Source organism: Streptomyces sp. NPDC058685 (genome assembly GCF_042714725.1).
In the GTDB taxonomy this organism is placed as follows: domain Bacteria; phylum Actinomycetota; class Actinomycetes; order Streptomycetales; family Streptomycetaceae; genus Streptomyces.
Genome location: NZ_JBHXSL010000016.1, coordinates 1 through 115,343, shown reverse-complemented (window position 1 = coordinate 115,343; position 115,343 = coordinate 1). Strand labels below are relative to the sequence as shown.

The following is a 115,343-nucleotide window of genomic DNA, read 5'->3' as shown; positions in this document are numbered from 1 at the left end:
AGGGCTACGAGGTCACCCTGATGTCCAACCGCACGGCCGACGAGATCCGCTCCGGCCGGGTCATGTCGACGCAGTGCATGTTCCACACCGCGCTCCAGCACGAGCGTGATCTGGGCATCAACTTCTGGGAGTCCCAGGCCCCGCGCATCGAGGGCCTCGGCGTCTCCGTCGCGGGACCCGAGTCCCAGCGGGTGATCGACTGGGTGGGCAAGCTGGACGGCATCGCCCAGTCCGTCGACCAGCGGGTGAAGATGGCCGGCTGGATGGAGACGTTCGCCCAGCGCGGCGGACAGCTCGTCATCCACGGTGCGGCCGTCTCCGACCTGGACTTCTTCTCGCGCACCTACGACCTGGTGCTGGTCTCGGCGGGCAAGGGCGAACTGGTCTCGATGTTCGGCCGGGACGCCTCCCGCTCCCCGTACGAAGCCCCGCAGCGCGCGCTCGCCGTCGCCTATGTGCACGGCCTCGGCCCGCGCCCCGAGCACCCCGACTTCGACGCGGTGCGCTGCAACCTGATCCCCGGCGTCGGCGAGCTCTTCGTGATGCCGACCTTCACCACCAGCGGACGGGCGGACATCCTCTTCTGGGAGGGCATCCCCGGCGGCCCGCTCGACGCCTTCCAGGGCGTCAAGGACCCGGCCGAGCACCTCTCCCTGACGCTCGAACTCATGGAGAAGTTCACGCCGTGGGAGTACGCGCGGGCCACGAAGGTCGAACTGACCGACGCTGGCGGCACGCTCTCCGGCCGCTACGCCCCGACCGTGCGCAATCCGATCGGCCGGCTGCCCGGGGGCGGCCTGGTCCTCGGTGTCGCGGACGTGGTCGTCGCCAACGACCCGATCACCGGCCAGGGCTCGAACTCGGCGTCCAAGTGCGCGGCCGCGTACCTCTCCTCGATCGTCGAGCACGGTGACAAGCCGTTCGACGAGGCCTGGATGCAGTCCACGTTCGACCGCTACTGGGACACGGCCCAGCACGTCACCAAGTGGACGAACGCCATGCTCGGCGTCCCGCCGGAGCACGTGCTCAACCTGATCGGCGCCGCGGGGCAGATGCAGCCCGTGGCCGACCGGTTCGCCAATGGCTTCAACAACCCGGCGGACTTCGAGAACTTCTTCTTCGACCCCGCGCTCACCGAGGCCTATCTGGCCGAGGTCGCCGGGGCCTCCGGGGCTCCCGCCTCCGAGTAGCCGGTGTCCGGCCCCGCCGTGGCGCCCTCCGGGAGCCGCGGCGGGGTGTACTCCTCCAGAGGGCTCCCCTTCGGGTCGGGCCGCACCGCGCCGAGCAACGGGTTGGCAGCGATGGGGGAGACCTTCACCGTCGCCCCCGGGCGGGGCGCCTGGATCACCATGCCGTCACCCAGATAGAGGGCCACATGGGTGGCTCCGGGGAAGTAGATCACCAGATCACCCGGGCGCAGCGAGCGCAGCGGGACCTTGGGAAGCTCCTCCCACTGGTCCTGACTGGTGCGCGGAATGGTGCGTCCCGCCGCCGCCCATGCCTCGGAGGTCAGCCCCGAGCAGTCGTACGAAGCGGGACCCTCCGCGCCCCACAGATACGGCTTGCCGATCTGCTCCACCGCGTACCGCAGCGCCTTCCCGCCCTCCTCGGTCGGCATCCGCTCCCCGTCGAGGACACCCGAGGCGAGGATCTTCTCCTGCGCCTCGGCGGTGTCCGACTCCTCCAGCGCGGTCAGGGCGGCGATCTCCTCGGGGGAGAGGGACGCGAGCATCTCCTCGACGGCCTTCAGCCGGACGGTCGCCGTGTCACGGGACCGCTTCTGCCGGGCGGCGAGGGTCTGCTCCTTGTCGAGCGCCGCGCGGGAGGCCGCCGCGAGCGCGGACGCGCGCCGGGCGCCCCTCTCCAGCCGGTCGGTGGTCGCCAGCCGGTCGGCCGCCGCACGCTCCATCAGATGGTCCTCGTCCAGGGCGTGCTGGGGGTCACGGGCGAGAAGGAGCCGGACGTAGGCGGAGAGTTCGGAGCGGCCCTGGTACTGCTCGCGGGCGAGGCGTCCGGCGTCGCCGCGGCTGTCGGCGAGCGCGTTGCGGGCCTTGGCCAGCTCACGGCCGACGGCGGCGGTCCGGGCCTGCTGGGCCCTGAGCTGCTCCTCGGTGGCGTTGTACGCCTCGCCGGCCTCCTCGGCCTGTTGGTACAGCGTCCGGAGCCGGGTGAGCATCTGGGGGACGGTGGTGGGCCGGGCAGCCGCGCTCCCGGAGGTGTCGGCCGTGTCGTCGCTGCCGGACTCCGGTCCGCCGGTCTCCTCCACCGGCTCCTCGCCGGTCTCGTCCCCCTGTCCGGTGACCGCCCCGGCCGTGTGCCCGCCCGACGGATCCGGTACGGGCTCCGCCGCGGCCGGTACCGCCGCGATCACCGTCGCCGCCGCCAGCGCCGCCGTACAGACCGTGCGCAGCAATCTGCCTGACACCTCATCACCTCCGGCTGTGGGCCGGGCACTCCGCCCCACAGCCGATCGTGCGAGCGCACAAGCCGGAGCGCGCTGCGAGTGGTCGATTCAGCGCAATGCCGTCATCCGTCGAGGGGGAGTGCGCGCGCCCTACGGCGTGTCGGGGCGGCGGCCGGCCTTCGACCAGGGCCACTTCAGTTCACGGCGTTCCTTGCCGCCCGGTGCGTACTCGTACTTCCAGCCCCGCTGGAGACCGAGCCGCTTGGTGTAGCCGGAGGGGACACGCCGGTATGTGTGCACCGTCGGCGGCGCGCCGTCGTCGTCCGGCACCGGGACCTCGTACCACTTCGGCGGATGTCCGGTCGGTCCCACCAGGACCGGCAGTACCCGTCCGTCCAGCGGCCCGCCCACGAAGGGGGTGTTCTCACTTCTCACCCGGTCAGTGTCTCCCGTACCTCCGGCCCCTCCGTCACCGGGCGCGCCACGGCGCGGCCCGCACCCGCCGGAGCGCGGCCGGGCCCCGTCCGGCGGACACCGAGCACTGTTTCGAACGGATCCCCGTACCTGACTCATTGACAGGCCAAATCCCCCGCGACTACTTTCGGCCCAGGCCGAAACAGCCGGGCTCCCGTCGCTCACTTCTCAGCAGGCCTTCCGGAGGCCCCCATGAAGACAGGCTTCACGCGCGCCACCGCTCCTCTCGCTCTGTTCATGCTCGCCGCCTCGCTCTCCGCGTGCGGGGGCGGCGGCTCGGGCTCCGACTCGGACGACGTCACCGTCTGGATGTACCCGGTGATCGCCGACCCCAAGGCCAACGCGGCCTACTGGGACGGAATCGAGAAGGCCTTCGAGAAATCGGCACCGGGCACCGAACTCACCGTCGAGCAGCAGCCGTGGGACAACCGTGACCAGAAGATCGCCACCGCGTTCGGCGGCGGCAAGGGCCCGGACGTCGTGCTGCTCACCCCGGACCAGATCCCGCAGTTCTCCGCCGGCGGCGCCATCACCCCCGTGGACGCGGCGCTGAAGAACAGCACCGACAAGTTCCTGCCCGCGACCCTGGACGCGATGAAGCAGGACGGGAAGATCTACGGCGCGCCGATCTACCAGACCGTCACCACCACGGTCTACAACAAGAAACTGCTCGCCTCCGCGGGGATCGCCACCCCGCCCGGCACCTGGGACGAGATCAAGGCGGCCGCTCCCAAGCTCAAGCAGAAGGGCGTCGCCATACTGGACTACTCGGCGAGCCCCGAGGCCTCGCTGAACCTGAACTTCTACCCGCTGCTGTGGCAGGCCGGCGGCACCGTGTTCGACGAGTCCGGCAAGAAGGCGGCGTTCAACAGCGCGGCCGGCGTCGAGGCGCTCACCTTCCTCACCGACCTGTGGAAGGCCGGCTCGGTCCCCAAGTCCGCGATGACGAACACCAACCTCCTCGCCGACCACGCGCTCGGCAAGCAGGAGGCGGCCATGGGCTTCTCGGTCGTGCTCGCCGACGCCGAACTGGCCGCGAAGACCTGGGGAGCGGACAACGTCGTCGTGGGCGCCCCGCTCAAGGGCCCGGCCAAGGAGATCGCCTTCGGCATCCCCGGCGCTCTCAGCGTCAACGCCAAGTCGAAGAACGTGGCGGGTGCGCAGAAGTTCCTGGAGTTCATGACCCAGCCGGAGCAGATCCAGTCGCTCGGCAAGGCCAGTGGCTACTTCTCGCCCCGTACGGACGTCAGCGTGCCGAACACCTCGCCGTACGCGAAGCAGTACCAGGCGGCGCTCGCGGCGGTCTCGCCCGGTGAGCCCAACCCCGCGGCCCGCCAGCTGATGGGCCTGCTCGCACCGGAGATCCAGGCGGCGCTGACCGGCAAGAAGAGCCCCAAGGAAGCTCTGGACGACGCGGCGAAGGCGGCCGACGACCTGCTGGCACGGCAGCGTTGAGCGAGGCGGCCACGGGCAAGGCCCTCCCGCGCACCACCGAAGCGCACGAGAGCGTCGCGCGCCGACCCGGACGGCGTCAGGGGCGGCGGCGCGAGGCTCTCGTGGGCTTCGCGTTCATCGCCCCGATGCTCGTGCTGTTCATCGTGTTCCGGTTCGGGCCGACGATCGGCGCCGGCTTCCTCTCGCTCACCGACTACCGGCTCAGCGGCGAGTGGGAGTTCATCGGCGCCCGGAACTACACCCGGCTGTTCGGCGACGCCCTGTTCTGGGAGAGCCTCGGCGTCACCGCGATCTACACCGCGGTCTACGTCCCGATGACGGTGCTCCTCGCCCTCGGCACGGCCGTGCTCCTGCACCGCACGGTGTGGATGCGGGGCTTCTTCCGCGGGGTGTTCTTCCTGCCGTACGTCACCAGCATCGTGCTGGCGGCCGTCATCTGGAAGTGGATCTACGAGGTCGACGACGGTCTGCTGAACGCCGCGCTCGGCGCCCTCTCGCTGGGGCCCGTGGACTTCCTGGGCGACGAGAACCTCGTCCTGCCCTCGATCGCCGCCACGGCGGCCTGGAAGGGCTTCGGCTACACCATGCTGATCCTGCTGGCCGGGCTCCAGTCCATCCCCCGCGAGGTCACCGAGGCGGCCACCGTCGACGGCGCGAGCGCCTGGCAGCGCTTCCGCTGGGTGACGCTGCCGATGCTGCGGCCGGTGCTGTTCTTCGTCCTCGTCATCGAGGCGATCCAGGCCTTCCAGGTCTTCGACGCGATGTACGTGATGACCGGCGGCGGACCTGTCCGCGCCAGCTACTCGCTCGTCTACTTCCTGTACGACTCGGGCTTCAAGTACTTCGACTTCGGCTACGCCAGCGCGGTCGGCCTGATGCTCTTCGTCGTGGTCCTGGTCTTCTCGCTCATCCAGCGCCGGCTCATCGGCAGAGAGGTGGACTGATGGGCCGGCTGAGACTGCCCGTGCTGCTGGTCCTGGTCGCTTTCGTCACCATGGCGCCCTTCGCGGTCATGGTGCTCGTCGCCTTCGCCCCGCCGGAGGGCTCGACGCTGCCCGGGGCCCTGGACATCACCCGCGCCACCTGGCAGAACTTCACCGACGTCCTGGAGGGTGCCGACGTCACCCAGTGGGCGGTGAACTCGCTGATCTACTCGCTCGTCTCGGTCGTGCTCATCCTGCTGTTCTCGTCGATGGCCGGGTACGCCTTCGCCAAGAAGCGTTTCCCCGGCCGCGAGGTGCTGTTCTGGGCGTTCCTGGCCACCCTGATGGTGCCGTTCCAGGCGACGCTGATCCCGTACTACATCCTGGTGTCGAAGATGGGCGGGGTGGACACCTACTGGGGACTGATCGTGCCGACGCTGGCGAACTCCCAGGCGGTGTTCCTGATGCGGCAGTTCATGTACCAGTTGCCCGACGAGCTGTTCGAGGCCGCGAAGATCGACGGGGCGTCCGAGTGGCGGATCTACACCACCATCGTGATCCCGCTGATCCGGCCGATCCTCGCCACCCTCGGCGTCTTCGTCTTCCTGTGGCACTGGAACGACTTCCTCTGGCCCCTCGTCATCGGCCAGTCCTCGGACATGCGCACCCTCACGGTGGGCCTCGCCACCCTCGCCGGCCAGGACGTCACCATCAACCAGATCATGGCCGGCGCGACCATCACGGTCATCCCCTGCCTGCTGGTCTTCGGTCTGCTCCAGCGCTATCTGACGGACTCGATCGCCACCTCCGGCCTCAAGTCGTGACCGTCGTCGACATCAACCGGATGCTCGGCCCGCTGCCGTACGACGAGGTGGCGAGCCGGGACCCGGAGGGACTGGCCGCGGAACTCGACCGGCTGCACATCGACAGCGCCTGCGTGGTGCACACGCACGCCGTGTACGGCGACCCCCGGGACGGCAACGCCTCTCTTTCGGCGGCGAAGGGGCCGAGACTGCGGCCGGTGCCCGTGCTGATCCCCGGCCCCCTCGGCACCGGGGACGTCCCCGCCGGGCGGCTGGTGCGACTGTGCCCCGGTGAACACCGCTGGTCCCTCACCGGTGAGCACTCCCTCGTGCTCGCGGCCGAACTGGCGGGCAGGCGCGCAACCGTGCTGCTCGCCTGGGAGACGGTGAGCGCCGCCGAGGTGCGGCGGTTCGCCGACGCCCGCCCGACCCTGCGGATCGTCCTCACCGGCACCGGCTACCGCAGCCTGCGGGAACTCGCCGACCTCATGGACGTCCACGAGGAGCTGTCTGTGGACACCTCCACACTCGCCGGGCACCTTCAGGTCGAATGGTTCGCCGCGCGCTACGGAGCCCGGCGCGTCCTCTTCGGCACGGGCGCCCCGGTCACCGACGACGCCGGACCGCGCTACCAACTGGACACCCTGGACCTGCCGAAGACCGACACGGCCCTCATCGCCGGCGGCAACGCGCTGCGGCTGCTGGGCGAGCACCCGTGGGCGTGATCGACGCGCACGGCCACCTCGGACGTTGGCCCGCGTTCGCCGTCACCGACGGTTCCGCGCGGAGCCTGCTGGCCGTGATGGACCGCTGCGGCGTCACCACCGCCTGTGTCTCGCACCTCCTCGCGGTGGGCCCCGACGCCCGCGCCGGCAACGCCCTGCTGCTCGCGGAGCTCGCCCGCCACCCCGGCCGCCTCCTCGGCTACGCCGTCTTCAACCCGCACGACCCCGAAGCCCCCGAGCGGCTGAGGGACCTCCTCGAAGCCCCCGGCGTCATCGGCGTCAAGCTCCACCCCGAGGTCCACGAACTCCCGCTCGACCACCCCGCGTACACCCCCGCCTTCGAGATCGCCGCCGGGCGCGGGCGCATCGTCCTCGCGCACAGTCAGTACCGCTCCGCCTGGTCCGATCCCGCCCGGTTCGCGGCCGTCGCACCCCGCTACCCCGAACTGCCCCTGCTGATGGGCCACTCGGGCCTGTGGACGGACGGCTTCGCACCCGCCGCCGAAGCGGCCGCCCACTGCCCGAGCATCGTCCTGGAGACCTGCGGCTCCCGGATGACCGCGCGCCATCTCGTCAGGCTCGTCGCGGAGGCGGGCGCCGAACGCATCGCCTTCGGCTCCGACGCCGTCTTCCTCGATCTGCGCGTCGGACTCGGACGGGTCCTGCTCGCCGGCCTCGCCGCCACCGACCGGCAGCAGATCCTGCACGGCACCATGAACCGGCTGCTCCAGGGGCTGCGATGACACCCGTACGCACCGAGGGCTGGCCGCAGTGGCCGCCGCCTGCCACCGACGAGCAGCGCGAACGGCTGATGCGGGTTCTCGACGGCGGCCGCTGGGGGGCGGCAGCCGGCCACGGCGAGGACTCCCTGGTGGCACGGTTCGCCGCCGACTTCGCCTCCGGCGTCGGAGCCGCCCACGGGGTCTGCACGGTGAACGGGACCGTGGCGCTCTTCCTGGCGCTGCGGGCCCTCGGCGTACGGCCCGGGGACGAAGTGATCGTGCCCGCCTACACGTTCGTGGCCACGGCCACAGCCGTCGTCCTCGCCGGGGCGGCGCCCGTCGTCGCCGATGTCACCGACACCCTGCACCTCGACCCGTCGTCCCTGGCACGGCTGGCCGGACCGCGGACCAGGGCCGTCGTTCCGGTGCATCTCGCCGGCGCACCCGCGGACACCGAGGCGCTGAGGACTGCCGCCGAGCACCACGGTCTCGCCGTCGTGGAGGACGCCGCCCAGGCCCACGGCGCCCGCCGGCACGGGCGGCCCGCGGGGACACTCGGCGACGCGGCCTGCTTCAGCTTCCAGTCGAGCAAGGCGATGACCGCGGGGGAGGGCGGCATCGTCGTCACCGACGACCGGCGGACCTTTGAGCGGCTGTGGGCGCTGCACAACGTCGGACGCCGTGCCGACGAGGGCTGGTACGAACACCCGGAGCTGGGCTGGAACCTGCGGATGACGGAGTTCCAGGCGGCCGTCCTCGGCCCCCAGCTTCCGCTGCTGGAGGGCCAGATCGACCATCGCGAGGCACGGGCGGCCACACTCGCCCGGGCGCTGGACGACATCGAGGGACTCTCGCCGGTGCCCGAGCCCGCCGGGACGACCCGCCACACCCGGCACCTGGCCCTGCTCCGCTACGAGGCGGCCGCGTTCGGCGGTCACCCGAAGGCGGTCTTCCTCGCCGCCATGAACGCCGAGGGAGTGCCGCTGGACACCGGGTACCGCTCCCTCACCCGGGAGCCCTCCCTCGCGCCCTACGCCGTGCGGACCCGCCCCTGCCCGGTCGCCGAGGCGGCCGAGGACTCGGTGGTCTGGGTGCGTCAGCCGATGCTGATGGCGGACGACGCGGCCATGGCGGACATCGCGCAGGCCGCGCTGGTGGTCCAACGCGCTTTCAGGAGACGGCCGCTCAGGCGCTGAGCCCGCGGGAGACGACCGCTCAGGCGCTGAGAGCCTGCCGTGCTCGGGCGCTGAGCCCGCGGGAGAGCGCCGGTGCTCAGGCGTTGAGCCGCGGCAGCACCTCGGTGCCGAACGCCTCGATCGCGCCCAGCGCGTCCTTCTGCGGCATCCCCGGCGGCTGGATGCGCAGCACCACACCGTCCGCGCCCATCTCGCCGTACGCCCCCAGCCGCTGCACGCACTGCTCCACCGAACCGATCACCGAACGGGCCTCGATGTCGTCCCACTGCTGGGCGTAGCGCGCCGCGTCCGCCGAGGTGCGCTTCCAGTCGCCGTACGCGTCGTACAGCTCCCGCAGCGGCGCCTCCAGGGCCCCGCGGGCCTGCTGCGAGGTGGCCGCGGCGAAACCCTCGCGGCAGACGATGACCTCGGAGCCGAGGCTCGCCGCGCCGCGCGGGTACGAGCGGTACTCCGCGATCTTCTCGGGCAGTTCGGAGTCCAGTTCGTTGAAGGACGTCGTCCAGCCGTCGCACATCCGGGCCGTGCGCTCCAGAACCGCCGAGACCCGACCGCCGTTCCAGATCCGCGGCCGCGGCGACTGCACCGGCCGCGGCGAGAGGAACGCCTTGTCGAGCGAGGTCCAGCGCCCTTCGTGGCTGACCTCGTCCTCGGTCCACAGCCGGGTCACCAGCTCCAGGCACTCCTCGAACCGGGAAACCCGCTCGCCCGGCCGGGTCCCGTACAGCGCGAACTCCTCCGGCCGGTAGCCGAGGACGAATCCGGCCGTGAGCCGGCCGCCCGAGAGCACGTCGATGTGCGCCAGCGTCTCGGCGAGCCACACGGGCTGGTACACGGGTGCGATGAGCCCCGCGGTGGCGAGCCCGATCCGTTCGGTGTGCGCGGCGAGATACGCCAGTGAGGTGACGGCCTCGTGGTAACCGGGCCGGTGCAGGTGGCGCTCGCCGAGCACCACCCAGTCGAAACCCGCCTGCTCGGCCAGCCGGACCTGCTCCACCGCATCGGCGAGCCGGGGCCGGTCGGCCTGGTCCGCGTAGAGATTGACGTACAGACCGAGACGCATGGGGCGCTGGGACATTCTGGCTCGCCTTTCCTTTACGGTCCGGGCCGTAAAGGCTAGCGTGTCGGGAACGACCGCAACAGACGGGAGAGACCGCCCATGTCTGCGACCCAGACCCTGGTGAGCGGGCTGCGCGGCACCGTGGTGCCCGCAGTGGCCACACCCATGGACCCCCGGGGAGTCGTGGACTTCGGTGCGCTGCGCGGCTACGCGGAGCGGATCGCGGCCGCGCGCATCGGAGGCGTCGCCGTCTGGGCGCACACCGGCCGCGGTCTGTATCTCTCCGAACCGGATCGCGCGGACGTCCTGCGCATCTGGCGGGAGACGGTCGACGGACCGATCGTGGCAGGCGTGGGGGTGCCACGATCGGTCCGCGCCACCACCCTGCGCGAGGCGTGGGACGCCACCGTCGCCATGGCCGTGCAGGCGGCCGGACTGGGCGCGGACGCGGTCATGGTCTATCCGCTGGCACAGTTCGTCGAACGCCCCGAGGGCGAGCGGGAGGCGGTGCGCCTGCATGAGCGGGTGGCCGAGGCCTGCGGGCTGCCCGTGCTCGGCTTCTTCCTCCACGGCGAGGCCGGGGGCTACCCCTATCCGCCGTCCCTGATCCGCCGGCTGCTGGCCCTGCCGTCGGCCATCGGCGTCAAGCTCGCCACCCTGGACCGCGCGATGGCCTGCCAGGACGCGATCCGCGCGGCCGAGGGCAGCGGAAAGCTCGTCGTGACCGGCGAGGACCGGATGTTCGGCCCGTCCCTGATGTGGGGCGCCGACTCGGCCCTGGTCGGCATCGCCGCGGCGCGTGTGGGTCTGACGAACGCGGTCCTGGACGCGTGGACGGCGGGCGACCACACCGCGTTCGTCCGCGCGTCGGGCCGGCTCGACCGTTTCGCGGAGGCCACGTTCACCGCCCCGATCGAGGGCTATGTGCAGCGGATGCTGTGGGCGGCGGTGTGGGAGGGACTGCTCCCGGAGTCGGCGGCCCATGACCCGTACGGGCCGCGGCTGCCGGAGTCCGAGCGGACGACCGTGGTCAGGTGCCTGGAGTCCCTCTCGGAGGAGAAGGACTGAGGGCTGTCCTCACCGCACCGCACCTCGCCCGTCCAGCCGCACCCGCCCGGCTACCGCGCGGCGGCCACGGCCGGGCGCAGCTCCGGGAAGAGCGTCAGCGCGTTGCGCCACAGCACCATCTCGCGCTCCTCCTCCGAGAAGCCCGCATCCCGGATCACGCCCAGCGACCAGCACGGATCGATCAGCGTCGCGTCCGTGCCGAACAGCATCCGCTCCACCGGCACCCCCGCCTCCCGCGCGTAGGCCACCCGTCCCGCGTCCGCCGCCGTACGGCAGTGCTCCAGATACAGCCGGTCGCAGCCCGCCGCCGCGTGCGCGGCCTCACGCCAGGCGTCCCCGCCCGCATGACCCATGATCACCCGCAGTCCCGGGCGCTCCGCCAGGAGTTCGGGCAGAAGCGTCACCTCGCGGCCCCAGGTGTGCAGCAGCAGCGGTACGCCCGCGTCCGCGACCACGTCGAACGCCTCCGCCATCTCACGGGTCCCCGGCAGCCGCCCCGGGTAGTGGGTGTGGATCTTCGCCCCGACGAACAGCCCGGTGCCCAGGCACCGCTTGAGGTCCGCCGCGCTCTCCTCGATCCGGTTCGGGTTCACCACCGCGTACCCCCGCAGCCGCGGCCGGGTCTCCAGGACCTCCCGCAGCGCCGCGTTCCCGGCGACCGCGTCGAGGACCACCGCCTCCGACGCCGACACCAGCTGGACGTCGATGCCGTAGCGGTCCATCTGGCGCAGGTTGTTGTCCGCGTCGCCGCAGGTCAGATGGAACTGCCAGCGGCCCACATGCGCGTGCACATCGATGATCGGCATCAGACGAGCAACTCCTCGATGTTCTTGGTGGAGATCGCGGCACGGTCGTCGTCGGAGATGTCCGCGTAGCGCAGCCGCAGCGTCAGGGGCGAGATGTCCATGAAGGGCGTGCGCGAGCCGAAGACCAGATGGCGGGAGCCCACCCCGTCGACCACCCGCTCGATCGAGTCGCAGCCGGACAGCAGACGCGTGGTGACCCGGAACCCCGGCTCCTCGCGGGCCATCAGCAGGAAGTCCGCCAGCAGATACGCGTGCAGATCCAGGAAGATCACCTCCGCGCCCCGGTCGGCGAGCGCCGGTCCGAAGCGGCGCGGGTCACCGTCGTGCAGCAGCACCATCCCGCGCTCCAAGGCCAGCTTCACCACCCGCCGGTAGCCCGGGAAGCCGGGCTCGGCCGCCTGCTCGACGGTGAACAGCCGCAGGAACCGCACACCGTCGGCGGCCAGTTCGTCCAGCCGCTCCTCGGCGGTGAGCGCGTCCCGGACGTCGACCGTGCCGACGGGCAGCAGCTCCGGGCAGTCCGCGAGATCGCGCACGGTCTCGGCGTTGCCCGCGCCGTCGTGGAAGAGGGGTCCCCGGGTGGAGAGTGCCAGCGCGCCGGCGACGGGGGAGCGGTCCAGGATCGAGCGCACCTGCGCGAGCCCGAGATCACGCTCGTGCCGCGGCCAGGGCCCGTACAGCACATCCACGTCCCAGCCGATGTGCTCCGCCGGCGTCGGATGCAGCCACTCGTACGTCTGTGTCGCGCTCATCGTGCTCCCACCTCGCACAGGGCCCGCGCGATGCGGTCCACGTCGTCTTCGGTGTACGCCTCGTTCCACGGGAGCACGAGCAGCGTACGGTCGATCAGCTCCTCCGCCCGGGGGCACAGTCCCGGCGGATACCCGGGCAGGGCCGGGTTGGCGTACAGCGGCCGTTCCAGATAGCCGGGCACCGACGGGATGCCCAGATCCTGGAGCCGCTTGCCCCAGCGGGCGTTGTCGTCGACCAGGAGCGGCACCACCCACCAGGCGTGGCCCTCCCGGCGCTCCGGCATCCGGCAGTCCCGCAGGCCCTCGATCGCGGCGGCCAGCTGTCCGGCCCGCCGGCGCCGGCGGGACACCACGTCCGCCACCTTGCCCAGCTGGGCCCGCGCGACCGCGGCGACGAGCTCCGGCATCCGGTAGTTGAGGCCCATCGTGCGGTGGATACGGCCCTCGGTGCGGTCCCAGCCCTTGTCCATGAACAGCCGCATCCCGCGGGCGAGCTCCGGGTCGTCGGTGACGGCCAGTCCGCCGTCGCCCGCGGTGATGTGCTTGAACTGCTGGAGGCTGAAGCAGGCGATGTCGCCGAGCGTGCCGAGCAGCCGGCCCTCCTCGTCCTCGCCGAGCCAGGCCTGCGCGCAGTCCTCGATCAGCACGAGCCCGTGCCGGTCGCAGATCGCGCGCAGCGCGACGATGTCCGCGGCGGCGCCGAAGAGATGGACGGCGATGACCGCCTTGGTGCGCGGGGTGATGGCCGCCTCGACCGCCGCCGGGTCGAGATTGCCGTCCTCGGCCCGTACGTCGGCGAACACCACCCGCGCGCCCTGGGCCATGACGGGAGCCACCGTGCCGAAGTCCGAGATCGGTGTGGTGACGACCTCGTCGCCCGGCCCGGCCCCGGCCGCCGCGACCGCCAGGTGCAGGGCCGCCGTACCCGAACTGCAGGCCACGGCCTCCCGCCGGGAGTACAGGTGCGACATCTCCGCTTCCAGGGAGCGTGCTTCACTTCCGAAGGAACTGCACAGCACCGCGGAGTCGAGGACCCGCAGCACCGCGGCCCGTTCCTCCTCGCCGAAGGTGCGGCCGCGCGGATCGAGATCTGTGGGCAGTGGCATTTCCCGTTCGGGCATCGGGGCACTATCCTCTCCGCAAGTGTGCGGTTATGGCCTGGGCCGAAATTAGGGCCGTGGGTTGGTGGGCGTCAACCTCCGGCTGAATGTGTCGTACCCCCTCCAACCACTCCAGCAGAACGGAGACCGGCCGATGGCTCTCACGGTCGGCGTCATCGGTCCCGAGGACCTGGTCCACAAGGTGGTCGCGGTCGGCGGCGCTTCGGGCGCCGAGCGCCTGGTGCCCCTCGCGTACCGGCACGAGGACGAGACCCTCGACATGGTCACCCGGGCCCAGGCGGAGGCCGACGCCCTGCTGTTCACGGGCGTCGTCCCGCACACCCTCGCCGCGGCGGCCGGCCTGCTGGACCGGCCCGCGATGTACGTCCCGTACAACGGCGCGACCCTGCTGCGCGCCCTGGTGGAGCTGCTCCGCCTCGGCCACGACGTCTCCCGCATCTCCATCGACACCCTGCGCCGCAGCGAGGTCATGGAGACGCTGACCGAGGCCAAACTGCCCACCGAGCATGTGCACGTGCTGCCCCACCGGCCGGGGCTGACCTCGCAGGACCTCGCCGACTTCCATCTGAACGCGCGCGACAGGAAGCAGGCGCGGGTCGCCATCACCTGCCTCGGTTCGGCGTACCACCTCCTCGAACACGAGATGCACGCCGTCCGGCTCGCGCCCTCGCGCCATTCCATACGCTCCACGCTCCAGGCGCTGGTCCTCGCCACCGCCGGAGCGCACAGCGGCGACGCCCAGATCGCCCTCGGCATCATCGATCTGCCCGCGGACGACCGGGAACTCGCCGCCGACCTGCGGGTGCTCGGCGGAAGTCTCGCCGGGCTGCCGGACGGCGCACGGCTGGTCGTCACCACCCGCGGGGTCCTGGAAGAGGTGAGCGAGGAGTTCACCCGCCTCCCCTTCCTCGCCGACCTCGCCGCACGTCACGGCACCGCCCACGTCGGATTCGGTCTCGGGCGCACCGCCGCGGAGGCGGAATCGCTGGCCAGACGGGCCGTCAACCGGGCCCGCTCGGTGGGCGCGGTCGCCGGAGTCGTCTCCATGACCGACGATGTCGACATCGTCATCGACGCGGAACGCACCCCGCCCGTGAGCCCCGCGACGGGTCCGGAGAGCACGGCCACACTGGCCCGCCGCGTCGGACTCAACCCGAGGACGCTGGACCGGCTGCGGGAACTGGCCGCCGAGGAAGAGGAGGACGGCATCACCGCGCACCGCGTCGCCGAACACCTCTCCGTCCAGCAACGCACCGCCCGCCGCATCCTCAAGCGACTCGAACGCGCGGGGGTGGCGGTCCCCACCGGCAGCCGGCAACTGGGTCAGACCGGCCGCCCTCCGATCGTCTACCGCGTACGCCTCTGAGCCCGCGCTTACGGCCCGGGCCGTAAACCGAAGGAGCCGTGCTTGAAGATCGCCTCGGTCCACACGCGCGTCGTCAGGGCCCCCTACCGACGCCCCTTCGTCATCAGCAGCGGCACCAGCCCCGAACTCGTCAGCCTCGTCGTCGAGGTGCGCACGGCCGACGGTCTCTCCGGCTTCGGCGAGGCCTCCCCGATGACCGCCTACACCGGCGAGACCCTCGCCGGACTCGAAGCCGCCCTCACCGACCACGCGGCGCCCGCGCTCATCGGCCGTGATCCCCGCGATCTGGCCGGGGCTCACCAGGCCATGGACAGCGCGATCCGCGGCCAGCACCTCGCCAAGGCCGCGCTGGACATCGCCCTGCACGACCTCTCCGCCCGCGCCGCCGATCGGCCGGTCCATCTGCTGCTCGGCGGCTGCGTACGGCCGCGCGTGCCCACCACCTGGGTGGTCGGGCTCGGCACCGTCGACGAGATGGTGAAGGAGGCGGCGGAGTACGCGGCCAGAGGCTTCACCCACATCAAGGTCAAGGGCGGTGAGGACCCGGACCTCGACGTCCAGCTGGTGCGTCTCGTACGCGAGGTGCTGCCGGACACGGCCGAGCTCTGCCTCGACGCGAACGAGGGCTACGACCCCGGCACCGCGGGCCGTACCGTCGCCCGCATGGCCGACGCCGGACTCGATCTGGTCGAACAGCCGCTGCCGCGCTGGGACCTGACGGGCATGGCGGGACTGAGGAGCAGCGGCGGGGTACGGGTGATGGCCGACGAGAGCATGCAGTCGCTGCACGACGCGATGGAGATCGTGCGGCGGGGCGCGGCCGACGTCCTGAACATCAAGATCCTCAAGGTGGGCGGTCTGCACCGGGCCCGGCAGATCGCGGCGCTCGCGGAGGCGGCGGGGCTGTCGGTGAAGCTCGGCACGATGCCGGAGCTGGGTGTGGCGACCCTGGCGGCGGCGCATCTGGCGGCGTCGCTGCCGCACGCGACGGTCCCGGCGGATCTGGTGGGACCGCTCCTGGTCTCGGAGGAGCCGCTGGCTCCGACGGCGTTCGCCCACACCGCGGACCAGGGCTGGCTGGCGATCCCCACGACGCCCGGTCTGGGGCACGACCTGTAGGGACGTCGGGCAGGTGCATACCCAGGGCGGGGTGTTCCGGGCCGCCCGGCCGGCTACAGCAGGCGCGTCGCGTCGTCCATCACCGGGACGACCCGGCGCGCCAGTATCCCCACCGGCCCCTCCGCCCGCTCCAGACCCAGCAGCGCCGTCACCGCTCCCGCGGTCTCCGTGTCCGTCGCCGCCGTTGCCGTCAGCAGCGCGATCAGGTGGTCGATCAGCCAGTCACGCAGCTCCTGGGCCGCGGGCTGCTTCCCCTCGTCCAGCCAGATCAGCGAGGCCGCCTCGACCGCGGCGATCCATGTGCGCACCATCATCCGCAGCCGCGCGCCCGGCCGGTGCACGCCGAGATGGACGAGGATCTGCTCGGCGGCCGCCCGCCGCACCTCGTCCACGATCGCCGTCGTACGCGAGGTCTCGGCCACGCTCCCGCCGCGCAGCAGCGCGCTGAACCCCGCGTCGTGCTCGTCGACGAACGCCAGATAGCGGTCCAGCACCCGCGAGAGCCGCTCCGTCGGCGGCCCGGACGGCGGTTCGGTGAAGCACAGCTCCAGTTCGTCGGCCGCCGAGCGCAGGGCCGCCTCGTACAACTGCGGTTTCCCTCCCGGGAAGTAGCGGTAGACGAGGGGCCGGGACACCCCGGCCGCCTCGGCCACGTCGTCGAGCGAGATCTCGCCCGGCGGCTGGTGCGCGAAGAGGGTGAGGGCCGCCGCCAGGAGCTGCCTGCGGCGTTCCTCGACGCTGAGCCGTCGGTACGCACGGGTCGCCGGAGCGGGACTGGTCATGCTCGCAGCGTAACCGCACGGCTCCGGCAGCAGGCGGCGAGCGGGGAAGCCCGACAGGGGCCCGGCCGCCTCTCCCGCCGGGCGGCCGTCGACTACGCCAGCAGGCCCGAGCTCTTCCACAGCCTCCTCCCGGGGCCCCTCAGCACGCCGATGTCGTCCAGGAAGTCCGTGAGCCGCTTGGCTCCCGACTGCATCACCTCGCGACGGTGGCCGCTCGCCTTCACCTGCGCCACGGCCGCACGGCGGTCCAGTCCGACGTTCGTGTAGACCTGCGGATTGATGAAGCAGACGGAGAACACCTTGGCCGCCTCGCCGCAGCTGAGCCGGGTGAACTCCTGCTCCCAGCGCGGCGCGGTCACCATCTGTCGCCGCAACTCCTCGCGGGCGTACCGGACATGGCGGGCCTCTTCCACCACATGGATACGGGTGACACCGCGCACCAGGGTCTGGACCCGCTCGTCCGGGAACGTCAGCCGCTGCATCCAGTCGAGGATCTCCTCGCCGAGCAGGGTCGCCGCGAACGAACCGGGCGTCGTCGACACGGTCTTCAGGACGCGGGCGAGATTGTGGTAGACCCGCGGCACCGGGTAGGCGGGTGCTCCGCCCTTCTGGATCATCCGGGCGAACATCATCGAGTGCCGGCACTCGTCCGCGATCTCGGTGAGCGCGTACCGCACATGGTTGCTGGTCACGGACTTGTCGTAGATGTGCCGCACCAGCAGCTGCATCAGGATGATCTCGAACCAGATGCCCAGCGAGGCCAGCGAGGCCGCCTCGTGCCTGGCCAGGTCCATCCGCTGTTCCTCGGACATCTTCCGCCACAGCGGGGTGTCGTACAGCGACACCAGCTCCGGTGGCCAGAACCACTTGTCGTCCTCGACGGGGGAGTCCCAGTCGAGCTCCTTGTCGGGGTCGAAAGAGTGCTTGGCGGAGGACTCGAGCAGGCGCTCGGCGACCTGTTCACGGTCCCTCAGAGGGCCGAGTGCATCGCGCAGCAGCCGCAAGTCGCGTTCGGTCACGGTCGTCATGGCAGTTATGAGACTCCTTGTCAGTAAGCTCGTCAATCCCTTGCGCACGACTTGTTGACTCTTCGTCTACCAACGTGTGAGCCTGCCAAGTGGCCTTCGGTATACGGGATATGAGGCGAAGGAGTCGCCGGTGTCGACGTACGACCGCTACACGAACGCCCCTGAAAGCCTCCAATGGCAGGTCCCGGCCTCGGGCGCGGCCCGCTTCAGCTGGGAGTACGACGACGGCCGCGACCGTCTTCTGGCCCTGTACCAGAAGGGCAAGGACAAGCAGTGGGACGGCGCCAAGCGCATCGACTGGGACCTCGAGGTCGATCCGTACGACCCGCTCGGCACCCCCGACGAGGCGCTCACCCTCTACGGTTCGCGCCACTGGGCGAAGCTCACCGAGAAGGACAAGGGCGAGCTGCGGAAGCACTACACCGCGTGGCAGTTCAGCCAGTTCCTGCACGGCGAGCAGGGCGCGATGGTGTGCGCCGCGCGCATCGTCGAGTCGGTGCCCGATCTGGACGCCAAGTTCTACTCGGCCACCCAGACCATGGACGAGGCCCGGCACGCGGAGATCTACGGGCGCTTCCTGCACGAGAAGGTCGGGATGCTCTACCCGATCAACGACAACCTCCAGGGGCTGCTCGGCGACACCCTGCGCGACTCGCGCTGGGACATGCCCTACCTCGGCATGCAGGTCCTCATCGAAGGGCTCGCCCTCGCCGCGTTCGGCCTGCTCCGTGACACCACCGACAAGCCGCTGCCCAAACAGATCCTGGCGTACGTCATGCAGGACGAGGCGCGGCATGTGGCGTTCGGGCGGATGGCGCTGCGCGACTACTACAAGCAGCTCAGCGACGCGGAACTGCGCGAGCGCGAGGAGTTCGTGATCGAGGGCTGCTATCTGATGCGCAACCGCCTCAGCGGTGTCGAGGTCCTGGAGAACTTCGGCATCCCGCGCCAGGAGGCCGCCGAGCTGTCCGAACAGTCGGAGTTCCTCCAGCTGTTCCGCAAGCTGCTGTTCAGCAGGATCGTGCCGTGCGTGAAGGACATCGGGCTGTGGGGCGAGCGGCTGCAGAAGGCGTACCTGGACATGGGCGTCTTCGACATGGGTGACGCCAATCTCGACCTGCTGATGACCCAGGACGAGGAGATCGCGGAACAACTGGACCGCGAACGGTTCGCCGTAGAGGAGCGGGCCAGGGTGGCGGAGGTCGAGGAGGCGATCGCGGAGGGCGGAGCCGCCAGTCCTTGATCGTGCTGTTCCGGGAGGCACCGGGCCGTCGGCCGGTGTTCCGGGCGGGCGTACGCTTCCCGCGCGGATGACCTGCCGGTTGAACCGGGACCGCCGGCCGGCCGTACTCATAGCCGGCGGCCTGACCTCCCGAGCCCGGTCCGCCGTGCCACCACCGCGCTTCGCACGGAAGGACCTTCGGGTGTCGCTCTTCACGCGCTCTCGTCAGCTGCTGCACAAGGACGCGGCGACCACCGAGGAGGACCCGACGCCGACGGCGGGTGACGCGGGCCCGGATGCCCCGGCCGACGCCGAAACGGAGGGCACCGCGGCAGCCGACGCCGAAGGGGAAGGCACCGCGGCAGCCGACGCCGACACCGAAACGGAAGGCGCCGCCGCAGCCGACCCCGAGCCTGCCGCCGACCCGGACGCCGACCCCGAATCGGTCCCGGCCGGCGGGCGGAGGCATCCGGGCGTCCTGCGCGCCCGCTCGTCGACGACGACCGTGCTCGCCGCCCTGCTGGTGTTCGCCGCGCTCGTCGTCCCCAACGAGCTCACGCGCGTGACACCCGCCTCCTTCACCCGCATACCCGTCGAGGCGATCTTCGGTGCCGCCCTGCTGCTGGTCCTGCCGACGCGGGCGCGACGGGTGACGGCGGTCGTCGCCGGGGTGTGCCTCGGTCTCGTGACCATCCTGAACCTGCTGGACATGGGGTTCTACTCGGTGCTCGACCGGCCGTTCGATCTCGTCCTGGACTGGATCCTGTTCGACGACGCGAAGGCGTTCCTCCAGGACTCGGTCGGCACGGCCGGTGCGATCGGGGCCGTCGTCGTGGTCATCGCCCTGGTCATCGCCGTGCTCGTCCTCATCACGCTGGCGGTCGTCCGGCTGACCCGGCTCGTCGCCGAGCACAGCGCGGTGGCCACCCGTTCCGTCCTGGTGGCCGGGACCGTCTGGGTCGCCTGCATGGCGCTCGGGATACAGAACGTCGGCGTCCCCGTCGCCTCCCTGGCCACGGCCGACCTCGCCAAGCACCGTCTGTACACGGTGCGCGCGGGCATCGAGGACGAGCGGGCGTTCGCCAAGGAGGCGGCCGTCGACAGGTTCGCCGACACCCCCGCGGACCAGCTGCTGACCGGACTGCGCGGCAAGGACGTCATCTTCGCGTTCATCGAGAGCTACGGCCGCAGCGCCATCGAGGACCCGGCGATGGCGCCGCAGATGAACGACACCCTCGCCGAGGGCACCGACCGGCTGAAGGCGGCCGGGTTCTCCGCACGGAGCGGCTTCCTCACCTCGCCCACGTTCGGCGGCGGCAGCTGGCTGGCGCACTCCACCTTCATGTCGGGCCTGTGGGTCAAGAACCAGCAGCGGTACCGCAGTGTCACCTCCAGCGACCACCTCTCGCTGACCGGCGCCTTCCAGCGCTCCGACGCCTGGCGGACGGTCGGCATCATGCCGGGCGTCACGCGCTCGTGGCCGGAGGGGAAGTTCTACGGCCTCGACACCGTCTACGACTCCCGCGAGCTCGGCTACGAGGGCCCGAAGTTCAGCTGGGCGCCCGTTCCCGACCAGTACAGCCTGTCGGCCTTCGAGCGCCTGGAGAACAGCAAGCCGGGCCGCAAGCCGCTGATGAGCGAGATCATCCTCGTCTCCAGCCACAACCCCTGGGCACCCATCCCCAAGTCGATCGGGTGGGACGACGTCGGTGACGGCTCGGTCTACAAGTCCATCAGCAAGGAGGGGAAGGACCCGAAGGAGGTCTGGAAGGACCCCGACCAGGTGCGCACCGAGTACCGGAGGGCCATCCAGTACTCGGTGAACAGCCTTGTCTCGTACGTGGCGAGGTACGGAGACAAGGACACCGTGCTGGTGTTCCTCGGCGACCACCAGCCCGCGAAGGTCGTCACCGGTGAGAACGCCGGCCGGGACGTGCCGATCTCGATCGTCGCCCACGACCCCGCGGTTCTCGACAAGATCGCCGGCTGGGGCTGGCACGAGGGTCTCAAGCCGTCACCGGACGCACCGGTCTGGCCGATGGACACGTTCCGCGACCGCTTCCTGACGGCGTACGGCCCGCAGCCCGCCGCTCCGGCGACGCCACCGGCACGCTAACGCGGCGGCTCGGCACGAGCCGGGCTGTACGCCGGGTTCAGTGGCCCGGGTTCGCCGCGCCCGCGCCCGGCGTCCGCGTCGGCCGGCGTACGGCCGCCGGCCGTTCCTCCGCCGCCACCGCCATCTCGACCAGCGCCACGTCCGCCCCGCGCGCCGCGACCAGTTGGAGGCCCACCGGGCAGCCGTCGTCCGTGAAGCCCGCCGGGACGCTGGCCGCCGGATGGCCGCTGAGGTTGAACGCCCAGGTCAGCCCCGTGGAGTAGGTGTCGCCCGGGCCGTCGTGGCCATGGGGGCGGTTCGGGGTCGCCGGGGTCAGCAGCACGTCGGTCCGGGCGAACAGGGCGTCCAGGCGGCGGTCGTTCTCCGCGCGGACCGCCGCACCGGCGGCCGGGCGGCCGCCCCGGATCGCCTGCCAGGCATTCCCTGGGTCGAGCAGTTCGAAGGGGCTCCGGTCCAGGCGTACCACTCCGCTTGTCTCCAGCAGCTCGGCCGCCGCCCGTGCCACCGACTCCACCTCCGCCTCGGTCCGCGCGAATCCCAGGTCCGGTGACCAGCGCGCCCGCAGCGGCAGGACCGGGCGCACCTCCTCGTAGGTGTCGAGCACCGCCCGCAGACAGGTCCGCGCGTCCGCGGCCGTGGGGGTGAGCACACCGGCCGAGGCGAGACCGGTGCGGTCGGGCGACGGCAGCAGGCCGTTCGTCGTCTTCAGCCCGAACACCCCGCACCAGGCTGCCGGGATGCGTACCGACCCCGCGCCGTCGCTGCCCGTGGCGAGAGCGGCCATGCCCGTCGCGACCGCCACCGCCGCGCCCGCCGAGGAGCCACCGGGCGTGCGGTCCGCACGGTACGGGTTGAGCGTCCGGCCGTGCCGGCCGAGGCCCCAGGTCTGCCAGTACGTGCCCGGCCCCGGCACCGCCGTCGACCCGACCGGCACGGCGCCCGCCGAGATCAGCCGCCGGGCCGCGTACGCGCGGATGCCGGCCGGCCCCTTCACCGCGAACGGAACCCCCGCCAGCGGCCCCGCCGGATCGGGCTCCCGGCTCAGCGCCCGCTCCGGCCACACGTCGAGGAAGGCGCAGACCTGCGGGTCCAGCCGTTCGATCCGCTCCAGAGCCCGGGCCACCGTCATCGGTTCAGTCTCGCAGGGCCGCCTCCATGACGGCGCGCGCGATGGGAGCCGCGCTGCCGCCGCCGCTGATGGCCCCGCGTACCCCCGTGGCGTCCTCGACGACCACGGCGACCGCGACCGCCGGCCCGGTGGCGCCGCGCTCCTGCGCCCAGGAGATGAACCAGGCGTACGGCGTACCCGAGTTGCCCAGTCCGTGCTGGGCCGTGCCCGTCTTGCCGCCGACCTTCGCCCCCTTGATCGCGGCCTTCCCACCGGTGCCGTCCTCCACCACCCGCACCATCAGCCGCTGCAACTCGCGTGCCGTGGAGGGGGACATCGCCTGGTGGTACGAACGCTGGTCGGTCTGCGAGAGCGTCCGGCCGCCGGGGGTCGTCACCCGCTCCACCAGATGGGGCTGCTTGAGGTCCCCTCCGTTGGCGACGGCCGCCGAGACCATCGCCATCTGGAGCGGTGTCGCGGTGGTGTTGAACTGCCCGATCGACGACAGCGCCAGCTGGTCCACCGTCATCCGGGTGTCGAAGTTCGAGGGGGCCACCCCGGAGGGGATGCGCAGTTTGCGGTCGTTGAAGCCGAACCTGGAGACCGTGTCCAGCATGCCGGCCAGGCCGATCTTCACGCCGATGTCCGCCATCACCGAGTTGCACGACCACTGGATCGCGTAGGCGAGCGAGGCGTTTGCGCAGTCCTTCGTCGCGTTGGGCAGCGTGGTGCGGGTGCCCGGCAGGATGTACGGGTCGGGCGTACCGGTCGGCGCGTCGACATCGGCGACCACCCCCGCGTCCAGCGCCGCCGCCGCGGTCACGATCTTGAACGCGGAGCCGGGCGGATACGTCTGCCGGATCGCCCGGTTCAGCATCGGCTGTGTGTACTCCGCGTTGAGCCGTGCCCACGCGTACGTCGTCGACATGCCCGTGCCCGAGAGCTCGCCGGGGTCGTACGACGGGCTGCTGACGAGCGCGAGAATCCTGCCGGTCGACGGTTCGAGCGCGGCGACGGCGCCCCGCTTGCCGCCGAGGCCCCGGTACGCGGCCTCCTGCATCGAGGGCTTGATGGTGGTGACGACATTGCCGCCGGACCGCCGGTTGCCGCTCACGTCGTTCCAGAACGGGAACGCGGTGAGCAGCGGATCCGATCCGGAGAGCACCTTGTCCTCCGCGTTCTCCAGGAGAGTGGTGCCGTATGTCTGTGAGGAGAAGCCGGTCACCGGCGCGTACAGCGGACCCTGGGGGTAGGTGCGTTCGAAGCGGAGCTGCTGGCCGGTGTCCTCGTTGCCGGTGACGGGTCTGCCGCCGACCAGGATGTCGCCGCGCGGCCCGTCGTAACGGCCGATCGCCGTCCGGCGGTTCGCCGGGTTGTCGTCCAGCGAGCCGGACGCGACGACCTGCACCCGTGCGGCGTTGATCAGCAGGGCGATCAGCAGCAGGAAACAGAGGCCGGCTGCGCGGCGGATGTAGCGGATCACCTGTCCTCCTTCAGGGCCGGGACGAGGACGTCGTTGTCGGCCGGTTCCGGGCTCGGCCTGCGGGCCGAGTCGCTGACCCGGATCAGCAGCGCCACGATGATCCAGTTGGTGACGACGGACGAACCGCCCTGCGCCAGGAAGGGCATCGCCATACCGGTGAGCGGGATCAGCCCCATCACACCGCCCGCGATGACGAAGACCTGGAGGGCGATGATCGAGGCGAGCCCCACCGCCAGCAGCCGTCCGAACGGGTCGCGCAGACAGAGCCCGGCCAGGAAGCCGCGCGCCACCATCAGCGCGTAGAGCATCAGGATGCCGGTGAGGCCGACCAGTCCGAGTTCCTCGCCCGCGGTGGCGAGGATGAAGTCGGACTTGGTTGCGAACCCGATCAGCGTGGAGTGGCCGAGGCCGAGGCCGGTGCCGAGCATCCCGCCCGCGGCGAAGGCGAACAGCGACTGGGCGACCTGGCTGGGTCCTTGGCCGGCCTCGATGGTCGCGAAGGGGTCGAGCCAGTCCTGCACCCGGCCGTGCACATGGGGTTCGAGCAGACCGACCGCGACCGCCCCGGCCGCCGCGAGCGTCAGCCCCACCGCGATCCAGCCGGTCCGGCCCGTGGCCACGTACAGCATGATCACGAAGAGCCCGAAGAAGAGCAGCGAGGTGCCGAGGTCACGCTCCAGCACGAGCACGGCGACGCTGATCAGCCAGATCGCGACGACGGGACCGAGTACCCGGCCGGTGGGGAGCTGCATCCGCCAGATACGGCGTCCGGTGCTGGCGAGCGTGGTGTGGTTGGCGGCGAGGTAGGCCGCGAAGAAGACGGCGAGCAGGATCTTCGCGAACTCGCCCGGCTGGAAGGACAGTCCGCCGATACGGATCCAGATCCGGGCGCCGTTCACCGAGGGGAAGAAGATCGGCACCAGCATCAGGGCGAGCGCGGCGGCGACCGAGACATAGGCGTAGCGCTGGAGGAGCCGGTGGTCGCGCAGCATGAGGACCACGGTGATGAAGAGGGCGACTCCGAGCGTGGACCAGATCAGCTGGACGGGCGCGGCGATGTCGTGCGGGGTCTCCTGGTCGAGCCGGTAGATGAGCACCAGGCCCAGACCGTTGAGGAGGACCGCGATGGGCAGCAGCAGCGGGTCGGCGCACGGGGCGCGGAACCGCACGGCGAGGTGGGCGAGCAGCGCGAGGACGCCGAGGCCTGCGCCGTAGCGCAGTACGTCGTGCGGTACGGCGTTGTGGCGGGCGAGACCCACCGCCGCGTAGCCGAAGACGCTGATGAGGACGGCGCCCACCAGGAGCGAGAGCTCGACGCCCCGCCGCCGGGGAAGACGCGGGGCGGGCGGGGGAGCCTCCGCCGTCGTTGCGGTCATGCCACGCAACGTAGCAAGACGCAAGTCTTATGTCCCTTTATGTCAATAGTGTGCCGATGAGGAGTCGACGGAACGTCACATCCCGCCTTCGGGTGCGCGGTCGGGGGAGTCGTCGTCGAACCGCACGTACTCGGGCAGCGTCAGCCGGGCCACCGCACCGCCCCCGGGTGCGTTCGTGAAGCGCAACTCGGCGCCGATCGAGGCCGACTGGCCGACCGCGATCGTCAGCCCGAGCCCGTGCCCCTTGCTGCCGCCCTCGGTACGGAACCGCGCCGGGCCGTGTGCCCGCAGATACTCGGGATAGCCCGGCCCGTGGTCGGTGACCGTCACCACCGGGCCGTCCACGGTCAGCACCACCGCCGGCCTCCCGTGCCGGTGGGCGTTGGAGACGAGATTGCCGAGCACGCGTTCGAGCCTGCGGCGGTCGGTCTCCACCGCCGCGTCCCGTAGGACCCGCACCTCGGTGTCCGTTCCCGACAGCCGCACCACGCGCTCGGCCAGCCGCGCCAGTTGGTGCACCTCCAGGTCCACCGTCTCGCTGCCCGCGTCCAGCCGGGAGATCTCCAGCAGGTCCTCGGTCAGCGAGCGCATCGCGCGCACCCGGTCCCGCACCATCTCGGCCGGGCGGCCCTCGGGCAGCAACTCGGCCGCCGCGGTCAGCCCGGTCAGCGGAGTCCGCAGCTCGTGCGCCACGTCTGCGGTGAACCGCTGCTCGCTCTGCAGCTTTCCCTGGAGCGAGGAAGCCATCGTGTCCAGCGCGCCGGAGACCGTCGCCACCTCGTCCTGGCGGCGCGAAGGGTCCTCGGTGCGCGGGTCGTTGACCCGGGCGTCGAGGTCGCCCGCGCTGATCCGCCGCGCCACCTGCGCGGTCAGATGGAGCCGGCGGGTGATCCGGGTGACGGCGAACGCGCCGACCAGCAGCGTGGCCCCGATGGCCAGTCCCGACGAGCCCACGATCGCCCGGTCCAGGCCGTCGATGGTGTTCGCGCTCTGGGTGTAGTCGACGCGTACGGCGATGGCGCGGCCGTCCGCGGGCCCCGCGGCCCACATGGTCGGGCGCCCCTCGAAGCCGCTCACCACCGTGCCGCGTTTCCCGCCGACGGCGACATCGCGCAACGCCACCGGCAGGCCCGGGGGATCCACGCCCGCGTACCGGGGCAGGGGAGCACCGCCCTCGTACGCCTCGGTGGCCTCCGTCAGCCGGTCCAGCGCCTTCCCGCGGGACTCCTCCACCGTCTGCCGGGTGACCGAGGCGTGCACCAGCGCGCCCAGCAGCGCCGCGAGCGCACAGCACATCACGGTGATGAAGACCGCGGCCTTCCAGGTGAGGGTCGCGGTCCAGCGGGGCAGCCGCGGCGCTCTCACGGCCCGGCCGCCGGACGCTTCGGTGTGGCGGAGGGTGACGGCGTGGCGGACGGGGAGGGTGACGGCGTGGCGGACGGGGAGGGTGACGCCGTGGCGGACGGGGACGGTGTGACACGGACGATCTCATCGCTCGTCGCCAGCATCGCGTTCTGCCGGGCGTCCCAGGACCACACCGTGCGGTACTCGTACCCGGGGATGCCGGCGGAGACCGAACGCAGCACGAGGTCGCGGCCGGCCAGCTCCACGTTCACCAACTGGTCGTACGTGGCCATGATCCGCGTCAGCCCGCCCCGGTCGGGCATGTAGCAGCGCACCGCCGTCTGCTGCTGCGGCAGGGTGATGCCGACGATCAGCTCGTCCTGCCCGTCACCGGTCAGATCGCGGTAGTACGGCGGGAGGACCGGGCACGACGCGGGCTTCGCCGTGCACCCGCGGAGCTGGGCGACCGTCTCCTGGTAGCGGTCGTCGGCGCCGGTGAAGGTGCTCGGCTTGGCGGCGGCCTCGGCGAGCAGGACCGTCACCGGGTCGAGTGCGCGCACCCCGCCGGCCGGGACCGTGATGCCGGGGACCCGTTCGGTGTCGGTCTCGCCGTAGTCGTTGGGCGGCGAGGTGACGGGCGCGAGTCCGGGCCACAGCCGGACGGGCCCGACGGCCGTGGGGGTGGCGCCGGCGATCTCCAGCCGGCCCTCGTCGCCGCAACCCGACAGCAGTGCGGCGGTGGCCGCCGTCAGCAGCGCGGCGTACAGCAGGCGGGGCGGGCGCACGGGTCTCCTCGGACAGTCGGTCTTCCCGTAGACCTTATTCGTAGGGAAGTCCTTTTTGTCCACCGGCCGTGCGGTCACGCACCGCCGGCCGGAGCGCGCCGGCAGGGCGGGAGGGAGGGGTGCCTCGCGCCCGGCGGCGGCGTGACCCCGGCGCCGCTACGGGCTGTGGCCTCAGCGCTGGTACGGGTTCTGCTGCCCCGGCTGCGCCTGCTGCTGGATCTGGGGCGCTCCGCCCTGCGGGCCCGCGGCCTGCGCCAGCAGCTGGTCGGCCTGCTCCTTGGCGATCTTCTGCTCCATGCCGCAGAACGTGCATTGCGTGGCGTACTTCGTCGACACCGGGAACAGCGGCACGAAGAACAGCGTGAACTTGGTGACCCGCTTGCGGAGCGTGTGGGCGGACGGGTTGCCGCAGTGCCCGCACACCAGCGTCAGTATCGCCAGCTGGAAGATGTAGCCCTTGGTACCGAAAATGATCATGTTGCCGGTCCCTCCCTCGTCAGCGCCCGCCGGCACAGGGCCAGCAGCTTCTCATCCGTAAAGATGTCATGGCTGCCGTACCCGCCGTCCATCGCCTGGTGCCGCCGGACGGACGCGATCTCCGCACGCAGCGTCCGCTCCACCTCGTCCGCCACCGACTCCACAAGCCCGTCGGTGAGGTCCGCGAGGCACGCGGCGATCGCGGGACGCGTGCCCGGAAGGGTCTCCCAGGCCGCGCGCAGCACGGGCCACGCGCGGTCCGCGTCGCCCGTCACCCGCCACAGGGCGATCGCGGCGTCCGTCCGGGCCCACGGATCGGGCGCCCGCAGCAGTCCCGCCAGGGCGGGGGCGGCCGCTGCCGCCTCGCTCCCCACGGCACCGAGGGCCGCGGCCGCCGTGCGCCGGACGGCGAGTTCGCTCGCCGACAGGGCCGTACGCAGCACGGGAAGGACCTCCCGCGCGCCGGGCTCCACCGCCCACAGCGCCGCCGCGGTCTTCACGGCGAAGGCGCCCGAACCGTCGCTCCCGGCCAGCAGTCCCCGCAGATCCGGCGCGGCCGCACGGGCCGCGGGCCCGAAGGCGGTCAGCGCCCGCAGCGCCTGCTCGACGACCCACTCCTTGCGGTACCGGGGCGCCCCGCGCAGCACCCGCAGCACCTCCGGCAGCGCGTCGGCCGCCCGCAGCGCCGTCAGTCCGTACAGCAGAGGGCCCGCCAGGTCATGCAGCCGCTCGTCCAGATCCAGCGCGCCGAGCCGGCGGCGCAGCGCCGGTACGAGCGGCAGGGCCTTCTCGCCCAGATGGTCCAGCACATGTCCGAGGTTCTGCGGCGCCTCGTCCAGCTCCAGCAGCCGGGCCAGCACCGGCACCGCCCGCCGGTCGCCCGCGCGGGCGAGGGTCATGACGACGCTGCCCAGCATGGGCGGCCCGCCGGGCCACTCCTGCACCCAGCCGGCGGGGTCCGCCGCGACCCGGTCCGCCAGCGCGTCCGCCGCGGGCGCGGCCAGGGTGAACAGCTCCCCGAGGGCGAGCACCGCGGCGTCCGCCAGCCGCGGCTCGGGATCGCTGAGCTGCTCGCCCATGAGCCCCACCAGCTCGCCGTACTCCCCGCGCCAGGTCCGCAGCAGAGCGCCGCTCATCTGGACGGCATCGGTCCGCTGCCCCGAGTCGGGGCTGCACAACTGGTCCGTCAGCAGCGCCGTCCGGTCCTCGACCCGGTCACCCAGACCGGAGTGGAGGGTGCGCAGCAGGTCCGCCGTCCAGGGAGCGTGGCGGCCCGCCGTCTCCGCCTCGCGGCGCTCGCGCAGCTGCCCCAGCATCGTCGGCGTGGACGGCCGCTCGGGCGCCGAAGAGGCGGGCACCGGCTCGGCGCGCAGCTCCCGCAGCAGGCCCGTCACCCCGGTCACCACATCGGGCGGCAGGGCGTCCGGCGCGCAGCGGGCGAGCTGGGCCAGAGCGGCGAGCCGGACCCCCGCGCCGTAGGTCACCCGCGTCAGCCCGGTCAGCCACTCCACGACCTCGGATGCCAGACGGCCGTGCCGCAGCGCTATACGGCCCGCAGCCTCCACACAGGCGAAGCGGACCTCCGCGTCCTCTTCCGCGGCGAGGCGCCGCCGCAACAGCCCGAGCACCAGCTCCGGGTCACCGTGCAGAGTGGCGAGCGCCAGGGGCGCGGCGAGCCGCACCCCGCGGTCCCCGGAGTCGACGAGCGCGAGAAAGACGTCGGCGCCCGCGGTCACGGCCGACGCCGCCATCGCGTAGTTCGCCGCGTACTCGAACTCCTCGTCCTCCGGGTCCAGTTCGTCGTCGCCGTCGAGATCGATGCCGCCGATGCTGGTCAGCAGCTCGACGACGCCACCGCGGTCGTCGATGGACGGATCGCCGACCAGTTCCAGAAGGAAGGGGATGCAGGCGAGCGTCGAGTCGTACACATCGCCCTGGTGGTGCACCGCGCCGTACATCCCGTCGAGCGCCGACTCCCGCTCCGCGGGGTCCGGGGACGCCAGCCCGTACAGCAGGGCCGGCACGTCGTCCGCCGGACCGTAGGCATGCTCCAGTGACGCCCAGTCGACGTCGTTGATTCCCCCGAACACGCCTGCCCCCCTCCCACGAACGTGCGCTTGGGGAGAGTGTGCACCACCGCTCCGGCATCGCGGGGTTATTGCCCCGAAGGCCCCGGGGCTGTTCCCATGGTCCGGGGGTGATGGCATGACCGCGCTGCGCGTCACACCAGCACACAGGGAAGGCCGGGACCGGCTGTACGTGAGCCTTCCCGACGGACGGAACGTCGCCTGGTTCGACCGCGACACCGGGCGGATCAGCCTGGTCGCGAACGAGCACCGGGACGGCGTGCTCGCGGCTCTCGCGCCCTTCGTGACAGGGGACTTCACCATCGGGCCCCCGCCCGTGCCCACCTCCGCCGACCTCGCCAGGCTGTCCCTCCACCCCGACGACGACCTGGCCCCCAACCGCTCCGGCGAGAGCCTCCTCACGGAACTGGACCGCAGGCCCGCCTCGGGCAGTCGCTTCCGTCAGGACCCGCGCCTCGCGCGGCTCGACGCCGACCGGCTGCTCGGCGACGCCCTGGAACGCCTGGAGTCGGTGGGCTGGCGCGTCCTGCACTCGGTGCCGCTGCCCGGCGCCGACCGCATCGACCACCTGCTGCTCGGCCCGGCCGGCGCGCTGGCCGTGCACACCCTGCCCGCCCGGAAGCAGCGGGTGCGGGTCGGCGACCCGATGGTCCGCGCCGGCCGCGGTCAGCCCGTCCCGCTGCTGCGCACCACCCGCCGCCGGGCGGAGCGCGCCTCACTGGCCCTGACCGCGGCGGTACGGCCGGTGCTCGCCGTGGTCGGGGCGGCGCGGCTGGACGTGCTGCCGACTCCGCCCGACGTCAGAATCCTTCGCGAAACGGAAGTGCCCGCGCTGGCCAGGCTCGGCGGGGTGCTGAAGCCGGCGGACATCGAGGCGCTGTACGCGACGGCGCGCGACCGCCGCACGTGGCTGCGGGCCTGAGGGGACGCATGGGCCGGCGTGTGACGGCCGCGTGGGGCGGCGCCGCGGGTGGCTGCCGGCGCGAGCGGTTCGGGTGGTTCGTGTGGTTCGGGTGGTTCGGGTGGGGCACCGCCCGGCCCGCGTGGTTCGGCGATCCTCAACCCGGCGCGCTGGCTCCTTCCCCCTCGACGTCCGGGGGATGGCGCAGCCGCAGCACTGTGGTGGTCGCGTGCCGTGTGGTCCGCAGTTCCACCTCGGCGCTCAGCCCTGCCGCCACCGGCTGGTACGCGACCTCGCCGAGGCCGGCCGCCATCGCCACGTGCGCCCCGCCCGGCACGGAGGAATCGCCGGAGCCGGTGGCGGACGCCGTCGTCGCTGCCGGTCCCGGCAGGGCGGCGGCCGCCTGGACCCGCAGCGCCGGCGCCAGTGGGCTGGAGACCACGGGGGTGTCGTCGTCGGGCAGGACCAGCACCAGGGCATGCGGCCGGGAACGCGCCCCGGTGAATCCGACGACCACCGCGTCGTGCGCCGAAGTGTGCCGCAGCTTCCACCACGCGCGTGTGCCGCTGCGGTACGTCTGGTCCAGCCGTTTGATCACCAGCCCCTCGACGCCGATCCCGGGCAGCGAGTCGTACCAGGTCGCGGCCTCGTCGGCGTCGAGCGTCATCGGCACGGCCTGAAGCGGCGGACCCAGTGACCCGAGCAGAGCGACCAGCCGGCGCCGCCTCTTCTCGTACGCCGAGGTCCGCAGGTCCGCGCCGTCCTCGGCCAGCAGATCGAACGCCGCGTACGAGGCGGGAAGCCGGCGCGCAAGAGCGGGAGCCCGCCCCGGGGTTGCGGCCGCGCGCTTCTGCACGGCGGCGAAGTCGGTCCGGCCCACCGACCAGACGACGACCTCGCCGTCCAGCACCGTCCCCACCGGCAACTGCCGTGCGGCGGCGGCCAGATCGGGAAACGCGTCCGTGATGATCCGGCCGGACCGGGCCTGGAGCAGGACTTTCTCGGCGGTACGGAAGATCACCATCCGGTGGCCGTCGAACTTCGGCTCGTACGCCAGCCGCCCCCCACGCGGCAGCGTGCTCACCGACTCGGCGAGCATCACCTTCAGCGGTGGCCGCGGCATGCTCACGGCAGCGGCCTCGCCTGCCCGGGATCGGTCAGCGGGGCGAGCAGATCGCCGTACCTCTCCAGACGCGGTGCGATGTCACCGATTCGGAAGCTCAGCTCCTGCCGCGCCTCCACCTCTTCCCAGGTGACGGGCGCCGACACGGTCGGCTCGGCCCGGGCCCGCAGGGTGTAGGGAGCGGCGGTCGTCTTCGCGGCGGCGTTCTGACTGTGGTCGACGAAGACCTTCCCGGGCCGCAGATTGCGTGCCATCCGGTACAGGGCCAGCCGGGGCAGCGCGGCCTCCACCTCGACCGCCAGGCTCTTCGCGTACGCCGACACCTCCTCCGACGGGGTCGGGCGTACGGGCACCAGGACGTGCAGGCCCTTGGACCCCGAGGTCTTCACGTACGCCTCGAACCCGTCCTCCGCCAACCGCTCCCGCAGCCACAGCGCCACGGTGCAGCACTCCTCGACCGTGGCGGGTGCGCCGGGGTCGAGATCGAAGACCATCCGGTCGGCGACGGCCGGTGCGTCCTGCGTCCACTGGGGCGTGTGGAACTCGACGACCAGATTCGCCGCCCAGACAAGTGACGGCAGGTCGGCGACGACGACCTGGCGGGCGTTCTTGTCGTCGGAGCGCGGCACCGGGGCGGTCCGTACCCACGATGGCGTACCGGGCGGCGGATTCTTCGTGAAGAACATCTGCCCGTCCGGGCCGTCCGGGTATCGCAGGAAGGAGACCGGCCGGTCGTGGATGTGCGGCAGCATCGCCCCCGCTGTCGAGGCGTAGTAGTGCAGCAGCTCAGCCTTCGTCGTTCCGGTGGCGGGGTGGATGACCTTCTCCAGGTTGCTCAGCGCCAGGCGCCGCCCCTCCACCTCTGTGATCGGCGTCATACGATGAGAATCCCACGATTCCCGGAATTTCGGATGAAAGGGATCAAGCGTGCGATCCATCTGGAACGGGGCCATCTCCTTCGGCTTGGTCAGCATCCCCGTGAAGCTGATGAACGCCACGGAGAACCACGCCATCTCATTCCGCCAGATCCACGCCGCCGACGGCGGCCGGATCCGCTACCGCAAGGTCTGCGAGCTGGAGGAGAAGGAGGTGCCCAACGACGAGATCGGCAAGGGCTACGAGACCGAGGACGGCTCGGTCATCCCGATCGCGGACGAGGACCTGGCCAAGCTTCCGCTCCCGACGGCGAAGACGATCGAGATCGTGGCCTTCGTGCCGGGGACGGCGGTCGACCCGTTGCAGATCGACGCGGCGTACTACCTCTCGGCCAACGGCGGCCCGGCCGTCAAGCCGTACACGGTGCTGCGCGAGGCCCTCAAGCGCAGCGAGAAGGTCGCCCTCGCCAAGTTCGCCCTCCGAGGCCGGGAGCGCCTCGGGATGCTGCGCGTCGTCGAGGACGTGATCGCCATGCATGGCCTGCTGTGGCCGGACGAGATCCGCTCTCCGGACGAGGTGGCGCCGGACGGGGACGTCACGGTCCGCGAGGCCGAACTCGACCTGGCGGACGCCCTGATGGACACCCTCGGCGAGGTCGACATGGACTCGCTGCACGACCACTACCGGGAAGCGGTCGAGGAGATGATCGCGGCCAAGGCACAGGGCGCCGAGCTGCCCGCGCCGGCCGAGGGCGAGAGCGGCGGCGGCCAGGTCATCGACCTGATGGCGGCGCTGGAGAGCAGCGTGCGGGCCGCGAAGAACGCACAGGGCGGGGACGGGGGCACGGACACGGGCGAGCACGCGGAGGTCACGCCGATCAAGGGCCGCAAGAAGACGGGCGCGTCCAAGGCTGCGGCTAAGAAGACCGCCGCCTCGAAGACGGCGGCGGGCAAGAAGGCGGCGTCGGGGACGGCGAAGAAGGCGACCGCGACCAAGACCGCGACGTCGAAGACCGCGACGAAGGCCCCGTCGAAAGCGGCGGCGGGCAAGAAGGCGACAGCGGCGACGAAGAAGACGGCCGCGTCGAAGTCAGCGTCGAAGAAGACGACGAAGGCCTCGCCGAAGAAGCGCGCCTCGGCGTGAGGGGCCGCGTGCCGGCCCCTCCGCAGGCCTCGCCGGGGCGGATGCCGTTTCCGGCTTCGGCGTCCTGAGAGGACCGAGGTCCGGGAATGAGGTCCGGGAATGGGGTCCCGGCACGGGCCCGCGCCCTGCCACCATCACCCCATGACCGACCTCGAAGGCTTCTGGTACGCGTCCCGCGCCCCCCTCTCCTTCAAGCTCCTCATCACCGCCTCCGGCCGCGGCTGGGTCGAGTACGGCCGCGAGGGCGAGTACGCGTCCAACACCGAGTTCACCTGGTCGACCCCCTCGCCCACCCGCCTGGAGCTCGTCTACGGCGACTGCCGTGAGACGGAGGACGGGGACATGCGGATCACCTGGCCCGCGGACGAGCACACGGCGCACGAGTTCGCCGTCAGCCGCGAGGACGACGGGACGCTGGCCCTGACGCTGGAGCCGCCGCTCAAGAGCGTGCCGGTGTTCACACGGTAGCCGCGGTAGCCGCCCGCCCGGCGGAGCGCCGCGCCCGTACGCGCCACAACGCACCCCGCACGCGCTGCTGCCCGGCGAAGCGACCGCGTCCGGTACGCCCGGTACGCCCGCGAAAGCGCCCCGGGTGCCGCCCCGCGAAGCGCCCGGGGGCCTGCCGCCCTACGCCTCACGAGGCACCCCCTACGTGCCGCCGCCCGGCGAAGCGCCCCGCTCCCGTCGCCCGGCGGCCAGGCGAAGTACCCCCGTGCCGCGAAACGCGCCCCACCTGCCGCCGCCCGCCCGCGGAAGCACCCCATGCCCGTTCCCTCGGCCCCCGCGCATGCCTGCCCAGGCTCGCCCCCACCCCTCCGCGCCCACACAGCGCACCCACCCCGTCACTCCGCGCGTTCCACCCCGTCCTAAACCACCCCAAATCGCTCCCCGCTTGTGAGGCGCCCCATAGGACCCACGTCACTTACTAAGCGCGGTAGTGGTGGCGTCCCGCGCGCTCCACCGCAGGCGTCCCCCGCTCGATGTCACACGGGACATATCTGCGTAGTTCGGTAGTACGTCACATCTTTGCGTCCACCGCCGAGCGCCGTTAACCATGGCTGACGTTCCGGGGAGCCGAGTGCCGGACCGGGCGAAACCCGCCCATCCGACCGCACCGGCCCACGCTGCGGAGTCCGACTCCGCTCCAGCCGTACCGACCCCCCGGTCGGCCTCCCCGCACGTCCCCCATGGAGAGGTACATCCGCATGACCACGCACATGAAGTCCAGCACCGGCCGTATCGCCCGCCTTCGCAAGCTCTCGGTCGCGGGCATAGCCACCGCCGGTGCCGCGGCTGCCGCGCTCACGATGATACCCTCGGCCGCCCACGCCGCCGAGCCGGTCTCCGCGAGCGCGTCCACCACCTCCGTCGCCGCCGTCAAGGCCAAGGCGGACGCCAAGGCCGACGCCCACGCGGCCAAGAAGGCCAAGGCGAAGAAGAAGACGTACGCGAACAACCTCGACGGCTGGATCAAGGAGTCGCTGGCCATCATGAAGGCCAAGGACATCCCCGGCAGCTACGAGGGCCTGCACCGCAACATCATGCGCGAGTCCGGCGGCGACCCGAAGGCCGAGAACGGCTGGGACATCAACGCCCAGAACGGCACCCCGTCCAAGGGTCTGCTCCAGGTCATCCAGCCCACGTTCGACGCCTACCACGTCAAGGGCACCCCGCACGAGCTGACCGACCCGGTCGCCAACATCACCGCGGCCGCCAACTACGCCGCCGACAAGTACGGCTCGATCGACAACGTCGACTCCGCGTACTGAGTCAGCCGCGTCACAGGCGCAGGGAACCCGCCGCACGAGCGACCACCGGCACACCACTGCCGGTGAGCGCCTGACGGTGGCAGCAGCACCCGCCGCACGAGCGACCACCGGCACACCACTGCCGGTGAGCGCCTGACGGCGAACGAAAGCCGGTGGCGACTGCCGGAACACCCGGGCAGCGCCACCCGATGAACGACGGCCGGCCGACAAGGCCCGGCCGGCGTAGGACGGACGGACAGGCATGCCGCACGAGAGCGGAGAACCGCACCAGCCCTCCGGGCCCGGCGCCCCCACGCCGGACCCGTACGGACCGGGCAAGGTGTACCGCTCTCGGGGCAGGGCACGACACCGGGCTCGGCGGAGGTCACTGCGGATCGCCGCCTGGACCGCCCTCGGTGTCGTGGCAGTCGGAGGCGGCGGCCTGGCCTACCTCTACTCGCAGCTCAACGGCAACATCCAGGGCACCGACATCAACGCGGCCCTGGGCAAGGACCGTCCCGGCGAGCAGCGCGACGGGTCGATGAACATCCTGCTGCTGGGTTCCGACTCGCGGGCGGGCACGCACGGCCAGTACGGCTCGGGCGTCGCCGGCGCCCGGTCGGACACGGCGATGGTGCTGCATGTCGACAAGTCCCACAAGAAGACGAGTGTCGTCAGCGTCCCGCGCGACACCGTCGTGGAGCGTCCCGCGTGCGCCAAGCCCGGCGGCGGCACGGCCCCGGCCGAACACCGGGCGATGTTCAACGAGTCCTACCAGGCGGGCGGACCGGCCTGCACCGTGAAGACGGTGGAGAAGATGTCCGGCGTCCGCATGGACCACTACCTCGAAGTCGACTTCAAGGGCTTCACCAAGCTCATCGACGAGCTCGGCGGCGTGAACGTCACGACCAGCAAGGCCATCAAGGACGACAGCAGCCATCTGTCCCTGCCCGCCGGCAAGCACACCCTCAAGGGCGAGCAGGCGCTGGAGCTCGTACGGACCCGTCACGGTGTGAGCGACGGCAGCGACCTCGGCCGCATCCAGCTCCAGCAGACGTTCATCAAGGCGCTGTTGCACCGCGTCGACTCCATCGGCCTGGCGAGCGACCCCACGAAGCTCTACGACCTGGCCGACACCGCGACCCGCACGGTCAGCGCGGACTCGGACCTGGCATCCGCCACGAAGCTGCTCGGCCTCGCGAAGGACCTCAAGGGCATCAAGCCGGACCGGATGAACATGGTCACCCTGCCCGTCACGTACGACCCCAAGGACCCGGGCCGCGTCGTGCCGCTGAAGAAGGCATCCCACGACGTGTGGGACGCCCTGCGCGAGGACCGCCCGATTCCCGAGTCCGCGGCGGAGAACTCGGTCGGCGACCGCGGCGACGCCCCGGTGACGGCGGGCACCTGATCTTCCCGCACCGGTACGGGCGTTGTCCGCTTCCCGCACCGGTACGCGCGTTGTCCGTCCGGAGCGCTGACGAAGCGGCAGGAACCGGTACCGAGTGACGCCCGTCACAGGGGCATGAAGGCACACGTCACCGCACTCCGCGCCATCGGAGTGCTCGCCGCACTGCCGGCGCTCGCGCTGGTCACCGCCTGCGGGCAGGAGAAGACCTCGAACCGCACGGCGCCGGGCGCCGCGTCTTCCGGTACCGGACGGCCCCAGGAGTACGCGGTGACCACGACGGTCCTCGCCGACGCCTCGCACGGCCCACAGGCGTGTCACTCGATGCGGACGAAGCTGCCCCCGACGTGCGGCGGCCCCGACATCGTCGGCTGGGACTGGGATGCCGTGCGGTCCCGGTCCGCAGGCGGCACCCGGTGGGGCACGTACCACCTCACCGGCACCTGGGACGGCACACGCATCACGCTGACCGAGCCCGCGAAGAACGCCGACCCCGGCGACCAACCCCACAGCGGCACGGACGACGCGCACGACATGGACTTCAGGACACCGTGCAAGACGCCGCCGGGCGGATGGAAGCCGTCCGACCCGTCCAAGGTCTCCCACGCGGCCGAGCAGCGTCTCCAGGAACTCCTCGAACAGAACCCGGAGTACGGAGGGCACTGGATCTCCTACCCCCAGGGGCTCGGGAGCGGCCGGACGGTCACCGTGGTCACCTTCACCCGCGACCTCCCCGGCAACGAACGAGAGGTCCGTGCGGTGTGGGGCGGCCCGCTCTGCCTGCTGACCGTCGAGCGCTCCCATCAGGAACTCCGCACGGTGCGCGAGGACTTGGTGAAACGGGCGAGCGCGGGCACCCCCGGCTATCTGGGCGTGGGCTCGGACCCCAGGCACAACCGGGTGCGGTTGTACGTCCCGGTCCCGAGCGCCCACATGCAGCAGGAACTCGACCGCAGGTACGGCAAGGGCGCGGTGGGCCTCGAGCCATGGATGAACCCGAAGCGCCTGCCGGGGCCCGGGCCGGCGCCGGGAACCCGTCCCTGACGCCGGGGCGCCCGACGGTCTGTCTACGATCCGGTGCGTACTCGCGCTCGGCGAAGGACGCAACTGTGCGAAGCAATTCCCTCATGAGGTCGCTCCTCGGGGAAACAGACCTCAGGAGCCTGGGCTCCCAGGACATCCCTCCCCTGTTCCGTGAGGTGGCGGAACGGGGATGGTCCACGACGGCCGGTGGTGCGCGCGTGCTGACCGATCTGCGTCCGCAGAGCGCGGCCGCGTCCGTCGACCGGCTCGCGGAGGAAACCACGGTCAACGGCCGGGGAATGACCGACTACGACCTCCCCACCGCGCCCCACGAGCGCACACCCCTGCTGATGCGACGCTGCCTGGCATACATCCGCGCCTGTCTGCGCGCGGCGCAGGAGGAGTTCGGGGACAGCGGGGTGAAGGGATACGTCTCCCTGTCCTTCTCCGACACCGAGGACGCGCTCCTCACCGCCCATGTCACCTTCTGCACGCCGCGGCCCGACGTGCCTGCCTACATCGCGGATCTCGAGCGGGTGGAGAACGAAGCGGTGGCGGAGATCTCGGTGGAGGACTGCCGGCTCCGGTCGTGAGGAGGCCGGGCCGTACCGGCTTCTCAGGCCTGCTCAGGGCCCAGGAGGGCGCGCAGATACCGGCGCCGGTACCAGCGCTGCGCGAGCAGAAGCACCGGGAACACGGTCCGCCACGGCCCCGCGGGAGCACGGCCGGTGAGGGACCGCAGGGTCAGCGTGACCCGCCCGTCGGCGTCGCGGCCCACCACGAAGGCTTCCTCACCCGACACCGGATGACCGGGCAGCGTGCCGTAGGCGAAGCCGCACCGGTCGGCTCCGTCGACGACGGCGACCACCCGCACCGGTTCATGAACGGCCACCGGCCCCCATGCCGCCGTGATCCGGTACTCGGCCCCCTCGACGACCCGCTCACCGGCGCCCGCGAGCGGCGTGACGCGGAAGCCGCTACGGCGCTTGATGCCCCACCGCACCACGGCGTCGGAAGCGGCACGCCAGTCGCTGTCGCCGTGCCCGATGACCACGGTCTGCTCGAAACGGCGGTAGCCCGGGATTCCCGTGGTCCAGGTGCCGTCGCCGGGACAGGTCGCGCCGGCGGGAGCGTAGGTGAGCCGGCGAGGGCTCGCCGGCCCGTCCGATCTGTCCGATGGCATGACGGGCTCCTGTTGCGACGGGTGGGCTGACGGCCGGCCGCTGAGCCTAATGGGGTGCCGCGGTCGAGCGCCGGGTGGGTACCCGTGCATCCCGCGGCCGGTGTCCCACGGCATCAGCGGCCGGCCGCCCCCGGCTCAAACGCTGACGGTCACGGCCTGCACGGGGCAGCTACGGGCAGCCTCCTTCAGCAGCGAGTCCCCCTCCCCGCCCTCACGGCCGGCCAGCACGACTCCGTACCCGTCGTCGTCCTGGGTGAAGACCGCGGGCGCGGTCAGAGCACACATGCCCGAGCCGATGCACTTGTCGCTGTCGATGCTCACTCTGGTGGTCACAAGCTCGTCCCTTCGAGTTCGGTGCGCACGAGGCCTCGTACGGGAGGAGTGGTTCCCTGACGGAGCCACCGGGCAGGCCCTGCGCCGCGCGCGTCACCCGGTCGGGTGCAGCGCCGGTGGGGGCGAACCCCCACCGACGCACCGGAGCCGGACCCGTCTACGCCGGGTCGATGCGGTGGATGGCGCCACCGAGGTCGAGGACGTACAACTCGCCGCAGCCGTCCTGCACGAAGGAGATGACCTCACCGCCACTGACGCCGAGGTCGCTCTCGCCGGTGACCTTCCCGTCCTTCATCTGCAGGGCGCGGACGGTGCCGTCGCAGTAGTCGCTGAAGAGGTACTGCCCCTTCAGGGCCGGGATCGCCTTGCCGCGGTACACGAATCCACCGGTCACCGAGCAGCCCAGCCCGTTACGTCCGTACTCGTGAACGGGCGGCACATGGTTCGCCGGCTCGGTCCCCCCGCGGAAGGGATGGGTGCCCTCCATCTCGGACCAGCCGTAGTTCTCGCCGCCCTTGCTGCGTGCCGAGGCCCAGTCGATCTCCTCCCAGTCGCTCTGGCCGACATCGCCGATGAGCATGTCGCCGGTCCCGGCGTCGAAGGAGAACCGCCACGGGTTGCGCAGCCCGTACGCCCAGATCTCGTCCTTGGCGTTCGGGTCGCCCACGAAGGGATTGTCCGCCGGGATCGCGTACGGCTTCGCGCCCCTCGGGTCGATCCGCACGATCTTGCCGAGCAGGGTGTCGAGGTTCTGCCCGTAGTCGTGCGGGTCCCCGCCCGAGCCCCCGTCGCCGAAGGCGATGTAGAGGTAGCCGTCGGGCCCGATCTTGATGTCACCGCCGTTGTGATTCGCGTACGGCTGCGTCTGGGTGAGGACGGTACGCCGGGTGTTCTTCTGGATCTTTCCGTTCCGCACGGCGAACTCGTCGATGGTGCTGGTGCCTTCGAGGTCCGTGTACGAGATGTAGAAGTACGAGAACCGCTTGTCGAACGCGATACCGAGCAGCCCGCGTTCCCCGTCGACGGTGGTCTCCTTGGATATGTCGAGCACGGGAGCGCCGAGCCCCCTGCTGTCCAGAACCCGTACGGTCCCGGCCCGCTCGGCAATCCACACACTCCCACCGGGCCCGGCGGCACCGGCGGACGGATTCTTCGCGGTGGCCACGTGCTTGAGAGCGACGGCGGCCGCCTTGGGCGGGGCTTTCGGCGGGGCGGCGGACTCGTCGGCGGAAGCGGTGGACAGGGCGAGGGAAGCAACAAGACAGATGGTGCCGATCATCGCGGAGCTCCGGGTGCGAACGTTCACCGTGACCCTCCTGAAGGCGGCGCATGGGGAGTTCACCCGGCTGCTGGGCAGAGTGGTACGTGGGGGTAGGGGGTCGCCCGCGCCAGCACGCAACCTGGGTGGGGGATGGTGTGCCACTGGCCGGGGACGAGACTACTGGGGGAGGGGGGTGTTGGCCTAGACCAATGCGCGGACTATGTCGGGAGTTGGGCGCTGGGTTGGGGGTTCGGCAGGTCGTGGCCTCGGCTGTGCCCACAATCGGCAGTGTGACTCGGGAGGGCGGGGGAGCTGTCACTCCGATTACGAGCCACGGAGTACGGAGGCGTGACCCTCGCGCCATAAACCGCTGTTGGGATTGAAAGGAGTCAAAGGCGGCCGGCGAGTGGCCGACCTCGGCATCGACGCCCTCGGCATCGACGCCCTCGGCATCGACGACCTACTGCGCGAGGACCAGTGATCGCTGCCGAACTCTGGTGCTTCATACTCCGGTCGTGGACATATCCGACGACGGCCAGAAGCTCGATCCCGCGTGGACCGAGGTCGGCAACAACGTATGCGGCAGCCTGCGCGGCTGTCGTGACACCTCCTCAGTGGCCGAGCGCTTCGTGAAGGCGGGCTGGAGGTCGAGGTCGTCATCCTGGTACGCGTACGAGCTCGAGACCAGTTGGTGCCAGGTGGAGATCGAACCCATCGACGCGTCGGACCTCCTGCTGAACGGAGTTGTCGACCCGCGGCGTTTCGACCAACTAGCAGACCTGCTCACCGACTTCGGCCTGTCGCACAGCCTGGAGCTCTCCGCCGCCGACGGCACTCTGCTCCGCGAGGCCCGAGCGTGACCGCTGAAGCCCAACTGCCTGGCCCCTGAACGGATTTGTGGGCCTTGAGCATGTCCGGCTGCCGGCCTTGAACGACGCGCCGATCTAGGCCGCGAATAGGCGGTTGCGCCTGCCGCACGGCGACTCCGAGCGGCATCCGGGCTGAACATGCAAGAAGACCCCGGTCCTCAGCGTTTCCGCTGGTGACAGGATCTTTGGGCACTGCATGCGAGTGCCCGCGGCAGGATTCGAACCTGCGCACCCGGCTCCGGAGGGCCCTTCCTGATACGGAAAATCCGCAGGTCACGGGCGTACGGCCTGAGGGTGGACGGTTCCGTGTCCACGTATGGTCCACAGCCCCGCGTGGGTGCTCGTTGCGCTCATCGGACGACAGGGGTCGCCACCTCGGTCGTCCAGGCTCGGCATACGCAAGCATGAAGTCGTGACCGTGAAGTCGAGGCAAGACGCCTGAGGCAAGGCGGGCTCGGGCTGGGGGCGCGGTGTGGTGGTACAGGGGCGCATGGTAGGCGCACTCCACTCCTGTTGTGCTCCGGTCGACGTAGCACGATTCGGCGGAAGAGCTTCCACTTGTCCAGGAGTTGCTGAAGTCTTGACGAAGCGCGGTCAGGGAGAGCCGTGAAGGCCGGTTCACGAGTGTCGAGTTAGGTGTATCTGGTTACTTGCGAGATGTCCGTTTATGCGTAGTCGATCCCCTCCCCGGGTGGGCGCTTATTGCCTGGTAGGTGCTCCCGTTGGCGGCGTGTCGGCTGGCCGTATCTCACGGCTGATCTCCGGATTGCGAATCGGTAACAGGGGGTTCCTCATGGCAGAGATTCGTTGAACGCTTGAGCTTCTCGGATGTGGGGGACCTGTGAAGATCGCTATGGTGTGTTCAGGTGGATTGCCTGAGTCGGTCGTTGACCCTGCGCTGGCGCAAGAGGAGCCATGCGCATCTGCGTGCGGGGGCGGGGCAGTGGTGATCTGCCTCTGACGTCGAGTACCGCCGAAGTCGGTCGCACGGTGTCCGGGCGTGAGATGGACCGGTGGTGCCAGCACCGGCCTGTGGCCGGAACATCCTGCAGCAAGGGCATCGAATCAACTCCCTGCAGCAAGTCGGACGTTCTGGTGCTCATGCGCCAACCGTCAGTCATGGAACTTGGGGGCGTGCTGTCGGTGGCTGGATTTACCTTCCGGGGCGGGTCAACGGTGCGCGATGCCGCACCCTGTCGGGACCTCGGTGATCGACGTCTAGGAACCGCATAGGTGCGGATCTGTCTTTAGTGAGTTGTGGTATTGGGAGCGGGGGCGGTGCAGCCGTGATGAAAAAGAATGTCGATTGGGTGCCCGACGCGGGGTTGGTTCGCGAGGTTGACGAGCTCTTCGAGCGGGCGATCAACGCGTATCGCGCGAATTCGAACCTGATCACGGAGCACGCCAACCAGGAGGAGTCCATCCGGGTCGGCGGCTACTCGAACCGAACACTCTTGGAACTGGTGCAAAACGCGGCTGACGCGATGTCGGGGGCTGCCGAGCACGAGGAGGGAGCAGGGCGGGTCGAGATCGTCCTCGACCTCGACCGCCAGACACTGTATTGCGCGAACGCCGGTCGTCCGTTCTCCCGAAGCGGCCTCACCACGCTCGCCCATGCGCACCTCAGTGGCAAGCGGGGCGACGAGATCGGTCGGTTCGGGCTCGGTTTCAAGTCGGTGCTCGCGGTCACCGACACCCCGCAGGTGTTCAGCCGATCGGTCGCCTTCGAGTTCAACTCTCCGAAGGCGAAGGCGGCGATAGCGGCGATCGCATCCGTACCCAAGAGGCTTCCGGTCCTGAGGACCCTCACCCGGATCGATGCGGAAGCCGAATTCGCCAAGGACCCCATCCTGGCCGAACTGGCGGAGTGGGCGGTGACGATCGTCAGACTGCCGCACGCGACGAGGCTGGAGAGTCTCAAGAAGGAGATCGAGGAATTTCGCTCCGAGTTCCTCCTCTTCGTCAGCTCGGTTCGTGAGATCCGGCTCCGGGTCGTAGGAGCCGACACGGACTTCGTGACGAGTCATGTGTCGCGCGACCTGGGCGACGGGAGGTTCCGAATCGAGCGTCCCGACGGTGACCACGACGAGTGGTACGTCGACAACCGAATGCACGCACCCAGTCCCGAGGCTCGGATCGAGGTCGGGGAAGCGGTGTCGCGTGACCGGATGAAGGTCACGGTTGGGATGCCGGCGCGCTTCGCTCAACTGAAGACGGGCGAGTTCTGGTCGTACTTCCCGCTCAAGGACAGGACATCCGCGTCCGCCCTCTTCAATGCGCCCTGGAGCGTCAACGACGACCGCACCACCTTGCTCACGAACACGTACAACCGGGAGATCCTCGTGACTCTCTCGGAAATGTTCGTCGACATGCTGCCGAAGGTCTCGTCCGTCGACGATCCGGCAGCACATCTGGACTACATGCCCGCGCGTGGCCGTGAGACCCACTCGTTCGGCGATGAGATCCTCTGCGTCCATGTCCCGCAGCTCGGTAGCGGGAAGGCTCTGATCCCCGACGCGACCGGTGCGTTGCGCACGCCACTGGAGCTGCGTCCTCTCGACTTCGGTGTCGGTGACGCATCCGAGCGTGACCACGAGGAGTGGATCAGGTCGCCCCACACCGACGACGCCGTGCCGCACTGGCGCTGTTATGCCAGCGGACAGCGTGCGACCCGTCTGAGGGCGCTCTACGTGTGCAGCGTCTCCTCCGCTTTCGCCGACTCACGTTTCAGGGACGAGCTGAAAGCGTTGGAGAGGATGCCCAAGCGAGGTGTCCTTTCCTGGCTGCGCGAGTGGGCGGAGGGGCCCAACGTTGCTTCTGCGGCGAAGGCGCTCGATTTCGTGCTGAGGAATCCCAACGGCTTCGGCCCTGCGAAGGTCATACCGACGACCGGCGGCATGTTGTCCATCAAGGACCGTGACCGGGTCTTCCTCCATCGTGCGGAGGACGTCGACATCGACGGATCGTGTTTCGTCGATCCGAACTTCCTGGCCATTCCCGGCGTTGAGAAGAAGCTCGTGGACAGGGGGTTCCGGGACCTTGATCCACTCGCGATGTTCGAGGCCAGGATGGCCAGGCTGTCACCCGAGTCCCAGGACGACGAGCTCCCGAAGTTTTGGGACGCCGCCACTGATGTGCCCATGGCACAGGCACAGAAGGTCGTGGCGGGCAACAAGGCGGGTGCTCTCAGGGTTCCTACACTCGATGGTGGTTGGGCCTTGCCCACGTATGTGCTGGACATCGACGGCCTCGGTGACTGCACTCCCGATCGAGTCCTGGACCGGGCGAGGTGCGTGCCCCAGCTCGCACACGCGGCAGGAGTCGTCACCGAGCCTATGACCTCGTACTCGCTCGAGGACGAAGTCTACTTCGAGGACTACTGCCAGTACGTGCTGGACGAAGTGAACCGGAGGCTCGGTCCCGGAGAGCGCCCCGTCGAGCAGGTCGAGTTCGACAGGGGGGACGGCCCCGGTCCGTTCTCGGTACTTCTGATGTTGCAGGAAGCGGGCGCGCCCGAACCCCTACGCGAGCGGTGGACGGAAGAACTGCTCAGACTCGACCGGGCAGGGCACTGGCTCTGCACGGACATCGACACGGGGCTCAGCCACCGGGTCCTGTCCCCTGTTCGCTGGGCAGCGGGTCGGGCCGGCCTGCTGAAGTCGACTCGCGGCCACCGGGCTCCCGATCGCGTCGTCTCCGCGTCGCTCGTCGCGTATGAGGCCCTGCTGCCTCTCTTCCGAGGACCGCGCCACGTCGAGGACGTCCTGAAACTGCCCAAGGACTTGGGCAAGGTCCCTGTGGAGGTCCTGCGTGAAGCGCTCGAGGCGGAGGTCACCTCGCCGATCAGCAACGTGGCCCTGACGGGTTTCGTCCTCACCGCGAGTCGGTGCGCATTCCCGGAGGGGCATCCGATGTTCATTCCCGCACGGGTGGGACGCGTCATTGAGAGGAGGCGGCCTGACGCGGTGTATCTGGCGACGACTGAGGAGGAACGCGAGTTCCTTACTCTGAGGCAGAAGCCCTACCTCAAGGTGGATGAGGCCGAAGCGGACGAGTTCGTCGAAGTGGTCGGATGCCGACGGTTCGAGGACAGCTTCTCCTTCTCGCTCCTGGTCGACGGCCGGCAGGTCGAGGAGCGCGTCATCGACCTGTACACCGGGCTGCGTTCGACGTTCGTCGAAGACAAGGTCACGAACGCGACCGTGGCGAAGGCCGTCCAGATCACGAAGCGTGTGACGAGAGAGGACGGTGTCGAGGACAAGTCGCTCGAATGGCACCTCCAGGGACTGACCTTGGTGGTCCAGGCAGAACTTGACGAGCGTCGTGTCCTGGAGATCGTCAACGAGGCATTCGACCTGCGTTTGTCGAACGCCGAGCAGAGCGACATCCTCCGGGTACGCGTCGACCAACATCTGGAGATGCAACGGCAGGCCGCCCGGGCCGTGTCCAACGACGAGGCGCGGCTCGCAACCTACATCGGTGACGACACGCTGAAGGAGAACCTGCCGAAGGGACTCTGGCAGGCACTCGAGGGCCAGGGCCTGGTGAACAGCTCCACGTCTGTCGCCGAGCTCTTCCTGACCGTCTATGGCAGCGACTCGATCAAGCTCCTCGCGGAGGAGTTCAGCGCCGAGGGGTACACGGACGTTCCCACGACATGGGCGGGTGGAGCGTCGACCGTCGCCTGGCTCCGGAAGATGGGGTTCGGTGCCAAGCACGCCGGGCGTCGCACCCGACACCAGGACGATGAGTTCGTCGTGCCCGGTGCCGTGAAGCTCAAGCCCCTGCACGACTTCCAGGAGAGGATCAGGGAGGAACTGGAGGAGGTCCTGACGTCCCGGGGACGGGACGGTCGTGCGCTCAAGGGCATGGTGGAGCTTCCGACGGGAGCTGGGAAGACCCGGGTGGCCACCGAAACCGTGCTGCGGCTGTTCGTCGACGGTGGCATGAGCGGTACCGTGCTCTGGATCGCGCAGTCGGAGGAGCTCTGCGAGCAGGCGGTGCAGACGTTCAGCAGTGTCTGGCGTTGGCTCGGGGACGAGCGTCCGTTGACGATCGGTCGGCTCTGGAACACCAACGTCGTCCACGAACCCGACACCGAGTTCAGTGTGGTCGTGGCCACTGACGCCAAGCTCGACCGGGTGGCCGGCACTCCGGAGTACGAGTGGTTGAGCCGGGCCTCCGCGGTGTTCATCGACGAGGCGCACCGGGCCGGCGGGTCGAAGATGTACACGAAGATCCTCAGGTGGCTCGGAGTCGACGGTCGTAGCTGGGAACGGCCTCTGGTGGGCATCTCGGCGACGCCGTTCAAGGGCAGCGGCGACGTCACCGAGCCGACGAAGGAACTGGCGGCCCGCTTCGGGCACCACAAGATGAGCGCGTTCGACGGCAACGCCTACCCGGAGCTGTCGAAGAGAGGTGTCCTCGCCAGGGTCCGACACGAAGTGCTGGACGGCGTGAAGGTCGCGCTGGAGCCGGACGAACTCGCACAGGTGCGGTCCCTGCGCAAACTCGAGCCCCAGGTCCTCGACCGCATCGGCCGGGACCAGGCGCGCATGAAGATCCTCGTGGACGACATCCTGAAGCGGGATCCGGAATGGCCGATCCTCGTGTTCACGCCGAACGTCCTGTCCGCCCAGGTCCTCGCCGCGACACTTCGTTACCGGAAGGTCGCGGCCGAGGCAGTCAGCGGCCAGACCGGACGGCAGACGCGCCGTGACGTCATCGAGAGGTTCAAGAGGAACGAGATCAGGGTCTTGGCCAACTGCGACCTGCTGATCCAGGGATTCGACGCGCCCGGCGTCCGGGCCCTGTACATCGCGAGACCGACGTTCAGCCCCAGCGCGTACATCCAGATGGCCGGCCGCGGCCTGCGCGGTCCCGCGAACGGCGGCAAGCCGGAGTGCCTCATTGTGGACGTCGCCGACAACTTCGGTGCGGTCAATGACTTCCTTGGATACCGCGCCTACGAAGCCCTCTGGCGAAAGCAGGGAGCATGATCCTCGTACCGGACCTCGCCGACATCGAGACGACGGCCACCAGCAACGCCGAACGGCGGGTGGCCCGACTGCTGCGGGCGATCGACGGCCCCCACGACGCGGTCGCCTTCCACTCCGTGAAGCTGCGGAGCCACGCGGTCAAGCAGCAGGGGGAAGCGGACTTCGTCGTGCTCTGGAATGGCGTCGTCGTCATCGTCGAGGTCAAGGGCGGGGGCGTCAGGAAGTACGACGGCGTCTGGTACTCCATCGACCGCCACGGCGACTGGAAGAAATTGCGCGAGTCTCCGATGGACCAAGCGCAGTCGGCGATGTACGCGCTGCGCGACATCCTCCAAGAGGAAGGCGTCGGTTGGTTCGCGACCGAGGCCGTTGCTCTCACCCCCGATATAGACGCGCCTCCGGCTGCCGTGGAATGGAAGGGAAGCCACTGGTGGGCCAAGAAGCAGATGAGCATCGCCGCGCTGACGGAAGCCTTCGAGAAGGTCGCCGGTGAGGCAAGGACGGCACCCTTCGGAGTCAGAGTCGCCCGGTCCGAGACTCTCCGGGCGCGTCTCTTCGGCGAGTTCACGAGGATGCCCGTCATCGATGCACAGCGGGGCGCCGTGCTGGAGGAGCAGAATCGAGCGACCGAGGGCCAGGCCCGGGTCTTGGCCGCGCTCTCCCGGAACCCGAGGATGCTTGTCTTCGGCGGCGCGGGCACGGGGAAGTCCCTGGTGCTGGCGGAGGGCGCGAGGCAGGAGGCGGGCGAAGGGAAATCAGTCCTCATCACCTTTCACTCGCCCGCCCTGGTCGACTTCTTCGGCCCGCGGATCGAGGGCAGAGACATCGATCTCCTTCCGTTCGCGGACCTGTCCCGTGACAAGCAGTACGACGTCGTCTTCGTCGACGAAGCACAGGACCTCATGAACGCCGAGGGCATGGACGCCTTGGACGCTGTGATCCGCGGAGGTCGCGAAGGTGGCCGGTGGAGGATGTTCCTCGATCCCAATAACCAGGCGCGCGTCGATGGCGAGTTCGACCCGGACGTCTGCGAGCTGGTCCAGCAGGAGGCGCTCCAGTACGACCTGGACCGGAACGTCCGCAATACCCGTGCGATCGTCCACGTCGTGCAGGAGTACCTCGGCGCCGATGTCGGGGACCCGGGCATCGTCCACGGCGAGCGAGTGGAATGGCGGTGGTCCGACGGGACAGCAGGCATCTTTGCGGCCGAAACCGTGGCTTGCGACCTCGTCGCGAACGGGGCCCGCCGCCAGGACATCTGGATCATCAGTGTCTCCGATGACGCCGAGCCGCGCAGGAGCGAGGCCGGGTTCCTCGTGACGAACCCCCGCTTCGCCAAGGGGTTGGAAGCAGAGCACGTCATCGTCTGCGACCTGCCCCAGGAATACAAAGATCGCGGTCTCGCCGCGTTCTACGTGGCTGTCACGAGGGCGCGGGTCACGCTCCACGTGGTCGCGTCGAAGGACGACAAGAAGCGGCTCAAGGATCTTCTCCGAAAGCAGGTTGGCAAGTGAACCTCACAGCGGCCCAGGAGGAGGCCCTCCACCACCTCCGAGCCTCCTACGTGGGGCCCGAGGCGGGAGACGAGGAGGTCACGGCGAACCTGCCTCACCGGCAGTACGCCGTCGGCATGCTGTTCCCGGTCGAGGCCGAAGCACGTGGACCTCGCGGTGGCGGGGACACGGACGAAGAGGTCTCCGCCGACGTGCCCGAGGGTGATGTCGAGGAGAAAGGGGCCAGCGTCCCCCTGGCCGAGGACTGGAAGCCCTCGTCCGTCGCGCTCTCCTTCGTCACCGACGGCGACGCCGTCGAAGTCGACTTCTCCTGCGGTACGTACGCCGCTGTCGAGGGGGACGGGCCGCCCAGGTGGCGGCGTACCCCGTTCTCCGTCGACGGCCTCGATCTCCGGCGAGGGAAGGGGCCCGAGCGCCTTTCCGCGGGCGGTGTCTCGGTCGAGATCGGTTCGCGGTGGCGCGACTTCCAGGGCGACTCGCTGGTCACCGTCCACGTACGCGTTCTGACCGAATCCACGGGCGACGACCGGCTCGACATCCCCCGGATGCTGTTCCAGGTCCACCTGGCCGCCGCTCCCTCCGCCGGGGCGGAGATCCTGGAGTACGACACGACGCGCTCGATTGACACCGACCCGGAAGCCGCCGAGCTGCGCCTGCGGTACCGCAACAGAAAGGTCTACGCGGTCGGGCACGGAATGGCCGCGGACTGGGATTTCGCAGGGGGCCGTTGTGCCATGGTCTTCCTCGATCCCGTACCGGCCTTCGTGGTCCCCGCCGTCGAGACCACGGGGTTCGACGAGGGGACGGTCGAGGCGGAAGCTTTGGAGCTGGGGCACCTCCAGCAGATCGACAAAGATCCCGAAGCGGTCCTTCGATCGTTGGACGCCTTCGTCGAGGCGTTCGCCGGCTGGGCCTCCTGCCAGATGGAACAGGCGGAGGCGTTCGGCGACGACAGGACCGTGGCCGTCCGGATCGCCGGCCGTTCGCAGGACGCCGTCGGCAGAATGGAGGAGGGCATAGACCTCCTCCGGGCGCCGGGACGACAGGACCTTCGAACGGCCTTCTCGCTCGGCATGGCCGCCATGCGTCTTCAGATGCGGCAGGCGTCGGTCAATCGCGGGAAGTCGGAGGAGCAGGTGCCGGAGCCGCGGTGGCGCCCCTTCCAGCTCGGCTTCCTGCTCGTGTCGCTGGCCTCCACCGTCGATCAGAGGCACAAGGACCGGGACCTCGTCGACCTCGTCTGGTTCCCGACCGGCGGCGGCAAGACCGAGGCGTACCTGGGCCTCGCTGCGATCGAGGTCTTCCGCCGACGGCTCGCCCACGGCACGGCCGGCGGGGGAACCGCTGTCATCACCCGCTACACCCTGCGGCTCCTGACCTCTCAGCAGTTCCAACGGGCCGCGGCGCTGGTCTGCGCGATGGAGATTCTGCGGGCCACGGACGACCGAGCGAAGGGCATGGCGCCGTTCTCGATCGGTCTGTGGGTGGGCAACGAGGTCACTCCCGGCACGCGTTCAGAAGCGCGTGAAGCACTCAAGCGGCTTCAGAAGGCGGCGCGTCCGGAAGAGGCGAACGAGTTCCAGGTCGAGAGCTGTCCTTGGTGTCTGAGGACGTTGGTGCCGTCGCTCAGGAGCGACAAGCCACAGGACTACGGCATGCGCCTGGTGGGCGCGGACGTCCTGCTCCACTGTGTCGACGAGTCGTGCGGGTTCGCCGACGAGCTTCCGCTCGCGGTCGTCGACGAGGTTCTGTACGAGGAGCCGCCTACGATCCTCCTGGCCACCGTCGACAAGTTCGCGCGTCTGCAGTTCAGGCCGGAAGCGGGCAGGCTGCTCGGTCTCGGGACCGCCTTCGAGCAACCGTCCATGATCATCCAGGACGAGCTGCACCTGCTCTCGGGGCCGCTCGGGACCACCGTCGCCGTCTTCGACGCGGTGATCCAGCTGCTGCTGAGCCGGTCGGGCTCCAGTCCTAAGATCGTGGCCTCGACGGCCACCATCCGCGCGTCCGAGGAGCAGGTGGAGGGACTGTACGGGCGCGAGGTCGCCCTGCATCCGCCATCGGGACTCGACGACGACCGGACCTTCTTCTCCCGCCCGGTGGAGAGTGGGGAAGGACGTCTCTACGTCGGCCTGATGCCGCAGTCCGTCTCGCAACCTTCGGCCGTCATCGCCGCCGTCACCCCCATGGTGGAGATGCCGGAGGCGCTCGCCGCCCGCGCCCCGTCCGCCGCGTCACGGGACGCGTACTGGACGCTGGTCATGTACCACAACAGTCTTCGTGAGCTCGGACGCACCGGGACGCTGGTCATCGACGACGTCAACGGCCGTCTGGAGCCCCGAGCCGAGAGGCTCGGCTTCCCGTTGCGGCCCGTCAGGGCAGTCCTGGAGCTGACGAGCCGTCGCGGTGCCGAGGAGCTGCCGAACGATCTCCGCGCACTCCGGGTCAGGGCCGACGAGTCGCGGGAGGCCGTCGACGTGGTCCTCTCGTCGAACATGCTCTCCGTGGGCATCGACATTCCGCGACTCGCGCTGATGCTCATGGTGGGGCAGCCGAAGACCACGGCCGAGTACATCCAGGCCACGAGCCGTGTCGGGCGTGGAGACACGAAAGGCGTCGTCGTCACGCTGTTTCGGTCGGGCAGGGCCCGTGATCGGTCGCACTACGAGACCTTCCGCGGCTACCACGAGGCTCTCTACCGGAGCGTGGAGCCCACGAGCGTCACGCCGTGGTCGTTGGCCTCGCGCGAGAGATCGCTCGCCGGCGCGCTCGTGGCGCTGCTGCGGCAGTCGTTCACCGCACTCGCCCCGCACGACGCGGCAGGTCGGTTCGACCTCGGGGACGACAGGATCCGCGAAGCGGTCGAGCGACTCGTGGACCGGTTCCTCGGCTATGTAACGCGCGCCGATGATCTCGAAGCCCCGGAAACACTCTCCGCGATATGGAGTCTCCTGAGGGACTGGGACCGACGGGCAGCGCAGGCACGCGAGTCGGACGAGCCTCTGTACTACCAGCGGACGATGAAAGACCAGGCAGCTTTGTTGAAGAAGTTCGGTCAGCCCGGCGAGGGGTGGCTCGTCGGAGACTCGATGAGGGCCGTGGAGCCCAACGTGGCGGTCGAGGTCCAGGAACCGCAGGAGGAGGTGCACCATGGAGAAGATCAGGCATGACCTGCGCCTCTCCGAGACGATCTCACCGTTCGGTGTGGGAGCGATTGTCGACGTCAGGGGCGAGTCGCTCATGGCGCCGGACACGTCATGGTGGGACAAGAAGTTCGCCCACGAGATCAGCTGTGAGCGTCTGATGACCCGCCTCGGTGCCGGCGTCCTGAGACAACCACCGGCGCACGCGGGTCGTGCCGCCAAGGAAACCCCCGCGCTGCCGTACTGGCGCTTTCCCGCTTGGCGGTTCTGCGAGCGCTGCGACAAGCTCTCGAAGCTGACCGGAAAGAAAAAGGGCAAGTGGAGCAACACCTGCGACTGCGGTGGCGCGCTCGTACCGATGCGATATATCGCCGTCTGCGAAAAGGGCAGCCATGTCCAGGACGTCAACTGGTTCCAGTGGGCGCATCGTGGGCGCGCGGCGAGTCTGAACGAAGCGGTCCGCTTCTGCCGTGACTACAAGGCGCTCAGGTTCCACAAGCTGGCGACCCGCGGTGAAGGCCTCGCGGCCTTGGTTGTGAAGTGCTACGGATGCGGGAACGAGCGCAAGCTCGCGGAACTTGTGACGAAGGGGGCCCTGCACCAGAACGGGATCCGTTGCGCGGGACGGCAGCCCTGGGAGCCGGAGAGCTCTGTCAAGAAGCCCTGCCCGTACGAGTTGGTCGCCGTGCAGCGCGGTGCCACGGGTAACTACATCGCCGAGAGGATCTCAGCTCTCGACATACCGGAGGAACGTCCGCAGTCCGCGGAGACGGCCGACAAGATCCGTGGTCACATGCTCTTCGGGAAAGTTGTGACCGACAACGGTGGACCCCAGTCAGAAGTGCTGGCGCAATTGATCGCCGACGATCTCGGAGTGACCGCGGAAACGGTCCTAGGCGTCGCGGCGGGAGAGCAAAGCCCCGCGGGCGAGCTGCTGCTCGACCTGAAGGACGGCGAGTGGTCGGCGTTCTTGAAGAAACTCGACGAAGGGCGCGACCGGACGGGAAGCGATTTCGTCGTCGACGGACGAAGCCTCGAAGGGCTCGTGGGACCGCAGAGCCTCCTCAGCAAGATCAGTGGCATCGGACTGGTACGCCGGGTACGGGAGGTCCGTGCCCTGCGAGGATTTCGACGCCACGACGCGGAAGCGGCGCTGATCAACGCCGATCTGGGGTCGGACCGGTCGTATCGGCCCACCTACCCGGCGATCGAACTGTTCGGGGAAGGGATCTTCCTGCGGTTCGACGAGGAGGAGCTCGCCGCATGGGAGGCGCAGCCGGAGGTGCAGGCACGCGCCGGCATTCTCAAGACGAGAAGGGCCGACTCTCCCTGGGCCGGCCGTCTCGACGTGCCGGAACCCAGGTACATCGCCCTGCACACGCTGGCGCACCTGCTGATCCGGCGGCTGGCGTTCGCGAGCGGCTACGCGTCTGCCGCGCTGCAGGAAAGGATCTACGCAAACTCCGACCGCACGGACAAGACCGCCGGGATCCTGATTTACACCGCGGCGGGGGACGCCCAGGGGACCCTCGGCGGCCTCGTCAGGCTCGGGGATCCCAGGAAGCTGATCCCTCTCCTGGTGGCGGCCCTGGACGACGCGGACTTCTGTTCCAACGACCCGGTCTGCATCGAGAGCGACCGTCAGGGAGCCTCACAACTGAACCTCTCGGCCTGCCACGGGTGCTCCCTGGTGAGCGAGACCTCCTGCGAGACCGGAAACCGGCTACTGGATCGACAGCTGGTCCTGGGCGGAAGCGACGTAAGGGGAATGCTGGACGACGTTCTGACGGACGTTCGACAGCTCAGGTGACAGATCGCCCCAGCCACGTGGCCACGACCAGGTCGCGGGTGAGCCCGTGGACTTCCGCCACCACGATCCGGCCAGATCGTTGACAATGCGTCTGTGACCTTGAGGTGCGGCAATCCCCTCGATCCTATGGCTCGTTGCCGGGTCCTTAGCCCCTTTAGGTGGGCGGCGGCCAGCCGGTGCTCCGCCCCTTGTGGGGCCCTCGGTCCTTCGGATTGATCTCCTTGCGGGACGGCTCGGGCCTGGTGGGGTTGTTCTTGGAGGGGTGTTCTTGATGCGTGCGCCTTGTGGTTCCAAGGATGTTGAGGCCGTTCCCCTGCAAGGTTGGATCGTGGAGGCGGAAGTTCACTGGTTCACCCGCGTCACCACGGACAATGCCCCAGGGCGCGTGGGTGGTTGACGTCCGCCGGCAGATGGGCCGACGCGAGCGGAGCGAGCCTTGAAGCCGTAGAGAAGGTTTCACTCACTCGCTCCGAGCAGTGCTGGGAACGAGTCGGCTCGTGAAGCCCTGGGCGCCAACCGCTCCTAGGCTGCGGTGACTTCCTGCGGAACTTCCTGTCTGATCATGGACTCCTGTTCAGCCGCGGTACCGACCAACTCATCACCGCAGGACTCCGCGGCGGCAAAGGCACCCCCAACGCGTCGCCACCCACACCCGCGTCTTCGCCACCCCAGCTTCGGCCCGGTCCACAACCGCCGAACGACACAGAAGGGCACCGGCCCCGACGGAGGCGACACCCCACCCCCCGGCCTGGGCCACCCCCGACCTCGCCGAACTCGGCCGCAAGTCCATCCCCGAGCACGCCCGCCGGTTCCTCCGCACCGCCTGAACCTTCGGCGCCCGCAAAGACCTGGAAGAGCTCCGGCTACATGCCTGGCCCACATGCTCGGCTTCCGCGGCCACTTCTCCACCACAACCAGCCGATACTCCACCACCCTCGGCGCGCTCCGCCAGGCCCGATCCGAATGGCGCCGCCTCCAAGCCGCCAAGAGCCCAGACGACACCCCGCCGGCCGCATGGGCCCTCAATCCGGTGTCGCCGACGGCTCCGATGTCCTCGCTGTTCTCTGCGAGCGCCATGGCTAGCCGTTTCCCGACGACACGTTCACCGTCCGGACCTGGAGCGGCACCCACCTGTACTTCACCGCGCACGAGGGTGAGCGGCTGCGGAACACCAGCGGTGACAAGGGCAACGGCCTCAGCTGGAAGATCGACACACGCGCGCAGGGTGGCTACGTCGTCGCGCCGGGCAGCACCGTAGACCGTCACCCGTACGAGACCGAGCGCCGCTCCCCCGTCGCGCCTCTCCCCGTATACCTCCCCGAACTCCTGCGCCCCGCCCCCCTGCCTCCACAGGCACCCGTCACGGTAGCTCTACGGACCGGCGAGGAAAATTGACGGCTATGAGGAAGCCGCCAACATGAAGATTGCAAAGTCACTGGAGGAAGACGGCGACGGGGCATAACAGTGAAGTGGGCGGTTCGGGGGTCTACCGGACCGCCCTCATCGCCCTGGGTACTAGAAATCCATGTAAGAACTGAAGCCTGCACCCTTGACAGTGCTTAGTGAAGCCTGTCGAACAACTCGGCTCAGCCGGGGTGCTAGGTGATCAATAGATGCAGAATATCGTGCACAGGTCTGTGACCGAACAGCCCGCAGCCCTACTCTGGACGTAGCCGGATCGTCGAGCGAAGGGTACGGCGTGACAATAACTCCACTGACCCGCGCGCATTTAGAGGATCGCCTCCACGTCCACCTGACGAACCACTACATGCAATTACATGGAACATTGGTGAGTGTCACGCTAGGCGCAGCCGGGTTCGCGGCGGCCAATATTGCGACCTCCGCGGGAGGGAAAGCAGAAAGTGGCCTACTGCCGTGGATACTCTGGGTGGGCGCGCTACTCGCGATGTTAGTAGTGTACGCGGGAACGGTCACCGGGGTGTTTGCGCTGCCAGCGGGCATCCCCAGCGTCTGGGACTTGGCTGTGCCTCTAGCGATCGGCTTGGCGCAGTTTATGCTCTTCGGTGCTCTGACGAGAAGCGTTGCCCAGTTCGCCACTCCTGACGGCATGGTCAGGGCATGGTTCTTCGCCATGGCCGCGGTTGGCGCGTTCGCCACCATCGGCATCTTGCGAGCCAGGCGCCTCGTGAAGGTAGCTGCCTATGACGTGGCCTTGACCGCTGGCATGAAGTACTACCGGAGCAGGCTAGTGACTGATGCTGTCGGAGCCGGTGTGCTGACATTGGTAGGTGCCGTGGGTGGTGCACTTCGAGTGGCTGGGGCTGACGTCTCACCATTTTGGACCTACGTCAATGTGTCCACCGTACTTCTCGTGCTCATCATGGGCCTCATCATGCACCACACGACAGGTAGGGAGCTGCGTAGACGGATCAGCGAGGCTTAAGTGCCCGGTCCGTCGCTAGCGGGATGCCCCAAACCTGCGGTATAGCGAACCCGCGTCAGTCGTCACCAGGCCAAGAAGCGCCACTTGTAAATGCCCCTAGCTTCCGATTGCACTCCTGGCAAGCAGAGAGTAGCCAAGGTAGAAATGGCTTAGCTGCGTTAGGGTGGTAGATAGTGCATCGTATTCCAGGCACGCTGAATTCGTAACTTGAAAGTCTACTCAGCTCTTCGGCGCCATCGCCCCAGTGGATGAGGTCCCCGTATTGGAACAGTTTGATCAGTGACTCGGGCTTCACATCCGCGTACGGGAATTCCGCCTTCCAGGCGTTCGCGTCGGACACCTTACAGTCAGCCAGGAATGTCAACAGGTATGCCCGTAGCTGGCCATGTGCGCCGTTCCAACGCTTCTGCATCTCGGCGCGACGGTCGCTCTCCGCGTCCTTGCAATCATGCACGCGTCGGCCGATCGACTTCCGCACCGTGTTGTAGCTGGCGCGTTCCTCGTTGCTGAACAACTGCCGGAAGAGGACTGTCGTCCCTTTGATGGCTTCGGGGGGGAATCGGCGGTTATCATCTCTTGATGGCTTCCGTCGTCTGCCCGATTCCAGCTCACGTTCACCCTGATGGCGTGGCTGAGAACTGACGATTCTGCCAACTCTTCGCAACAAGTTATGTAGCGACGAATCGCCGTTATTTCTTCGGCAGAGAAACCGGTCAGTGGCGGAAATTTGCGTGGATCAGGCAGGTCAAGACCAGCCTGATGAGCTGCCACCAGTAGGCGTAGCCCAATGGGTTGGCGGAGCGGTCGGCGTACGGCGGTGCGAAGCGCGACGGCTGGGGGAGTGCTGTCGCGTGGAACTCGCTGGCTGTGATCTTCACTCGACGACCTCGCGTAGGGACTGGCCCGGTGCGCCGAGCGTGTCGGGCATGTGTCGCGAACAGTGAGAGATAGCAAGAGAGAGCGGGAGACAGTGAGGCTGACTCCCGCTCTCTCGTATCGGCATCCGCGCAGGTCAGAGCGTGATAATTGCTGGCTGACTGGCGAGTGCCCCCGGCAGGATTCGAACCTGCGCACACGGCTCCGGAGGCCGTTGCTCTATCCCCTGAGCTACGGGGGCGTTCATCCCGCTTGCGCGGTGACGGGTAGAACCCTACCAGCTCACAGAGGGTCCCCGTGAACGGGTATTCAGGGGCTCCGACCTGCCCGCGAGCCGACCCTCGGGCGCCGCCACCCCGAGCCGCACCGCATCCCGTTCAGCCGCCCCCGCCGCACATCGCAGGCCACCTCGCCACCCGCCGGCCACCACCCCCACCCCCCGAACCACCCCCAGCCCCTCACCCCGCCCCCGAGCCACCCCCACCCCACCACCCCCTCCACCCCCACCCCCCGTCCCCCCACAGGGTGGAAGTCCGCAAAAGCCGGACGCGGTGCCGCCCCGCGACCTACTCTCGAGTTGTGTCAGGGGCGTCCGGCCGTGTGCTCGTTGTCGACGACAATCGGGTCATCCGGCAGTTGATCAGGGTCAACCTCGAGCTGGAGGGCTTCGAGGTCGTGACCGCGGCCGATGGTGCCGAGTGTCTGGAAGTCGTGCAGCAGGTGCGGCCCGATGTCGTCACTCTTGATGTGGTCATGCCTCGTCTGGACGGACTGCGCACCGCCGCCCTCCTGCGGGCCGATCCGCGGACCAGCCATCTGCCCGTCGCCATCATCAGCGCCTGTACGCAGTACGAGGTGGAGAGCGGCATTGCCGCCGGTGTGGACGCCTTTCTCGCCAAGCCCTTCGAACCCGCCGAGCTCGTCCGTCTCGTACGGCAGTTGATGCACCGGGAGGGCCCGCCGTCCGTAGACGGCCGGCATGGGGCCGGGCGAGCGGGAAGCACGCGCGGCTGACCGCATCGCGAAACCGGTTCGCGAAGCGCCCCCCTTCCTCCCATACGCTTGTCCCGTGACGCCCGCCGATCTCTCTCGTACCGTGCTGCACGCCGTGCGCCGCGCGGTGGCGGACGGTGCGCTGGACGCGCCGGTGCCGGAGAGTGTCAGCGTCGAACGTCCCAGGCCAGGAGGGTGCGGCGACTACGCCACCAATGTCGCCCTGCGGCTCGCCGGGCCCGCCCATCAGCCGCCCCGCGCCGTCGCCGAGGCCCTGCGGGACCGGATCGCCGGTGAGCCCGGGATCGCCTCCATCGAGATCACCGGACCCGGCTTCCTCAACATCACCCTGCACAGCTCTGCGCAGCAGGAGCTGGTGGACAGGGTGCGGCAGCAGGGCGCGGCGTACGGGCACAGCGGGCAGCTCGCCGGGGTCGCCCTGCGGTTCGAGGCGGGCGAGGAGCTGCGGGCCCGGGTGTGGGCCGACGCGCTCGGCCGGCTGCTCCGCTCCCAGGGCGCCGGGACCGAGGACGGGGAAGTCGAGCGTCTCCATGTCGTACCCGCCCCCGACCAGACCCAGGACCCCGCCGCCGACGCCACCCGGTGGGCCCTTCTCTCCGCCGCCGCGCACGACCGGCCCCGCACCGGTCCCCATCTGCTGGTGCAGCACGAGTCCAACCCGCTCTTCACGGTCCGCTACGCCCACGCCCGCAGCCGTGCCCTCAGCCGTAACGCCGGCCGGCTCGGCATCACCACGGAGCAGCCCACCGCCGAACACCCCATCGGCGCGCACACCGTCGACGCCCCCGCGCTGACCGGCGCCATCGGCGATCACCCCGCCGTCCTCGCCTCCGCCGCCCGCCTTCGCGCGCCCGACCGGCTCGTCCGGCATCTGGAAGCGACCGCCGACGCCCTCCTCTCCTTCCAGCACACCGTGCTGCCCCTCGGTGACGAGAAACCCTCGGCCGCCCACCGTTCCCGCCTCGCGCTCGCCGAAGCCGCCGGGACGGTGCTCGCCGGTGGCCTGTCCCTGCTCGGCATCAGCGCCCCTGACTACCTGTGAGAGAAGAATGAGCCGTTCCGCACACCCCGCCGGGCCCCGTCACGCCGATGTCTACCCCGAGGGCCACTACAGCGCCCCTCCCGCCGACCTCAACGGTCTCGACGAGAAGGTCTGGGCGAAGACCGTCACCCGTAACGACGACGGTGTCGCCACCGTCGGCGGGATCGAAGTGACGCGGCTGGCCGAGGAGTTCGGCACCCCCGCGTACTTTCTCGACGAGGCCGACTTCCGCGCCCGCTGCCGTGCCTGGGCCGACGCGTTCGGCAAGGACGCGGACGTCTTCTACGCCGGGAAGGCGTTCCTCTCGCGGGCCGTGGTGAAGTGGCTCCACGAGGAGGGCCTCAACCTCGACGTCTGCTCCGGCGGCGAGCTCACCACCGCGCTCGACGCCGGGATGCCCGCCGACCGCATCGCCTTCCACGGGAACAACAAGTCCCCGGAGGAGATCGAGCGGGCCGTGCGCGTCGGTGTCGGGCGGATCGTGCTCGACTCGTTCCAGGAGATCGTGCGCGTCGCGCACGTCGCCCAGAGTCTCGGCAAGCGCCAGCGCGTGCAGATCCGGGTCACGGTCGGCGTGGAGGCGCACACGCACGAGTTCATCGCGACGGCCCATGAGGACCAGAAGTTCGGCATCCCGCTCGCCGGCGGTCAGGCGGCCGAGGCCGTGCGCCGGGCGCTCCAGCTCGACGGGCTGGAGGTCATCGGCATCCACTCGCACATCGGCTCGCAGATCTTCGACACCTCGGGCTTCGAGGTGGCGGCCCACCGGGTCGTCGGACTGCTCAAGCAGATCCGTGACGAACACGGCGTCGAGCTGCCCGAGATCGACCTCGGCGGCGGTCTCGGCATCGCGTACACGCCGGACGACGACCCCCGTGAGCCGCACGACATCGCCAAGGCGCTCAACGAGATCGTCACCCGTGAGTGTGAGGCGGCCCGGCTGCGTACGCCGCGTATCTCCGTCGAGCCGGGGCGCGCCATCGTCGGCCCCACCGCCTTCACGCTGTACGAGGTCGGCACCATCAAGCCGCTGGAGGGCCTGCGGACGTACGTCAGTGTCGACGGCGGCATGTCCGACAACATCCGCACCGCGCTCTACGACGCCGAGTACAGCGTCGCGCTGGTCTCCCGCAGGTCCGACGCCGAGCCGATGCTCTCCCGTGTCGTCGGCAAGCACTGCGAGAGCGGTGACATCGTCGTGAAGGACGCGTTCCTGCCCGCCGACCTGGCGCCCGGCGACCTCATCGCCGTGCCCGCGACCGGCGCGTACTGCCGCTCGATGGCCAGCAACTACAACCACGCACTCCGTCCGCCCGTCGTCGCCGTCGCGGACGGCGAGGCACGGGTGATCGTGCGACGGGAGACGGAGGAAGATCTCCTGCGTCTCGACGTCGGATAGCTGAGATAGATGTCTCGTATGCCGGACGGGGGATAGAAACTTCCGTCCGGTGCGTGAGACTGGTCCACACCGTAGAAGTGATGAGAAGCGAGGTCGGATGATGCGTACGCGTCCGCTGAAGGTGGCGCTGCTGGGCTGTGGAGTGGTCGGCTCAGAGGTGGCGCGCATCATGACGACGCACGCCGACGACCTCGCCGCCCGCATCGGCGCCCCGGTGGAACTGGCCGGCGTCGCCGTGCGACGGCCCGGCAAGGTGCGTGAGGGGATCTCCGAGAACCTCGTCACCACGGATGCCACCGCCCTCGTCAAACGCGGCGACATCGACGTCGTCATCGAGGTCATCGGCGGCATCGAGCCGGCCCGCACGCTCATCACCACCGCCTTCGAGCACGGCGCCTCGGTCGTCTCCGCCAACAAGGCGCTGCTCGCCGAGGACGGCGCCACGCTCTACGCGGCGGCCGAGCAGCACGGCCGCGACCTCTACTTCGAGGCCGCCGTCGCCGGTGCGATCCCGCTGATCCGGCCGCTGCGCGAGTCGCTCGCCGGTGACAAGGTCAACCGCGTCCTCGGCATCGTCAACGGCACGACCAACTTCATCCTCGACAAGATGGACGGCTCGGGCGCCGGTTACTCCGAGGCGCTCGACGAGGCCACCGCCCTCGGGTACGCGGAGGCGGACCCCACCGCCGACGTCGAGGGCTTCGACGCCGCCGCCAAGGCCGCCATCCTCGCCGGGATCGCCTTCCACACCCGTGTACGGCTCGACGACGTCTACCGCGAGGGCCTCACCGAGGTCACCGCCGCCGACATCGTCTCTGCCCAGCGCATGGGCTGCACCGTCAAACTCCTCGCCATCTGCGAGCGGGCGGCCGACGGCAACTCCGTGACCGCCCGCGTCCATCCGGCGATGATCCCGCTCAGCCACCCGCTGGCGTCCGTCCGCGAGGCGTACAACGCCGTCTTCGTCGAGGCGGAGGCGGCCGGGCAGCTGATGTTCTACGGCCCCGGCGCGGGCGGCGCTCCCACCGCGTCCGCCGTGCTCGGCGATCTCGTCGCCGTCTGCCGCAACAAGCTCGCCGAGGCCACCGGGCCGGGCGAATCCGCGTACACGCAACTGCCCGTGAGCCCCATGGGCGATGTCGTGACGCGGTACCACATCAGCCTCGACGTGGCCGACAAGCCTGGCGTACTCGCCCAGGTCGCGACGGTCTTCGCCGAGCACGGCGTGTCGATCGACACGGTCCGCCAGCAGGGCCGGCCGGAAGCAGACGGCGAGGCATCGCTCGTCGTCGTCACCCACCGCGCGCCCGACGCAGCCCTCTCCGGGACCGTCGAAGCGCTGCGCAAGCTCGACACCGTGCGCGGTGTCGCCAGCATCATGCGTGTTGAAGGGGAGTAAGGGACCCATGACGACCAACGGCACCCACCAGTGGCGCGGCATCATCGAGGAGTACCGGGACCGTCTTCCGGTGACGGACACGACGCCCGTCGTCACGCTCCGTGAGGGTGGCACGCCGCTCGTCCCGGCGCGCGTTCTGTCCGAGCGCACGGGCTGCGAGGTGCATCTCAAGGTCGAGGGCGCCAACCCCACCGGGTCCTTCAAGGACCGCGGCATGACCATGGCCATCACCCGCGCCAAGGAGGAGGGTGCGCAGGCCGTCATCTGCGCGTCCACCGGCAACACCTCGGCGTCCGCCGCCGCCTACGCCGTACGGGCCGGCATGGTCTGCGCCGTGCTCGTCCCGCAGGGCAAGATCGCGCTCGGCAAGATGGGCCAGGCGCTCGTCTACGGTTCGCAGATCCTCCAGGTCGACGGAAACTTCGACGACTGCCTCAACCTGGCCCGCCGGCTCTCCGAGAACTACCCGGTGGCGCTGGTCAATTCGGTCAATCCGTACCGCATCGAGGGGCAGAAGACGGCCGCGTTCGAGATCGTCGACGCGCTCGGCGACGCCCCCGACATCCATGTGCTGCCCGTGGGCAACGCCGGCAACATCACGGCGTACTGGAAGGGGTACAAGGAGTACTCCCAGCCGTCGCCCGCGAGCACTCTGGCCGGCGGGGCGGACCGCCCCGCGCTGCCCGCCCTCTCCACGCGCAGGCCGCGGATGTGGGGCTTCCAGGCCTCCGGTTCCGCGCCCATCGTCCGGGGCGAGATCGTCAAGGACCCGTCGACGATCGCCACCGCGATCCGGATCGGCAACCCGGCGTCGTGGCAGTTCGCGCTCGACGCACGGGACGAGTCGGGCGGCTTCATCGACGAGGTGACGGACCGTGAAATCCTGCGCGCCTACCGGCTGTTGGCCTCCCAGGAGGGTGTCTTCGTGGAGCCCGCGTCGGCCGCTTCGGTCGCCGGTCTGCTGAAGGCGGCCGAGCAGGGCAAGGTCGACCCGGGCCAGCGGATCGTCTGTACGGTCACCGGCAACGGTCTGAAGGACCCGGACTGGGCCGTCGCCGGCGCGCCGCAGCCCGTCACCGTCCCGGTGGACGCGGTGGCCGCGGCGGAGCGCCTCGGTCTCGCCTGAGGGGCGGCACGGAGCCCCTCGCCCGATGTTCGATGGTCCGAGGCCCGATGTTCGAGGGTCCAAGGGCCCGATGTTCGAGGGTCCGAGGGGCTCCCCGAAAAAGGCCGGCCGTCCTGTTGTGGTCCCGGGAGTGCGTCCTACTGCGTTCCCGCCCGATGGACAAGGCAGGCAAGCCGGGCAACGGCGTACGTAGGGGCACAGGAGGCTTGCGACACGCATCGTGCGCCTCCCGTGCGCCCTATGTCGCCACAGAACCTTCCTTCGATAAGCTGTACCGAACCCGCCCCGCCGCATATGCCGCGGTGTTGCTGCCGTTACGGCCCACGGGTCCTCACCTCTCGAATCCCACAGCTCAGAACCAAGGAGAGTCATCGAGCGATGGCCGGTCCAGCGTTCCGCGCCGCCGCCGTCCGGGTGCGCGTTCCCGCCACCAGCGCCAACCTCGGCCCGGGCTTCGACGCCTTCGGGTTGTCCCTGGCGCTGTACGACGATGTCGTGGTGCGGGTCGCCGATGCCGGTCTGCACATCGACATCGCGGGTGAGGGTGCCTCCACGCTGCCCCGCGACGAGAGCCATCTGCTCGTCCGTGCCCTGCGGACGACCTTCGACCTGCTCGGCGGGCAGCCGCGCGGCCTCGAGGTCGTCTGTGCCAACCGGATCCCGCACGGCCGCGGGCTGGGCTCGTCGTCGGCCGCCATCTGCGCCGGCATCGTCGCCGCCCGCGCGGTGACGATAGGCGGCGACGCCAAGCTCGACGACGCGGCGCTGCTGGAGCTCGCCACGGAGATCGAGGGGCACCCCGACAACGTCGCCGCCTGTCTCCTCGGCGGTTTCACACTCGCCTGGACCGACGGGGGAGCGGCACGCGCCATCAGGATGGAGCCGGCCGATTCCGTCGTTCCGGTGGTCTTCGTCCCCGGCAAGGCGGTGCTCACGGAGACCGCGCGCGGCCTTCTGCCGCGCAGCGTCCCCCATGTGGACGCAAGCGCCAACGCCGGTCGTGCGGCCCTCCTCGTCGAGGCGCTGACCAGGCGTCCCGAGCTGCTGCTGCCGGCCACGGAGGACCGTCTCCACCAGGAGTACCGGGCCCCGGCGATGCCGCAGAGCATCGACCTTGTCAACCGACTGCGTGCCGACGGCGTCCCCGCAGTCATCTCCGGTGCGGGCCCCACGGTGCTCGCGCTGGCCGAGGACAGTGCGGCCGACAAGGTCGCACGACTGGCGGGCGAGGGGTGGGCGGCCAACCGGCTCACCTTCGACGCCGCGGGCGCGAGCGTCCTGCCGCTCAGCTCGTAGTGACACGAGATTGCGGGTGATGGAGAGGGGGAATGTTTGTTGGAGCCGGTAGTGTTAACCTCAAGTCTGCAACCGATGCCTTTGTGGCTCGGAGCTTCGTGTCCCCCTTAGGGACCGCCATTCTTCCGGGAGCCTCCCCAACTGCCTGAGCAGCCTGCCTGAGCAGTTTCGAGCACGCTCCGGAACCGGCACGACACCCCTCGCTTCTCCAGGAGTGGGCCGAGCAGGGGGACCTCGGGCCGGACTTTGCACGTATTTCTCTCCGCCGTCATCACCGGCGGGACCACCGCCCCGGCAACGTTCTGCGACACCCAACGTCACAGGCCGCCGCCGGACAGCACAACCGGTCGCCGAGCCAGAAGGCCGACGTCCGCTCCAGGGAAGGACCCTTCGTGAGCGACACCACCGATCTGATGGGCGTGACTGCCGACAACAACGTCGACACCTCCGCGCCCGCCGGAGGTGCTGCCTCCTCCGGCACCACCTCACGGCGCCGCCGCTCCGGCACCGGCCTCGAGGGCATGGTCCTGGCCGAGCTGCAGCAGGTCGCGTCCGGCCTCGGCATCAGGGGCACCGCGCGTATGCGCAAGAGCCAGCTGATCGAGGTCATCAAGGAGGCGCAGTCCGGCAGTGGGGCCCCGGCCAAGGCGTCCGCGCCGAAGAGCGCCGACGCCGGCGCCGGTGAGGCCGAGACCAAGCCGAAGCGCCGTGCCACCTCCAAGGCGCGTACCGGCGACTCCGCCGCCGCTGCCGAGAGCAAGGCCGAGAAGGCCACCGCCCAGCAGCAGATCGACATCCCCGGACAGCCGGCCGGGGGCACCGCCCAGGCCGCGGGCTCCGGGGGAGACGACCAGCCGGCCGGAGAGCGCCGCCGTCGCCGTGCCACCGCTCAGGCGGGCAGCCCGGAGACCCAGGCCGACGCCCGGGCCGAGAGCAAGGGCGACACGGCCGTCGACGTCAAGACGGACGCACAGCCGGACGCCAAGGCCGAGACCGCCGTCGGCGCGTCCTCGCAGCAGGACGGCGACGGCCGCCGCGACCGCCAGGAGCGCGGTCAGCGCGGTGAGCGTGGCGACCGCGGTGACCGCCGTGACCGTCAGCGCGACCGCCGCGGCAAGGGCGACGACCAGCAGCAGGGCGGCCAGCGCCAGCAGCAGGGCGGCGGCCAGCAGCAGCGCCAGGGCGGCCAGCAGCAGGACGACGGCTACGACGACGAGGCGGGCGGCCGTCGCGGTCGCCGGGGCCGTTACCGCGACCGCCGTGGGCGCCGTGGTGGCCGCGAGGACTTCGGCAACGAGCCGCAGGTCTCCGAGGACGACGTCCTGATCCCCGTCGCGGGCATCCTGGACATCCTCGACAACTACGCGTTCATCCGGACCTCCGGCTACCTGCCGGGCCCGAACGACGTGTACGTCTCCCTCGCCCAGGTCCGCAAGAACGGCCTGCGCAAGGGTGACCACGTCACCGGCGCCGTCCGGCAGCCCAAGGAGGGCGAGCGCCGCGAGAAGTTCAACGCGCTCGTGCGCCTGGACTCGGCGAACGGCATGGCGGCCGAATCCGGCCGCGGGCGCCCGGAGTTCCAGAAGCTGACCCCGCTGTACCCGCAGGACCGGCTGCGCCTCGAGACCGACCCGGGCATCCTGACGACCCGGATCATCGACCTCGTCGCGCCGATCGGCAAGGGCCAGCGAGGCCTGATCGTGGCCCCGCCGAAGACCGGCAAGACCATGATCCTCCAGGCGATCGCCAACGCGATCACGGTCAACAGCCCCGAGTGCCACCTGATGGTCGTCCTCGTCGACGAGCGTCCGGAAGAGGTCACCGACATGCAGCGGTCGGTGAAGGGCGAGGTCATCTCCTCGACCTTCGACCGCCCGGCCGAGGACCACACCACGGTCGCCGAGCTGGCCATCGAGCGCGCGAAGCGTCTCGTCGAGCTGGGTCACGACGTGGTCGTCCTGCTGGACTCCATCACCCGTCTGGGCCGTGCGTACAACCTCGCGGCTCCGGCCTCCGGACGCATCCTGTCCGGTGGTGTCGACTCGACCGCGCTGTACCCGCCGAAGCGCTTCTTCGGTGCGGCGCGCAACATCGAGGACGGCGGTTCGCTGACCATCCTGGCCACCGCGCTGGTCGAGACCGGCTCGCGGATGGACGAGGTGATCTTCGAGGAGTTCAAGGGCACCGGCAACATGGAGCTCAAGCTCGACCGCAAGCTCTCCGACAAGCGCATCTTCCCCGCGGTGGACGTCGACGCGTCCAGCACCCGCAAGGAAGAGATCCTGCTCGGCAGCGACGAGCTCGCCGTCGTCTGGAAGCTGCGCAGGGTGCTGCACGCGCTCGACCAGCAGCAGGCGATCGAGCTGCTGCTGGACAAGATGAAGCAGACGAAGTCGAACGCCGAGTTCCTGCTCCAGATCCAGAAGACGACCCCGTCGGTCGGCAACGGCAACGACTGACGCCGTTCCCGTACGACACAGGACCACCCCGTCGCCCCACAGGTGACGGGGTGGTCTCGTTTTCCCCCAAGTCCCCTCCGGCGCTGGTCAATCACTCGTGCCCGCACATATGATCGGGCTTTCGTGGTGGGGGATTCCAGGGGGGAATCGCGCAGCGCCAGGAGAGGCCGGGGGGCCTCGGACCAGGCTGCCCAGACGTGCTTCACGCCCCACCGATTCGGTTTCCCGGTGGGGTTTCGCGCTTCCCGGGACAAGTCCAAGGGGATACCGCGTGCAGATTCGCACCCGTGGTGGTCGGCACAAGCGCCGCATGAGACTGGCGATACCGGTGGCGGCCGTGGTGGCCGCGCTGATCGGGTCGGGCATCGCTCTGTCCGGGTCGCAGTCCGCGGAGGCGGGGGAGGTGCCGCGTCTGAGTGACACGGCGCAGAAGCCGCCGCAGCCGTCCCAGGCCGAGCTCCGCCAGAGGATCGCCGGGGTGATGAAGGCCGACGAGAAGAGCAAGCGCACCCTGGTCAGCCAGCCCGACGGCGCCAAGTCCGCGCCGAGCGGGCGCATCATCGGCGGCAAGGAGACCACCATCTCCGCCGCGCCGTGGATGGCGCAGCTCCACTTCAGCGACAGCACCGGTGCCGGCTACTTCTGCGGCGGTGTCGTGATCGCCCCGACGAAGGTCGCCACGGCGGCGCACTGCGTCAAGGGCATCAAGTGGTACCAGGACGGCGGTGTCGTCGTCGGCACCGACAAGCTGCCGACGCAGACCGGTGAGACGGACCCGGACGGCAACCCCGTGTGGGACTTCCACGGCGGGCAGATCGTGGGCGCGTACCGCCAGTGGAACCACCCGTCGTACAACCCGGTCTCGCTCGACAACGACGTCGCGGTCCTCACGCTCGACCGGCCCGTCTCCGTCAAGCCGCTGCCGCTCGCGCAGCCGACCGACGGCGCCCTGTACCAGGCGGGCCTGGACGGCAAGGTCTACGGCTGGGGCCGTACCAGCTCCACGGAGCCGAACAGCGCCTCGCAGACGCTGAAGGTCGCCGACGCGGACACCGTCTCGGACACCTCCTGCGCCGGTGCGTACGGCGCGGACTTCATCAAGGGCCACATGCTGTGCGCGGGTGCCCCGCCCACCGGCGAGGACGCCACGAGCGAGACCACCTGCAACGGTGACTCCGGCGGCCCGCTGGTCGTCGGCGGCAAGCTCGTCGGTCTGGTCTCGTGGGGCGACATCGACTGCTCCGCCGTCGGGAAGTACGGCGTGTACGCGAAGGTCTCCACGTACTCCGCGCCCATCCAGTCCCGTGTCGACGACGCGAACTGGAACAACGACCACACCTCCGACCTGCTGGCCCGCCGCACCTCGGACAGCACGCTGTTCGGCTGGACCTCCAAGGTCACCTCGTTCGCCCGCACGCTGAACCATGGCAACTTCTCCGGCGTCAACCTGGCGATCCAGGGCGACCTCAACCGTGACGACTGGGAAGACCTCGTCTACCGCACGAGCAACGGCTACACCTACTGGATGTACAGCGGCACCGAGGACGCGAAGCTGCTGTCCACCGGCTGGGCCAAGAACAAGCAGATCCTGATCCCCGGTGACCTCACCGGCGACGAGCTGCCCGACCTGCTCACCGTGAACTCCACCGGCAACCTGGTCCTCTACCCGGGCAAGGGCAACGGCGGCTTCTCCGCCCCCGTCCAGGTCGGTGGCGGCTGGGGCCAGTACGGCGTCGTCCGCGGTCACGGTGACTTCACCAGCGACGGCAAGCCCGACGTTCTGGCCCGTGGCGCCGACGGCTCCACGTATCTCTACCGGGGCACCGGCAAGGCCGCGACCCCGTTCGAGGCCCGCCGTCTGGTCGGCAAGTTCACCCTCAGCAGCTTCACGGCTCTGGTCACTGTCGGTGACGTGAACAGCGACGGTCACGCCGACCTCCTGGTCCGTGACTCGGCCGGCAAGCTGTGGCTCTACCCGGGCAACGGCAACAGCGCCGCGACCGGTGGCATCTTCGGTGCGCGCAAGGACTTCGGCACCGGCTGGCAGGCCTACAACCTCTTCGGCTGAGGCCCGACGCCTGCTGAGGCGGGCGGTGCCGGTGGGACCTTCACCACACCCGCCGGCGCCCCCACCCCACCCCGCTCCACCGTCCCGTCCGGGAAAACCCCTGATGGGACAGGCTCTGCGCCCGTCGTGCCCAGCACGGCGGGCGCAGCCGCGTTCTCACCCCGTTCTCACGCCCGCGTGCAACCCTTTCCGTCGCCGCGCCGTCTCACCGGTGGCGGAGCAAAAATTGACAGGGTCAGACAAACCGCACCTGGTTCGGCGCAGCAGGGGGTAGCGGCAGACGGCGGAACAGGGGAGATCATGGCCGATCAGAGCAGCAGTGGCAGCCGAATACGCGGCAGCCGCGGCAAGCGCCGCAAGCAGCCCTCCACGGGCCGCCGTGCCATGACCGTCGCCGCCTGGACCACGGCGGGCCTCGTACTCGTCGGCGGCTCCGGCCTCGGCTACGTCTACTTCAAGCTCAACGGCAACATCACCGGCGTCGACATCAACAGCCAGCTCGGCACCGACCGGCCCGACGACGTCGACAACGGCTCCATGGACATCCTCGTCCTCGGCTCGGACTCCCGCGCCGGCGCCAACGCCGAGTACGGCCCCGACGAGGGCGGTGCCCGCTCGGACACCGCGATGATCGTGCACGTCTACGAGGGTCACAAGACGGCGAGCGTGGTCTCCGTGCCCCGCGACACCCTCGTGCAGCGCCCCGACTGCACCGACAGCGACGGCAAGACCGTCTCCGGGTCCCGGCGCGCGATGTTCAACACGGCGTACGAGTCCGGCGGCCCGGCCTGTGCGGTGAAGACCGTCGAGAAGATGTCCGGCATCCGCATGGACCACTACATCGAGGTCGACTTCACCGGCTTCAAGAAGCTCATCGACAAGCTCGGCGGAGTGAAGATCACCACCGCCAAGGCCATCAACGACTCCAAGAGCCATCTGAACCTGGCGCCGGGCACGCACACCCTCGACGGGGAGCAGTCGCTCGGTCTGGTGCGCACCCGCAAGAGCATCGGCGACGGCAGCGACCTGGGCCGGATCCAGCTCCAGCAGGCTTTCATGAAGGCGTTCATCAACCAGGTCAAGAGCGTCGGCGTGCTGACCAACCCGAAGAAGCTGCTCGACATCGCCGACACCGCGACCAAGGCCATCACCCCCGACTCCGAGCTCGACTCGGTGTCCGAGCTGATGAGTTTCGCCAGAGGGCTCGGCGGCCTGGACGCCCAGGACGTGCAGATGATCACGATGCCGGTCGAGTACGACCCCGTCGACCCGAACCGGGTGATCCCGCTCAAGTCCGCCGGTCAGCAGGTGTGGACGGCGCTCAAGCAGGACAAGCCCATCCCGGCCGCCGCGGTCAAGGACTCGGCGGGCGACAAGGGCGACGCCGGCACCGTCGTACGGTCGCGCTAGCCCGCAGCACGCCTCCGCGGCCGGCGGCGCGGAGGCGTGCGGAATAGTTCCGACAGCACCCCGGTTTTGGGAGATACGGCCGGTCCTGGCAGACTGGTACGTCGGCCCCGGTTCACGCATCCGTATCCCGCGCGTGCGACCCGGCGCCCTCCCGAAACTAGGAGACACCTTGAAGCGCGACATCCACCCCGAGTACGTCGAGACCCAGGTCAGCTGTACCTGTGGCGCGTCGTTCACCACTCGCAGCACCATCGACAGCGGCGCCATCCGTGCCGAGGTCTGCTCCGAGTGCCACCCGTTCTACACGGGCAAGCAGAAGATCCTCGACACCGGTGGCCGCGTGGCCCGCTTCGAGGCCCGCTTCGGCAAGGCCGGCTCCGCCAAGAAGTAGCGAGCCAACTGCGCCGGTCCTCGGCCACCCCCGCGCGGGGCGGCTGGGACCGGCGCTTTGCCGTCCCGTAGGTCTCGTTCAGTAATCGTCACCCCCCAGGAGCCCCCGAATGTTCGAGGCGGTCGAGGAACTGATCGGCGAGCACGCCGATCTGGAGAAGAAGCTCGCCGACCCTTCGGTCCACGCCGACCAGGCGAACGCGCGCAAGCTGGGCAAGCGTTATGCCGAGCTGACGCCGATTGTCGGCACGTACCGCTCCTGGAAGCAGACCGGGGACGACATCCTGACCGCGCGCGAACTGGCCGCCGACGACCCGGACTTCATCGCCGAGGTCAAGGAGCTGGAGCAGCAGCGCGAGGACCTCACCGAGAAGCTGCGGCTGCTCCTGGTGCCGCGCGACCCCAGCGACGACAAGGACGTCCTGCTCGAGGTCAAGGCCGGCGCGGGCGGCGACGAGTCCGCCCTGTTCGCCGGCGACCTGCTGCGGATGTATCTGCGCTACGCCGAGCGCGTCGGCTGGAAGACCGAGATCATCGACGCCACCGAGTCCGAGCTGGGCGGCTACAAGGACGTCCAGGTCGCGGTGAAGACCAAGGGCGGCCAGGGTGCCACCGAGCCCGGACAGGGCGTCTGGGCGCGGCTGAAGTACGAGGGCGGGGTGCACCGCGTGCAGCGTGTGCCCGCCACCGAGTCCCAGGGCCGCATCCACACCTCCGCGGCCGGTGTGCTGGTCACGCCCGAGGCGGAGGAGATCGACGTCGAGGTCCACGCCAACGACCTGCGCATCGACGTCTACCGCTCGTCGGGCCCCGGCGGCCAGTCCGTCAACACCACCGACTCCGCGGTCCGCATCACGCACCTGCCGACCGGCATCGTCGCCTCCTGCCAGAACGAGAAGAGCCAGCTCCAGAACAAGGAGCAGGCGATGCGTATCCTGCGCTCCAGGCTGCTGGCCGCGGCGCAGGAGGAGGCCGAGAAGGAGGCCGCGGACGCGCGCCGCAGCCAGGTCCGCACGGTGGACCGCTCCGAGAAGATCCGCACGTACAACTTCCCCGAGAACCGCATCTCGGACCACCGTGTCGGCTTCAAGGCGTACAACTTGGACCAGGTGCTCGACGGCGACCTGGACGCAGTCATCCAGGCCTGTGTCGACGCCGACTCCGCCGCAAAGCTCGCGGCCGCCCAGTAACACCTCGTACGGAACGGGTGGAGGACCAGTGAACCTGCTGCTCGCCGAGGTGGCCCAGGCCACCCAGCGGCTGGCCGACGCCGGCGTGCCCTCGCCGCGCTTCGACGCGGAGGAGCTCGCCGCCTTCGTCCACGGTGTGAAGCGGGGAGAGCTGCACAACGTCAAGGACGCGGACTTCGACGCCCGTTACTGGGAGGCCGTCGCCCGCCGCGAGGCCCGGGAACCGCTCCAGCACATCACCGGACGGGCCTTCTTCCGCTATCTGGAGCTCCAGGTCGGCCCCGGAGTCTTCGTGCCGCGCCCCGAGACCGAGTCCGTCGTCGGCTGGGCCATAGACGCCGTACGGGCCATGGACGTCGTCGAGCCGCTGATCGTCGACCTGTGCACCGGATCGGGCGCCATCGCGCTCGCGATGGCACAGGAGGTCCCGCGCTCGCGTGTGCACGCGGTCGAGCTCTCCGACGACGCCCTCAACTGGGCCCGGAAGAACGCCGAGGGCTCCCGCGTCACCATCCACCAGGGCAACGCGCTCACCGCGCTGCCCGAACTGGACGGCCAGGTCGACCTCGTCATCTCCAACCCGCCGTACATCCCGCTCACCGAGTGGGAGTACGTCGCCCCCGAGGCCCGCGACCACGACCCGGAGATGGCCCTGTTCTCCGGCGAGGACGGCCTGGACACCATCCGCGGCATCGAGCGCACCGCGCACCGTCTGCTGCGTCCCGGCGGACTCGTGGTCATCGAGCACGCGGACACCCAGGGCGGCCAGGTGCCGTGGATCTTCAACGAGGAGTCCGGCTGGGCGGACGCGGCCGACCACCCCGACCTGAACAAGCGGCCGCGCTTCGCCACGGCCCGCAAGGCGATGCCGTGATCAGCCGCGCGACGACAGAGCAGACGACACAGACGACACAGACGACGAAGATCTTGTACGTGTACGAGGAGGCCCACTGATGGCACGGCGATACGACTGCAACGACGCGACCGACCGCACGACCGGCCTGCGCGAGGCCGCGTCCGCCGTCCGCCGCGGTGAGCTCGTCGTGCTGCCTACCGACACCGTGTACGGGATCGGCGCCGACGCCTTCAGCTCCGAGGGCGTCGCGGACCTCCTCGCGGCGAAGGGGCGCGGCCGCAACATGCCCACCCCTGTCCTCATCGGGTCCCCGAACACCCTCCACGGCCTGGTCACCGACTTCTCCGAGCAGGCATGGGAGCTCGTCGACGCCTTCTGGCCCGGAGCGCTCACCCTCGTCGCCAAGCACCAGCCGTCGCTCCAGTGGGACCTCGGGGACACCCGGGGCACCGTCGCGATCCGGATGCCGCTGCACCCCGTCGCCATCGAACTCCTCACCGAGGTCGGCCCGATGGCCGTGTCGTCCGCCAACCTCACGGGGCACCCCTCGCCCGAGGACTGCGACGCGGCGCAGGACATGCTCGGCGACTCCGTCTCCGTCTACCTCGACGGCGGTCCGACGCCGGGCATCGTGCCGTCCTCGATCGTCGACGTCACGGGCAAGGTGCCGGTTCTGCTGCGGGCGGGGGCGCTCGACGCGGACGAGCTCCGCAAAGTCGTACCCGACCTCGAGGTGGCCAATTGACCGCCCCTGAGGGGCGTGGCATAGGTGCGGCGACCGCTGTCGACACCTTCAGAATCCTCCACGTCAGCACCGGCAACGTGTGCCGCTCGCCGATCACCGAGCGGCTGACGCGGCATGCCCTCAGCGCGCGCCTCGGCGATCCCCTGACGCGCGGGCTGATCGTGGAGAGCGCCGGCACCTGGGGCCACGAGGGCGCTCCGATGGAGGCCAACGCCGAGGTGGTCCTCGCCGACTTCGGCGCGGACGCGACCGGGTTCGTGGGACGCGAACTGCTGGACGAACACGTCATCCGCGCGGACCTGGTCCTCACGGCGACCCGCGACCACCGGGCGCAGGTCATCTCGATGGGTCACTCGGCGGGCCTGCGGACGTTCACGCTGAAGGAGTTCACCCGGCTCGTACGGGCGATAGACCCGGCCACGCTGCCGGACACCCGGGACGAGGGCGTCGTCGAGCGGGCGAGGGCCCTGGTCAGGGCGGCGGCCGCGCTGCGCGGCTGGCTGCTGGCGCCGAGCCCCGACGCGGACGAGGTGTACGACCCCTACGGCGCACCCATCACGTTCTTCCGTTCGATCGGCGACGAGATCAATCAGGCCCTGGACCCGGTCGTCACCGCGCTGACGGGCATTCCCGCCCGGCGCTGACGGCACGGACCGCCACCGGCCACCCGGACGGAGCGATCGCCGCGCACCGCGCGGCCCACCGGCCTACATTGGACTTCACGGCCAGCCCACGCCTGGAGCCACAGATGCCGGTAACCGCAGCGCCTGACACCGCCCGCATCAGCCACCACGGTGGGGACTTCGACGCCCTGCGCCGTCAGGACCCCGAGATCGCCGAGGTGATCCTGGGGGAGGAGCAACGGCAGAGCGACAGCCTCCAGCTCATCGCGGCGGAGAACTTCACCTCGCCCGCCGTCCTCGCCGCCCTCGGCTCTCCGCTGGCCAACAAGTACGCCGAGGGCTATCCCGGCGCCCGTCACCACGGCGGCTGCGAACTCGTGGACACCGCCGAGCGGATCGCCGTCCAGCGCGCCACCGCCCTGTTCGGCGCCGAGCACGCCAATGTGCAGTCCCACTCCGGTTCCTCCGCGGTCCTCGCGGCCTACGCGGCGCTGCTGCGGCCCGGCGACACCGTGCTCGCCATGGGACTGCCGTACGGCGGCCACCTCACCCACGGCTCGCCCGCGAACTTCTCGGGCCGCTGGTTCGACTTCGTCGGCTACGGCGTCGAGGCGGAGACCGGCGTCATCGACTACGACCAGGTCCGCGCGCTGGCCCGGGAGCACCGGCCCAAAGCCGTGGTCTGCGGCTCCATCTCCTATCCGCGCCACCCCGACTACGCGCTGTTCCGTGAGATCGCGGACGAGGTCGGCGCCTATCTGATCGCGGACGCCGCCCATCCGATGGGGCTGATCGCCGGCGGCGCGGCGCCCAACCCCGTCCCGTACGCCGATGTGGTGTGCGCCACCACGCACAAGGTGCTGCGCGGACCGCGCGGCGGCATGATCCTGTGCGGTTCGGAGCTCGCCGAGCGCATCGACCGGGCGGTGTTCCCCTTCACCCAGGGCGGCGCCCAGATGCACACGATCGCCGCCAAGGCGGTGGCCTTCGGGGAGGCGGCGACGCCGGCGTTCACGACCTACGCACATCGGGTGGTCGCCAACGCGCGCGTGCTGGCCGAGGAGCTCGCGGACGAGGGCTTCGCGGTCCTCACCGGCGGCACCGACACCCATCTGATCAGCGCGGATCCCGCGCCCCTCGGGGTGGACGGCAGGATCGCGCGCGGTCGTCTGGCCGCCGCCGGACTGGTTCTCGACACCTGTGCGCTGCCGTACGGGGACGGTCGCGGCATCCGGCTCGGGACCGCGGCGGTCACCACTCAGGGCATGGGGGAGACCGAGATGAGCCGGATCGCGTCGTTGTTCACCGCGGCGATTCGTGAAGAGGGCGAGGAGGCGAGGAAGATCCGTACGGACGTGCGCGAGATGGCCGGTAGATTTCCGCCCTACCAGAGGTAGCCGGAAGCATCTGCAACCATCTCCGGCGCCTGTATGTCCTCAACCATGGGGCGACCAGAGCTAGGGTGTGGGGCTGAGATGGCCAGCGATTCCTGTGGGGCAGCCCGTGCGTGATTACCTGCTGACGCTCTGTGTCACGGCTGCGGTGACCTATCTGCTGACCGGTCCGGTGCGGAAGTTCGCCATCGCGACCGGCGCGATGCCGGAGATCCGTGCCCGTGACGTTCACCGGGAGCCGACGCCGAGACTCGGCGGCATCGCCATGTTCTTCGGCCTGTGCGCCGGTCTGCTGGTCGCCGACCATCTGCAGAACCTGAACAGCGTGTTCGAGCTGTCCAACGAACCGCGTGCGCTGCTCTCCGGTGCCGCCCTGATCTGGATCATCGGCGTCCTGGACGACAAGTTCGAGATCGACGCCCTGATCAAGCTCGGCGGACAGATGATCGCCGCGGGTGTGATGGTGATGCAGGGTCTGACGATCCTGTGGATCCCGGTACCCGGTGTGGGAACGGTCTCGCTGACCTCCTGGCAGGGCACCCTGCTGACCGTGGCGCTCGTCGTCATCACGATCAACGCGGTGAACTTCGTCGACGGCCTGGACGGACTGGCCGCCGGCATGGTGTGCATCGCCGCCGCGGCCTTCTTCCTCTACGCCTACCGCATCTGGTTCAGCTACGGGATCGAGGCAGCGGCCCCCGCCAGCCTGTTCACCGCCATCCTGATGGGCATGTGCCTCGGCTTCCTGCCGCACAACATGCATCCGGCGCGCATCTTCATGGGCGACTCGGGGTCGATGCTGATCGGCCTGGTGCTGGCGGCGGCCGCGATCTCGGTGACCGGCCAGGTGGACCCGGACGCCCTCAAGATCTTCGAGGGCAGCACCCGCGAGGCCACGCACGCGGCACTGCCGGTCTTCATCCCGCTGCTGCTGCCGCTGACGATCATCGCGATCCCGGTCGCGGACCTGGTGCTGGCGATCGTCCGCCGTACCTGGAACGGCCAGTCGCCGTTCGCCGCCGACCGCGGGCACCTCCACCACCGGCTGCTGGAGATCGGACATTCGCACAGCCGCGCGGTTCTGATCATGTACTTCTGGTCGGCGCTGATCGCGTTCGGCGTGGTCGCGTACTCCGTGCACTCGGCGTCCATGTGGATCGTGATGCTCGTCGTCGCGCTGAGCGCCGTCGGTCTGGTCCTTCTGTTGCTGCCGCGCTTCACCCCGCGGGCACCGCGCTGGGCCGAGGCGTTCGTCCCGCCCCGCTACCGCCGTCGTGCGGTGCAGCCGCACCTCGCGGAGTCCTCGCCGGGTCACGACGCGCAGGACGGGCCGGCCGTGTCCGGTGGCGCGGACTTCGAAGCGGCCGCGGAGTCCGAGGAGCGGACGCCGATTCCGGCGGGCGTCAACGGAGCGACAGCGATCGGCGCTCGTTCGCACCTCCCCGACCGGCGGAAGGCCGGCACACGCGGCTGACACTGTCCGGCATGTCGCCTATTACCAGATATAGCGACGGCTTGTCGTGCACACACGCGCGGCTTCACTCTCATGTGTGAGAGTTGGCACACCTTCGGGTAAAGACCTCATCAAATAGTTTGTGATACCGTTCACGAGACCCGGAGACAGAGCCGAAGGACCGTAGTGCGACGGTTGGTTGGCCCCGAGACCCATCTCGGACCGGGACTACGCTCGTCCATGACGACACCACTGCCCCCACCAGCAAGCGGAGCTGCCGCCATGCCGTCCAACGACGCACGCTCACTTCTTCTCACCGCCGTCCCCACCGCCGCGGCCGGCGCGATCGCCGCTGTGATCAGTGGAGTGGTCGCCGGTGGAAAAGGGGCGCTCGGCGCGGCGGTCGGCGCACTGGTGGTCATCGTCTTCATGGGGATCGGCATCGTGGTCCTCCAGCGGACCGCCAAGCAGTTCCCGCAGCTCTTCCAGGCCATGGGCCTGATGCTGTACACGACGCAGCTGCTGGTGCTCTTCATCTTTGTCGCGGCGTTCAAGGACACGACGCTGTTCAACCCCAAGGCGTTCGCCGCGACGTTGGTCGCCGCCACGCTTGTCTGGGTGTCTGCGCAGGCCCGTGCCCATATGAAGGCCAAGATGCTCTACGTCGAGCCGGAACCGTCTGCTCCCCGTCAGGGCGAAACGACGGGGTCCGCGACGTGACAGGTAGGGCCGGTATAAATGCCCGTTCGAGACCCTGCTATCGTCCGGTGCCAACTGCGGCACTGCGGGCGCGGGCATCCGAGCTGACGCCTGCTCGACGCGAGGCTTTGACGCCTGACCGCCGCCCCCACATCCGAAACACCACTCCGGTGCCGACTCGCGGCTGCGCGCCGCTCCGACACAACGAGGTTGCCGAACCCATGCGTCACGCCGAAGGAGCCCGCGGTGAGTGCTGAACAGACCACGCTCGCCTTTGACTGGAGCTGCCGCATCATGGCCGACAACGGCTGTGGCTTTCCGGCACCGGGCCTGCACTCCTTCCTTTTCCAGCCGATCTTCACCGTCGGAGGCTTCGAGTTCAACAAGGTGATGCTGCTCGCGCTGCTCACCACGTTGGTCGTCGTCACCTTCTTCACGCTGGCTTTCGGGAAGGCAAAGGTCGTCCCCGGCAAGCTCCAGATGATCGGTGAGGCCGGCTACGACTTCGTACGCCGCGGCATCGTCTACGAGACCCTCGGCAAGCGGGAGGGCGAGAAGTACGTCCCGCTGATGGTCTCCATCTTCTTCTTCGTCTGGATCATGAACATCTGGTCCGTGATCCCGCTGGCACAGTTCCCCGTGTCATCGATCATCGCGTACCCCGTCGTACTCGCAGTGATCGTCTACGTGATCTGGGTGTCCGTGACGTTCAAGCGCCACGGCTTCGTCGGCGGCTGGAAGAACATCACCGGCTACGACAACTCGCTCGGCCCGATCAAGTGGCTGGTCTCGTTCATCGAGCTCTTCTCGAACCTGCTGGTCCGGCCGTTCACGCACGCGGTGCGACTCTTCGCCAACATGTTCGCCGGACACCTGATGCTGGTGATGTTCACCGTCGCCTCCTGGTACCTGCTGAACAGCTGGCTGATCCCGGCCGCGGGCGTCTCGTTCGTCATGACCATGGTCATGATCCTCTTCGAACTCTTCGTGCAGGCCGTCCAGGCGTACGTCTTCGTCCTCCTGGCCTGCTCCTACATTCAGGGCGCTCTCGCCGAGCACCACTGAGCCACCCTCCCGCACCACCCCGAAGCGTCCGGTGCCAACCCCACCGGTCCGTTAATGAAAAGGAAGAATCAGCATGGCTGCCACTGAGACCCTCGCCGCCGTCACCGGTTCGCTCGGCTCCATCGGCTACGGCCTCGCCGCGATCGGCCCCGGCATCGGCGTCGGCATTGTCTTCGGTAACGGCACCCAGGCTCTTGCCCGTCAGCCCGAGGCTGCCGGCCTGATCCGTGCCAACCAGATCCTGGGTTTCGCCTTCTGTGAGGCGCTCGCCCTGATCGGCATCGTTATGCCGTTCGTGTTCGGTCGCTAATTCACGGCTACTGACACATTTCGACGAAAGGCATTGATGTGATCGCCAACATCGTTCAGCTGGCGGCCGAGGAGGAGCAGAGCCCGCTCATTCCTCCGGGCCCCGAGCTGCTCGTCGGCCTGATCGCCTTCGCCATCGTCTTCTTCTTCTTCGCGAAGAAGCTTCTTCCGAACATCAACAAGGTTCTGGAAGAGCGTCGCGAGGCCATCGAAGGCGGCATGGAGAAGGCGGATGCGGCCAAGGTCGAGGCCGAGAGCGTCCTTGAGCAGTACAAGGCTCAGCTTGCCGAGGCCCGGCACGAAGCCGCTCGTATGCGCCAGGAGGCGAACGAGCAGGGCACCGCGATCATCCAGGAGATGAAGGCGGAAGGCCAGCGGCAGCGTGAGGAGATCATCGCGGCCGGCCACGCCCAGATCGAGGCCGACCGCAAGGCTGCGGCTGCCGCGCTGCGTCAGGACGTGGGCACGCTCGCGACCGAGCTGGCCGGCAAGCTCGTGGGTGAGTCCCTCGAGGACGTCGCACGGCAGAGCCGGACCATCGACCGCTTCCTCGACGACCTCGAGGAGAAGGCCGAGGCAGGTCGATGAAAACGCTGCACGGAGCGAGCCGCGAGGCACTGGCTACCGCACGCGAGTCCCTCGACGCGCTGACGGACAACACCTCCGTCGACGCGGCGAAGCTCGCCGAGGAGCTGGCCGCCGTCACCGCGCTGCTCGACCGCGAGGTGTCGCTGCGTCGGGTCCTGACCGACCCGGCGCAGGCCGGCGAGGCGAAGGCCGAGCTGGCGGCGCGCCTGCTGAGCGGTCAGGTCGGTGGCGAGACCGCTGATCTGGTCTCCGGCATGGTCCGCTCCCGCTGGTCGAGGTCGCGCGACCTGGTCGACGCGATCGAGGAGCTGGCGGCCACCGCCGAGCTCATCGCCGCGCAGCGCAGGGGCGTGCTCGACAACGTCGAGGACGAGCTGTTCCGGTTCAGCCGGATCGTCGCGTCCAACACCGAGCTCCGGGCCGCGCTGACCGACAAGTCGGTGTCGCCGTCCCGCAAGGCGGAGCTGCTGCGCAGCCTGCTGGGCGGCAAGGCGGATCCGGCCACCGAGCGACTGGTCGTGAGTCTTGTGACCGCGCCCCGGGGACGTAGCCTGGAGCAGGGACTCGACTCCCTGTCCAAGCTCGCTGCCGGGCGCAGGGAGCGGACGGTCGCGGTCGTCACCTCGGCGGTCCCGCTCACCGACCGGCAGAAGCAGCGCCTCGGTGCCGCTCTGGCGAAGCTGTACGGCCGCGACATGCACCTGAACCTGGACGTGGACCCCGAGGTCCTCGGCGGGATCTCGGTGCGGGTCGGCGACGAGGTCATCAACGGCACCATCGCGGACCGCCTCGACGAGGTGGCCCGTCGTATGGCCGGCTGACCCGGCCGCCACTAACTGAACACGACAGACGAGCAGTACCAGCGGCCCGGTTGGGCCGTGCAGAGATTGCAGAAGATTCCTGGGGGTCGGCCCCCAGACCCCCTAAGAAACTTCGGGCCCAACAAGGAGAGCAGGGAACCCAGATGGCGGAGCTCACGATCCGGCCGGAGGAGATCCGGGACGCGCTGGAGAACTTTGTCCAGTCGTACAAGCCGGACGCGGCCTCGCGCGAGGAGGTCGGGACGGTCAGCGTTGCCGGCGACGGCATCGCGAAGGTCGAGGGTCTGCCCTCGGCCATGGCGAACGAGCTGCTGAAGTTCGAGGACGGAACCCTCGGTCTCGCCCTCAACCTCGAGGAGCGCGAGATCGGTGCGGTCGTCCTCGGCGAGTTCAGCGGTATCGAGGAGGGACAGCCGGTGCGCCGCACCGGAGAGGTCCTCTCCGTCGGCGTCGGCGAGGGCTACCTCGGCCGTGTCGTCGACCCGCTCGGCAACCCGATCGACGGCCTCGGCGAGATCGAGACCGACGGACGCCGCGCCCTGGAGCTGCAGGCCCCTGGCGTCATGATCCGTAAGTCGGTGCACGAGCCGATGCAGACCGGCTACAAGGCCGTCGACGCCATGGTGCCGATCGGCCGCGGTCAGCGTCAGCTGATCATTGGTGACCGTCAGACCGGCAAGACCGCTCTGGCCGTCGACACGATCATCAACCAGCGCGACAACTGGCGCTCGGGCGACGTGAACAAGCAGGTGCGCTGCATCTACGTCGCCATCGGCCAGAAGGGCTCCACCATCGCGTCCGTGCGCGGTGCCCTGGAGGAGGCCGGCGCCCTGGAGTACACGACCATCGTCGCCGCCCCGGCGTCCGACCCGGCCGGCTTCAAGTACCTGGCGCCGTACACCGGATCGGCCATCGGCCAGCACTGGATGTACGCCGGCAAGCACGTCCTGATCATCTTCGACGACCTGTCGAAGCAGGCCGACGCCTACCGCGCCGTGTCGCTGCTGCTGCGCCGTCCGCCGGGCCGTGAGGCGTACCCCGGTGACGTCTTCTACCTGCACTCGCGTCTGCTGGAGCGCTGCGCCAAGCTCTCCGACGACATGGGCGCCGGTTCGATGACCGGTCTGCCGATCGTCGAGACCAAGGCGAACGACGTGTCGGCGTTCATCCCGACCAACGTCATCTCCATCACCGACGGCCAGTGCTTCCTGGAGTCCGACCTGTTCAACGCGGGCCAGCGCCCGGCGCTGAACGTCGGTATCTCGGTCTCCCGTGTCGGTGGCTCCGCCCAGCACAAGGCCATGAAGCAGGTCTCCGGCCGTCTTCGCGTGGACCTCGCCCAGTACCGCGAGCTGGAGGCGTTCGCCGCCTTCGGTTCCGACCTGGACGCGGCCTCCAAGGCGCAGATGGAGCGCGGCAAGCGCATGGTCGAGCTGCTGAAGCAGGGCCAGTACCAGCCGATGCCCGTCGAGGAGCAGGTCGTCTCCGTCTGGGCCGGTACCACCGGCAAGATGGACGACGTCCCGGTCCAGGACATCCGGCGCTTCGAGGCCGAGCTGCTCGAGTACCTGCGCCGCGAGCGCAAGGAGCTGCTGACCAGCATCGCCGAGGGCGGCAAGATGTCGGACGACACCCTGCAGTCCATCGCCGACGCGATCACGGCCTTCAAGCGTCAGTTCGAGACCGCGGACGGCCAGCTTCTGGGCGACGACGCTCCGGTCAGCACGAGCAAGTGACGACGGAAGGGACCTGACTCATGGGAGCCCAGCTCCGGGTCTACAAGCGTCGCATCAAATCCGTCACCGCGACCAAGAAGATCACCAAGGCGATGGAGATGATCGCCGCCTCGCGCATCGTCAAGGCGCAGCGCCAGGTGTCGGCCTCCACCCCGTACGCGACCGAGCTCACCCGCGCGGTGACCGCGGTGGCCACGGGGTCGAACACCCAGCACCCCCTCACCACCGAGGTGGAGTCCCCGGTCCGCGCCGCGGTTCTGCTCATCACGAGCGACCGCGGTCTGGCCGGCGGCTACTCCGCCAACGCCATCAAGGCGGCGGACCAGCTCACCGAGCGGCTCCAGGGCGAGGGCAAGGAGGTCGTCAGCTACATCGTCGGCCGCAAGGGTGTCTCGTACTACGGCTTCCGTGAGCGCACGGTCACGGAGTCGTGGACCGGGTTCACCGACAACCCGACGTACGCGGACGCCAAGAAGGTCGCCGCGCCGCTGATCGAGGCGGTCCAGCAGGACACGGCCGAGGGCGGCGTGGACGAGCTCCACATCGTCTTCACCGAGTTCGTCTCGATGCTGACGCAGACGCCGGTGCAGAACCGGCTGCTGCCGCTCAGCATCGAGCAGGCGGCGGAGGAGAGCGGCACCAAGGGCGAGATTCTGCCCCTGTTCGACTTCGAGCCGTCGGCGGAGGACGTCCTCGACGCCCTGCTGCCGCGCTACGTCGAGAGCCGGATCTACAACGCGCTGCTCCAGGCCGCTGCTTCCAAGCACGCTGCCACCCGCCGCGCGATGAAGTCGGCGACCGACAACGCCGGGGAGCTCATCAAGAGCCTCTCCCGGCTTGCCAACGCGGCCCGCCAGGCCGAAATCACCCAGGAAATCAGCGAGATCGTCGGTGGCGCCAGCGCCCTGGCCGACGCGACCGCGGGGAGTGACAAGTAATGACGACGACAGTTGAGACGGCCGTTGCCACGGGCCGCGTCGCCCGGGTCATCGGCCCGGTCGTCGACGTGGAGTTCCCCGTCGACGCGATGCCGGAGATCTACAACGCGCTCACCGTCGAGGTGGCCGACCCGGCCGAGGACGGCAAGCTCAAGACGCTGACCCTCGAGGTCGCCCAGCACCTCGGCGAGGGCCTGGTCCGCGCCATCTCGATGCAGCCCACCGACGGTCTGGTCCGCCAGGCCACGGTGACGAACACCGGCGCGGGCATCACCGTTCCGGTCGGCGACTTCACCAAGGGCAAGGTGTTCAACACCCTCGGTGAGGTGCTGAACGTCCCCGAGGCGAACAGCGAGACCACCGAGCGCTGGCCGATCCATCGCAAGGCGCCCAGCTTCGACCAGCTCGAGTCCAAGACCGAGATGTTCGAGACGGGCATCAAGGTCATCGACCTTCTCACCCCGTACGTCAAGGGTGGAAAGATCGGTCTGTTCGGTGGTGCCGGTGTCGGCAAGACCGTTCTGATCCAGGAAATGATCTACCGCGTCGCCAACAACCACGACGGTGTGTCGGTGTTCGCGGGCGTCGGTGAGCGTACCCGTGAGGGCAACGACCTCATCGAGGAGATGACCGAGTCCGGCGTCATCGACAAGACGGCGCTTGTCTTCGGTCAGATGGACGAGCCCCCGGGCACCCGTCTTCGCGTCGCGCTGGCCGGTCTGACCATGGCGGAGTACTTCCGCGATGTGCAGAAGCAGGACGTGCTCTTCTTCATCGACAACATCTTCCGGTACACCCAGGCCGGCTCCGAGGTGTCCACCCTGCTCGGCCGTATGCCGTCCGCGGTGGGTTACCAGCCGAACCTGGCCGACGAGATGGGTCTGCTGCAGGAGCGGATCACCTCGACGCGTGGTCACTCGATCACCTCGATGCAGGCGATCTACGTCCCCGCGGACGACCTGACCGACCCGGCCCCGGCCACCACCTTCGCCCACCTCGACGCGACGACGGTTCTCTCCCGTCCGATCTCCGAGAAGGGCATCTACCCGGCCGTGGACCCGCTGGACTCCACGTCCCGCATCCTGGACCCGCGCTACATCACGCAGGAGCACTACGACACGGCGACCCGTGTCAAGGGTGTCCTGCAGAAGTACAAGGACCTCCAGGACATCATCGCGATTCTCGGTATCGACGAGCTGGGCGAGGAGGACAAGCTCGTTGTCCACCGTGCCCGTCGCGTGGAGCGCTTCCTGTCCCAGAACACCCACGTCGCCAAGCAGTTCACCGGCGTGGACGGCTCGGACGTGCCGCTCGACGAGTCGATCACCGCGTTCAACGCGATCTGTGACGGAGAGTACGACCACTTCCCCGAGCAGGCGTTCTTCATGTGCGGTGGCATTGAGGACCTCAAGGCCAACGCCAAGGAGCTCGGCGTCTCCTGAGTCCCGTGACTCGTGAAAGGGGGCGGGGTCCGTCCCGCCCCCTTTCGTACGCCCCGTAGAATTGACCCAACACCCGGCAGAACCGCCGGGTGGTGACCCGAGGAGCCACCCTTGGCTGCTGAGCTGCACGTCGAGCTGGTCGCCGCTGACCGGCAGGTATGGTCCGGCGAGGCCACCCTGGTCGTCGCGCGCACCACGTCCGGCGACATCGGCGTCATGCCCGGTCACCAGCCGCTGCTCGGTGTGCTGGAATCGGGCCCGGTGACCATCCGTACAAGCTCTGAAGGCGGAGCCGGGACTGTCGTCGCCGCGGTGCACGGCGGTTTCATCTCCTTCGCCGACAACAAGCTCTCGCTGCTGGCGGAGATTGCCGAGCTGGCGGACGAGATCGATGCACAGCGCGCCGAGCGTGCGCTGGAGCGCGCGAAGTCCGACGACGACGCCGTCGCGGAGCGCCGTGCCGACGTCCGACTGCGTGCGGTGGCGGTGCGCTGAGCACCCCGCCGACAGTTGTCGCCCTCAGCCGCGGCCCGGACTGGACACCTCCAGACCGTGTCGCGGCTGAGGCAATGCAGGCGCACATGGGAACACCGGTGCGGACCATGACGAGATCGATGCGAGGAGGTCGGTGGAGATGTTCCTCGCTCTGCTTGTGAGCGGTCTGGTTTTCGTTGTGCTGGTGGGGGTCGGACTGTTCGTCTTCGGTCTGCGCCGTCGCCTGATCCAGCGTTCCGGCGGCACCTTCGACTGCAGCCTGCGCTGGAACGTCCTGGACGAGACGGATGTCTCCGGCAAGGGCTGGGTGTACGGCGTCGCCCGCTACAGCGGCGACCGGATCATGTGGTTCCGCGTCTTCTCCTACTCTCCGCGTCCCCGCCGGGTCCTGGAGCGCTCGGCCATCGAGGTCGTGGCCCGCCGCACTCCGGAGGGCGAGGAGGAGCTGGCGCTGCTGTCCGACGCGATCGTGCTCGGCTGTGTCCACCGGGGTACGCGTCTGGAGCTCGCGATGAGCGAGGACGCGCTGACCGGGTTCCTCGCCTGGCTGGAGGCGGCGCCTCCCGGCCAACGAGTCAATGTGGCCTGAGTAGGCCCTCTCGCCCCCGGACGCGGTCTGGGGGAGGGTGAACGTCACGCAGGGCACCGGGCGTGCGTGGGACATGAAGAAGCCGGGGTGGACGGGGACGGACCCGTTCCACCCCGGCTTCGGTCTGTCTACTGCAGTCCCGTGTGGACCGCGTTGGCGAGTTCACCGTTGGCGGTGTCGCCGCTGAACTCCCAGTAGAAGGCGCCCTTGAGGCCCTGGCTCTTCGCCCAGGACATCTTGGTGCCGATCGTGGCGGGGGTGTCGTAGCTCCACCAGTTGCTTCCGCACTTGGCGTAGGCGGTGCCGGCGACGGTGCCGGTGGACGGGCAGGTCACCTTGAGGACCTTGTAGTCCTCGTTGCCCGGCTCGTAGGTGCCGGGGGCCGGGCCGGTGGCGGTGCCGCCGGGGGTGGCCTGGGTGACGCCGGTCCAGCCGCGGCCGTAGAAGCCGATGCCGAGGTTCAGCTTGCTGCCGCTGATGCCCTTGCCCTTGAGTTTGGTGATGGCGGCCTCGGAGGTGAAGCCCTCCTGCGGGATGCCCGCGTACGAGGTGAGCGGGGAGTGCGGGGCCGTCGGACCCTGGGCCGCCCAGGTGCCGAAGAAGTCGTACGTCATGACGTTGTAGAAATCGACGTACTGGGCGGCGCCCGCGTAGTCGGCCGCGTCCAGCTTGCCGCCGTTGGTGCCGTCGGCGGAGATGGCGGCGGTGACGAGGTTGCCCGAGCCGAACCTGGCGCGCATGGCCTGCATCACGTTCCTGAGCGAGGCGGGGCCGGAGGTGTCGCAGGTGAGACCGCAGGCGTTCGGGTACTCCCAGTCCAGGTCGATCCCGTCGAAGACATCGGCCCAGCGCGGGTCCTCCACCAGCTGGTAGCAGGACTCGGCGAACGCGGCCGGGTTGGCCGCGGCCTGGCCGAAGCCGCCGGACCAGGTCCAGCCGCCGAAGGACCACAGGATCTTGATGTTCGGGTACTGGGCCTTCAGCTTGCGCAGCTGGTTGAAGTTGCCGCGCAGCGGCTGGTCCCAGGTGTCGGCCTTGCCGTCGACGCTCTGGTCGGCGGTGTAGGCCTTGTCGTAGTCCGCGAAGGCGTCACCGATGGTGCAGCGGCCGCCCTGGACGTTGCCGAAGGCGTAGTTGATGTGGGTGATCTTGGCCGCGGTGCCGGAGGTCACCAGGTTCTTCACGTGGTAGTTGCGCTGGTAGACGCCCCAGTTGGTGAAGTAGCCCAGCTTGACCTTGTCGCCCGGTCCGGGGTCGGTGCCGCCGCCGGTCGTCCGCACCGCGCGGGAGCCGCTGACCGGCCCCGTCTGGTCGGCGGTGTCGCGTGCCTGGATCGTGTACGAGTAGTTCGTGCCCGCGGTGAGTCCGGTGTTGGTGTACGTGAGTCCGGTGACCGTCGCGACCCGCGTTCCGTCGCGCAGCACGTCGTAGTTCTTGATGCCCCTGTCGTCGGTCGCCGCGGTCCAGCCGAGGGTCACCGCGGTGTTGGTGATGTTGGAGGCGGAGGGGGTGCCGGGCGCGGAGGGCGGGTTGTCGCCCGGGAGGCTGCCGCCGTCGCAGGAGGCGCCGTTGAGCTTGCAGCCGGAAGGGGAGCCGCTGCCGGTGCCGTTGAAGCCGAAGGAGACGGAGGCGCCGGGGGCGAGGGAGCCGTTCCACGCCTTGTTCTTGGCGGTCCAGTGGGTGCCGGAGCTGGTGACGTCCGCGTCCCAGGCGGAGGTGACCGCGGTGCCGGCGGGGAAGTCCCACTCGACGGTCCACGAGCTCAGCGAGGTGGTGCCGGTGTTCTTCACCGTCCACTTGCCCTCGAACCCGGAGCCCCAGTCGGAGGTCTTGGCGTAGGTGGCGGTCGCCGACGGAGCGGCCTCGGCAGGGGAGGCGAGGCCGACCATGGCGGCCAGGGGGAGCAGGAGGGCGGTGAGACCCGCCGTCGCTCTGGATCTGAATCTTCCGCTGGTGCGGGAGGTGCTCGTTCTCAAGGGGTGCTCCTCGAGTTGCGGACGGACAGGACGGGTCGGTCCGAGCAGGCACGCGAGCGGGGCTCACCGCAGCGTGCTGTGCGGTGAGAGTAGGAAGGTCTGGACCAATCGTCAATAGGTCCAGACCAAAGGCGGGTCAACTGCGGGTGGATCCCCGCTCAGACCCCCAACTCCTGTGCGAGAACCGCGGCTTGGACCCGGCTGCGCAGCTCCAGCTTCCCGAGCAGCCTGCTGACATGGGTCTTCACCGTCGCCTCAGCCATCAGAAGGCGAGCCGCGATCTCGGCGTTCGACAGCCCCTCACCCAGACAGCCGAGTACCTCACGCTCCCTGCGGGTGAGCACGTCGAGGATGGCCGGGTCGGGCGCGTCGGGGGAGCGTACGGGCCGCGGGGTGGCGAACTCCGCGATCAGCCGGCGGGTGACGGCCGGCGCGATGAGCCCCTCGCCGCGGGCCACGGTGCGCACCGCCTCCAGCAGATCGTGGGCGTCCGTGTTCTTCAGCAGAAACCCCGCCGCCCCGGCCCGCAGGGCCCCGAAGACGTACTCGTCCAGATCGAAGGTCGTCAGCACCAGCACGTCCGCGAGCTTCTCCTCGACGACCTGACGCGTCGCCGAAACACCGTCGAGCCGCGGCATCTGCACATCCATCAGCACCAGATCGGGCCGCAGTTCGCGGGCGAGACGCACCGCCTCCTCGCCGTCCGCCGCCTCACCGACGACCTCGATGTCCGGCGCGCTGCCGAGGATGAGCACCAGCCCCGCCCGTACCGCGCTCTGGTCCTCCGCGACGAGCACGCGTACGCGCCCTGCTCCCTGCGTCATGCCGACGGCTCTCCTTTGTCCCGTACGGGCAGCACCGCCCGTACGCACCAGATCTTCTCCGGACCCTGCGGCGGCCCCTCGGTGGGTCCCGCCTCGAACTCCCCGTCCAGCAGCGCCACCCGCTCCCGCATACCGACCAGGCCCGCTCCCGAACCGGGCGCGCGCGGACCGGGCCGGCGGCCGAAGGGGCTGGTCACCGTGACGGTGAGGGCCCGGCCCGTCGCATGGGCGAGCGCGATACGGACCTGTCCCGACTCCGCGTGCTTGAGGGCGTTCGTCAGCGACTCCTGCACGATCCGGTACGCCGCCAGTTCCACCGGCGCGGGCAGCCTGAGGCCGTTCTCGCGCCGGTCGTCGAGCGCGAAGTCGAGCCCGCTGCCCGAGCCGTTCGTACGCGCCTGCTCGACGAGCGACTCCAGCCCGTCGAGCGTCGGCGCGGCGGCCGGCTCCTTGTCGTCGCTGCTGTCCCGCAGCAGACCGATCAGCCGGCGCATCTCCGCGAGCCCCTGAACGCTGTTCTCGCGGATCACCTCCAGCGCGCCCTGGGTGGTCCTCGGATCGTCGAGCGAGAGTGCGGCGGTGGAGTGGATGGCGATGGCGGAGAGGTGGTTGGCGACCATGTCGTGCAGCTCGCGCGCCATCCGGGCGCGCTCCGCGGTCACGGCCTGGACCCGGTCCATCTCGGCGAGCAGCGCGGTCTGCTCGGCCCGCAGCTTCGCCGCCTCGGCGGCCTCGCGGTGATTGCGGATGATCGCGCCGGTGGTGGCCGGGGCGAAGCTGACGAGACCGGTGACCACGCCCAGCAGCAGCCCGGCCGGGTCGCGGAACCAGGCGAGGAAGGTGATGGTCGAGGCGACCGTGATCAGTCCGGTGATCACCGGGACCCGGCGGGCCGTGCCGGGTGATCCGTACACCACCGACGCGTAGACGAGGTCCGTGAACATCAGCACGGTGAAGAGGTTCCCGACCGTGAACTGGTCGGCCACCACCGCCACCGTCCCGGCCAGCAGGCACGTCCGCGGCATCGTTCTGCGCAGCAGCTCCAGGAACGCCGTCGATCCGAGCGGCACCAGGGCCGCCCACGGGGGCAGGAGGTCCCGGTTCTCCGTGATGTGCAGCCCGAACGACCACAGCACGACACCGCCGAAGAGCATGGCCACGGCCAGGAGCACATCGTCGCGGTGCGGGCGGGGGAAGGTCACCACCCCATGAAACACGGCGGCGGACACTCGCCGCCTCCCCGTGCGGGGTGAGCCGCGGCTACATCGAAGGATGCAGCGCCACTTCGTCATCGGCGACGACGCCCGGCGGCCCGGCGGCCGGGACGCTGGAGGCAACGAAGGGAGAGTGCCGTGATCGTCACGCTGATCGTGATCTGCGAGGTCGGCTTCTGGGTACTGCTGGCCGCGGGGCTCGCCACGCGCTATCTGCTGAAGATGCCGCGTGTGGGTATGGCCCTGCTGCTGTGCGAACCGCTGCTGGAGGTCGTCCTGCTGGTCGTGACCGCACTCGACCTGAAGAACGGGGGAGAGCCGAGCTGGAAGCACGGACTGGCCGCCCTTTACATCGGCTACACGGTGGGACACGGCCACCGCACCATCACCTGGCTCGACGGCCACGCCGCCCACCGATTCGGCGGCGCCCCGCCGCCGGTGAAGCCGCCGCGCCACGGCATGGCGCGGGCGAAGCACGAGGGCAAGGTGTGGACCGGGACGCTGATCGCGGCCGCCGTCGCCACCGGGCTCCTCCAGCTCGCCGTCTGGTACGTGGACGACCCCAGCCGGACCGGTCCGCTGCAGAGCTGGATGTACGTCGCCTGGCGCACCGCGGGCATCCACGGCCTGATCGCTCTCACGTACGCGATCTGGCCCAAGAAGGCCCCGGCGGCAGAGGCGACGTCCGACCGTGAACCGGTCAGGGTGGAGCGTCAGTGACGGCTTCGGGGAGCCGGCCCCGGCGGGGGGAGCGGGTCAGCGCTCCCCGCCCGGGACCCACAGCACGTCGCCGGTCTCCTTGTTCGCCGTCCTCGCGAGGATGAACAGCAGATCGGAGAGGCGGTTGAGGTAGGTGGCGGTGAGCGGGTTCATGGTCTCGCCGTGCGCCTCCAGCGCCGCCCACGTCGAGCGCTCCGCACGCCGGACGACCGTGCAGGCGTGGTGCAGCAGGGCGGCCCCCGGCGTCCCGCCCGGCAGGATGAAGCTGCGCAGCTTCTCCAGCTCGTCGTTGAACCGGTCGCAGTCGGCCTCGAGACGGTCGATGTAGAACTGCTCGACCCGCAGCGGCGGGTACTCGGGGTCGGCCACCACCGGGGTCGACAGGTCCGCGCCCACGTCGAAGAGATCGTTCTGGACCCGGACCAGGACCGCGACGACCTCGTCCGGAAGCTGCCCCAGCGCGACCGCGGTGCCGAGAACGGCGTTGGCCTCGTTGGCGTCGGCGTACGCCGAGATCCGCAGATCGGTCTTGGCGGTCCTGCTCATGTCGCCGAGAGCCGTCGTGCCCTGGTCGCCGGTACGGGTGTAGATGCGCGTCAGATTGACCATGTGACCAGCCTAGTTACCCACCGGCCCGGCGGAAGACGCGTGTGCCGACCGTCACGGCGGCACCGGTGAGTCCGAGGGCGACCAGCGCTCCGTAGAGCATGGAGGCCGTCGCGTACTGGCCGACGTACGCGTCCCGCATCGCGTCCACCAGATAGCGGAACGGCATCAGATGCGAGAGCACGTCCAGCCATCCCGGCGCCAGGGTCATCGGCAGCATCAGCCCGGACAGCAGCATCGACGGCATGGCGAGCGCGTTGATCACCGGACCGAACTCCTGCGGGGTACGGACCTTCAGCGCCAGCGCGTACGACAGCGCGGCGAGCGAGAGCGTCAGCAGGCCGACGAACACGAAGCCGATCAGAGCTCCGACGAACGGCACACGCAGTCCCATGAGCAGAGCGGCGAGCACCAGCAGAACGCCCTGGAAGACGAAGAGCGCGGCGTCGCGCAGGACCCGGCCGAGCAGCAGCGCCAGCCGGCTGACGGGAGTGACGCGCATCCGCTCCACCACGCCGTGGTTCTTCTCGATGATGACCGCGAACCCGGCGAACGAGGCGCCGAACAGGCCGAGTTGGAGCAGCAGGCCCGGCACCAGGACCTGCCAGGAACTGCCGGCCGAGGACAGGGGCACGCCGGTGAGCAGGGGGCCGAAGAAGAGCAGGTAGAGCAGCGGCATCAGTACGCCGAAGAGGATCTGGAAGGGGGAGCGCAGGGTCTGCCGGGCGTACCGCCCGAAGATCAGCGCGGTGTCGGAGACGAGTGCAGACATGAGGAGTCCTGAAGGGGAGTTCAGACAGCTAGGGGGGTGGCGTGGACGGGGGCGGGTCCGCGCCCGGTGATCGCGAGGAAGGCGTCCTGGAGCGTGGCATCGGGCGAGCCCGCGTACCGCGCCTTCAGCGCCGACGGGGTGCCCTCGGCGGCGACGACGCCGTGGTCGACGACGACGATCCGGTCCGCGAGCGCGTCGGCCTCGTCGAGGTAGTGGGTCGTCAGGACGACCGTCGTGCCGTGGTCGTCGCGCAGCCGGCGTACGAGATCCCACAGGTCGTTGCGGCTGCCGGGGTCGAGTCCGGTGGTCGGCTCGTCCAGGAACAGCACCGCGGGCCGGTGCACGAGGCCCATCGCGATGTCGAGCCGGCGGCGCTGGCCGCCGGACAGGGCGGCGGTCCGGCGGTCGAGGAGTCCGCGGAAGCCGAGCTCGTCCGCCAGTTCCTCCGCCCGCGCGGCGGCCGCCTCCTTGGACAGCCGGTACAGCCGTCCCTGGGTGATCAGCTCCTCCCGGACGCCGACCTGGGGGTCGAGGCCGCCGGACTGGGCGACGTATCCGGCCTTGCGGCGGACGCCCGCCGGATCGCGGACCAGGTCGCAGCCGGCGACGGTGGCCGCTCCGCCGGTGGGCGGGAGCAGCGTGGTGAGCATCCGCAGGGTGGTGGTCTTGCCCGCGCCGTTCGGGCCGAGGAAGCCGAGGATCTCGCCGCTCGGGACGGTGAGATCGATGCCGCGCACCGCCTCCACGGGTCCGTTCTTCGTGCGGAAGGTCCGGGAGAGCCCGGCCGTACTGATGATTGCCATGGCCTCAGAAAAACAGAGTCACTTAAATTTTGCAATGACGCCAAGTTTTCATTCCGGCCAAGAAAGCTACGATGACGCCATGGCCGAGGGACTGAGAGAGCGCAAGAAGCGGCAGACCAGACAGCACATCTCGGACGTCGCGACCGGTCTGTTCCTCCGGCGCGGCTTCGACGCGGTGACCATTGCCGAGATCGCCGAGGCCGCCGATGTGTCGGTCAACACGGTCTACAACTACTTCCCGGCCAAGGAGGAGCTCTTCCTCGACCGCAGCCGCGGCGTCGTCGACCGGCTCTCCCGGTGGGTGCGCGGCAGACGCGCCGGCGAGTCGGCGGCCGACGCCGTCCTGCGCGAACTGCGCGAGGCCGTCGAGGGTGTTTCGCCCACCGTCGGACTTTTCGACGGGTATGCGGACTTCCTGAACGTCATCACCGGGGCGCACACCCTGCGTTCGCGGCTGTGGGCCATTCAGCAGGAGAGCCTCCTCGATCTGGAGGCCACGATGCGGCAGGAGGCGGACCCCGCGGACGGCGACCTGCTGCCTTCCCTGGTCGCCGGTCAGCTCTCCTGGCTGCACAGCACGGTGCTCGGCTGGATCGGTACGGAGATGGTCAAGCGGCGGTCCGCCGCCGAGGTTTCCCGTGAAGCCCTCGTCCTCCTGGACGAGATGGAGGAGCTGCTGGGTGAGCGGGTCCTTCGCTACGCGGTCCGCACCGCGGAATGACGCGTACCAGTGTGATGTCCGTCATCTGAGACGTGACGCGCATCTCTTCGCCGCCACACGGCACCTCACGAGCGCTAACCTCCGCCGGAGAGGCGAAATGTAAACAGGTGTTAAGGGGTGTCGCAGTGGCCAGGAAGCTCGCCGTCATCGGGGCCGGACTCATGGGGTCCGGTATCGCGCAGGTCTCTGCCCAGGCGGGCTGGGACGTGGTTCTGCGTGATGTCACCGACGAGGCGCTGACCCGCGGCAAGGACGGCATCAAGGCCTCGTACGAGAAGTTCGTCTCCAAGGGCAAGCTCGAAGCGTCCGACGCGGAAGCCGCGTTGGCGCGCATCACCACCACGACCGACCTGGACGCCGTCGCCGACGCGGACATCGTCGTGGAGGCGGTCTTCGAGAAGCTCGAGGTCAAGCACGAGATCTTCCGTGCGCTGGACAAGCTCGTACGCGACGACGCCGTGCTGGCGTCCAACACGTCCGCCATCCCGATCACCAAGATCGCGGCCGTGACGGAGCGTCCGGAGCGCGTCGTGGGCGCACACTTCTTCTCGCCCGTCCCGATGATGCAGCTGTGCGAACTCGTGCGCGGCTACAAGACCAGCGACGAAACCCTCGCCACCACACGGGAGTTCGCCGAGTCCGTCGGGAAGACCTGCATCGTCGTCAACCGTGACGTCGCCGGTTTCGTGACCACCCGTCTCATCTCGGCGCTCGTCGTCGAGGCCGCGAAGCTCTACGAGTCGGGCGTCGCCTCCGCGGAGGACATCGACATCGCCTGCAAGCTGGGCTTCGGCCACGCCATGGGGCCGCTCGCGACCGCCGACCTGACGGGCGTGGACATCCTGCTGCACGCGACGAGCAACATCTACACCGAGTCCCAGGACGAGAAGTTCGCGCCGCCGGAGCTGATGCGCCGGATGGTGGACGCCGGTGACATCGGCCGCAAGAGCGGGCAGGGCTTCTACAAGCACTGATCATCCGGAACCTGTGCGGCATCACCCCATGGGGTGAATTCGGTATCGGTTCGCTTACAAACAGCAACCAGGCGGCCCACCCGGCAGTCAGTTGTTGCAAGACAGAAGAGCAGCCAGAGCAGACAGAGTCAGTCACAGGCACTGAAGCACTCTCGGGGAGCGCATATGCACATCAGGGGCGACCACGCCGAGCTGGTCGTCGGGGGCCGCCTCGACGTCCGCAGCGCGGCGGACGCCCGTACGGTCCTGCATTCGGCCGTCGACGGCGGAGTCGGCGACCTGGTGCTCGACCTGACCGACCTCGACTCCTGGGACGCCACCGGGCTCGGGGTCATCATGGGCGCCCACCGGCGCGCCGGCCGCTGCGGGCGAAGACTGGTTCTGCGCGGAGTGCCGCCGCAGATGCAGCGTCTTCTGGTGGCCACCCGACTGCACCGCATCCTGGCGATCGAGGGCGGCCTCGCCGCCGAGTCGCTCCCTCGGGTCTGACGCTCCGGGCGGAGTTGCCCGAGTTGGGGCGGAATCACTCCTTCCGAGGGTGAGGGTCCCCCGGGTGCCCGCCGTGCGACACCTCGCAATCCTCATGAGAATGTGACGTCCCGGGCGGGGCGGCACCCCCCTGGTTCGGCGTTACCCTGCAACGGTCTAGGGTTCGGTCGCCCGCCGTTTTGACGAACCCACGCGGCGGGCACCGGACCCGAAGCGACAGCGGGGCGTGCAGAGTGGCCGGGAGGGACATCGGCACGTGGCTCCGCCACAGAGTCAACAGAATCTTGGCGGGGACGAACCTATGCGAAGCCGCATCTGGGGGGCTTGAACCATGGACAAGGACAGTTTCGGCGAGGGCGCGGGCCAGCCGCGCCCGCCGCGCGACCCCGGCACGCCCGACTTCGGACAGCATGTGCCCGCGCTCGCGCGCACCGTTCGGATCGTCGCGGGCGACTTCCTGCTCACCGTCAATCCCGTCGACGGCAGCGAGATAGAACCCTGCCCGCCGGGAGAGGCGCCGGCCGCGCCGGTCCGCCACACCGCCGAGGAACGGGCCGAGCTCCAGCGCACCGCGCAGCCGCCCGTGCCGCCCGGCCCGCTCGCGCCGAGGCTCCCGCTGCTGGAGCGCGACGAAGAACGCGAGCGGCTGGTGGGGCTGCTGGGCCGAGGACGCTCCGTACGGCTGTCGGGACCCGCCGGCTCCGGGCGCAGCGCCCTGCTCGACACCGTCGCCGAGGACTGCGCCACGCTCGCACCCGACGGCGTCGTGCGCCTGAACGGACTGCACCGCACCCCGACGGATCTGCTGCACGAACTGTTTGCGGCCGTGTACAAGGCGCCGCAACGCAGGCCCGACCGTACGAGCCTGCTGACGCACATCCGGGAGATAGGCGCGATCGTCGTCCTCGACGATCTCGAGTTCGGCGGCGCGTCGCTCGCCGAACTGCTCGACGCGGCACCCGAGTGCGCCTTCCTCCTCGCCGCCACCCCCGACGTCCCGGCGCCCGGCGCCGACGCCCACCTCGAAGAGGTCGGCCTCACGGGCCTCGGCCGAGCCGCCTCCCTGGACCTCCTCGAGCGCACCGTCGAACGGCCGCTGACCGAGGACGAGACGAACTGGGCGGGCGACCTCTGGTTCGAGTCCGAGGGCCTTCCGCTGCGTTTCGTGCAGGCGGGCGCGCTGTTGCGGCAGTGCGACGAACTGCGCGCCGACCCGGAGGCCTTCGAGGCGTACGCGCCGTACGACGCGGCCGAGGGCAACGACGTACCGCTGCCCAGCCTGGGGGAGGGCGCGGCGCCCGCCGCGCTGCTCGCCTCCCGGCTGAGCGACTCCGCCCGGGAGACCCTGCGCTTCGCGGTCGCACTCGGCGGCGAGGTGCCGCACCAGGCACACCTCCCCGCGCTCGTGGGGGACACCCACGCGGACGCGGCACTCGGCGAACTGATGAGCTGCGGCCTGCTCTCATCGGTCGGCGGACGCTACCGGCTGGCCGCCGGTGTGCCGGCCCAGCTCACGGAGAAGGGGTACGCCGAGGACGCGGCGGCCCACGCCCACACGGCGGCCCAGCACTACGCCTGGTGGGCCGGACACCCGTCCGTCACCCCCGAGCGCGCCGTGGCCGAGTCCGACGCCCTGCTGGCCGCGCTCACCGCGCTGGTGCCGGGCACGGAGGCGGGCCACCCCAGCGCGGCCGTCCTGCTCGCCCGCAGCGCGGCGCCGGCCTTTGCGGCCGGGATGCACTGGGGCGCGTGGGAACGTGTCCTGCGCGTGGGATCCGAAGCCGCGCGAATAGCGGGCGAAGTGGCCGAAGAAGCCTACTTCCACCATGAATTGGGCATCCTGGCGCTCTGCACGGACAGCCTGGACCGGGCGCGCGCCGAGCTGGAGGCGTCGATCGCCCTGCGCGGCGCACTCGCCGACAAGAACGGAACCGTCTCCGGACGCCGGGCACTCGCGCTCGTCACGGACCGCGAGAACGGGCTCGTGCCGAGCGTTCCCGCCACTGCCGTCCCGGCGGGGCAGGAAGTGGCCCCGGCGCGCCAGAAGCAGCCGTCCTCGCCCGCGAAGGGCGCGCCGGCGAACCTGCCCGTGCCGCTCGCGGGCCTCGGGGCGTCGCGGGCTGTGTCTTCCACGTCTTCCGCGTCTTCCACGACCGGCACGACGCCGGAGACGCTGGTCGCGAGCCGCACGCCGGCCGACGGCAGCACGACGAAGCGCAGGCGCCCCGCGGTGCTCGGCAGCGGCCGCAACCTCGTCGCCGCGGGTGCGGGCGCGCTGCTCGCGGTCGTGCTCGGCACGGTGGTGACACTGGGCGCGACCTCGGACAACCAGGACCCGCCGAGCGACAAGGTCGGCAACGGCCAGTCGGCGAACCAGGACGACGGCCAGGACGGCCTCACAGCGGACGAGCCCGAGAACGGCTCGGACGACGGCCCGAGCGACCCGTCCGATGTCCCGGACCCGTCCGGGGCGGTGACGCCCGGGTCGAGTGCGTCGACGGACGGGGCGGAGGGGCCGGACGGCGGGGTTTCGCCGAGCAGGTCGGAGCCGGGGGGTGAGTCGTCGTCGGGGAAGCCGAAGCCGACGAAGTCGACGCCGAAGCCGCCGACGACGTCGGGGAAGCCCACTCCGTCGGAGACGCCGTCGGACACGCCGTCCGACACGCCCAGCGAGACTCCGAGCACGCCGTCCGGTGGACCCACATCGCCGGACACGCCGGACGAGGGCACGTCGGCGGGCGGGCCCACCGGGACGTCGGGTGCGCCGATGACGAGCAGTGCGCCGGTGTCCGAGCCGGCGGGGGAGCCGGTCATCTGACGGACGCGGGTAATTGCGGGGCGCTGCCCCGGACCCTGCGCCTCAATCGCCGGCGGGGCTTGAGTTCCAGCCCGTCCGGCGTTCGAGACGCCGCCCGGAGGGCGGTGCTGCCCCGCGGAGTGAGGTGCGGGTCGTTGCGGGGCGCTGCCCCGGGCCCCGCGCCTCGATCGCCGGCGGGGCTTGATGCGGGCCGCTGCCGTGATGTGCGGGCTGTGGAGTTCCAGCCCGTCCGGCGTTTGAGACGCCGCCTGGAGGGCGGTGCTGCCCCGCGGAGTGAGGTGCGGGTCGTTGCGGGGCGCTGCTCCGGGCCCGCGCCTCGATCGCCGGCGGGGCTTGGTGCGGGCCGCTGCCGTGATGTGCGGGCTGTGGAGTTCCAGCCCGTCCGGCGTTTGAGGACACCGCCCGGCGGAGTGACGTGCGGGCTGTGGAGATCCAGCCCGTCCGGCGAGGACCAGGGGCACTCGGGGGCCGCGCCCCCGAGCATCACTCGCCCCCGCTCAGAACAGCCGCAGCTTGTCGTCCTCGATGCCCCGCATCGCGTTGTAGTCCAGCACCACACACCCGATGCCCCGGTCCGTCGCCAGCACCCGGGCCTGCGGTTTGATCTCCTGGGCCGCGAACACGCCCTTCACCGGGGCCAGATGCGGGTCCCTGTTCAGCAGTTCCAGGTAGCGCGTCAGCTGTTCCACGCCGTCGATCTCGCCGCGGCGCTTGATCTCCACCGCGACCGTCGCGCCGTCCGCGTCACGGCACAGGATGTCCACCGGGCCGATGGCCGTGGGGTATTCGCGGCGGATCAGGCTGTAGCCCTCGCCCAGCGTCTCGATGCGGTCCGCGAGGAGCTCCTGCAGATGCGCCTCCACACCGTCCTTGATCAGGCCGGGGTCCACGCCGAGCTCGTGCGAGGAGTCGTGGAGGATTTCCTCCATCGTGATGATCAGTTTCTCGCCCGCTTTGTTGATGACCGTCCACACACTGTCGTTTTCGTCGGAGCCTTCCTTGAGCGTGCAGGGAGGGGACATCCAGTTCAGTGGTTTGTAGGCCCTGTCGTCAGCGTGGATCGAGACGCTGCCGTCCGCCTTGACCAGGATCAGACGGGGTGCAGAGGGCAGGTGGGCGGTGAGCCGGCCCGCGTAGTCCACGGAGCAGCGGGCGATGACAAGACGCATGGTCGGCAACGCTACTCGACGCACGTGGTCGCGCGCGATTCGCCCTACAAGCCCCGTTCGTTAATGGCCGGTTGTGCTCCCAATCTCCTGGTGTCGTCTGGACTGCGCACTTACCGTGGATGCAGGAGGTTGTCGGTTGTGCACTCTGCGTCGTCATGCGTGGCTCATGTCGTCGTGTCCGGCAGCCTCCTTCCCTGCCCGTAAGGCCCCGTCGACCCGGGGTCGCGAGAGGAGAACCCATGTCGCTCGACGTCTCACCGGCGCTTTTGGAACAGGCCGAGCGAGGCGAGGTCGATGAAGCAGCATTCGTCGACTGCGTCCGGACCTCCCTGCCCTTCGCATGGGAGATGATCAGTTCGCTGGTGGCACAGCTGAAGGTCGACGGCGGGGACTTCGCCGACAACCAGACGCCTCCGCCGGACGAGCAGGCACGTGGTCAGCTGCTGCGTGCACTCGCGAGTGATGCCATTCGCGGTGCGCTGCAGCGGCACTTCGGAGTGCGTCTGGCATTCCAGAACTGCCACCGCGTTGCGGTGTTCCCGCTGGATTCATCGGTGGACGAGCGGCTCGCCCGCTTCACTTCCATACGGGGCCAGTTGCTCAACCAGTCGCCCGAACTGCGCGACTGCTGATCTCCTTTGCTGCCGCTCCGCATCGCAGGAGGTGCAACTGGTGCCGGAGCGGCAGCTCGCCCGGGACGCTCGGCGCGTCCCGGCTCACGACAGCAGGGGCAGGACTTCCTCGCCCAGCCGTCGTACGTTCTCCTCCGTGGCCGCCAGATCGCCCGAGCCCTCGACGAGCAGGGCGAACCGCCGGATTCCGGTGCGTTCGGCGGTGGCCGCGAGCCGGTCCGCGGCGAACCGGGGCGGGCCCACCGGGTGCAGCCCGCACAGCAGTTCCGTGTACGCGACGGGGTCCCGCATCGAGCGGTGCCTGCCGTCGACCGTGACATGAGCCTCCAGGCCCTGCTTGAGCCAGCCCGGCATCGCCTTGAGCAGCGTCTCCCGGGCCTCGGGTCCGCGGTCCGCGATCTGCGCCACGCCCGCGGACACATGACCGGCCTGAGCGACCTCCTCGGGCGCGTGGCCCGCCGCGAGGGCCAGCCGGCGCCACATGGCGACCATGTCCGCCTTCTCCTCGTCCCCGCAGTGCATTCCGAGCAGCATCGGCAGGCCGCGCTCGGCGGCGAGGGTGACGCTCCTCGGGGACGTACAGGCGACGATCACTTCGGGACCCTTCGGCGGTCCGCCGAACAGCTCGTCGGGCCGGGGCACCACCGGCACCTCGCGGAAACTGAACCGGTCGCCGCGGGTGCCGACTTCGGGCTCGCGCAGCCAACGCATCAGCAGATCCAGCGATTCGGGGAAGTCCCTCTCGTATGCCTCGAGGCCCGATCCGAAGACCTCCAGGTCGATCCACGGCCCACCGCGACCCACCCCGAGGGAGAAGCGGCCGCCGCTGGTCAGATGCAGGAGCGCGGCCTGCTCGCCGAGCGCCACGGGGTGCACGCTGGGGAGCACGGTGACCGCCGTGCCCACACGGATTCTCTCCGTACGACCGAGCAGCAGCGCGGCGAGCGTCACGGCCGAGGGGCACACTCCGTACGGCACGAAGTGGTGCTCGGCCAGCCAGACGGAGTCCAGCCCGGACTCCTCCGCGACCTCGGCGGACCGCACCGCACGGTGCAGTGCCTCCCCCTGTCCCTGGCCCGGGAATTGGGCCGCCAGAAGAAAAGTTCCCACGCGCATCGCCTTGTGCCTCCTTGCGGCCGACGCGTCACTCCCCCCAATGGCAATAACGTCTGACACGTGCCATGGGCACGGCCAGGAGCGAAGTTGTTGCGATTGTCCGGTAACTGCCCTCCGGTGGCTGTCACCGTCTCACGCCGCCGGGACGAGTACCCCGGACTTCGGGCCGTAGGCTGGAGGGGAACTGTCCGGACTTGCCCCGTGAGGTGTCACGTGTCCCCGCGCCGCAACCGCCCCAAGGGCGGCGAGAACCCGTCCGCGCCGCCCGGTGAGCCGGGTGAGAGGTACGGCGGCTTCGGTCGCAGCGAGGAATGGCAGGGCGAGGACTGGTCGGTCCGCCACGTCGCCGGCGCAAGTGCCGCGGGCAAGCGGTACCGGTGCCCGGGCTGCGACCAGGAGATCCCCTCCGCCCTGCCGCACGTGGTCGCCTGGCCGGAGCACGGCGGTGTGGAGGACCGGCGCCACTGGCACAAGGCCTGCTGGAACGCGAAGGACCGCCGCACCTCGCGGGTGCAGCGGTCCCGTAACGCGCCGAGATACTGAGCCGGTTACACGTCGCGGCTGCGCAGCACGGTGAACGCGCCGGCCATCGCGGCGGTGGTCAGACCGAGCATGATCCACACCGGCTGCCAGCCGGTCGGTCCGTCGCCGTTGCCCGAGGCTGCCTCGCCGTAGATGCCGATGAGCTGGCTCGGGATCGCGTACTGGAGCAGGAAGTCCTGCACGTCGCTGAGCGACGGCGAGAACATGAACATGGCGGCGACCAGCGGCAGCAGCATCACGCCGATCATGATGGTGATCGCGCCCGCGGAGTGCCGGATCATGCCGCCGACGGCCAGCGACAGCAGGCCGAGCAGGGCGACGAACAGGCCCACGCCGACGGTGGCGCGGAGCCACTCCGCGCCGCTCGCCTCGACCGACTCGATCATCGACGTCTGGATCGCCGCGACGAGCGTGGCGAGGACGGTCGTCAGGGTGAAGACGAGCAGGAAGAACACGATCGCCTTCGCGGCGAGCACCCTGCCCCGGCTGGGGCAGGCCGTCAGCGTCGTACGGATCATGCCGGTGCCGTACTCGGAGGCGATGGTCAGCACACCCAGCGTCATGACGCAGATCGTGCTGAGCAGCACCCCGAAGAAGCCGAACCCGAGCGCCGACTGGTCCTCGAGATCGACCTCGTTGGCGGAGACGATCGCGGCGATGCCGAGGCCGATGCCGAGCATCAGCAGGATCATCACGCCCAGCGTCCACAGGGTGGAGCGCACGGAGCGGATCTTCGTCCACTCGGAGGCCAGCGCGTCGCCGAGGTGGGCCTTGCGCACGGGGATCGGCGAGACGTACGAACTCGACGCGTACGGGGCCTGCTGCTGGTAGGGCGTGGTCATCGGGCGTCCTCGGGCTTGGTCAGGTCGGCGGGAGCGGCGGCCGGGGGAGCGACGGGCGGCGCGGCGGGAGCGGGCTGCGCGGGGGCGCCGGGCGCCGCGGCCGCGTAGGGGTTGTCGCTCACGGGGCCGGCCGGCTGGACGCCGGGCGGCGGCGGGGCGTACCAGCCCTGCTGCGGCACGTCCGGGACCTGCTGCGGCGGCGGGGCGTACCCGAACTGCTGCGGCTGCATGAGGCCGGCCTTCTGGTCGTCCGTCGACCGGTAGTCCACCGCGCCCTGCGTCATCCGCATGTACGCCTCTTCCAGCGAGGCCTGGTGCGGCGAGAGCTCCCACAGCCGGACGTCCGAGGCGTGCGCCAGATCACTGATCTGCGGGAGCGGGAGCCCGGTGACCCGCAGCGCCCCGTCGGGCTCCGAGAGGACGCTGCCGCCGGCCTCGGTGAGCGCGGCCGACAGCTTCTCGCGCTGCTGCGGCTCGGTGTGCGGGGTGCGCACCCGCGCGAAGTCCGCGGAGTTCGCCGAGATGAAGTCCTTGACGCTCATGTCCGAGAGCAGCTGGCCCCGCCCGATCACGATCAGGTGGTCGGCGGTCACCGCCATCTCACTCATCAGGTGCGAGGAGACGAAGACCGTACGGCCCTCGGCGGCGAGCTGCTTCATCAGGTTGCGGACCCAGAGGATGCCCTCGGGGTCGAGACCGTTGACCGGCTCGTCGAAGAGCAGCACCTGGGGGTCGCCGAGCAGCGCGGCCGCGATGCCGAGGCGCTGCCCCATGCCGAGCGAGAAGCCCTTGGAGCGCCGCTTGGCGACCTCCTGGAGGCCGACGACGCCGAGGACCTCGTCCACGCGGCGGGCCGGGATGCCGGACAGCTGGGCCAGCGACAGCAGGTGATTGCGCGCGCTGCGCCCGCCGTGCACGGCCTTGGCGTCCAGCAGGGCACCGACCTGCCGGGGCGCGTTCGGCACCTGCCGGAAGGGCGCGCCGCAGACCGTGACGGTGCCGGCCGTCGGGTTGTCGAGCCCGAGGATCATCCGCATCGTCGTCGACTTGCCGGCACCGTTGGGCCCGAGGAACCCGGTGACGGCGCCGGGCCGCACCTGGAAGGAAAGGTTGTACACGGCCGTCTTGGCGCCGTAGCGCTTTGTCAGGCCGACTGCCTCGATCATTCTCCAGCCCCATCGACTTTCGGTCGTCGGGCATAGGCCGCCAGGCCGCACGCCCCCGTAAGAGTTAGGAGGATATCCGTGCCTTGACGGTTCCGGCCAAGTCGTAACGCTCCGGCTACGTCGGCAGGGAGTCGCCGAGCGGTGGCAGATCGTCGTAGAGCCGCAGCTCGGCGGAGTCGTCGAGGTAGGGCAGGAAGTCGGTCTGCGGCAGCACCCAGCCCTCGGATCCGAAGATCTCCGTCCCTTCCTCGCGCAGCGCCCGGTCCGCGCCGGCCTTCTTCACCCAGGTCTCCGGGTCGGGACCGAGCAGCTCCCGCAGCCGGGGCGACTGCGCGAGGAGCGCGGCGAGCAGCTCGGACTGGTCGCCCCCACCGGGCCGGGGAGTGCCGTCGGGCCCCGCGAGGACGCCGTGGGCGCTGAAGTAGATGTAGGCGCCGCTGAGGCGCTCGCCGGACGGCATGGTCATCGGGAACTCGTCGCCGGGCAGTATGGCCCGCCGGTAGTCGGGGAACTCCGTGTCGTCGACGGCCTTCAGCTGGGTGGAATCCAGCCAGGCGACGACGAGGACGGCGGAGGCGTCGCGGGCGACGTACGGCGTGCCCGCCACATAACCGGCCGGACTGATGTGCCCCGAGCAGCCGACCCCGATGCCGCCGACCCGCACCGGCACCATGGGCACCGTCGCGGGGATGCCGAGCCGGGTGAGCTTGTGACTGACCTGCCCCGGGGAGGCGTTCGACCCCACCGCGATCACCGGGTGACGGCGGCCGGTCACCACCTGCCCGAGGTCGGACAGCGCCTGGTCGAGACGGTGCTGCTCCGCCTGCTCCTCCACGTACCACTCACCGAGCCGCAGCGGCCGGACGTCCAGCTGGAGCAGTCTGTCGCCGGTGAGCAGGGACGGTTCGGGGGTGGGGCGGCCCGGGTACGTCAGCGGTTCCCTGGCCGGCACGCCGTCCAGGCCCAGCGCTTCGAGGCTTCGGTCCTTCACGGGAGACGCCCTTCGCGATTGATCACGTGTACGGAGCAGAGCCTTCCATGGCACATCTACCCCGGCCGAGCCTACGGGACGCCCCGTCGTGCCACGGTTGACCCGATGCTGAAGCGGGCAGATAGCTTTGCCTTCTGCTGAACTCAACACCGGGGGACGTGAGTTGAACATGTTGCGGGTGTGGCCGAGGAGCCGCCGACCGCATCCGCGGTATCGGACGTCGGTTCGCTGGTGGATCGCCGGGCGCACCGTCCACGCGCTGTTCCTGATGACGCTGGGCGCCCTGACACTGCTCGCCGCCGCCATCGCGGTCGTGTGGACACTGACCGAGAAGTCGCCCCGCAGCGTCTCCGAGCGGCTGAGCGACGGGGAAGGGCTGCTGAATCTCGCGCTGGAGGCGCTGCGGGCCTGCGTGGGGACGGACAGTCTCAGCCCCGAACACGACAGCTCGGCACACCAGTTGCTGGCGACGCTCGCCTCCCTGACCGGGGCGCTGGCGCCCGCGGTGGTGCTCGGTATCGTGCTGATCAAGCTGTTCGCCCTGCGGCCGTTCGTCTGGCGGCGGCGTGCGAGCGTCTCGCACGCCTGGGCCGCGGACTTCCCCGGGTACGCGCGGATGCACGCGGAGAGCGAGGACGCCATCATCGCGGTCCGCTTCTACAACCATCTCGACAACCTCTCGGTCGTCGACCTGAAGGCCCGGGTCCATCTGCGCTATCTGGAGCGCTCGCCGCACGACGGCAGTCTGGTGATCTACAAGAAGTGGCTCCGGGTGCTGGACGAGAAGGGGGAGCCGGCCGACGAGCGCTCCTGGCTCGCGGTGGAGCGCGGAGCGCCGTTCACGGTCTGGATCCCGGTCGACGCTCCCGTGCCGCAGCTGCCCGTCTCCGAGATCCAGGGCAAGGACCTCTCCCGGTCCCACGGGGCGAAACTCCTGGTGCGGCTGACCGCCAGGACCGTCGGCATGGGCACCGAAGTCGTCGACGAGCGCTGGTTCGACCTCGACGGCGACGACTTCGAGACCGGCCGCTTCGTGCCGCTGGAACCGAACCTCGAGAAGGACGTCTGGACCTGGCGCGGCTGGCGCGACTTCGACCGGCTGCTGCCCGAGGGGGACGATCCGCCCGCTAGGCGTCCCTCTTCTTCAGTACCAGATAGCCGCCGATCAGCGCCGCCACCACCCAGAGCACCATGATGCCGAGCCCCGCCCACGGGCCGTAGGGAGCCTTGTCGCTGCCCATCGCCTCCGGGACCACCTGCATGATCTTGGAGCCGGCCTGGTCGGGGAAGTAGCGGGCGACGTCCTTGGCCTTGGGCACCGACGCGAGGATCTGCGAGACCAGGAAGAAGAACGGCATCAGGATGCCCAGCGAGAGCATCGAGCTGCGCAGCATCGTCGCCACGGCCATCGAGAACAGCGCGATGAGGCCCATGTAGAGACCGCCGCCGACGACCGCGCGCAGGACGTTGTCCGCGCCGAGCGTCGTGCGGTGCTCGCCCAGCAGGGCCTGGCCGAGGAAGAAGGCCACGAAGCTCGTCGCGAGGCCCACGACCAGCGCCAGCACCGTGGCCACCGCGAGCTTGCTGAAGAGGAACGTCGCACGCTGCGGTACGGCGGCGAGCGAGGTGCGGATCATGCCGGAGCTGTACTCCGTGCCGACCACCAGCACGCCGAAGACCACCATCGCCAGCTGACCCAGGATCATCCCGGAGAAGCTGATGAACGTCGGGTCGAACGTGAGCTGCTCCTCGGGCGACAGATCGTCGAACGTCGAGGCCAGCAGCGCGCTGAGCGCGGCTCCCATCGCGACGGTGACCACGAACGCGCACACCAGCGTCCAGGTCGTCGACGACACCGTACGGATCTTGGTCCACTCGGACTGCAGGACCGCGGGCACCGAGGCCATGGGTCAGGCTCCCTTGCTGCTCTGGTAGCTCTGGCCCCACTGGGGGCCCGGTGGGGCGGCGGGCGGCTGCGAGCCCTCGGACGTGCCGTGTGCGTGGTACTCCACCGCGCCCGCGGTCATCTGCATGAAGGCTTCCTCCAGCGACGCGCGCTGGGAGCTCAGTTCATGCAGAACGATCTGATGCCGGGCGGCCAGTTCACCGAGCTCCTCGGGACCGGTGCCGTCGATCTCCAGCGTGCCGTTTCCCGATTCGACGGCGACGAAACCCGATTCATGGAGCACATCGCGAAGTCGCTCCTGTTGCGGCGAGCGCATCCGCACATAACTCCGGGAGTTCTCCTGGATGAAAGCCGCCATCGATGTGTCGGCCAGCAGCTTGCCCTGCCCGATCACGATCAAGTGATCGGCGGTGAGGGCCATTTCGCTCATCAGATGCGAGGAGACGAAGATCGTGCGACCTTCCGATGCAAGAGTCTTCATCAGATTGCGGATCCAGTGAATTCCCTCGGGGTCCAGACCATTGACCGGTTCGTCGAACATCAGGATCTCCGGATCACCCAGCAGGGCCGAAGCGATTCCCAGCCGCTGGCCCATACCGAGCGAGAAGCCCTTCGACTTCTTCCTCGCCACCGCGCTCAGCCCGACGACATCGAGGACCTGCGAGACACGTGCGGCCGGGATGCGGTTCGCCTGGGCCAGGCACAGCAGGTTGTTGTACGCGGTCCGGCCGCCGTGCATGGCCTTGGCGTCCAGCAGCGCGCCGATGTACTTCAGGGGCTCGTCGAGATCCCGGTAGTGCTTGCCGTCGATCCGTACGGTGCCGCTCGTCGGGTTGTCGAGGTCGAGCATCATCCGCATCGTCGTCGACTTGCCCGCCCCGTTGGGACCGAGGAACCCGGTCACCATCCCCGGCCTGACCTGAAACGAAAGATGGTCGACGGCGACCTTGCTGCCGAAGCGCTTGGTGAGGCCCTCAAGCTCGATCATGCGGCCACGCTAAGGGCCGTGGATGGCGTGCGCCACCGGGCGGAAGGGACTTTCTCACGGCCGTCGAGCACACGACGGGCGAACACGCGAGTGCCCGGCACCCATCAGGGTGCCGGGCACTCGGCGATACGGCGTACGTCCCTGAGCGGGGCTCAGGAAACGGGCGTGCTAGCGGGACTGCTGCGCCGGGACGCCGCGGGAGATCGGCTCGTCGTCGGCGGGGGTGCCGGCCGCGGCCACGGCGGCACCGGTCAGCGTGGCCAGCATCTCGCGGACGTTGGTCAGCTGCGCGTTGATCGAGTCGCGGCGGTTGGTGAGCGCCGCCAGCTCGCGCTCCGATTCGCTGCGGATCCGGTCGGCCTTGGCGTTGGCGTCGGCCACGATGTCCTCGGCCTGGCGCTGCGCCGTCTCCACCGTCTGACGGGCGCGGCGCTCCGCGTCCGTACGCAGCTTCTCGGCCTCCAGGCGCAGCTGCTCGGCGCGGTGCTCGATCTCCGCCAGACGCTTCTCGGCCTTCGCCTGACGCGAGGCCAGGTCGCGCTCGGACTGCTCGCGGCGCTTGGCCAGGTTCGTCTCGAAGTCCGCGGCGGCCTGGGCGGCCTTGGCGCGCGTCTCCTCGAAGAGCGCGTCGGCCTCCTCGCGCTTGGACTGCGCGTCCTTCTGCGCCTCGCTGCGCAGCGTGGAGGCGTCGCCCTTCGCCTTCTCGACGATCCGGACGCCCTCGTCCTCGGCCTTGGCCTTGCGCTCGGAGGCGAACGACTCGGCGTCGTTGCGCACCTGCTGCGCGGCGGACTCGGCCAGCTCACGGTGCTGCTCGGACGCCCGACGGGCCTCCTCGCGCAGGTCCTTCGCCTCCTCCTCGGCGAGGCGGAGGATCTTCTCGACGCGCGCACCGAGACCGGCGTACGACGGCTCTGCGTCGCTGACCTGGGCCTGGGCGTTCTGCGTCTCGAGGTGGAGCTCCTCGATGCGCTTTTCCAGAGAGGTGATTCGGGCCAGAGCACTATCACGGTCGGCGACGAGCTTGGTAATGCGGTCATCCACCTGACCGCGGTCGTAACCACGCCGCACGAGCTCGAAGCCGAAGGGGGAGGAAGTGTCGCTCATGGGGTTCCTGTCGAATGAGACCGGTGAGGTGATAGGGGGAATCCTAGGGGCCGAGGCGGCGTGTCATCGAGTGGATGCCCGTTTGATCTGGAGAATGTCCAGCCTTTTGAGTGGCTAGCTCTCGTGGGACTTGCCACTCGAACGTGTAACCCCCGCTGTCGCACCCGCCTTGACGCCCCCGTCCTTGCCCCCGCCGGGCGCCTCGAAAGACTCCAACGCCTCGAGTACGTCCTGGACACGGGAAATCTCGGCCTGAATGTCCTCGCGCCGGCGCACCAGCACATCGAGCTCACGCTGGCCCTCGCCGACCAGACGCTCGGCCTCGGCCTCCGCGTCCGCCTTGATCCGCTCCGCCTCGCGGGTCAGTTCGGCCTTCTTCTGCTCGGCCTCCTTGAGGAGGCCCTCGGCCTTCTTCACCGCGGCGATACGGACCTTGCCGGCCTCCGAATTGGCCTCGGACACCAGCTCCTTGGCCTTCGCCTCGGCCTCGGCCTGCTGCTCCGTGGCCGCCTTCACCAGCTGGTCGACGCGCTCGCCCGCCGTCTTCATCTGCTCCGACGTCTCCCGCCGGGCCCGCTCGTGCAGCTCGTCGATCTCGGCCTCGATACGGGTGCGCAGCTCCTCGGCGCGCTCCCTTATGGCGGCGGCGTCCCGGCGTGCGCCGACGAGCAGCTCGTCGGCGTCCGTCCGGGCCTTCTCCACCCGGGAGTTGCCCTCGACGGTCGCCTCGGCGACCAGCCGGTCGGCCTCGGTGCGGGCCGCGCCGACCATCGTGTCGGCCTGCTCCTCGGCCTCCAGCGCGGCGCGCAGCGCCTCTTCCTGGGCCTTGTTGATGAGCTGGTCGGCCTGCTCCGCGGCGTCCGCCCGGCGCTTCGCCGAAGCCTCGCGTGCCTCGTCGACCGTTCGGTCGGCCTCGTCGCGGGCCTCGCCGCGCATCCGCTCGGCCTCGGCCTCGGCCTCCGCCTTGAGGTTCTGCGCCTCTGCCCGGATGCGCTCGGCGGCCTGCTGGGCCGAGCCCACCGTCTCCGCCGCCTCGGCGCGCAGCCGCTCCGCCTCGCCGGCCGCCTCGTTGATGAGCTGGTCGGCCTGCTCGGCGGCGTCCGCCCGGCGCTTGTCGGCGGCCTGCCGTGCCTCGTCGAGGATCCCGTCGCTCTCGGAACGTACCCGCTCCGACTCGCTCGTCGCCTCGCCGATCAGACGGTCCGCCTGGGCGGCCGCCTCGGAACGGATGCGGTTGGCGTCCTCGCGCGCCTCGGCGCGGGCGCGGGCCGCGTCCTGCTCGGCGGAGGCGACGGCGTCCGACGCCTCCGTCCGCATCCGCTGGACGTACTCCTGGGTGTCGGCCCGCAGCCGGTCCGACTCGGTGATCGCTTCGGTGACGGTCCGTTCGGCGAGCGAGTTCGCCGCGTCCGTCTCCTCCTGGGCCCGCGTCCGCAGCCGGGCCGCGTCCTCGGCCGCGCGCTCGCGCTCGGCGTGCGCGTCGGTGCGGACACGGTCCGCCTCGTCCTGCGCCTCGGACCTGGTGCGCTCCGCCGCGTGCTCGGCGGCGGACCGCAGACCGGTGATCTCCTGCTCGGCCTGCTCGTGCAGCCCCTGGACGGAGTCGCGTACCTGCTTGGCGGTCTGCTCGGCCGCGGCGACCATCTCGGTCGCACGGCGGTCGGCCTCCTCGACGAGCCGGTGCGCCTCGGTCTGCGCCTCCTCGACGCGGTTGCGGGCCGACGCGAGGAGCTCCTCGCTCTGCTCGCGGGCGCGCTCGCGCTCCTGGTCCGCCTCGCCGCGCGCGGACTCGAGGATCTCCTCGGCCTCACGACGACGGCGTACGGCCTCCTCCTGAGCCGCACCGAGTGCCTCGGCGGCCTCGGCGCCCACCCGGTCGGCGGCGGCGGCCGCCTCGGCACGCAGCCGGTCGGCGGTGTCCTGCGCCTCGTTCTTGAGCCGCTCGGCCTCGCTCGCGGCGTCGCTGCGCAGCCGTACCGCGATGTTCTCGGCCTCGGCACGGGTCGTGGAGGCGTCGGCCGCGGCCTCGGTGCGCAGCCGCTCGGCCTCCTGCTCGGCCTGGGCCTGGAGGGTACGGATCCGCTCGGCCGCCTCGGTGCGCAGCCGCTCGGTCTCCTCGGCGGCCTCGCGGCGGATGCGCTCGCCCTCGGCACGCGAGTCGGTCAGATTCTGCTCGGCGGACGCGAGACGCGACTCGGCCTCGGTGTGCAGACGCCGCAGCTCGTCGGCGGCCTCCTCCTGACGGGCCGCCACCCCGCGCTCGGTCTCCTCGCGCACCGTCTCGGCGGCCTGCTCGGCCGCGGCCCGGACGGAGTCCGCCTGCTCCTCCGCCTCCAACCGCAGTCGCTCGGCCTCGGCGCGGGTGCGCTCCAGGGTCTCCTCGGCCTGCCGGCGCAGCGTCGTGGCGCGCTCGATGGCCTCGGTGCGTACGCGCTCGCTGTCGCTGCTGGCGCCGGAGCGCAGTTCGTCGGCGTCCGCGCGGGCCTTGGTGAGCAGATCCTCGGCGGTGCTGGCCGCCTCCTCGATCTGCTGGACGGCCTCCCTGCGAGCCTCGCCGCGGATGCGCTCGCCCTCGGCGACGGCCTCGGCGCGCAGCTGCTCGGCCTCACCGCGCAGCCGGCGCGCCTCCTCCTGAAGCTCGACGGTCTTGGCGCGGTACTCCTTGGTGTCGTCCTTGGCCGCGCCCTTGAGCTGGTCTGCCTGCTCGGCGGCCTCGCCGCGCAGCCGGTCCGCCTCGGACTCGGCCTCGCGGCGGATCCGCTCGGCCTCCTCGCCCGCCTTGCGGGTGGTCTCCCGGGCGTCGTCGGAGGCCTTGGTCAGGACCTCCTCGGCGGTACGCGCCGCCTTCGCCAGCTGGGCGGCGGAGTCCTCCGCCACGGACGTGCGGGCCTTCTCCGCGGCGGCGGCGACGACCTTCTCGGCCTCCGCGCGGGCGTCGGCGAGTGCCTGCTCGGCGTCCGCCTTGAGCGCCTCGGACTCGGTGGTGGCCTCGGCGACCAGCCGGGCGATCTCGGCCTTCGCCGTACGGGTGCGCTGCTCGTTGACCGAATCGGCGGACGCCAGCTGCTTCGCCGCCGCGTCCTTGGCCTCGGCGACCAGCTTCTCGGCCTCCGCGCGGGACTCGCGCAGCTTCTCCTCGGCCTCCTGTATCCGCTGTTCGGCCGAACGGCTCAGCTCAGCGGCCTGCTGGCGGGCCTGGTCGGACTCGGCGGTGGTGGAGGTCCGCAGCTGCTCGGCGTGGCTGGTGGCCTCCTGCGCCTGGTTGGACGCGGCGTTCAGCAGCCGTTCGGCGTCCTTGCGGGCGCGCAGCAGGATGGCCTCGGCCTCCGAGCGGGCCGACTCGGCCTCGGATCCGAGACGCCGGCCGGCCTCCTCGGCCACCCGGGCGGCCTCCGCGCGGGCGGCGGCCAACGACTGCTCGGCCTCGGCACGGGACTCCTCGAGGAGCCGGCGGGCCTGGGCCTCGGTACGGGCGCGCAGCTGCTCGGCCCAGGCGACGTTCTCGTTGACGTGCGCCTCGACGGTCTGGCGGCGCTCGGCCAGCTCCTGGTCCAGGCGCTGCCGGCGCTGGTTCGCCTCGGTGTGCAGCTCGGCCTGGAGACGGGCCTGGTGCTCGGCGTGCTCCTGGAGGATGCGCTGCGTCTGGGCGCGGACGTCGCGCAGTTCGCGCTCGGCGTCCGTCCTGAGCTGATCCGCCTGGATCTGCGCGTTCCGGAGCAACTGCTCGGCCTGGTAGCCGATGTCCGCATTGTCGTACGCCGGACGGGAGGCGAGACTGCGTCGCGCCTCGTGGAGCTTGGCGCGCAACACCTCGACCTGGTAGCCGAGGTCTTCGGCGTGCTGGACGGCCTTCTCCCGCTCGGTCTTCAGCCGGTCCATCTCGGCTTCGAACCGCGAGAGGTGGTCGTCGTCAGCTCGGTGGCTCTCCTGGCGTTCGTAGCCCCGCACTGCGCGGTCCCATCCGTCCCCTGGTCGCAACTCTCTCCAAACGAGCACCGTTCGCCGGCGAACGGCCCCCCGGGGAATGGTGACAGATCAACGGAGGGAACGCGGCGCGGCCCCGACCCGGCCCCGGCCCGGAATCGCCCACTCTACCGGGCCGGGAATCCAGCGGTCAGTGCTCCGTTGCAGAGGTGACGAGTTCGGTCAGCACGCCGTGGCAGTCCTTGGGGTGGAGAAAAGTGATACGGGAGCCCATCGAGCCGATACGCGGCTCGTCGTAGAGAACACGCACACCCTTGTCGCGGACGGCCTGGGCGTCCCCGTCGACGTCCGCGGTGCCGAAGGCGATGTGGTGCACCCCCTCACCGTTCTTGGCCAGCCACTTTCCCACCGCGGAGTCCTCCCGGGTGGGCTCCAGGAGCTGCAGGTAGGAGGCGCCGCCGTCGGACGTCTCGTTGATCTTGAGCATGGCTTCCCGCACGCCCTGCTCCTCGTTGACCTCCGTGTGGAAGACCTCGAAGCCGTAGGTGGCCCGGTAGAACTCGACGGTCTTGTCGAGGTCGAAGCAGGCAATCCCGATGTGGTCGATTCGCGTCAGCATTCCCCCAGTGCAGCGCCACGTGCGGTGGTTACGCAACGTGCGCGCGATCACACCGGTCGGCCGATGACCCGGAGCAGTACCGCTCAGTACATTGAGGTAAACCCTCGTTCACTCCTCAGCCCCGTGCTGAAAGGGGATCCTGTCTCATGTCTGGAACGACCGGTACCACCTCGGTGATCGTCGCGGGCGCCCGTACGCCCATGGGGCGTCTGCTCGGCTCACTCAAGTCCTTCTCCGGTGCCGACCTCGGCGGCTTCGCCATCAAGGCGGCGCTGGACCGCGCGGGCATCGGCGGTGACCAGGTGCAGTACGTGATCATGGGCCAGGTGCTGCAGGCCGGCGCGGGGCAGATCCCGGCACGCCAGGCCGCGGTCAAGGCCGGCATCCCGATGAGCGTTCCCGCGCTCACCATCAACAAGGTCTGTCTCTCCGGCCTCGACGCCATCGCGCTGGCGGACCAGCTGATCCGCGCCGGCGAGTTCGACGTCGTCGTCGCCGGCGGCCAGGAGTCCATGACCAACGCGCCGCATCTGCTGCCGAAGTCCCGCGAGGGCTACAAGTACGGCGCCGTCGAGATGCTCGACGCCATGGCGTACGACGGTCTGACCGACTCCTTCGAGAACGTCGCCATGGGTGAGTCCACCGAGAAGCACAACACCCGCCTCGGCATCGAGCGCCCGGCGCAGGACGAGATCGCGGCGCTGTCCCACCAGCGTGCCGCCGCCGCGCAGAAGAACGGCATCTTCGAGGCGGAGATCACGCCCGTAGAGATCCCGCAGCGCAAGGGCGAGCCCGTCGTCTTCGCCAAGGACGAGGGCATCCGCGGCGAGACGACGGTGGAGTCGCTGAGCAAGCTGCGTCCCGCCTTCGCCAAGGACGGCACGATCACGGCCGGCACCTCCTCGCAGATCTCCGACGGTGCGGCGGCGGTCGTCGTGATGAGCAAGGCCAAGGCCGAGGAGCTCGGCCTGGAGTGGATCGCGGAGATCGGCGCCCACGGCAACGTGGCCGGGCCGGACAACTCCCTCCAGTCGCAGCCCGCCAACGCGATCGCGCACGCCCTGAAGAAGGACGGTCTCGAGGTCTCCGACCTGGACCTCATCGAGATCAACGAGGCGTTCGCCGCGGTCGCCGTGCAGTCAATGAAGGATCTTGGGGTATCCCCGGAAAAGGTGAACGTCAACGGCGGTGCGATCGCCCTCGGCCACCCCATCGGCATGTCCGGCGCGCGCGTGGTGCTCCACCTGGCGCTGGAGCTGCGGCGGCGGGGCGGCGGCGTGGGTGCGGCCGCGCTGTGCGGCGGCGGCGGCCAGGGTGACGCGCTGATCGTCCGCGTGCCGTCGAAGTAGGCCGGGCAAGTCGAGAGAAGGAGCACGGCAATGGTGGACGTCCCCCAGCTCGTCGCCCAGGCGAGGGAGGGCCGGCCGAGGGCGGTGGCCCGGCTGATCTCGCTGGTGGAGGGGGCGTCCCCGCAGTTGCGCGAGGTGATGGCGGCGCTGGCACCGCTGGCCGGCGGTGCGTACGTCGTCGGCCTGACGGGCTCGCCCGGTGTCGGCAAGTCCACCTCCACCTCCGCGCTGGTGACCGCCTACCGGCGGGCGGGGAAGCGGGTCGGCGTGCTGGCGGTCGACCCCTCCTCGCCCTTCTCCGGCGGTGCGCTGCTCGGCGACCGGGTCCGGATGTCGGACCACGCCTCCGACCCCGGTGTCTACATCCGCTCGATGGCCACCCGCGGCCACCTCGGCGGGCTGGCCTGGGCGGCGCCGCAGGCGATCCGGGTGCTGGATGCCGCGGGGTGCGACGTGATCCTGGTGGAGACGGTCGGTGTGGGCCAGTCCGAGGTCGAGATCGCCTCGCAGGCCGACACATCGGTGGTGCTGCTCGCGCCCGGGATGGGCGACGGCATCCAGGCGGCGAAGGCGGGCATCCTGGAGATCGGCGACGTCTACGTCGTCAACAAGGCGGACCGGGACGGCGCGGACGCGACGGCCCGCGAGCTCAACCACATGCTGGGCCTCGGTGAGGCGCGGGGGCCGGGCGACTGGCGCCCGCCGATCGTGAAGACGGTCGCGGCCCGGGGTGAGGGCATGGACGAGGTCGTCGAGGCGCTGGAGAAGCACCGCGCCTGGATGGAGGAGCACGGGGTCCTGACCGAGCGCAGGGCCCGCCGTGCGGCGGGCGAGGTCGAGACGATCGCGGTCACCCGCCTGCGCGAGCGGATCGGTGATCTGCACGGTGACCGCCGGCTGGGTGCGCTGGCGGAGCGCATCGTGGCGGGTGAACTGGACCCGTACACGGCGGCGGACGAACTGGTCGCGGGTCTCACGGAGTCCTGACGGGCCGGTCCCCAGGGGCCCTGGGACGACACGCGTCGGCGCCGGGGGGGGGGGGGGGGGGGCGCCCCCCCCCCGGCCGGCGGGGGGGGCGGGGGCGGGGGGGGCGGGGGCCGAGAGGGGGGGGCGGC

At 70.0% G+C, this 115,343-nt stretch carries 99 protein-coding genes, 1 tRNA gene and 1 pseudogene (1 of these 101 running past the window's edge); 63 read left to right on the top strand and 38 right to left on the bottom strand.

Features of this window, described 5'->3' with window-relative positions; all coding sequences use genetic code 11:
- Window positions 1-1,190, top strand: the 3' portion of a protein-coding gene (locus ACFWU3_RS16425; RefSeq protein WP_384437151.1) for a styrene monooxygenase/indole monooxygenase family protein. The gene continues 67 nt to the left of window position 1, outside the view; 1,190 of the gene's 1,257 nt are visible here — the last part of the coding sequence; the start codon falls outside the window, past its left edge; its stop codon occupies window positions 1,188-1,190.
- Here ACFWU3_RS16425 and ACFWU3_RS16420 read toward each other — a convergent pair.
- Together ACFWU3_RS16420 and ACFWU3_RS16415 are read right to left on the bottom strand one after the other, a co-directional pair.
- Window positions 1,142-2,425, bottom strand: coding sequence for a C40 family peptidase (locus ACFWU3_RS16420; protein WP_384437148.1), 1,284 nt, complete (start codon window positions 2,423-2,425; stop codon window positions 1,142-1,144). The genes ACFWU3_RS16425 and ACFWU3_RS16420 overlap by 49 nt on opposite strands.
- A 129-nt stretch (window positions 2,426-2,554) precedes the next feature.
- On the bottom strand, window positions 2,555-2,839 hold the full coding sequence (locus ACFWU3_RS16415) for a hypothetical protein (RefSeq protein ID WP_384437146.1): 285 nt from the start codon (window positions 2,837-2,839) through the stop codon (window positions 2,555-2,557).
- Window positions 2,840-3,070: 231 nt separating this feature from the next.
- Here ACFWU3_RS16415 and ACFWU3_RS16410 point away from each other — a divergent pair, with 231 nt between their 5' ends.
- Genes ACFWU3_RS16410 through ACFWU3_RS16385 form a run of 6 tightly spaced genes read left to right on the top strand, consistent with a single transcriptional unit; the run spans window position 3,071 to window position 8,702 of the window.
- The gene (locus tag ACFWU3_RS16410) at window positions 3,071-4,333 is read left to right on the top strand and encodes an ABC transporter substrate-binding protein (protein WP_384437143.1); all 1,263 of its coding nucleotides are present in this window, start codon (window positions 3,071-3,073) and stop codon (window positions 4,331-4,333) included.
- Complete coding sequence (locus tag ACFWU3_RS16405) at window positions 4,330-5,277, top strand: carbohydrate ABC transporter permease (RefSeq protein WP_384437140.1); 948 nt, start codon at window positions 4,330-4,332, stop codon at window positions 5,275-5,277. The genes ACFWU3_RS16410 and ACFWU3_RS16405 overlap by 4 nt, the downstream gene beginning before the upstream one ends.
- Complete coding sequence (locus ACFWU3_RS16400) at window positions 5,277-6,080, top strand: carbohydrate ABC transporter permease (protein ID WP_313944142.1); 804 nt, start codon at window positions 5,277-5,279, stop codon at window positions 6,078-6,080. The genes ACFWU3_RS16405 and ACFWU3_RS16400 overlap by 1 nt, the downstream gene beginning before the upstream one ends.
- The gene (locus tag ACFWU3_RS16395) at window positions 6,077-6,784 is read left to right on the top strand and encodes an amidohydrolase family protein (RefSeq protein ID WP_384437136.1); all 708 of its coding nucleotides are present in this window, start codon (window positions 6,077-6,079) and stop codon (window positions 6,782-6,784) included. Before ACFWU3_RS16400 ends, ACFWU3_RS16395 begins: the two co-directional genes overlap by 4 nt.
- On the top strand, window positions 6,781-7,527 hold the full coding sequence (locus ACFWU3_RS16390) for an amidohydrolase family protein (protein ID WP_384437133.1): 747 nt from the start codon (window positions 6,781-6,783) through the stop codon (window positions 7,525-7,527). Before ACFWU3_RS16395 ends, ACFWU3_RS16390 begins: the two co-directional genes overlap by 4 nt.
- The gene (locus ACFWU3_RS16385; RefSeq protein ID WP_384437130.1) at window positions 7,524-8,702 is read left to right on the top strand and encodes a DegT/DnrJ/EryC1/StrS family aminotransferase; all 1,179 of its coding nucleotides are present in this window, start codon (window positions 7,524-7,526) and stop codon (window positions 8,700-8,702) included. The genes ACFWU3_RS16390 and ACFWU3_RS16385 overlap by 4 nt, the downstream gene beginning before the upstream one ends.
- 76 nt (window positions 8,703-8,778) lie before the next feature.
- On the opposite strand, the gene ACFWU3_RS16380 is transcribed toward ACFWU3_RS16385, so the two are convergent.
- Window positions 8,779-9,777, bottom strand: coding sequence for an LLM class flavin-dependent oxidoreductase (locus ACFWU3_RS16380; RefSeq protein ID WP_340475352.1), 999 nt, complete (start codon window positions 9,775-9,777; stop codon window positions 8,779-8,781).
- 81 nt (window positions 9,778-9,858) lie between these two features.
- Here ACFWU3_RS16380 and ACFWU3_RS16375 point away from each other — a divergent pair, with 81 nt between their 5' ends.
- Window positions 9,859-10,827 (top strand): dihydrodipicolinate synthase family protein, encoded by a 969-nt coding sequence (locus ACFWU3_RS16375; RefSeq protein ID WP_384437127.1) that lies wholly within the window; start codon window positions 9,859-9,861, stop codon window positions 10,825-10,827.
- Window positions 10,828-10,877: 50 nt separating this feature from the next.
- On the opposite strand, the gene ACFWU3_RS16370 is transcribed toward ACFWU3_RS16375, so the two are convergent.
- From ACFWU3_RS16370 to ACFWU3_RS16360, 3 genes are read right to left on the bottom strand one after another with little or no spacing between them, the layout of a single operon-like run.
- A complete protein-coding gene (locus ACFWU3_RS16370) occupies window positions 10,878-11,633 on the bottom strand; it encodes an amidohydrolase family protein (RefSeq protein WP_384437124.1) in 756 nt (251 codons plus the stop codon).
- Window positions 11,633-12,385 carry a hypothetical protein gene (locus tag ACFWU3_RS16365; protein ID WP_384437121.1) on the bottom strand — a complete coding sequence of 251 codons (753 nt, stop codon included), beginning with the start codon at window positions 12,383-12,385 and terminating at the stop codon, window positions 11,633-11,635. Before ACFWU3_RS16365 ends, ACFWU3_RS16370 begins: the two co-directional genes overlap by 1 nt.
- On the bottom strand, window positions 12,382-13,506 hold the full coding sequence (locus ACFWU3_RS16360; protein WP_384437118.1) for a DegT/DnrJ/EryC1/StrS family aminotransferase: 1,125 nt from the start codon (window positions 13,504-13,506) through the stop codon (window positions 12,382-12,384). Before ACFWU3_RS16360 ends, ACFWU3_RS16365 begins: the two co-directional genes overlap by 4 nt.
- A gap of 133 nt (window positions 13,507-13,639) precedes the next feature.
- On the opposite strand from ACFWU3_RS16360, the gene ACFWU3_RS16355 reads away from it, so the two are divergent.
- Entirely contained in the window at window positions 13,640-14,872 is a 1,233-nt protein-coding gene (locus ACFWU3_RS16355; RefSeq protein ID WP_384437115.1) for a hypothetical protein, read from the top strand.
- A gap of 42 nt (window positions 14,873-14,914) precedes the next feature.
- Window positions 14,915-15,991, top strand: coding sequence for a mandelate racemase/muconate lactonizing enzyme family protein (locus ACFWU3_RS16350; RefSeq protein ID WP_384437112.1), 1,077 nt, complete (start codon window positions 14,915-14,917; stop codon window positions 15,989-15,991).
- Between the two features lie 53 nt (window positions 15,992-16,044).
- Here ACFWU3_RS16350 and ACFWU3_RS16345 read toward each other — a convergent pair whose 3' ends face one another.
- Both ACFWU3_RS16345 and ACFWU3_RS16340 read right to left on the bottom strand, forming a co-directional pair.
- Window positions 16,045-16,773, bottom strand: coding sequence for a TetR/AcrR family transcriptional regulator (locus ACFWU3_RS16345; RefSeq protein WP_384437109.1), 729 nt, complete (start codon window positions 16,771-16,773; stop codon window positions 16,045-16,047).
- Between the two features lie 92 nt (window positions 16,774-16,865).
- Window positions 16,866-17,801, bottom strand: coding sequence for a diiron oxygenase (locus ACFWU3_RS16340; RefSeq protein ID WP_384437106.1), 936 nt, complete (start codon window positions 17,799-17,801; stop codon window positions 16,866-16,868).
- 130 nt (window positions 17,802-17,931) lie between these two features.
- Between ACFWU3_RS16340 and ACFWU3_RS16335 the strand changes: the two genes are divergently transcribed.
- Complete coding sequence (locus ACFWU3_RS16335) at window positions 17,932-19,044, top strand: ferritin-like domain-containing protein (protein ID WP_384437103.1); 1,113 nt, start codon at window positions 17,932-17,934, stop codon at window positions 19,042-19,044.
- Between the two features lie 181 nt (window positions 19,045-19,225).
- Complete coding sequence (locus tag ACFWU3_RS16330) at window positions 19,226-21,139, top strand: sulfatase (protein ID WP_384437100.1); 1,914 nt, start codon at window positions 19,226-19,228, stop codon at window positions 21,137-21,139.
- A gap of 37 nt (window positions 21,140-21,176) precedes the next feature.
- Here ACFWU3_RS16330 and ACFWU3_RS16325 read toward each other — a convergent pair whose 3' ends face one another.
- The 7 genes from ACFWU3_RS16325 to ACFWU3_RS16295 all read right to left on the bottom strand — a co-directional run bounded on the left by ACFWU3_RS16325 (window position 21,177) and on the right by ACFWU3_RS16295 (window position 29,802).
- Complete coding sequence (locus tag ACFWU3_RS16325; protein ID WP_384437097.1) at window positions 21,177-22,268, bottom strand: amidase family protein; 1,092 nt, start codon at window positions 22,266-22,268, stop codon at window positions 21,177-21,179.
- Window positions 22,269-22,272: 4 nt separating this feature from the next.
- The gene (locus ACFWU3_RS16320) at window positions 22,273-23,730 is read right to left on the bottom strand and encodes a penicillin-binding transpeptidase domain-containing protein (protein ID WP_384437094.1); all 1,458 of its coding nucleotides are present in this window, start codon (window positions 23,728-23,730) and stop codon (window positions 22,273-22,275) included.
- Entirely contained in the window at window positions 23,727-25,106 is a 1,380-nt protein-coding gene (locus ACFWU3_RS16315) for an FtsW/RodA/SpoVE family cell cycle protein (protein WP_384437091.1), read from the bottom strand. The genes ACFWU3_RS16320 and ACFWU3_RS16315 overlap by 4 nt, the downstream gene beginning before the upstream one ends.
- Window positions 25,107-25,181: 75 nt before the next feature.
- Entirely contained in the window at window positions 25,182-26,471 is a 1,290-nt protein-coding gene (locus tag ACFWU3_RS16310; protein WP_384437088.1) for an ATP-binding protein, read from the bottom strand.
- Entirely contained in the window at window positions 26,468-27,235 is a 768-nt protein-coding gene (locus ACFWU3_RS16305; RefSeq protein ID WP_384437085.1) for a hypothetical protein, read from the bottom strand. The genes ACFWU3_RS16310 and ACFWU3_RS16305 overlap by 4 nt, the downstream gene beginning before the upstream one ends.
- A gap of 171 nt (window positions 27,236-27,406) precedes the next feature.
- Window positions 27,407-27,712, bottom strand: a complete 306-nt coding sequence (locus ACFWU3_RS16300; protein ID WP_384437082.1) for a zinc-ribbon domain-containing protein — start codon at window positions 27,710-27,712, stop codon at window positions 27,407-27,409.
- Entirely contained in the window at window positions 27,709-29,802 is a 2,094-nt protein-coding gene (locus ACFWU3_RS16295; RefSeq protein WP_384437079.1) for a HEAT repeat domain-containing protein, read from the bottom strand. Before ACFWU3_RS16295 ends, ACFWU3_RS16300 begins: the two co-directional genes overlap by 4 nt.
- A gap of 115 nt (window positions 29,803-29,917) precedes the next feature.
- Here ACFWU3_RS16295 and ACFWU3_RS16290 point away from each other — a divergent pair, with 115 nt between their 5' ends.
- On the top strand, window positions 29,918-30,721 hold the full coding sequence (locus ACFWU3_RS16290; RefSeq protein ID WP_384437076.1) for a nuclease-related domain-containing protein: 804 nt from the start codon (window positions 29,918-29,920) through the stop codon (window positions 30,719-30,721).
- Window positions 30,722-30,857: 136 nt separating this feature from the next.
- Here ACFWU3_RS16290 and ACFWU3_RS16285 read toward each other — a convergent pair whose 3' ends face one another.
- Entirely contained in the window at window positions 30,858-31,823 is a 966-nt protein-coding gene (locus ACFWU3_RS16285) for an RNA ligase family protein (protein WP_384437210.1), read from the bottom strand.
- 2 nt (window positions 31,824-31,825) lie between these two features.
- A complete protein-coding gene (gene ligD / locus ACFWU3_RS16280) occupies window positions 31,826-32,701 on the bottom strand; it encodes a non-homologous end-joining DNA ligase (RefSeq protein WP_384437073.1) in 876 nt (291 codons plus the stop codon).
- 49 nt (window positions 32,702-32,750) lie between these two features.
- On the opposite strand from ligD, the gene ACFWU3_RS16275 reads away from it, so the two are divergent.
- From ACFWU3_RS16275 to ACFWU3_RS16250, 6 genes are all read left to right on the top strand, one after another.
- Window positions 32,751-33,842, top strand: coding sequence for a Ku protein (locus ACFWU3_RS16275; RefSeq protein ID WP_384437070.1), 1,092 nt, complete (start codon window positions 32,751-32,753; stop codon window positions 33,840-33,842).
- Window positions 33,843-33,983: 141 nt separating this feature from the next.
- Entirely contained in the window at window positions 33,984-34,310 is a 327-nt protein-coding gene (locus tag ACFWU3_RS16270; RefSeq protein WP_384437067.1) for a hypothetical protein, read from the top strand.
- Between the two features lie 737 nt (window positions 34,311-35,047).
- Entirely contained in the window at window positions 35,048-35,611 is a 564-nt protein-coding gene (locus tag ACFWU3_RS16265) for a transglycosylase SLT domain-containing protein (RefSeq protein ID WP_384437064.1), read from the top strand.
- A gap of 400 nt (window positions 35,612-36,011) precedes the next feature.
- The gene (locus ACFWU3_RS16260) at window positions 36,012-37,001 is read left to right on the top strand and encodes an LCP family protein (RefSeq protein ID WP_384437061.1); all 990 of its coding nucleotides are present in this window, start codon (window positions 36,012-36,014) and stop codon (window positions 36,999-37,001) included.
- A 114-nt stretch (window positions 37,002-37,115) separates the two neighbouring features.
- On the top strand, window positions 37,116-38,042 hold the full coding sequence (locus ACFWU3_RS16255) for a hypothetical protein (RefSeq protein ID WP_384437058.1): 927 nt from the start codon (window positions 37,116-37,118) through the stop codon (window positions 38,040-38,042).
- 83 nt (window positions 38,043-38,125) lie between these two features.
- Complete coding sequence (locus ACFWU3_RS16250) at window positions 38,126-38,614, top strand: hypothetical protein (RefSeq protein WP_384437055.1); 489 nt, start codon at window positions 38,126-38,128, stop codon at window positions 38,612-38,614.
- A gap of 23 nt (window positions 38,615-38,637) precedes the next feature.
- On the opposite strand, the gene ACFWU3_RS16245 is transcribed toward ACFWU3_RS16250, so the two are convergent.
- The 3 genes from ACFWU3_RS16245 to ACFWU3_RS16235 all read right to left on the bottom strand — a co-directional run bounded on the left by ACFWU3_RS16245 (window position 38,638) and on the right by ACFWU3_RS16235 (window position 40,843).
- On the bottom strand, window positions 38,638-39,204 hold the full coding sequence (locus ACFWU3_RS16245) for a DUF1990 family protein (protein ID WP_384437052.1): 567 nt from the start codon (window positions 39,202-39,204) through the stop codon (window positions 38,638-38,640).
- A gap of 135 nt (window positions 39,205-39,339) precedes the next feature.
- The gene (locus tag ACFWU3_RS16240) at window positions 39,340-39,537 is read right to left on the bottom strand and encodes a ferredoxin (RefSeq protein WP_384437049.1); all 198 of its coding nucleotides are present in this window, start codon (window positions 39,535-39,537) and stop codon (window positions 39,340-39,342) included.
- A 157-nt stretch (window positions 39,538-39,694) separates the two neighbouring features.
- Window positions 39,695-40,843, bottom strand: coding sequence for a PQQ-dependent sugar dehydrogenase (locus ACFWU3_RS16235; RefSeq protein ID WP_384437046.1), 1,149 nt, complete (start codon window positions 40,841-40,843; stop codon window positions 39,695-39,697).
- 470 nt (window positions 40,844-41,313) lie between these two features.
- Here ACFWU3_RS16235 and ACFWU3_RS16230 point away from each other — a divergent pair, with 470 nt between their 5' ends.
- From ACFWU3_RS16230 to ACFWU3_RS16195, 8 genes and pseudogenes are all read left to right on the top strand, one after another.
- On the top strand, window positions 41,314-41,658 hold the full coding sequence (locus ACFWU3_RS16230; RefSeq protein WP_384437043.1) for a hypothetical protein: 345 nt from the start codon (window positions 41,314-41,316) through the stop codon (window positions 41,656-41,658).
- Between the two features lie 1,298 nt (window positions 41,659-42,956).
- Window positions 42,957-47,666 (top strand): sacsin N-terminal ATP-binding-like domain-containing protein, encoded by a 4,710-nt coding sequence (locus ACFWU3_RS16225; protein ID WP_384437041.1) that lies wholly within the window; start codon window positions 42,957-42,959, stop codon window positions 47,664-47,666.
- Entirely contained in the window at window positions 47,663-49,180 is a 1,518-nt protein-coding gene (locus ACFWU3_RS16220; RefSeq protein ID WP_384437038.1) for an NERD domain-containing protein, read from the top strand. The genes ACFWU3_RS16225 and ACFWU3_RS16220 overlap by 4 nt, the downstream gene beginning before the upstream one ends.
- On the top strand, window positions 49,177-52,350 hold the full coding sequence (locus ACFWU3_RS16215; RefSeq protein WP_384437036.1) for a helicase-related protein: 3,174 nt from the start codon (window positions 49,177-49,179) through the stop codon (window positions 52,348-52,350). The genes ACFWU3_RS16220 and ACFWU3_RS16215 overlap by 4 nt, the downstream gene beginning before the upstream one ends.
- On the top strand, window positions 52,331-54,133 hold the full coding sequence (drmB, locus tag ACFWU3_RS16210) for a DrmB family protein (protein WP_384437033.1): 1,803 nt from the start codon (window positions 52,331-52,333) through the stop codon (window positions 54,131-54,133). Before ACFWU3_RS16215 ends, drmB begins: the two co-directional genes overlap by 20 nt.
- A 764-nt stretch (window positions 54,134-54,897) precedes the next feature.
- Window positions 54,898-55,133, top strand: a pseudogene (locus tag ACFWU3_RS16205) (replication initiator); the annotation flags it as partial.
- Between the two features lie 131 nt (window positions 55,134-55,264).
- The gene (locus ACFWU3_RS16200) at window positions 55,265-55,528 is read left to right on the top strand and encodes a bifunctional DNA primase/polymerase (protein ID WP_384437208.1); all 264 of its coding nucleotides are present in this window, start codon (window positions 55,265-55,267) and stop codon (window positions 55,526-55,528) included.
- A gap of 394 nt (window positions 55,529-55,922) precedes the next feature.
- Window positions 55,923-56,537, top strand: coding sequence for a hypothetical protein (locus ACFWU3_RS16195; protein WP_384437030.1), 615 nt, complete (start codon window positions 55,923-55,925; stop codon window positions 56,535-56,537).
- Window positions 56,538-57,250: 713 nt separating this feature from the next.
- Here the strand turns inward: ACFWU3_RS16195 and ACFWU3_RS16190 are convergent.
- Complete coding sequence (locus ACFWU3_RS16190; protein WP_384437028.1) at window positions 57,251-57,415, bottom strand: hypothetical protein; 165 nt, start codon at window positions 57,413-57,415, stop codon at window positions 57,251-57,253.
- Window positions 57,416-57,582: 167 nt separating this feature from the next.
- A tRNA-Arg gene (locus ACFWU3_RS16185) sits at window positions 57,583-57,654 on the bottom strand.
- A gap of 338 nt (window positions 57,655-57,992) precedes the next feature.
- Here ACFWU3_RS16185 and ACFWU3_RS16180 point away from each other — a divergent pair.
- The 26 genes from ACFWU3_RS16180 (at window position 57,993) to ACFWU3_RS16055 (ending at window position 85,959) form a co-directional block, all read left to right on the top strand.
- Window positions 57,993-58,427 carry a response regulator gene (locus ACFWU3_RS16180; protein ID WP_313944085.1) on the top strand — a complete coding sequence of 145 codons (435 nt, stop codon included), beginning with the start codon at window positions 57,993-57,995 and terminating at the stop codon, window positions 58,425-58,427.
- 55 nt (window positions 58,428-58,482) lie between these two features.
- Window positions 58,483-59,469 (top strand): ArgS-related anticodon-binding protein NrtL, encoded by a 987-nt coding sequence (gene nrtL, locus ACFWU3_RS16175; protein WP_384437025.1) that lies wholly within the window; start codon window positions 58,483-58,485, stop codon window positions 59,467-59,469.
- A gap of 7 nt (window positions 59,470-59,476) precedes the next feature.
- The gene (lysA, locus tag ACFWU3_RS16170; protein WP_384437022.1) at window positions 59,477-60,868 is read left to right on the top strand and encodes a diaminopimelate decarboxylase; all 1,392 of its coding nucleotides are present in this window, start codon (window positions 59,477-59,479) and stop codon (window positions 60,866-60,868) included.
- Window positions 60,869-60,968: 100 nt separating this feature from the next.
- Window positions 60,969-62,267, top strand: a complete 1,299-nt coding sequence (locus tag ACFWU3_RS16165; RefSeq protein WP_384437205.1) for a homoserine dehydrogenase — start codon at window positions 60,969-60,971, stop codon at window positions 62,265-62,267.
- A gap of 7 nt (window positions 62,268-62,274) precedes the next feature.
- Window positions 62,275-63,393 carry a threonine synthase gene (thrC, locus tag ACFWU3_RS16160; protein ID WP_327680168.1) on the top strand — a complete coding sequence of 373 codons (1,119 nt, stop codon included), beginning with the start codon at window positions 62,275-62,277 and terminating at the stop codon, window positions 63,391-63,393.
- A 378-nt stretch (window positions 63,394-63,771) separates the two neighbouring features.
- Window positions 63,772-64,689: a homoserine kinase gene (gene thrB / locus ACFWU3_RS16155; RefSeq protein WP_384437019.1), complete on the top strand. Its 918-nt coding sequence runs from the start codon at window positions 63,772-63,774 to the stop codon at window positions 64,687-64,689.
- 392 nt (window positions 64,690-65,081) lie between these two features.
- Window positions 65,082-67,148 carry a transcription termination factor Rho gene (gene rho / locus ACFWU3_RS16150; RefSeq protein ID WP_384437016.1) on the top strand — a complete coding sequence of 689 codons (2,067 nt, stop codon included), beginning with the start codon at window positions 65,082-65,084 and terminating at the stop codon, window positions 67,146-67,148.
- 310 nt (window positions 67,149-67,458) lie between these two features.
- Window positions 67,459-69,216 (top strand): trypsin-like serine protease, encoded by a 1,758-nt coding sequence (locus ACFWU3_RS16145; RefSeq protein ID WP_384437013.1) that lies wholly within the window; start codon window positions 67,459-67,461, stop codon window positions 69,214-69,216.
- A gap of 300 nt (window positions 69,217-69,516) precedes the next feature.
- Window positions 69,517-70,626 (top strand): LCP family protein, encoded by a 1,110-nt coding sequence (locus ACFWU3_RS16140; protein ID WP_384437010.1) that lies wholly within the window; start codon window positions 69,517-69,519, stop codon window positions 70,624-70,626.
- Between the two features lie 169 nt (window positions 70,627-70,795).
- A complete protein-coding gene (rpmE, locus tag ACFWU3_RS16135) occupies window positions 70,796-71,017 on the top strand; it encodes a 50S ribosomal protein L31 (protein ID WP_313944077.1) in 222 nt (73 codons plus the stop codon).
- Between the two features lie 109 nt (window positions 71,018-71,126).
- Window positions 71,127-72,206 (top strand): peptide chain release factor 1, encoded by a 1,080-nt coding sequence (gene prfA / locus ACFWU3_RS16130; RefSeq protein WP_313944076.1) that lies wholly within the window; start codon window positions 71,127-71,129, stop codon window positions 72,204-72,206.
- A gap of 28 nt (window positions 72,207-72,234) precedes the next feature.
- On the top strand, window positions 72,235-73,080 hold the full coding sequence (prmC, locus tag ACFWU3_RS16125; protein WP_340475421.1) for a peptide chain release factor N(5)-glutamine methyltransferase: 846 nt from the start codon (window positions 72,235-72,237) through the stop codon (window positions 73,078-73,080).
- 79 nt (window positions 73,081-73,159) lie between these two features.
- On the top strand, window positions 73,160-73,807 hold the full coding sequence (locus tag ACFWU3_RS16120) for an L-threonylcarbamoyladenylate synthase (RefSeq protein WP_384437004.1): 648 nt from the start codon (window positions 73,160-73,162) through the stop codon (window positions 73,805-73,807).
- Window positions 73,804-74,451, top strand: a complete 648-nt coding sequence (locus tag ACFWU3_RS16115; protein ID WP_340475423.1) for a protein-tyrosine-phosphatase — start codon at window positions 73,804-73,806, stop codon at window positions 74,449-74,451. Before ACFWU3_RS16120 ends, ACFWU3_RS16115 begins: the two co-directional genes overlap by 4 nt.
- 104 nt (window positions 74,452-74,555) lie before the next feature.
- Window positions 74,556-75,827: a serine hydroxymethyltransferase gene (gene glyA / locus ACFWU3_RS16110; RefSeq protein ID WP_384437000.1), complete on the top strand. Its 1,272-nt coding sequence runs from the start codon at window positions 74,556-74,558 to the stop codon at window positions 75,825-75,827.
- Between the two features lie 106 nt (window positions 75,828-75,933).
- Window positions 75,934-77,298, top strand: coding sequence for an MraY family glycosyltransferase (locus tag ACFWU3_RS16105; RefSeq protein ID WP_384436997.1), 1,365 nt, complete (start codon window positions 75,934-75,936; stop codon window positions 77,296-77,298).
- Window positions 77,299-77,559: 261 nt separating this feature from the next.
- On the top strand, window positions 77,560-77,997 hold the full coding sequence (locus tag ACFWU3_RS16100; RefSeq protein ID WP_384436994.1) for a hypothetical protein: 438 nt from the start codon (window positions 77,560-77,562) through the stop codon (window positions 77,995-77,997).
- A gap of 273 nt (window positions 77,998-78,270) precedes the next feature.
- A complete protein-coding gene (atpB, locus tag ACFWU3_RS16095; RefSeq protein ID WP_384437202.1) occupies window positions 78,271-79,041 on the top strand; it encodes a F0F1 ATP synthase subunit A in 771 nt (256 codons plus the stop codon).
- Between the two features lie 73 nt (window positions 79,042-79,114).
- Window positions 79,115-79,351, top strand: a complete 237-nt coding sequence (gene atpE, locus ACFWU3_RS16090; RefSeq protein ID WP_017949948.1) for an ATP synthase F0 subunit C — start codon at window positions 79,115-79,117, stop codon at window positions 79,349-79,351.
- Between the two features lie 38 nt (window positions 79,352-79,389).
- The gene (locus tag ACFWU3_RS16085; protein WP_384436990.1) at window positions 79,390-79,938 is read left to right on the top strand and encodes a F0F1 ATP synthase subunit B; all 549 of its coding nucleotides are present in this window, start codon (window positions 79,390-79,392) and stop codon (window positions 79,936-79,938) included.
- 5 nt (window positions 79,939-79,943) lie between these two features.
- On the top strand, window positions 79,944-80,759 hold the full coding sequence (locus tag ACFWU3_RS16080) for a F0F1 ATP synthase subunit delta (protein WP_384437199.1): 816 nt from the start codon (window positions 79,944-79,946) through the stop codon (window positions 80,757-80,759).
- A gap of 143 nt (window positions 80,760-80,902) precedes the next feature.
- Window positions 80,903-82,495 carry a F0F1 ATP synthase subunit alpha gene (gene atpA, locus ACFWU3_RS16075; RefSeq protein ID WP_313944066.1) on the top strand — a complete coding sequence of 531 codons (1,593 nt, stop codon included), beginning with the start codon at window positions 80,903-80,905 and terminating at the stop codon, window positions 82,493-82,495.
- A gap of 20 nt (window positions 82,496-82,515) precedes the next feature.
- Window positions 82,516-83,433: a F0F1 ATP synthase subunit gamma gene (locus tag ACFWU3_RS16070; RefSeq protein WP_313944065.1), complete on the top strand. Its 918-nt coding sequence runs from the start codon at window positions 82,516-82,518 to the stop codon at window positions 83,431-83,433.
- Entirely contained in the window at window positions 83,433-84,875 is a 1,443-nt protein-coding gene (gene atpD, locus ACFWU3_RS16065; RefSeq protein WP_313944064.1) for a F0F1 ATP synthase subunit beta, read from the top strand. Before ACFWU3_RS16070 ends, atpD begins: the two co-directional genes overlap by 1 nt.
- A 111-nt stretch (window positions 84,876-84,986) precedes the next feature.
- On the top strand, window positions 84,987-85,370 hold the full coding sequence (locus ACFWU3_RS16060) for a F0F1 ATP synthase subunit epsilon (protein ID WP_384436985.1): 384 nt from the start codon (window positions 84,987-84,989) through the stop codon (window positions 85,368-85,370).
- A 139-nt stretch (window positions 85,371-85,509) separates the two neighbouring features.
- Entirely contained in the window at window positions 85,510-85,959 is a 450-nt protein-coding gene (locus ACFWU3_RS16055) for a DUF2550 domain-containing protein (protein ID WP_384436982.1), read from the top strand.
- Window positions 85,960-86,087: 128 nt separating this feature from the next.
- Here the strand turns inward: ACFWU3_RS16055 and ACFWU3_RS16050 are convergent, their stop codons facing one another.
- The 3 genes from ACFWU3_RS16050 to ACFWU3_RS16040 all read right to left on the bottom strand — a co-directional run bounded on the left by ACFWU3_RS16050 (window position 86,088) and on the right by ACFWU3_RS16040 (window position 89,961).
- Window positions 86,088-87,935 carry a glycosyl hydrolase family 18 protein gene (locus ACFWU3_RS16050; RefSeq protein ID WP_384436979.1) on the bottom strand — a complete coding sequence of 616 codons (1,848 nt, stop codon included), beginning with the start codon at window positions 87,933-87,935 and terminating at the stop codon, window positions 86,088-86,090.
- A gap of 158 nt (window positions 87,936-88,093) precedes the next feature.
- A complete protein-coding gene (locus tag ACFWU3_RS16045) occupies window positions 88,094-88,759 on the bottom strand; it encodes a response regulator (protein WP_384436976.1) in 666 nt (221 codons plus the stop codon).
- Complete coding sequence (locus tag ACFWU3_RS16040; protein WP_384436973.1) at window positions 88,756-89,961, bottom strand: sensor histidine kinase; 1,206 nt, start codon at window positions 89,959-89,961, stop codon at window positions 88,756-88,758. Before ACFWU3_RS16040 ends, ACFWU3_RS16045 begins: the two co-directional genes overlap by 4 nt.
- A 150-nt stretch (window positions 89,962-90,111) precedes the next feature.
- Here ACFWU3_RS16040 and ACFWU3_RS16035 point away from each other — a divergent pair, with 150 nt between their 5' ends.
- Window positions 90,112-90,693, top strand: a complete 582-nt coding sequence (locus ACFWU3_RS16035) for a hypothetical protein (protein WP_384436971.1) — start codon at window positions 90,112-90,114, stop codon at window positions 90,691-90,693.
- A 36-nt stretch (window positions 90,694-90,729) separates the two neighbouring features.
- Here ACFWU3_RS16035 and ACFWU3_RS16030 read toward each other — a convergent pair whose 3' ends face one another.
- The 3 genes from ACFWU3_RS16030 to ACFWU3_RS16020 are packed head-to-tail and all read right to left on the bottom strand — an operon-like array spanning window position 90,730 to window position 92,874.
- A complete protein-coding gene (locus tag ACFWU3_RS16030; protein WP_356705477.1) occupies window positions 90,730-91,302 on the bottom strand; it encodes a cob(I)yrinic acid a,c-diamide adenosyltransferase in 573 nt (190 codons plus the stop codon).
- A gap of 13 nt (window positions 91,303-91,315) precedes the next feature.
- Window positions 91,316-92,071, bottom strand: coding sequence for an ABC transporter permease (locus tag ACFWU3_RS16025; protein ID WP_384436967.1), 756 nt, complete (start codon window positions 92,069-92,071; stop codon window positions 91,316-91,318).
- 20 nt (window positions 92,072-92,091) lie between these two features.
- Window positions 92,092-92,874, bottom strand: a complete 783-nt coding sequence (locus tag ACFWU3_RS16020) for an ABC transporter ATP-binding protein (protein WP_384436964.1) — start codon at window positions 92,872-92,874, stop codon at window positions 92,092-92,094.
- A 79-nt stretch (window positions 92,875-92,953) separates the two neighbouring features.
- Here ACFWU3_RS16020 and ACFWU3_RS16015 point away from each other — a divergent pair, with 79 nt between their 5' ends.
- From ACFWU3_RS16015 to ACFWU3_RS16000, 4 genes are all read left to right on the top strand, one after another.
- Complete coding sequence (locus ACFWU3_RS16015; protein ID WP_384436961.1) at window positions 92,954-93,595, top strand: TetR/AcrR family transcriptional regulator; 642 nt, start codon at window positions 92,954-92,956, stop codon at window positions 93,593-93,595.
- A gap of 125 nt (window positions 93,596-93,720) precedes the next feature.
- Window positions 93,721-94,569 carry a 3-hydroxyacyl-CoA dehydrogenase family protein gene (locus ACFWU3_RS16010; RefSeq protein WP_327680124.1) on the top strand — a complete coding sequence of 283 codons (849 nt, stop codon included), beginning with the start codon at window positions 93,721-93,723 and terminating at the stop codon, window positions 94,567-94,569.
- Window positions 94,570-94,734: 165 nt separating this feature from the next.
- Window positions 94,735-95,058 (top strand): STAS domain-containing protein, encoded by a 324-nt coding sequence (locus ACFWU3_RS16005; RefSeq protein WP_384436957.1) that lies wholly within the window; start codon window positions 94,735-94,737, stop codon window positions 95,056-95,058.
- Between the two features lie 331 nt (window positions 95,059-95,389).
- Window positions 95,390-97,876 (top strand): ATP-binding protein, encoded by a 2,487-nt coding sequence (locus ACFWU3_RS16000; protein WP_384436954.1) that lies wholly within the window; start codon window positions 95,390-95,392, stop codon window positions 97,874-97,876.
- Window positions 97,877-98,373: 497 nt separating this feature from the next.
- Here the strand turns inward: ACFWU3_RS16000 and nucS are convergent, their stop codons facing one another.
- On the bottom strand, window positions 98,374-99,045 hold the full coding sequence (nucS, locus tag ACFWU3_RS15995) for an endonuclease NucS (protein ID WP_313944051.1): 672 nt from the start codon (window positions 99,043-99,045) through the stop codon (window positions 98,374-98,376).
- A 239-nt stretch (window positions 99,046-99,284) separates the two neighbouring features.
- Here nucS and ACFWU3_RS15990 point away from each other — a divergent pair, with 239 nt between their 5' ends.
- A complete protein-coding gene (locus ACFWU3_RS15990) occupies window positions 99,285-99,677 on the top strand; it encodes an SCO5389 family protein (RefSeq protein WP_266487491.1) in 393 nt (130 codons plus the stop codon).
- Between the two features lie 84 nt (window positions 99,678-99,761).
- Here the strand turns inward: ACFWU3_RS15990 and ACFWU3_RS15985 are convergent, their stop codons facing one another.
- On the bottom strand, window positions 99,762-100,793 hold the full coding sequence (locus ACFWU3_RS15985) for an LLM class flavin-dependent oxidoreductase (RefSeq protein WP_384436950.1): 1,032 nt from the start codon (window positions 100,791-100,793) through the stop codon (window positions 99,762-99,764).
- 213 nt (window positions 100,794-101,006) lie between these two features.
- Here ACFWU3_RS15985 and ACFWU3_RS15980 point away from each other — a divergent pair, with 213 nt between their 5' ends.
- Window positions 101,007-101,336: an ATP/GTP-binding protein gene (locus tag ACFWU3_RS15980; RefSeq protein ID WP_384436947.1), complete on the top strand. Its 330-nt coding sequence runs from the start codon at window positions 101,007-101,009 to the stop codon at window positions 101,334-101,336.
- 5 nt (window positions 101,337-101,341) lie between these two features.
- Here ACFWU3_RS15980 and ACFWU3_RS15975 read toward each other — a convergent pair whose 3' ends face one another.
- From ACFWU3_RS15975 to ACFWU3_RS15965, 3 genes are all read right to left on the bottom strand, one after another.
- Complete coding sequence (locus ACFWU3_RS15975) at window positions 101,342-102,178, bottom strand: ABC transporter permease (protein ID WP_384436944.1); 837 nt, start codon at window positions 102,176-102,178, stop codon at window positions 101,342-101,344.
- On the bottom strand, window positions 102,175-103,344 hold the full coding sequence (locus tag ACFWU3_RS15970) for an ABC transporter ATP-binding protein (protein ID WP_384436941.1): 1,170 nt from the start codon (window positions 103,342-103,344) through the stop codon (window positions 102,175-102,177). The genes ACFWU3_RS15975 and ACFWU3_RS15970 overlap by 4 nt, the downstream gene beginning before the upstream one ends.
- Window positions 103,345-103,459: 115 nt before the next feature.
- On the bottom strand, window positions 103,460-104,335 hold the full coding sequence (locus tag ACFWU3_RS15965) for a hypothetical protein (protein WP_384436938.1): 876 nt from the start codon (window positions 104,333-104,335) through the stop codon (window positions 103,460-103,462).
- 268 nt (window positions 104,336-104,603) lie between these two features.
- Between ACFWU3_RS15965 and ACFWU3_RS15960 the strand changes: the two genes are divergently transcribed.
- Entirely contained in the window at window positions 104,604-105,530 is a 927-nt protein-coding gene (locus ACFWU3_RS15960; protein ID WP_384436935.1) for a hypothetical protein, read from the top strand.
- Here the strand turns inward: ACFWU3_RS15960 and ACFWU3_RS15955 are convergent.
- The 5 genes from ACFWU3_RS15955 to mce form a co-directional block, all read right to left on the bottom strand.
- On the bottom strand, window positions 105,463-106,242 hold the full coding sequence (locus tag ACFWU3_RS15955; protein ID WP_384436932.1) for an ABC transporter permease: 780 nt from the start codon (window positions 106,240-106,242) through the stop codon (window positions 105,463-105,465). The genes ACFWU3_RS15960 and ACFWU3_RS15955 overlap by 68 nt on opposite strands.
- Window positions 106,243-106,245: 3 nt before the next feature.
- Complete coding sequence (locus tag ACFWU3_RS15950) at window positions 106,246-107,229, bottom strand: ABC transporter ATP-binding protein (RefSeq protein ID WP_384436929.1); 984 nt, start codon at window positions 107,227-107,229, stop codon at window positions 106,246-106,248.
- Between the two features lie 168 nt (window positions 107,230-107,397).
- Window positions 107,398-108,336 carry a cellulose-binding protein gene (locus tag ACFWU3_RS15945; protein ID WP_313944042.1) on the bottom strand — a complete coding sequence of 313 codons (939 nt, stop codon included), beginning with the start codon at window positions 108,334-108,336 and terminating at the stop codon, window positions 107,398-107,400.
- A 114-nt stretch (window positions 108,337-108,450) separates the two neighbouring features.
- Window positions 108,451-112,284: a polarized growth protein Scy gene (scy, locus tag ACFWU3_RS15940; protein WP_384436924.1), complete on the bottom strand. Its 3,834-nt coding sequence runs from the start codon at window positions 112,282-112,284 to the stop codon at window positions 108,451-108,453.
- A 166-nt stretch (window positions 112,285-112,450) separates the two neighbouring features.
- Window positions 112,451-112,879: a methylmalonyl-CoA epimerase gene (gene mce, locus ACFWU3_RS15935; RefSeq protein ID WP_313944040.1), complete on the bottom strand. Its 429-nt coding sequence runs from the start codon at window positions 112,877-112,879 to the stop codon at window positions 112,451-112,453.
- Between the two features lie 146 nt (window positions 112,880-113,025).
- Between mce and ACFWU3_RS15930 the strand changes: the two genes are divergently transcribed.
- Window positions 113,026-114,228, top strand: a complete 1,203-nt coding sequence (locus tag ACFWU3_RS15930) for an acetyl-CoA C-acetyltransferase (protein ID WP_313944039.1) — start codon at window positions 113,026-113,028, stop codon at window positions 114,226-114,228.
- 30 nt (window positions 114,229-114,258) lie between these two features.
- Complete coding sequence (gene meaB / locus ACFWU3_RS15925) at window positions 114,259-115,215, top strand: methylmalonyl Co-A mutase-associated GTPase MeaB (protein WP_313944038.1); 957 nt, start codon at window positions 114,259-114,261, stop codon at window positions 115,213-115,215.
- Window positions 115,216-115,343 lie beyond the last annotated feature (128 nt).

Excerpts from the sequence above, each read along its gene's own strand:
- ACFWU3_RS16410 (WP_384437143.1), top strand. The coding sequence starts at position 3,071 with ATGAAGACAGGCTTCACGCGCGCCACCGCTCCTCTCGCTCTGTTCATG.
- ACFWU3_RS16400 (WP_313944142.1), top strand. The coding sequence starts at position 5,277 with ATGGGCCGGCTGAGACTGCCCGTGCTGCTGGTCCTGGTCGCTTTCGTC.
- ACFWU3_RS16385 (WP_384437130.1), top strand. The coding sequence starts at position 7,524 with ATGACACCCGTACGCACCGAGGGCTGGCCGCAGTGGCCGCCGCCTGCC.
- ACFWU3_RS16380 (WP_340475352.1), bottom strand. The coding sequence starts at position 9,777 with ATGTCCCAGCGCCCCATGCGTCTCGGTCTGTACGTCAATCTCTACGCG.
- ACFWU3_RS16375 (WP_384437127.1), top strand. The coding sequence starts at position 9,859 with ATGTCTGCGACCCAGACCCTGGTGAGCGGGCTGCGCGGCACCGTGGTG.
- ACFWU3_RS16370 (WP_384437124.1), bottom strand. The coding sequence starts at position 11,633 with ATGCCGATCATCGATGTGCACGCGCATGTGGGCCGCTGGCAGTTCCAT.
- ACFWU3_RS16365 (WP_384437121.1), bottom strand. The coding sequence starts at position 12,385 with ATGAGCGCGACACAGACGTACGAGTGGCTGCATCCGACGCCGGCGGAG.
- ACFWU3_RS16360 (WP_384437118.1), bottom strand. The coding sequence starts at position 13,506 with ATGCCCGAACGGGAAATGCCACTGCCCACAGATCTCGATCCGCGCGGC.
- ACFWU3_RS16355 (WP_384437115.1), top strand. The coding sequence starts at position 13,640 with ATGGCTCTCACGGTCGGCGTCATCGGTCCCGAGGACCTGGTCCACAAG.
- ACFWU3_RS16345 (WP_384437109.1), bottom strand. The coding sequence starts at position 16,773 with ATGACCAGTCCCGCTCCGGCGACCCGTGCGTACCGACGGCTCAGCGTC.
- ACFWU3_RS16340 (WP_384437106.1), bottom strand. The coding sequence starts at position 17,801 with ATGACGACCGTGACCGAACGCGACTTGCGGCTGCTGCGCGATGCACTC.
- ACFWU3_RS16325 (WP_384437097.1), bottom strand. The coding sequence starts at position 22,268 with ATGACGGTGGCCCGGGCTCTGGAGCGGATCGAACGGCTGGACCCGCAG.
- ACFWU3_RS16315 (WP_384437091.1), bottom strand. The coding sequence starts at position 25,106 with ATGACCGCAACGACGGCGGAGGCTCCCCCGCCCGCCCCGCGTCTTCCC.
- ACFWU3_RS16300 (WP_384437082.1), bottom strand. The coding sequence starts at position 27,712 with ATGATCATTTTCGGTACCAAGGGCTACATCTTCCAGCTGGCGATACTG.
- ACFWU3_RS16290 (WP_384437076.1), top strand. The coding sequence starts at position 29,918 with ATGACCGCGCTGCGCGTCACACCAGCACACAGGGAAGGCCGGGACCGG.
- ACFWU3_RS16285 (WP_384437210.1), bottom strand. The coding sequence starts at position 31,823 with ATGCCGCGGCCACCGCTGAAGGTGATGCTCGCCGAGTCGGTGAGCACG.
- ligD (WP_384437073.1), bottom strand. The coding sequence starts at position 32,701 with ATGACGCCGATCACAGAGGTGGAGGGGCGGCGCCTGGCGCTGAGCAAC.
- ACFWU3_RS16270 (WP_384437067.1), top strand. The coding sequence starts at position 33,984 with ATGACCGACCTCGAAGGCTTCTGGTACGCGTCCCGCGCCCCCCTCTCC.
- ACFWU3_RS16265 (WP_384437064.1), top strand. The coding sequence starts at position 35,048 with ATGACCACGCACATGAAGTCCAGCACCGGCCGTATCGCCCGCCTTCGC.
- ACFWU3_RS16255 (WP_384437058.1), top strand. The coding sequence starts at position 37,116 with ATGAAGGCACACGTCACCGCACTCCGCGCCATCGGAGTGCTCGCCGCA.
- ACFWU3_RS16250 (WP_384437055.1), top strand. The coding sequence starts at position 38,126 with ATGAGGTCGCTCCTCGGGGAAACAGACCTCAGGAGCCTGGGCTCCCAG.
- ACFWU3_RS16245 (WP_384437052.1), bottom strand. The coding sequence starts at position 39,204 with ATGCCATCGGACAGATCGGACGGGCCGGCGAGCCCTCGCCGGCTCACC.
- ACFWU3_RS16225 (WP_384437041.1), top strand. The coding sequence starts at position 42,957 with ATGAAAAAGAATGTCGATTGGGTGCCCGACGCGGGGTTGGTTCGCGAG.
- ACFWU3_RS16220 (WP_384437038.1), top strand. The coding sequence starts at position 47,663 with ATGATCCTCGTACCGGACCTCGCCGACATCGAGACGACGGCCACCAGC.
- drmB (WP_384437033.1), top strand. The coding sequence starts at position 52,331 with ATGGAGAAGATCAGGCATGACCTGCGCCTCTCCGAGACGATCTCACCG.
- lysA (WP_384437022.1), top strand. The coding sequence starts at position 59,477 with ATGAGCCGTTCCGCACACCCCGCCGGGCCCCGTCACGCCGATGTCTAC.
- ACFWU3_RS16165 (WP_384437205.1), top strand. The coding sequence starts at position 60,969 with ATGCGTACGCGTCCGCTGAAGGTGGCGCTGCTGGGCTGTGGAGTGGTC.
- thrC (WP_327680168.1), top strand. The coding sequence starts at position 62,275 with ATGACGACCAACGGCACCCACCAGTGGCGCGGCATCATCGAGGAGTAC.
- thrB (WP_384437019.1), top strand. The coding sequence starts at position 63,772 with ATGGCCGGTCCAGCGTTCCGCGCCGCCGCCGTCCGGGTGCGCGTTCCC.
- ACFWU3_RS16145 (WP_384437013.1), top strand. The coding sequence starts at position 67,459 with ATGAGACTGGCGATACCGGTGGCGGCCGTGGTGGCCGCGCTGATCGGG.
- ACFWU3_RS16140 (WP_384437010.1), top strand. The coding sequence starts at position 69,517 with ATGGCCGATCAGAGCAGCAGTGGCAGCCGAATACGCGGCAGCCGCGGC.
- prfA (WP_313944076.1), top strand. The coding sequence starts at position 71,127 with ATGTTCGAGGCGGTCGAGGAACTGATCGGCGAGCACGCCGATCTGGAG.
- ACFWU3_RS16120 (WP_384437004.1), top strand. The coding sequence starts at position 73,160 with ATGGCACGGCGATACGACTGCAACGACGCGACCGACCGCACGACCGGC.
- glyA (WP_384437000.1), top strand. The coding sequence starts at position 74,556 with ATGCCGGTAACCGCAGCGCCTGACACCGCCCGCATCAGCCACCACGGT.
- ACFWU3_RS16100 (WP_384436994.1), top strand. The coding sequence starts at position 77,560 with ATGCCGTCCAACGACGCACGCTCACTTCTTCTCACCGCCGTCCCCACC.
- atpB (WP_384437202.1), top strand. The coding sequence starts at position 78,271 with ATGGCCGACAACGGCTGTGGCTTTCCGGCACCGGGCCTGCACTCCTTC.
- atpE (WP_017949948.1), top strand. The coding sequence starts at position 79,115 with ATGGCTGCCACTGAGACCCTCGCCGCCGTCACCGGTTCGCTCGGCTCC.
- atpA (WP_313944066.1), top strand. The coding sequence starts at position 80,903 with ATGGCGGAGCTCACGATCCGGCCGGAGGAGATCCGGGACGCGCTGGAG.
- ACFWU3_RS16070 (WP_313944065.1), top strand. The coding sequence starts at position 82,516 with ATGGGAGCCCAGCTCCGGGTCTACAAGCGTCGCATCAAATCCGTCACC.
- atpD (WP_313944064.1), top strand. The coding sequence starts at position 83,433 with ATGACGACGACAGTTGAGACGGCCGTTGCCACGGGCCGCGTCGCCCGG.
- ACFWU3_RS16055 (WP_384436982.1), top strand. The coding sequence starts at position 85,510 with ATGTTCCTCGCTCTGCTTGTGAGCGGTCTGGTTTTCGTTGTGCTGGTG.
- ACFWU3_RS16045 (WP_384436976.1), bottom strand. The coding sequence starts at position 88,759 with ATGACGCAGGGAGCAGGGCGCGTACGCGTGCTCGTCGCGGAGGACCAG.
- ACFWU3_RS16030 (WP_356705477.1), bottom strand. The coding sequence starts at position 91,302 with ATGGTCAATCTGACGCGCATCTACACCCGTACCGGCGACCAGGGCACG.
- ACFWU3_RS16025 (WP_384436967.1), bottom strand. The coding sequence starts at position 92,071 with ATGTCTGCACTCGTCTCCGACACCGCGCTGATCTTCGGGCGGTACGCC.
- ACFWU3_RS16020 (WP_384436964.1), bottom strand. The coding sequence starts at position 92,874 with ATGGCAATCATCAGTACGGCCGGGCTCTCCCGGACCTTCCGCACGAAG.
- ACFWU3_RS16015 (WP_384436961.1), top strand. The coding sequence starts at position 92,954 with ATGGCCGAGGGACTGAGAGAGCGCAAGAAGCGGCAGACCAGACAGCAC.
- ACFWU3_RS16005 (WP_384436957.1), top strand. The coding sequence starts at position 94,735 with ATGCACATCAGGGGCGACCACGCCGAGCTGGTCGTCGGGGGCCGCCTC.
- ACFWU3_RS16000 (WP_384436954.1), top strand. The coding sequence starts at position 95,390 with ATGGACAAGGACAGTTTCGGCGAGGGCGCGGGCCAGCCGCGCCCGCCG.
- nucS (WP_313944051.1), bottom strand. The coding sequence starts at position 99,045 with ATGCGTCTTGTCATCGCCCGCTGCTCCGTGGACTACGCGGGCCGGCTC.
- ACFWU3_RS15990 (WP_266487491.1), top strand. The coding sequence starts at position 99,285 with ATGTCGCTCGACGTCTCACCGGCGCTTTTGGAACAGGCCGAGCGAGGC.
- ACFWU3_RS15985 (WP_384436950.1), bottom strand. The coding sequence starts at position 100,793 with ATGCGCGTGGGAACTTTTCTTCTGGCGGCCCAATTCCCGGGCCAGGGA.
- ACFWU3_RS15975 (WP_384436944.1), bottom strand. The coding sequence starts at position 102,178 with ATGACCACGCCCTACCAGCAGCAGGCCCCGTACGCGTCGAGTTCGTAC.
- ACFWU3_RS15970 (WP_384436941.1), bottom strand. The coding sequence starts at position 103,344 with ATGATCGAGGCAGTCGGCCTGACAAAGCGCTACGGCGCCAAGACGGCC.
- ACFWU3_RS15960 (WP_384436935.1), top strand. The coding sequence starts at position 104,604 with ATGACGCTGGGCGCCCTGACACTGCTCGCCGCCGCCATCGCGGTCGTG.
- ACFWU3_RS15955 (WP_384436932.1), bottom strand. The coding sequence starts at position 106,242 with ATGGCCTCGGTGCCCGCGGTCCTGCAGTCCGAGTGGACCAAGATCCGT.
- ACFWU3_RS15950 (WP_384436929.1), bottom strand. The coding sequence starts at position 107,229 with ATGATCGAGCTTGAGGGCCTCACCAAGCGCTTCGGCAGCAAGGTCGCC.
- ACFWU3_RS15945 (WP_313944042.1), bottom strand. The coding sequence starts at position 108,336 with ATGAGCGACACTTCCTCCCCCTTCGGCTTCGAGCTCGTGCGGCGTGGT.
- mce (WP_313944040.1), bottom strand. The coding sequence starts at position 112,879 with ATGCTGACGCGAATCGACCACATCGGGATTGCCTGCTTCGACCTCGAC.
- ACFWU3_RS15930 (WP_313944039.1), top strand. The coding sequence starts at position 113,026 with ATGTCTGGAACGACCGGTACCACCTCGGTGATCGTCGCGGGCGCCCGT.
- meaB (WP_313944038.1), top strand. The coding sequence starts at position 114,259 with ATGGTGGACGTCCCCCAGCTCGTCGCCCAGGCGAGGGAGGGCCGGCCG.